General features: G+C 60.4%; 101 protein-coding genes and 2 tRNA genes (1 of these 103 running past the window's edge). 53 read left to right on the top strand and 50 right to left on the bottom strand.

The annotated features are described in order from the left end of the window. Nucleotides 1-983 carry the 5' portion of a precorrin-3B synthase gene (cobG, locus tag HB680_RS24550; protein WP_276572272.1) on the bottom strand. It extends 319 nt beyond the left edge of the window, so only the first 983 of its 1302 coding nucleotides appear in the window; it begins with the start codon at nucleotides 981-983; its stop codon lies off the left edge, out of view. 144 nt (nucleotides 984-1127) lie between these two features. Here cobG and cbiE point away from each other — a divergent pair, with 144 nt between their 5' ends. The 26 genes from cbiE (at nucleotide 1128) to HB680_RS24420 (ending at nucleotide 27828) form a co-directional block, all read left to right on the top strand. Further along, a complete protein-coding gene (gene cbiE, locus HB680_RS24545; RefSeq protein WP_213941017.1) occupies nucleotides 1128-2339 on the top strand; it encodes a precorrin-6y C5,15-methyltransferase (decarboxylating) subunit CbiE in 1212 nt (403 codons plus the stop codon). After that, nucleotides 2332-3429, top strand: coding sequence for a cobalt-precorrin-5B (C(1))-methyltransferase (locus HB680_RS24540; RefSeq protein WP_213941016.1), 1098 nt, complete (start codon nucleotides 2332-2334; stop codon nucleotides 3427-3429). The genes cbiE and HB680_RS24540 overlap by 8 nt, the downstream gene beginning before the upstream one ends. Beyond that, entirely contained in the window at nucleotides 3426-4154 is a 729-nt protein-coding gene (locus HB680_RS24535; protein WP_213941015.1) for a cobalt-precorrin-6A reductase, read from the top strand. The genes HB680_RS24540 and HB680_RS24535 overlap by 4 nt, the downstream gene beginning before the upstream one ends. 190 nt (nucleotides 4155-4344) lie before the next feature. Continuing rightward, entirely contained in the window at nucleotides 4345-4647 is a 303-nt protein-coding gene (locus HB680_RS24530; protein WP_213941014.1) for a type II toxin-antitoxin system RelE/ParE family toxin, read from the top strand. A gap of 3 nt (nucleotides 4648-4650) precedes the next feature. Then, nucleotides 4651-4941: an addiction module antidote protein gene (locus HB680_RS24525; RefSeq protein ID WP_213941013.1), complete on the top strand. Its 291-nt coding sequence runs from the start codon at nucleotides 4651-4653 to the stop codon at nucleotides 4939-4941. Nucleotides 4942-5039: 98 nt separating this feature from the next. Then, the gene (locus HB680_RS24520; RefSeq protein ID WP_213941012.1) at nucleotides 5040-5438 is read left to right on the top strand and encodes a DUF2946 domain-containing protein; all 399 of its coding nucleotides are present in this window, start codon (nucleotides 5040-5042) and stop codon (nucleotides 5436-5438) included. A gap of 48 nt (nucleotides 5439-5486) precedes the next feature. Then, nucleotides 5487-5966, top strand: a complete 480-nt coding sequence (locus tag HB680_RS24515) for a copper chaperone PCu(A)C (RefSeq protein WP_213941011.1) — start codon at nucleotides 5487-5489, stop codon at nucleotides 5964-5966. A gap of 20 nt (nucleotides 5967-5986) precedes the next feature. Next, nucleotides 5987-6427, top strand: coding sequence for a DUF2946 domain-containing protein (locus HB680_RS24510; protein WP_213941010.1), 441 nt, complete (start codon nucleotides 5987-5989; stop codon nucleotides 6425-6427). 247 nt (nucleotides 6428-6674) lie between these two features. Next, nucleotides 6675-8750 carry a TonB-dependent copper receptor gene (locus HB680_RS24505; protein WP_213941009.1) on the top strand — a complete coding sequence of 692 codons (2076 nt, stop codon included), beginning with the start codon at nucleotides 6675-6677 and terminating at the stop codon, nucleotides 8748-8750. Between the two features lie 130 nt (nucleotides 8751-8880). After that, nucleotides 8881-10260, top strand: coding sequence for a PepSY domain-containing protein (locus HB680_RS24500; RefSeq protein ID WP_213941008.1), 1380 nt, complete (start codon nucleotides 8881-8883; stop codon nucleotides 10258-10260). A gap of 150 nt (nucleotides 10261-10410) precedes the next feature. Then, nucleotides 10411-12531, top strand: coding sequence for a TonB-dependent receptor (locus HB680_RS24495; RefSeq protein ID WP_213941007.1), 2121 nt, complete (start codon nucleotides 10411-10413; stop codon nucleotides 12529-12531). A 225-nt stretch (nucleotides 12532-12756) separates the two neighbouring features. Further along, nucleotides 12757-13545: an ABC transporter ATP-binding protein gene (locus tag HB680_RS24490; protein ID WP_213941006.1), complete on the top strand. Its 789-nt coding sequence runs from the start codon at nucleotides 12757-12759 to the stop codon at nucleotides 13543-13545. Then, nucleotides 13542-14489: an ABC transporter substrate-binding protein gene (locus tag HB680_RS24485; protein ID WP_213941005.1), complete on the top strand. Its 948-nt coding sequence runs from the start codon at nucleotides 13542-13544 to the stop codon at nucleotides 14487-14489. Before HB680_RS24490 ends, HB680_RS24485 begins: the two co-directional genes overlap by 4 nt. After that, nucleotides 14486-15496, top strand: coding sequence for an iron ABC transporter permease (locus HB680_RS24480; RefSeq protein WP_213941004.1), 1011 nt, complete (start codon nucleotides 14486-14488; stop codon nucleotides 15494-15496). Before HB680_RS24485 ends, HB680_RS24480 begins: the two co-directional genes overlap by 4 nt. 374 nt (nucleotides 15497-15870) lie before the next feature. Then, entirely contained in the window at nucleotides 15871-17136 is a 1266-nt protein-coding gene (gene urtA / locus HB680_RS24475) for an urea ABC transporter substrate-binding protein (RefSeq protein ID WP_213941003.1), read from the top strand. A 363-nt stretch (nucleotides 17137-17499) separates the two neighbouring features. Then, the gene (urtB, locus tag HB680_RS24470) at nucleotides 17500-19002 is read left to right on the top strand and encodes an urea ABC transporter permease subunit UrtB (protein WP_213941002.1); all 1503 of its coding nucleotides are present in this window, start codon (nucleotides 17500-17502) and stop codon (nucleotides 19000-19002) included. Continuing rightward, on the top strand, nucleotides 19002-20078 hold the full coding sequence (gene urtC, locus HB680_RS24465; protein WP_213941001.1) for an urea ABC transporter permease subunit UrtC: 1077 nt from the start codon (nucleotides 19002-19004) through the stop codon (nucleotides 20076-20078). The genes urtB and urtC overlap by 1 nt, the downstream gene beginning before the upstream one ends. After that, on the top strand, nucleotides 20078-20947 hold the full coding sequence (gene urtD / locus HB680_RS24460) for an urea ABC transporter ATP-binding protein UrtD (protein ID WP_213941000.1): 870 nt from the start codon (nucleotides 20078-20080) through the stop codon (nucleotides 20945-20947). Before urtC ends, urtD begins: the two co-directional genes overlap by 1 nt. Before the next feature lie 138 nt (nucleotides 20948-21085). After that, nucleotides 21086-21784, top strand: coding sequence for an urea ABC transporter ATP-binding subunit UrtE (urtE, locus tag HB680_RS24455; protein WP_007950600.1), 699 nt, complete (start codon nucleotides 21086-21088; stop codon nucleotides 21782-21784). A gap of 30 nt (nucleotides 21785-21814) precedes the next feature. Continuing rightward, the gene (locus tag HB680_RS24450; protein ID WP_213940999.1) at nucleotides 21815-22654 is read left to right on the top strand and encodes an urease accessory protein UreD; all 840 of its coding nucleotides are present in this window, start codon (nucleotides 21815-21817) and stop codon (nucleotides 22652-22654) included. 164 nt (nucleotides 22655-22818) lie between these two features. Next, on the top strand, nucleotides 22819-23121 hold the full coding sequence (ureA, locus tag HB680_RS24445; RefSeq protein WP_033055605.1) for an urease subunit gamma: 303 nt from the start codon (nucleotides 22819-22821) through the stop codon (nucleotides 23119-23121). A 9-nt stretch (nucleotides 23122-23130) separates the two neighbouring features. Next, complete coding sequence (locus tag HB680_RS24440; RefSeq protein ID WP_213940998.1) at nucleotides 23131-23664, top strand: GNAT family N-acetyltransferase; 534 nt, start codon at nucleotides 23131-23133, stop codon at nucleotides 23662-23664. Between the two features lie 6 nt (nucleotides 23665-23670). Beyond that, nucleotides 23671-24207: a GNAT family N-acetyltransferase gene (locus HB680_RS24435; protein ID WP_213940997.1), complete on the top strand. Its 537-nt coding sequence runs from the start codon at nucleotides 23671-23673 to the stop codon at nucleotides 24205-24207. Beyond that, nucleotides 24204-24512 carry an urease subunit beta gene (locus HB680_RS24430; RefSeq protein WP_109627750.1) on the top strand — a complete coding sequence of 103 codons (309 nt, stop codon included), beginning with the start codon at nucleotides 24204-24206 and terminating at the stop codon, nucleotides 24510-24512. Before HB680_RS24435 ends, HB680_RS24430 begins: the two co-directional genes overlap by 4 nt. Nucleotides 24513-24719: 207 nt before the next feature. Continuing rightward, entirely contained in the window at nucleotides 24720-26420 is a 1701-nt protein-coding gene (ureC, locus tag HB680_RS24425; RefSeq protein ID WP_213940996.1) for an urease subunit alpha, read from the top strand. 283 nt (nucleotides 26421-26703) lie between these two features. After that, complete coding sequence (locus tag HB680_RS24420; protein ID WP_213940995.1) at nucleotides 26704-27828, top strand: HAMP domain-containing sensor histidine kinase; 1125 nt, start codon at nucleotides 26704-26706, stop codon at nucleotides 27826-27828. A 173-nt stretch (nucleotides 27829-28001) separates the two neighbouring features. Here HB680_RS24420 and HB680_RS24415 read toward each other — a convergent pair whose 3' ends face one another. Together HB680_RS24415 and HB680_RS24410 are read right to left on the bottom strand one after the other, a co-directional pair. Further along, nucleotides 28002-28307 carry a chaperone modulator CbpM gene (locus HB680_RS24415; RefSeq protein ID WP_149660622.1) on the bottom strand — a complete coding sequence of 102 codons (306 nt, stop codon included), beginning with the start codon at nucleotides 28305-28307 and terminating at the stop codon, nucleotides 28002-28004. Between the two features lie 27 nt (nucleotides 28308-28334). Continuing rightward, nucleotides 28335-29285 (bottom strand): DnaJ C-terminal domain-containing protein, encoded by a 951-nt coding sequence (locus tag HB680_RS24410; protein WP_213940994.1) that lies wholly within the window; start codon nucleotides 29283-29285, stop codon nucleotides 28335-28337. A gap of 297 nt (nucleotides 29286-29582) precedes the next feature. Between HB680_RS24410 and HB680_RS24405 the strand changes: the two genes are divergently transcribed. Continuing rightward, a complete protein-coding gene (locus HB680_RS24405; protein WP_213940993.1) occupies nucleotides 29583-30851 on the top strand; it encodes an Hsp70 family protein in 1269 nt (422 codons plus the stop codon). 98 nt (nucleotides 30852-30949) lie between these two features. On the opposite strand, the gene HB680_RS24400 is transcribed toward HB680_RS24405, so the two are convergent. The 3 genes from HB680_RS24400 to HB680_RS24390 form a co-directional block, all read right to left on the bottom strand. Continuing rightward, nucleotides 30950-31963 (bottom strand): hypothetical protein, encoded by a 1014-nt coding sequence (locus HB680_RS24400; protein ID WP_213940992.1) that lies wholly within the window; start codon nucleotides 31961-31963, stop codon nucleotides 30950-30952. Nucleotides 31964-32251: 288 nt separating this feature from the next. Continuing rightward, nucleotides 32252-32557, bottom strand: coding sequence for a PsiF family protein (locus HB680_RS24395; RefSeq protein WP_003221193.1), 306 nt, complete (start codon nucleotides 32555-32557; stop codon nucleotides 32252-32254). A 72-nt stretch (nucleotides 32558-32629) separates the two neighbouring features. After that, on the bottom strand, nucleotides 32630-33418 hold the full coding sequence (locus HB680_RS24390; protein ID WP_213940991.1) for a helix-turn-helix transcriptional regulator: 789 nt from the start codon (nucleotides 33416-33418) through the stop codon (nucleotides 32630-32632). Nucleotides 33419-33516: 98 nt separating this feature from the next. On the opposite strand from HB680_RS24390, the gene HB680_RS24385 reads away from it, so the two are divergent. Next, complete coding sequence (locus HB680_RS24385; RefSeq protein ID WP_213940990.1) at nucleotides 33517-34404, top strand: DMT family transporter; 888 nt, start codon at nucleotides 33517-33519, stop codon at nucleotides 34402-34404. 90 nt (nucleotides 34405-34494) lie between these two features. Here the strand turns inward: HB680_RS24385 and HB680_RS24380 are convergent, their stop codons facing one another. From HB680_RS24380 to HB680_RS24370, 3 genes are all read right to left on the bottom strand, one after another. After that, the gene (locus HB680_RS24380) at nucleotides 34495-35385 is read right to left on the bottom strand and encodes a triacylglycerol lipase (RefSeq protein WP_213940989.1); all 891 of its coding nucleotides are present in this window, start codon (nucleotides 35383-35385) and stop codon (nucleotides 34495-34497) included. Between the two features lie 97 nt (nucleotides 35386-35482). Beyond that, the gene (locus tag HB680_RS24375) at nucleotides 35483-35788 is read right to left on the bottom strand and encodes a multidrug efflux SMR transporter (RefSeq protein WP_123599719.1); all 306 of its coding nucleotides are present in this window, start codon (nucleotides 35786-35788) and stop codon (nucleotides 35483-35485) included. After that, nucleotides 35789-36427: an NAD(P)H-dependent oxidoreductase gene (locus HB680_RS24370; protein WP_213940988.1), complete on the bottom strand. Its 639-nt coding sequence runs from the start codon at nucleotides 36425-36427 to the stop codon at nucleotides 35789-35791. A 123-nt stretch (nucleotides 36428-36550) separates the two neighbouring features. Here HB680_RS24370 and HB680_RS24365 point away from each other — a divergent pair, with 123 nt between their 5' ends. Together HB680_RS24365 and HB680_RS24360 are read left to right on the top strand one after the other, a co-directional pair. Next, entirely contained in the window at nucleotides 36551-37495 is a 945-nt protein-coding gene (locus HB680_RS24365; protein WP_213940987.1) for a LysR substrate-binding domain-containing protein, read from the top strand. Nucleotides 37496-37630: 135 nt separating this feature from the next. Continuing rightward, complete coding sequence (locus HB680_RS24360; protein ID WP_213940986.1) at nucleotides 37631-38161, top strand: ferritin-like domain-containing protein; 531 nt, start codon at nucleotides 37631-37633, stop codon at nucleotides 38159-38161. Between the two features lie 101 nt (nucleotides 38162-38262). On the opposite strand, the gene HB680_RS24355 is transcribed toward HB680_RS24360, so the two are convergent. Beyond that, nucleotides 38263-40338 carry an AsmA family protein gene (locus HB680_RS24355; RefSeq protein ID WP_213940985.1) on the bottom strand — a complete coding sequence of 692 codons (2076 nt, stop codon included), beginning with the start codon at nucleotides 40336-40338 and terminating at the stop codon, nucleotides 38263-38265. A 388-nt stretch (nucleotides 40339-40726) separates the two neighbouring features. Here HB680_RS24355 and HB680_RS24350 point away from each other — a divergent pair, with 388 nt between their 5' ends. From HB680_RS24350 to HB680_RS24320, 7 genes are all read left to right on the top strand, one after another. Next, complete coding sequence (locus HB680_RS24350; RefSeq protein WP_213940984.1) at nucleotides 40727-41239, top strand: hypothetical protein; 513 nt, start codon at nucleotides 40727-40729, stop codon at nucleotides 41237-41239. Between the two features lie 160 nt (nucleotides 41240-41399). After that, a complete protein-coding gene (locus HB680_RS24345) occupies nucleotides 41400-42032 on the top strand; it encodes a TetR family transcriptional regulator (RefSeq protein ID WP_213940983.1) in 633 nt (210 codons plus the stop codon). Nucleotides 42033-42300: 268 nt separating this feature from the next. Beyond that, complete coding sequence (ureE, locus tag HB680_RS24340) at nucleotides 42301-42801, top strand: urease accessory protein UreE (protein ID WP_213940982.1); 501 nt, start codon at nucleotides 42301-42303, stop codon at nucleotides 42799-42801. Continuing rightward, nucleotides 42798-43472, top strand: a complete 675-nt coding sequence (locus tag HB680_RS24335) for an urease accessory protein UreF (RefSeq protein ID WP_213940981.1) — start codon at nucleotides 42798-42800, stop codon at nucleotides 43470-43472. Before ureE ends, HB680_RS24335 begins: the two co-directional genes overlap by 4 nt. A gap of 24 nt (nucleotides 43473-43496) precedes the next feature. After that, nucleotides 43497-44111 (top strand): urease accessory protein UreG, encoded by a 615-nt coding sequence (gene ureG, locus HB680_RS24330; protein WP_213940980.1) that lies wholly within the window; start codon nucleotides 43497-43499, stop codon nucleotides 44109-44111. A 29-nt stretch (nucleotides 44112-44140) separates the two neighbouring features. Continuing rightward, nucleotides 44141-44713: a HupE/UreJ family protein gene (locus HB680_RS24325; protein WP_213940979.1), complete on the top strand. Its 573-nt coding sequence runs from the start codon at nucleotides 44141-44143 to the stop codon at nucleotides 44711-44713. Between the two features lie 183 nt (nucleotides 44714-44896). Continuing rightward, nucleotides 44897-46024 (top strand): AGE family epimerase/isomerase, encoded by a 1128-nt coding sequence (locus HB680_RS24320; protein ID WP_213940978.1) that lies wholly within the window; start codon nucleotides 44897-44899, stop codon nucleotides 46022-46024. A 102-nt stretch (nucleotides 46025-46126) separates the two neighbouring features. Here the strand turns inward: HB680_RS24320 and HB680_RS24315 are convergent, their stop codons facing one another. The 9 genes from HB680_RS24315 to HB680_RS24275 form a co-directional block, all read right to left on the bottom strand. Beyond that, the gene (locus HB680_RS24315; protein WP_213940977.1) at nucleotides 46127-47032 is read right to left on the bottom strand and encodes a cation diffusion facilitator family transporter; all 906 of its coding nucleotides are present in this window, start codon (nucleotides 47030-47032) and stop codon (nucleotides 46127-46129) included. A 182-nt stretch (nucleotides 47033-47214) separates the two neighbouring features. Continuing rightward, nucleotides 47215-47985 (bottom strand): SDR family oxidoreductase, encoded by a 771-nt coding sequence (locus tag HB680_RS24310; RefSeq protein WP_054044081.1) that lies wholly within the window; start codon nucleotides 47983-47985, stop codon nucleotides 47215-47217. A gap of 1025 nt (nucleotides 47986-49010) precedes the next feature. Next, nucleotides 49011-49727, bottom strand: coding sequence for an ABC transporter ATP-binding protein (locus HB680_RS24305; protein WP_213940976.1), 717 nt, complete (start codon nucleotides 49725-49727; stop codon nucleotides 49011-49013). After that, nucleotides 49724-50599 (bottom strand): ATP-binding cassette domain-containing protein, encoded by an 876-nt coding sequence (locus HB680_RS24300; RefSeq protein WP_213940975.1) that lies wholly within the window; start codon nucleotides 50597-50599, stop codon nucleotides 49724-49726. The genes HB680_RS24305 and HB680_RS24300 overlap by 4 nt, the downstream gene beginning before the upstream one ends. Then, a complete protein-coding gene (livM, locus tag HB680_RS24295) occupies nucleotides 50596-51879 on the bottom strand; it encodes a high-affinity branched-chain amino acid ABC transporter permease LivM (RefSeq protein ID WP_213940974.1) in 1284 nt (427 codons plus the stop codon). Before livM ends, HB680_RS24300 begins: the two co-directional genes overlap by 4 nt. A 3-nt stretch (nucleotides 51880-51882) precedes the next feature. Next, entirely contained in the window at nucleotides 51883-52797 is a 915-nt protein-coding gene (locus tag HB680_RS24290; RefSeq protein WP_054044085.1) for a branched-chain amino acid ABC transporter permease, read from the bottom strand. 171 nt (nucleotides 52798-52968) lie between these two features. Beyond that, the gene (locus HB680_RS24285) at nucleotides 52969-54102 is read right to left on the bottom strand and encodes a branched-chain amino acid ABC transporter substrate-binding protein (RefSeq protein WP_213940973.1); all 1134 of its coding nucleotides are present in this window, start codon (nucleotides 54100-54102) and stop codon (nucleotides 52969-52971) included. 364 nt (nucleotides 54103-54466) lie between these two features. Next, nucleotides 54467-55750, bottom strand: a complete 1284-nt coding sequence (locus HB680_RS24280) for an FAD-binding oxidoreductase (protein ID WP_213940972.1) — start codon at nucleotides 55748-55750, stop codon at nucleotides 54467-54469. 161 nt (nucleotides 55751-55911) lie between these two features. Then, nucleotides 55912-57402, bottom strand: a complete 1491-nt coding sequence (locus tag HB680_RS24275; protein ID WP_213940971.1) for an aldehyde dehydrogenase family protein — start codon at nucleotides 57400-57402, stop codon at nucleotides 55912-55914. 174 nt (nucleotides 57403-57576) lie between these two features. On the opposite strand from HB680_RS24275, the gene HB680_RS24270 reads away from it, so the two are divergent. The 3 genes from HB680_RS24270 to nadE all read left to right on the top strand — a co-directional run bounded on the left by HB680_RS24270 (nucleotide 57577) and on the right by nadE (nucleotide 60766). After that, a complete protein-coding gene (locus HB680_RS24270; protein ID WP_201189475.1) occupies nucleotides 57577-58479 on the top strand; it encodes a LysR family transcriptional regulator in 903 nt (300 codons plus the stop codon). Between the two features lie 231 nt (nucleotides 58480-58710). After that, a complete protein-coding gene (gene pncB / locus HB680_RS24265) occupies nucleotides 58711-59934 on the top strand; it encodes a nicotinate phosphoribosyltransferase (RefSeq protein WP_213940970.1) in 1224 nt (407 codons plus the stop codon). Between the two features lie 4 nt (nucleotides 59935-59938). Beyond that, complete coding sequence (gene nadE / locus HB680_RS24260; RefSeq protein ID WP_213940969.1) at nucleotides 59939-60766, top strand: ammonia-dependent NAD(+) synthetase; 828 nt, start codon at nucleotides 59939-59941, stop codon at nucleotides 60764-60766. A gap of 201 nt (nucleotides 60767-60967) precedes the next feature. Here the strand turns inward: nadE and azu are convergent, their stop codons facing one another. After that, nucleotides 60968-61414, bottom strand: a complete 447-nt coding sequence (gene azu / locus HB680_RS24255; RefSeq protein WP_213940968.1) for an azurin — start codon at nucleotides 61412-61414, stop codon at nucleotides 60968-60970. A gap of 343 nt (nucleotides 61415-61757) precedes the next feature. Between azu and HB680_RS24250 the strand changes: the two genes are divergently transcribed. Beyond that, on the top strand, nucleotides 61758-62345 hold the full coding sequence (locus tag HB680_RS24250) for a TIGR00730 family Rossman fold protein (protein ID WP_213940967.1): 588 nt from the start codon (nucleotides 61758-61760) through the stop codon (nucleotides 62343-62345). A 68-nt stretch (nucleotides 62346-62413) separates the two neighbouring features. Continuing rightward, complete coding sequence (locus HB680_RS24245; RefSeq protein WP_018928487.1) at nucleotides 62414-62605, top strand: hypothetical protein; 192 nt, start codon at nucleotides 62414-62416, stop codon at nucleotides 62603-62605. Nucleotides 62606-62678: 73 nt separating this feature from the next. Here the strand turns inward: HB680_RS24245 and HB680_RS24240 are convergent, their stop codons facing one another. The 12 genes from HB680_RS24240 to rnr form a co-directional block, all read right to left on the bottom strand. Beyond that, a complete protein-coding gene (locus tag HB680_RS24240) occupies nucleotides 62679-63056 on the bottom strand; it encodes an NUDIX domain-containing protein (protein WP_213940966.1) in 378 nt (125 codons plus the stop codon). Nucleotides 63057-63194: 138 nt separating this feature from the next. Then, nucleotides 63195-64085 carry a transglutaminase family protein gene (locus tag HB680_RS24235; RefSeq protein WP_213940965.1) on the bottom strand — a complete coding sequence of 297 codons (891 nt, stop codon included), beginning with the start codon at nucleotides 64083-64085 and terminating at the stop codon, nucleotides 63195-63197. Beyond that, nucleotides 64085-66571: a circularly permuted type 2 ATP-grasp protein gene (locus HB680_RS24230; RefSeq protein WP_213940964.1), complete on the bottom strand. Its 2487-nt coding sequence runs from the start codon at nucleotides 66569-66571 to the stop codon at nucleotides 64085-64087. Before HB680_RS24230 ends, HB680_RS24235 begins: the two co-directional genes overlap by 1 nt. An 88-nt stretch (nucleotides 66572-66659) precedes the next feature. Further along, nucleotides 66660-69935, bottom strand: a complete 3276-nt coding sequence (locus HB680_RS24225) for a transglutaminase family protein (protein WP_213940963.1) — start codon at nucleotides 69933-69935, stop codon at nucleotides 66660-66662. Nucleotides 69936-70523: 588 nt separating this feature from the next. Next, the gene (locus tag HB680_RS24220) at nucleotides 70524-72827 is read right to left on the bottom strand and encodes a YgiQ family radical SAM protein (RefSeq protein WP_213941033.1); all 2304 of its coding nucleotides are present in this window, start codon (nucleotides 72825-72827) and stop codon (nucleotides 70524-70526) included. Between the two features lie 201 nt (nucleotides 72828-73028). Beyond that, entirely contained in the window at nucleotides 73029-74423 is a 1395-nt protein-coding gene (dnaB, locus tag HB680_RS24215; RefSeq protein ID WP_123402757.1) for a replicative DNA helicase, read from the bottom strand. 119 nt (nucleotides 74424-74542) lie between these two features. Then, nucleotides 74543-74989, bottom strand: a complete 447-nt coding sequence (gene rplI / locus HB680_RS24210) for a 50S ribosomal protein L9 (protein WP_092274087.1) — start codon at nucleotides 74987-74989, stop codon at nucleotides 74543-74545. Nucleotides 74990-75008: 19 nt separating this feature from the next. Beyond that, a complete protein-coding gene (locus HB680_RS24205) occupies nucleotides 75009-75902 on the bottom strand; it encodes a hypothetical protein (protein ID WP_213940962.1) in 894 nt (297 codons plus the stop codon). Nucleotides 75903-75938: 36 nt separating this feature from the next. Further along, entirely contained in the window at nucleotides 75939-76169 is a 231-nt protein-coding gene (gene rpsR, locus HB680_RS24200; protein ID WP_002551829.1) for a 30S ribosomal protein S18, read from the bottom strand. Between the two features lie 28 nt (nucleotides 76170-76197). Beyond that, nucleotides 76198-76620, bottom strand: coding sequence for a 30S ribosomal protein S6 (rpsF, locus tag HB680_RS24195; protein WP_003217491.1), 423 nt, complete (start codon nucleotides 76618-76620; stop codon nucleotides 76198-76200). A 309-nt stretch (nucleotides 76621-76929) separates the two neighbouring features. After that, nucleotides 76930-77691 (bottom strand): 23S rRNA (guanosine(2251)-2'-O)-methyltransferase RlmB, encoded by a 762-nt coding sequence (gene rlmB, locus HB680_RS24190; protein WP_213940961.1) that lies wholly within the window; start codon nucleotides 77689-77691, stop codon nucleotides 76930-76932. Continuing rightward, a complete protein-coding gene (gene rnr, locus HB680_RS24185; protein WP_213940960.1) occupies nucleotides 77688-80321 on the bottom strand; it encodes a ribonuclease R in 2634 nt (877 codons plus the stop codon). Before rnr ends, rlmB begins: the two co-directional genes overlap by 4 nt. A gap of 226 nt (nucleotides 80322-80547) precedes the next feature. On the opposite strand from rnr, the gene HB680_RS24180 reads away from it, so the two are divergent. From HB680_RS24180 to HB680_RS24165, 4 genes are all read left to right on the top strand, one after another. Beyond that, nucleotides 80548-80634, top strand: a tRNA-Leu gene (locus HB680_RS24180). Nucleotides 80635-80800: 166 nt separating this feature from the next. Continuing rightward, nucleotides 80801-80887, top strand: a tRNA-Leu gene (locus tag HB680_RS24175). Nucleotides 80888-81238: 351 nt separating this feature from the next. Beyond that, nucleotides 81239-82249, top strand: a complete 1011-nt coding sequence (locus HB680_RS24170; RefSeq protein ID WP_213940959.1) for an extracellular solute-binding protein — start codon at nucleotides 81239-81241, stop codon at nucleotides 82247-82249. Beyond that, nucleotides 82249-83814 carry an iron ABC transporter permease gene (locus HB680_RS24165; protein ID WP_213940958.1) on the top strand — a complete coding sequence of 522 codons (1566 nt, stop codon included), beginning with the start codon at nucleotides 82249-82251 and terminating at the stop codon, nucleotides 83812-83814. Before HB680_RS24170 ends, HB680_RS24165 begins: the two co-directional genes overlap by 1 nt. Nucleotides 83815-83913: 99 nt before the next feature. Here the strand turns inward: HB680_RS24165 and HB680_RS24160 are convergent, their stop codons facing one another. The 12 genes from HB680_RS24160 to HB680_RS24105 all read right to left on the bottom strand — a co-directional run bounded on the left by HB680_RS24160 (nucleotide 83914) and on the right by HB680_RS24105 (nucleotide 98912). Then, a complete protein-coding gene (locus HB680_RS24160; protein WP_213940957.1) occupies nucleotides 83914-85848 on the bottom strand; it encodes a methyl-accepting chemotaxis protein in 1935 nt (644 codons plus the stop codon). A gap of 139 nt (nucleotides 85849-85987) precedes the next feature. Continuing rightward, on the bottom strand, nucleotides 85988-87280 hold the full coding sequence (locus tag HB680_RS24155) for an adenylosuccinate synthase (RefSeq protein WP_010464193.1): 1293 nt from the start codon (nucleotides 87278-87280) through the stop codon (nucleotides 85988-85990). A gap of 54 nt (nucleotides 87281-87334) precedes the next feature. Further along, nucleotides 87335-88522 carry an ATP phosphoribosyltransferase regulatory subunit gene (locus tag HB680_RS24150; protein ID WP_213940956.1) on the bottom strand — a complete coding sequence of 396 codons (1188 nt, stop codon included), beginning with the start codon at nucleotides 88520-88522 and terminating at the stop codon, nucleotides 87335-87337. A 316-nt stretch (nucleotides 88523-88838) separates the two neighbouring features. Further along, a complete protein-coding gene (gene hflC, locus HB680_RS24145; protein WP_213940955.1) occupies nucleotides 88839-89708 on the bottom strand; it encodes a protease modulator HflC in 870 nt (289 codons plus the stop codon). Further along, nucleotides 89708-90880 carry an FtsH protease activity modulator HflK gene (gene hflK / locus HB680_RS24140; protein ID WP_213940954.1) on the bottom strand — a complete coding sequence of 391 codons (1173 nt, stop codon included), beginning with the start codon at nucleotides 90878-90880 and terminating at the stop codon, nucleotides 89708-89710. Before hflK ends, hflC begins: the two co-directional genes overlap by 1 nt. Before the next feature lie 96 nt (nucleotides 90881-90976). Next, nucleotides 90977-92278, bottom strand: coding sequence for a ribosome rescue GTPase HflX (gene hflX, locus HB680_RS24135; RefSeq protein ID WP_213940953.1), 1302 nt, complete (start codon nucleotides 92276-92278; stop codon nucleotides 90977-90979). A gap of 12 nt (nucleotides 92279-92290) precedes the next feature. Then, nucleotides 92291-92551 (bottom strand): RNA chaperone Hfq, encoded by a 261-nt coding sequence (gene hfq, locus HB680_RS24130; RefSeq protein ID WP_007902656.1) that lies wholly within the window; start codon nucleotides 92549-92551, stop codon nucleotides 92291-92293. 94 nt (nucleotides 92552-92645) lie between these two features. Beyond that, nucleotides 92646-93617 (bottom strand): tRNA (adenosine(37)-N6)-dimethylallyltransferase MiaA, encoded by a 972-nt coding sequence (gene miaA, locus HB680_RS24125; RefSeq protein ID WP_213940952.1) that lies wholly within the window; start codon nucleotides 93615-93617, stop codon nucleotides 92646-92648. Beyond that, a complete protein-coding gene (mutL, locus tag HB680_RS24120; protein WP_213941032.1) occupies nucleotides 93617-95515 on the bottom strand; it encodes a DNA mismatch repair endonuclease MutL in 1899 nt (632 codons plus the stop codon). The genes miaA and mutL overlap by 1 nt, the downstream gene beginning before the upstream one ends. An 8-nt stretch (nucleotides 95516-95523) precedes the next feature. After that, complete coding sequence (locus tag HB680_RS24115; protein WP_276572271.1) at nucleotides 95524-96954, bottom strand: N-acetylmuramoyl-L-alanine amidase; 1431 nt, start codon at nucleotides 96952-96954, stop codon at nucleotides 95524-95526. Further along, nucleotides 96955-97425 (bottom strand): tRNA (adenosine(37)-N6)-threonylcarbamoyltransferase complex ATPase subunit type 1 TsaE, encoded by a 471-nt coding sequence (gene tsaE / locus HB680_RS24110; RefSeq protein ID WP_213940951.1) that lies wholly within the window; start codon nucleotides 97423-97425, stop codon nucleotides 96955-96957. Continuing rightward, entirely contained in the window at nucleotides 97413-98912 is a 1500-nt protein-coding gene (locus HB680_RS24105; RefSeq protein WP_213940950.1) for an NAD(P)H-hydrate dehydratase, read from the bottom strand. The genes tsaE and HB680_RS24105 overlap by 13 nt, the downstream gene beginning before the upstream one ends. Nucleotides 98913-98975: 63 nt before the next feature. On the opposite strand from HB680_RS24105, the gene queG reads away from it, so the two are divergent. Then, nucleotides 98976-100040 (top strand): tRNA epoxyqueuosine(34) reductase QueG, encoded by a 1065-nt coding sequence (queG, locus tag HB680_RS24100; protein ID WP_213940949.1) that lies wholly within the window; start codon nucleotides 98976-98978, stop codon nucleotides 100038-100040. Nucleotides 100041-100130: 90 nt separating this feature from the next. Here queG and HB680_RS24095 read toward each other — a convergent pair whose 3' ends face one another. Both HB680_RS24095 and orn read right to left on the bottom strand, forming a co-directional pair. Continuing rightward, nucleotides 100131-100742 (bottom strand): trimeric intracellular cation channel family protein, encoded by a 612-nt coding sequence (locus HB680_RS24095; protein WP_123402439.1) that lies wholly within the window; start codon nucleotides 100740-100742, stop codon nucleotides 100131-100133. A gap of 192 nt (nucleotides 100743-100934) precedes the next feature. Further along, nucleotides 100935-101477, bottom strand: a complete 543-nt coding sequence (gene orn / locus HB680_RS24090; protein WP_123510830.1) for an oligoribonuclease — start codon at nucleotides 101475-101477, stop codon at nucleotides 100935-100937. 107 nt (nucleotides 101478-101584) lie between these two features. Here orn and rsgA point away from each other — a divergent pair, with 107 nt between their 5' ends. Further along, nucleotides 101585-102616: a small ribosomal subunit biogenesis GTPase RsgA gene (rsgA, locus tag HB680_RS24085; RefSeq protein ID WP_123510832.1), complete on the top strand. Its 1032-nt coding sequence runs from the start codon at nucleotides 101585-101587 to the stop codon at nucleotides 102614-102616. A 156-nt stretch (nucleotides 102617-102772) separates the two neighbouring features. On the opposite strand, the gene HB680_RS24080 is transcribed toward rsgA, so the two are convergent. The 3 genes from HB680_RS24080 to motA all read right to left on the bottom strand — a co-directional run bounded on the left by HB680_RS24080 (nucleotide 102773) and on the right by motA (nucleotide 106342). After that, nucleotides 102773-103042 (bottom strand): hypothetical protein, encoded by a 270-nt coding sequence (locus HB680_RS24080; RefSeq protein WP_213940948.1) that lies wholly within the window; start codon nucleotides 103040-103042, stop codon nucleotides 102773-102775. Nucleotides 103043-104446: 1404 nt separating this feature from the next. Next, nucleotides 104447-105487, bottom strand: a complete 1041-nt coding sequence (motB, locus tag HB680_RS24075) for a flagellar motor protein MotB (RefSeq protein ID WP_213940947.1) — start codon at nucleotides 105485-105487, stop codon at nucleotides 104447-104449. Nucleotides 105488-105490: 3 nt separating this feature from the next. After that, nucleotides 105491-106342 (bottom strand): flagellar motor stator protein MotA, encoded by an 852-nt coding sequence (motA, locus tag HB680_RS24070; RefSeq protein ID WP_123510838.1) that lies wholly within the window; start codon nucleotides 106340-106342, stop codon nucleotides 105491-105493. Between the two features lie 166 nt (nucleotides 106343-106508). Between motA and HB680_RS24065 the strand changes: the two genes are divergently transcribed. The 4 genes from HB680_RS24065 (at nucleotide 106509) to HB680_RS24050 (ending at nucleotide 111778) form a co-directional block, all read left to right on the top strand. Next, nucleotides 106509-108047 carry an HDOD domain-containing protein gene (locus HB680_RS24065; protein ID WP_213940946.1) on the top strand — a complete coding sequence of 513 codons (1539 nt, stop codon included), beginning with the start codon at nucleotides 106509-106511 and terminating at the stop codon, nucleotides 108045-108047. A 42-nt stretch (nucleotides 108048-108089) separates the two neighbouring features. After that, the gene (locus HB680_RS24060; protein ID WP_213940945.1) at nucleotides 108090-108905 is read left to right on the top strand and encodes a rhodanese-like domain-containing protein; all 816 of its coding nucleotides are present in this window, start codon (nucleotides 108090-108092) and stop codon (nucleotides 108903-108905) included. 18 nt (nucleotides 108906-108923) lie between these two features. Further along, nucleotides 108924-109784 carry an archaetidylserine decarboxylase gene (asd, locus tag HB680_RS24055; protein WP_054053334.1) on the top strand — a complete coding sequence of 287 codons (861 nt, stop codon included), beginning with the start codon at nucleotides 108924-108926 and terminating at the stop codon, nucleotides 109782-109784. A gap of 209 nt (nucleotides 109785-109993) precedes the next feature. Beyond that, complete coding sequence (locus HB680_RS24050; protein WP_213940944.1) at nucleotides 109994-111778, top strand: molecular chaperone; 1785 nt, start codon at nucleotides 109994-109996, stop codon at nucleotides 111776-111778. Nucleotides 111779-111882: 104 nt separating this feature from the next. Here HB680_RS24050 and serB read toward each other — a convergent pair whose 3' ends face one another. After that, nucleotides 111883-113097, bottom strand: coding sequence for a phosphoserine phosphatase SerB (gene serB, locus HB680_RS24045; RefSeq protein WP_054053330.1), 1215 nt, complete (start codon nucleotides 113095-113097; stop codon nucleotides 111883-111885). Nucleotides 113098-113231: 134 nt separating this feature from the next. Between serB and HB680_RS24040 the strand changes: the two genes are divergently transcribed. Continuing rightward, complete coding sequence (locus HB680_RS24040; protein WP_213940943.1) at nucleotides 113232-114758, top strand: AhpA/YtjB family protein; 1527 nt, start codon at nucleotides 113232-113234, stop codon at nucleotides 114756-114758. Nucleotides 114759-115343: the final 585 nt, after the last annotated feature.

Raw genomic sequence — 115343 nt, 5'->3', positions numbered from 1 at the left:
AACGCATCGTCGGCCGAACAGCGCAGGCCCAGGCTTTCCAGGTTGTGGATAACTTGAGCGGCGGCGTCTTCGTGGATATTGGGCAGCAGCAAGCTTTGCCACGGCGTGAAACGCAGGCTGCCATCGCCGCGTTCGCGAGCGAGTTTGGCGGCGCCCCGGAGCATGACGGCGTCGAGTCGGCCCAAGGGCGGTACTGCGCCAACATAGACCCGGCCGGGTTCACGCTGTGGATAAGCACCGACAGGCAGAACACTCGAAGCGCGCGGCACGCGGGTGACGGGCACCAGCGGTACACGTTCGGCCAGTTGCGCGACAATCCCGACCACCGATTGCTCGGCCAGCAGATAACGCATGCGCGTCTGCTCGGGACGCGCCAGCTCAAGGAACAGCTCAAGCACCGCGATCACCAGTGCGTGACCATGCTCCAGCCGCACCGCACTGATCGGCGCATCCGTCGGGCACCCGGCCAGGCCGAAGGCCAACAAGCACTCGCCATTGTGTTCAACGGCGCTCAACCACAGGTCATGATGATGTTCGAGCATCGCCAGACCTTCGCCGCCATCGAGTTGCACGGCGAACTTGGCGCTCAACGCGTGGAAACGCGGATGGCTTTGCAGGCTGTCGAGGATCTGTTCGGCCAACGGGCGCGTATCGAACAACATTTGCCGGTCGATCCCGGCGCTCGGGCTGAGCATCAGGTTGCGCACGTCGTCGCCCGCCGCGCTGCGTGGCCCCAGTCCGGCGGCCAGCAGGCTCTCGATCAATGGCGCCTCTTCGCGGCCAATCCCGCGAATCTGCAGGTTGGCGCGGTTGGTCGCTTCGATCACACCGCTGGCGAAGCGCTCGGCTGCATTGGCCACCGCTTCAGCCTGATCGGCACTGATCGAACCGCCATTCAACTTGATCCGGCAAATCCCGCCATCCAGCGCCTGGACAATACGCAGCAACCCCGGGCAAGCCGAGGGGCGTATGGCAGTGGACATCGGGCGTTCGTTCAAGGGGGCGACCGGCAATGTGGGAAAGGCGCTTCGCGGGCGAAGGCGCGGTATTATGCCTGCTTTGTTCGACGGCATGAAAAGCCTGCCCGTCGGAACAGTCCGTTTGCGGACTTTTTTTGAGGATGGCGGATGCAACCCTGGCTGACAGTAGTGGGAATCGGTGAAGACGGCTTCAAGGGCCTGGGCAAAAACGCCCGACGGGCGCTGCTGGGCGCTTCGCGGATCATTGGCGGCCAGCGCCAACTGGATTTGCTGCCGGTGTGCATTCGTGGCGCGCGGCAGTTGTGGCCGAGCCCGTTTTCCCTGGCCCCGGTGCTGGAGCGCCATGGTGAACCGGTGTGCGTGCTGGCCAGCGGCGATCCGATGTTCTTTGGCGTCGGCGCCAGCCTGGCGCGGCAAGTGCCTGCCGAGCAGATGTTGATCTTGCCGGCGCCTTCCTCTTGCTCCCTCGCAGCGGCTCGAATGGGTTGGCCGTTGCACGAGGTGGTAACGCTTTCGGTGGTGGCTCGACCGGTGGCTGCGCTCAATGCGCACCTGTTCAGTGGCGTGCGGTTATTGGTGCTGAGCAATGACGGGCAAAGTCCGGCGGCTATCGCGACGTTGCTGCATGAGCAGGGTTTTGGGTTGAGCCGGTTGACCGTCCTGGAACACTTGGGCAGCGAAGCTGAACGGCGAATAGAAGGCGTTGCCAGTGATTGGAACCCGGTCGAAATCGCTGACTTGAATCTGGTCGCCATCGAATGCATCGCCGAACCGCACACACCGCGCCGGTCTCGACTGGCCGGGTTACCGGACTCCGCGTTCAAGCACGACGGCCAACTGACCAAACGCGACGTGCGCGCCATCACCCTCGCCCGCCTCGCGCCAACACCCGGCGAACTGCTGTGGGACGTCGGCGCGGGCAGCGGCTCGATCGGCATCGAGTGGATGCGCGCTCACCCAAGCTGTCGGGCGCTGGCCATCGAGGCGGATGACGGTCGACAGTTGTTGATCGAACACAACCGCGATGCGCTGGGCGTTCCGGGCCTGCAACTGATTCGCGGCAGCGCACCGCACGCCTTGGCCGGCCTCGAACGTCCGGACGCGATTTTCATCGGCGGCGGCGTGACCCGCGATGGTGTGCTCGACACCTGTTGGGCCGCGCTAAAACCCGGTGGCCGCCTGATCGCCAACGCCGTCACCCTGCAAAGCGAAATGACCCTGATGGCCTGGCGCGAACAACACGGCGGTGAGCTGACCCGCATCCACATTGCCCAGGCGCAACCGTTGGGCGAGTTCGATACCTGGCGCCAGGCGCTGCCGATTACCCTGCTTGATGTGACGAAACCGCTCGATGCGTGACGAAACCGCCGAACACCCCGCGCCCCTGCGCAGCGGCCTGACCACCGGCAGTTGCGCCACGGCCACCAGCCTCGCGGCTGCGCGCCTGTTGCTCAGTGGCGCGAGTGCCGACGCGGTAGAGATCGTCCTGCCCAAAGGCAAACGGGTGCAGATGCGCCTGGAGTTCTGCCGTTTGCTCGACGATGGTGCCGAGGCCGGGACGATCAAGGACGCCGGTGATGATCCGGATGTGACCCACGGAGCATTGCTCTATTCCCGCGTGCGCCTGGACGCCGAACCGGGCATTCGGTTTATTGCTGGCCGAGGTGTCGGCACCGTTACCCGGCCAGGTTTGGTGTTGAACGTCGGTGAACCGGCGATCAACCCGGTGCCGCGCAAGATGATCACCGATCACCTGACCTTACTCGCCGAAGAATCGAGCTACAGCGGCGGTTTCGAGGTCACGGTCAACGTCGAAAACGGCGAAGCCCTGGCACTGAAAACCATGAACCCGCGCCTGGGGATTCTCGGCGGCCTGTCGATCCTCGGCACCAGCGGGATCGTGCGGCCATTTTCCTGCGCGGCGTACATTGCCTCGATCCACCAGGGCATCGACGTCGCAAAAACCAACGGCTACCTGCACATCGCTGCCTGCACCGGCAATGCCAGCGAAGACACCATGCGCCGGGTCTACGACCTGCCGGAAATCGCCCTGATCGAAATGGGCGACTTCGTCGGCGCGGTGCTCAAGCATGTGCGCCGAGTGCCTGTGGATAAACTCAGCCTGTGCGGCGGCTTCGGCAAGATCAGCAAATTGGCGGCCGGGCATATGGATTTGCACAGTCGGCATTCGAGCATCGACCTGCCGCAACTGGCGGAATGGGCAGCCGGAATTGGCGCTGATGAAGCGTTACAACAATCGATTCGCGAAGCGAACACCAGTCAGCAGGCGCTGGCCATGGCCAGTGCTGTTGGCATCGCGCTGGGAGATGAAGTGTGTCGCCATGCGCTGGAATTCGCTCGCAGCGTGGTGCCGGCACAGGTTCAGGTCGAGGTGTTTGCCATCGATCGACAGGGCGGGATTGTGGGTCATGCGGGAGCTTTTGAATGAAGCGTGTATTGCTGCTCGGTGGCGTGACGGAAGCCTTGGCCATCGCCCGGACGCTAGGCCCGGAACATATTTACAGCCTGGCCGGCGTCGGTCGTGTGCCGACGGATTTAACCTGTCAGGTTCGCGTCGGCGGTTACGGCGGCGCGGAAGGTCTGGCGCAGTTCATTCGTGACGAAGGCATTGAATTGCTGCTGGACGCCACCCACCCCTACGCGGCGCAAATCAGCCAGAACGCCGCGACCGCCGCAAAACGGTGTGGCATCCCGTGCTGGGCCCTGCGACGTCCGGCCTGGCAACCACAGGCCGACGATGACTGGCGCGAAGTCAGCGACTGGGCTGAATTGATCGAAGCCCTCAAACCCTTCCGCCGACCGCTGTTCACCCTCGGCCGCGAGCCCTTGCAACACCTGCACGAAATCCCGCCAGCGCAATTCTGGACCCTGCGCGCCCTCGACGTTTACCCCGGCAACGAACGCTGCGAAGTCATCGGCGCCCGTGGGCCGTTTGTGATCGAGGATGAACGTGAGCTGTTCGAGCGTCGGCAGATCGACGTGTTGATCAGCAAAAACAGCGGCAGCACCGCGACGGAGCCGAAGCTCGAAGTGGCGCGGGAACGCGGGGTGCCGGTGTTGGTGTTAAAGCGGCCGGTGTTGGTGGGGGTTGAGCGGGAGTTTGGGTCGGTCGAACAAGTGCTGAAAGCCTTGTCCGTGTCAGACCATTCCTGAGGTCTTCAAAAACCTGAGAATTGGCTGGCAGATTTTCAGGAAAGCGCCGGCTATTCCCCCATTAACTTCAGCCCTATATTCGGATTCCTCTAACCCGATCAAGCAGACCCACCTTTCATGAGGGACGGCCAGCCTCATCCCCCAAAAAGCGGTACTTGCCAGACTGTATCCCAAGGAATACGATTACGTTATGATCCACTTCGAAAAATCCCGTGTATTTGCCGATTGGCTCGACTCATTGAAAGACACCATTGGCAAGGCTCTCATCATCGCCAGACTCCGATCTGCCGAACATGGAAACTTTGGTGATTGCGAGCCGGTTGGGGCAGCGGTCTATGAAATGCGCGTTCATTACGGTCCCGGCTACAGGATGTACTTCACTCGCAGAGGTGAAGTGGTTTATTTCCTACTGATAGGTGGAGACAAGTCGACCCAAAAACGAGATATCAAACGCGCCGTTCAAATGGCGCAAACCATCGGTAACGAGGAGTAAGTCATGACCGAACAGTTCACCCGCTTCGACGCCGCCGAGTTCCTTAAAACACCGGAAGAGATGGCCGCTTATCTTGATGCTTGCTTCGACGAAGATGCAGGCGACGGCGTTCTTATACGCGCCGCGCTCAACGACATCGCCCGAGCAAAAGGTATGACACAAATCGCCCGCGATGCCGGTTTAGGTCGCGAGAGTCTGTACAAAGCGCTAGGCAGCACTGGCAATCCGGAATTCGCGACTATCATGAAAGTTATGAAAGCCTTGGGCCTGCGTCTGCACGCCGTTGCTCTCTAAGCGTGCTGCGACACCACACCGCACGCCGCTTTTTTACTTATCGGCCCTGATCAGGCTAAATGGCCGCGCCTGATCGCCCACTCAACCGGATTTGTCCCATGTCCCGACAACGGCTCGCATTTGCCTGGATCGCCTGCTTTGCAGTGCTGTTCAATATGCTCGCCATGCCGTTGAGCGGAGCGATGGCGCAGGCGGCGAAGTCACCCGCCGAGCAGTTGTTGTGGGGCAGTTTTTGCACCTCCAGCGGGACCAGGATGGTAGCGATTTCCCTGGGCACGCTGGAACAGAAATCCCCGACAAGCGACGATCATTCCAACATGCAGCATTGCTGGTGTTGCTCGGGTTCCGCGCCGTTGGTGGCGTTGCCGGGGCATGTGCCGCAGCTGTATTTCGCGCCGTTCGAGGCCAATCGCAGCTTGCCCGCCGCTTCTCTCGATTCGCCCACACCGCGCCAGCAATGGCCGAGTCTCAATCCCCGCGCGTCCCCTCTGGTGTGATTCCTTCTCGCAATTGACCTGCGTTTTGAATCGTTCTGGAGAACTGCCATGTTGAACAAACTCATCGTTCTGGCCGCGCTGCTGTTGCCTGCCTGTTTCGCCAATGCCCACGAATACAAGGCCGGGGCGCTGGAAATCGCCCATCCGTGGTCGCAGGAACTGCCGCCCAACGCGCCAACCGTGGCGGCTTACTTCGTGATTCACAACAACGGCAAAACCGCTGACCGGTTGCTGAGTGTCGATTCGCCGATTTCGGAAATCGCCCAGTTACATGAGCACGTCATGCAGAACGATCTGATGAAAATGCAGCAGGTGCCGAGCGTCGATATCCCGGCTGGCGGCAACGTCACATTCGCACCGATGGCCTATCACGTGATGCTGCTGAACCTGAAAGACCGCAGCCTGTTGAGCGACGGCAAACGTTTCCCGCTGACGATGCACTTCGAGAAGTCCGGTGACGTGACGGTTGAAGTCTCGGTGCAGAAAAAACCGCCGGAAGATATGCAGATGCACGCTCACGCCCAGTAATCGCCTGAGCCGCAAACGCCATGCGCCCGCTTAGCGCCAGGTCATCCGCACACCGCCGTCAGTCGTCAGGACTGACCCGCGGCAGCTGGATCAGCCTGTTCGCCATGTTGATGATCTTTATCGGTCCACTGATTTCTCAGTCGATGCCGATGGATCAGCGCGCCTCGCCGCTCATGAACATCAGCATGAGCATGAGCATGCCGATGGGCATGAGCATGGACGGGCACGGCGAACAGGCGCAAGAGCACTGCCCACCCGCCGCCGAACACCATGCGCTCTGGGAAAAATGCGGCTATTGCAGCCTGCTGTTCAACTGCCCGGCGCTCACCGGCGGCCAGACTTTCGTTGCCTTCGACACACCGACCACCAACACCTTCACCACACCCTCCCCTCGCCTGGGCCACGCCCGGCAACCGTTCTTTCCCGGCGCCCGCACCCGCGCGCCGCCCATCGTCGCGTAAACACCCACCCGATCTCACACGGCTTAGAAAACAGACCAAGGCGCAGTGCTGATCAGTTAAGGCGCGCACCTGTGGGAGCGGGCTTGCTCGCGAAGAGGGAGTGTCAGTCAACGTTAATGTCGACTGGCATACCGCTTTCGCGAGCAAGCCCGCTCCCTCAGGGATGGCAATGTTGAACTCCTTGACTGCTTGGCATTGCTCCAAGGCTGCCGGCCGTGTCGTTTACGACTGTTCGATGGAAATTGTCATGTCCAGGTTTTCTGCTAACACACGCTTGAGTTGCACCCACGCTACCGCCGTCCTGTGCAGCGTTTTACTGACCCCGATGGCGCTGGCCGATGAACACGCCGGCCACTCCGAAGAGTTGAGCCCGACGGTCATCACCGCCATCGCCCCGAGTTCGCCGCTGACCATCGTCACCAATCCCAAGGACCCGCGCCAACCGGTGCCGGCCAGTGACGGTGGCGATTATCTGAAGACCATTCCCGGCTTCGCCCTGGTGCGCAATGGCGGCACCAACGGCGACCCGGTGCTGCGCGGCATGTTCGGTTCGCGGCTGAACATCCTCACCAACGGCAGCATGATGCTCGGCGCCTGCCCGGGCCGGATGGACGCGCCAACGTCGTACATCTCCCCGGAAACCTACGACAAACTCACCGTGATCAAAGGCCCGCAAACCGTGCTCTGGGGCCCGGGCGCCTCCGCCGGCACGATCCTGTTCGACCGCGAACCGGAACACTTCGGCGAACTCGGCACCCGCGTCAACGCCAGCGTGCTGGCCGGCTCCAACGGTCGCTTCGACAAAGTGGTGGACGCCGCGGCCGGCGGGCCTCTGGGCTACGTGCGGGTGATCGGCAACACCGCGCATTCCGACGACTACAAGGACGGCAACAACGACACCGTGGCGTCGCGCTACGACAAGTGGAACGGTGACGTGGCGCTCGGCTGGACCCCGGACGCCGACACCCTGCTGGAACTCACCGCCGGCAAGGGCGATGGCGAAGCGCGTTACGCCGGGCGCGGCATGGACGGTTCGCAGTTCAAGCGCGAAAGCCTGGGCCTGCGTTTCGAAAAGTCCAACATCGGCGACGTGCTGGATAAGGTCGAGGCTCAGGTCTACTACAACTACGCCGACCACGTGATGGACAACTACACCCTGCGCACGCCGTCCGGCACCGGGATGATGGCGGGACCGATGGCTTCGAACGTCGACCGTCGCACTCTTGGCGCGCGGATCAAAGCCACCTGGCGCTGGGCAGACGTGCAGTTGATCAGCGGCCTCGACGCCCAGACCAACGAGCACCGCCAACGCAGCAGCATGGGCATCGACACCTATAAAGACCTGCCCTACACCAAGGACGCCGATTTCCATAACTACGGCGTATTCGGCGAGCTGACCTGGTACGCCGCCGACCGCGATCGCGTGATCACCGGAGCGCGGGTGGACCGCGCCTCAGCCAAGGATTATCGGCAGACCACCGACACCGGCATGATGAGCATGCCGAACCCGACGGCCGACAAGACCCGCGCCGACACCCTGCCCAGCGGCTTTATCCGCTACGAGCGTGACCTGGCCGACAGCCCGACCACGCTGTACGCCGGCCTCGGCCACGCCCAGCGTTTCCCGGATTACTGGGAGCTGTTTTCCCCTGATGCCGGTGCCGCCGGTTCGGTGAATGCTTTCGATTCGATCAAGCCCGAGAAAACCACCCAGCTCGACTTCGGCCTGCAATACAAGACCGAAGACCTCGAAGCCTGGGCCTCGGGTTACGTCGGGCAGGTGCGCGATTACATCCTGTTCAACTACACGCCCGGGATGATGGGCAGCACCTCACAAGCGCAAAACATCGACGCGCGAATCATGGGTGGCGAACTCGGTGCCGCTTACAAATTGACCTCCAACTGGAAAGCCGACGCGACCCTGGCCTACGCCTGGGGCAAGAACAGCAGCGACGGCAAGGCCCTGCCGCAAATGCCGCCGCTGGACGCGCGACTAGGCCTGACCTACAGCGAAGACAACTGGAGCGCCGGGGCCTTGTGGCGTGTGGTGGCGGCGCAAAACCGTATCGACCAGAACAAGGGCAACGTGGTCGGCAAGGACTTCGACAAGAGCTCGGGTTTCGGCGTGTTCTCGCTGAACGGCGCGTACCGCATCAACAAGAATTGGAAGGTCAGCACGGGCGTCGACAACTTGTTCGGCAAGGCCTACGCCGAGCACTTGAACCTGGCGGGGAATGCCGGGTTCGGCTACCCGGCCAATGACCCGCAAGCCATCAACGAACCGGGGCGCACGCTCTGGACCAAGGTGGATATGAGTTTTTAAAAGCTTCGCGAGCAGGCTCGCTCCCACAGGGACAGCGCAGTACTTGAAGGGTGAGCTGGCTCGCGATGGGTTGCGAAGGAACCGCACATCAAGAACTAAAACAGATCCATGCCAAAGCGGAGCACAACCGATGAAACAGCCCAAACCGAACTTCTACAACCTGGCCTGGCGTTGGCATTTTTACGCCGGGCTCTTCGTCGCACCCTTCATGGTCATGCTGGCCCTGACCGGCCTGATTTACCTGTTCAAACCGCAACTCGATCCGTTGATGTACGGCAGCCTGATGAACGTCCCGGCCGGGCATCACGCGGTGTCTGCCGACGACCTGCTCAAGCGGGTGAAACTGGCGTACCCGCAAGGCCAGATCAAACAATACCTGCCACCGCCCAACGCGGAACGCAGCGCACAGTTTGTCGTGATCAATGCCGGTCACGAGCTCAACGTTTTCATAGACCCATACCACGGCGACATCCTCGGTGAGCAAGACGCCAAGCAAAATCTGCAAGCCCTCGCCCGGGCGATTCACGGCGAACTGATGATCGGCACCGTCGGTGATCGGCTGGTGGAACTGGCCGCAGGTTGGGGCGTGGTGTTGGTGGTGTCCGGGGTTTTCCTGTGGTGGCCACGGGGTCAGTTTGCTGGCGTGCTGTGGCCACGATTGAACAGTCGCGGGCGTGTGCTGTGGCGTGACCTGCATGCTGTTACCGGTTTCTGGGGCGCGGCGTTTTTGCTGGTGATGCTGCTCAGTGGCATGACCTGGACCGGTTTCTGGGGCAAGCAATACGCCGAGGTCTGGAACACCTTCCCGGCCGCGATGTGGGACAACGTGCCGAAGTCCGACGTCGAAGCCCGCAGCCTCAACAGCGCTACGCGCCAGACCGTGCCTTGGGCCATGGAAAACACGCCGATGCCGATGTCCGGCGACCACGCCGAACACATGGCCCACGGCGCCGCACCGGCCGGTCCCGCAGCGCCGACCATCAGCCTGCAAGACGTGCAAAACATCGCCGTGCAACGCAAGGTCGAGCCGGGTTACAGCATCACCTTGCCGACCACCGCCACCGGCGTATTCACCATCGCGGTGTTCGCCGACGACCCGCGCAACGACGCGACCCTGCACGTCGATCAATACACCGGTGACGTCCTCGCCGACGTGCGCTTCGAGCAATACGGCAGCGTTGCCCGCGCCACGGAAATCGGCGTGATGTTGCATGAAGGCAAGATGTTCGGTGCGTTCAACCAGATCGTCGTGCTGCTGATCTGTCTGATGATTCTGCTCAGTGCCGTCAGCGGTGTGGTGATCTGGTGGAAGCGTCGCCCGGACGGCAAATTCGGTGTGCCGCCGCTGCGTCACGACTTGCCGAAATGGAAAACCGGAGTGGCGATCATGCTCGCGCTGGCGGTGATTTTTCCGCTGGTGGGTGCTTCGCTGATAGTCGTGTGGCTGCTCGATCGGCTGCTGCTGTCGCGCTTCAACCGACAAACTGAATCCGCCTCACCTTCATCATGAAACAGGCGAGATGCGCGCATTAGAGGGATCTGTAGACTTCGCGCGCTTATCTCCCGGTCATTTTTAGTGTTACTGTATAACGCAAATGAGCCGCCCTGCCCGCAACCGGAATGTTGCGGGTTTTCTTTGCAGAAGTGATTCACCGCCCCGATGAACAAGTACCTCTTGTCCAGCCTTTGCCTGCTCGCTTTGAATAACAACGCCCAGGCGCAAGCGCTGACGTTGCCCACCGGCACCATCACCGCCACCGCCGTGGACGATCAAAGCGTCAGCCTGAACACGCCGACCACCGCCGGTTCGCGCCTGAACCTCACGGCGATGGAAACCCCGGCCAGTGTCGAAAGCCTGACCGGTGAGCAGATCCGTGCTCGCGGTGATCGCAGTGTGCAGGACGCGGTGTCGCGCAGCACCGGCATCAGCCGCACCGGCACGCCGGGGGATGGTGGTACGTCGTTGTCGGCGCGAGGTTTTACCGGGCAGGGTTCGGTGATGCAGTTGTATGACGGCAATCGCCTGTACAGCGGCATGGGCACGGTGACGTTCCCGGTCGACACCTGGTCGGTGGAGCGCGTCGATGTCCTGCGCGGCCCAGCCTCGGTGTTGTATGGCGAAGGCGCGACCGGGGCGGTGGTCAACGTGATCCCGAAAAAGCCCTTCGACGGCGAGATCGAAAACCACCTGCGCATTGGCTACGGTTCCTACGATGCCCAGCAGCAAGCCTTCGACAGCGGCGGCTCGCTGACCGATACCCTGAGCTATCGCTTGAACCTCAATCGCCTGCGCAGCAATGGCTGGGTTGATCGCGGCGATTCCGCCAGCGACTTCATCAGCGCGGCGTTGCGCTGGCAGGCGACTGATGATTTGGCGTTCACCCTCGCCCACGATTACGGCGACCAGAACCCGATGAACTACTTCGGCACGCCGCTGATCAACGGCCGCTTCAAGGAAAGCCTGCGGGACAAGAATTACAACGTCAGCAACGACAAACAGCACTACAACGATCAATGGACGCGGCTGACCAGCGAATGGCATATCTCCGATAACGTCAGTTCGAGCAACGAGCTGTATTACCTCAAGGCCCAGCGCCGCTGGCAGAACGCCGAGAACTACAACTTCGACCGCGACACCCAACAACTGAGCCGCAGTGGTTATTTCGGCATCGGCCACACCCAGGAACAGATTGGTGATCGCCAGACCTTCACCTTCAAACACACCCTGTTCGGCCTCGACAGCCAGACAGTAACGGGCGTTGATTACAACCGCATCCGCTTCCAGCTCGACAGCAATTCACCATTCAACGACGTGCTGCCGAACGGACAACCGGTGGATGTGTATCACCCGCAACCGGGTCGCTTTGAAAGTGCCGATCCGTATCGCAGTCAGTTCCAGTCCACGACCAAACAGATGTCGATGTTTGCGGAAAACCGCACGCAACTGAGCGAGCGCTGGTCGGTGATCACCGGCGTGCGCCGCGACTACGTGCATGTCGATCGCACCAACCTGATCGATGACAGCCAAAGCGACAAGACCCTGACCGGCAACAACTGGAAGGCCGGGTTGGTGTTTGCGCTGACGCCGGACACGTCGTTCTATGGCCAGTACGCCACGAGCACCGATGGCGTCGGCGGCTTGATTTCTCTGAGCCCGAGCCAGCAGCAATATGACTTGTCCACCGCCAGACAGACCGAAATCGGTGTGAAGCAACTGTTCTGGGACCAGCGCGGCGAGTTCACCCTGGCGGCGTATCGCATCGTCAAAAAGAAACTGCTGACCGATGATCCGGGCAACCCGACGCTCAAACAGCAAGTTGGCCAGCAATCGTCGAATGGCCTCGAAGCCAGCCTTGATCTACAACTGCCCCATGCCTGGCAACTGCAAGCCAACGCGGCCATCGTCAAAGCCAGGTACGACGATTTCTCGGCGGTGGTGAACGGTGAGACTGTGTCATACAACGGCAACCGCCCGACCGATGTACCGCGCCGCACGGCGAATTTGTGGCTGAGCAAAGCGATCAACGATGACCTGAAGGCCGGCGCTGGCGTGCGTTATGTCGATGCGCGTTTTGCCGACATGGCGAACCGGAATGAGTTGCCGAGCTACACCGTGATCGATGCCACGTTGTCCTGGAAAGCGCTGCGCAATACGACGCTGGGGTTGCAGGTGAACAATCTGTTTGACCGGCAGTATGCGCAAAGCCAATACAATGAGGGGCAGCAGTGGATTTTGGGTGAGCCGCGGTCGTTTTTTGTCACAGCGGATTATGAGTTTTGACTTGAGAACCACCCCTCACCCTAACCCTCTCCCCAAAGGGGCGAGGGGACTGACCGACGCGTTCTTTCGACATTCTGCGACCTGAGATATCGAGTCGAACTCAGGCTTTGAACAGCATGAAGATCGGCTCCCTTTCCCCCTCTCCCCTTTGGGGAGAGGGCTGGGGTGAGGGGTCGATCTACCAGACAAACACCGCAATCACGATCACCACCCAACGGAACCCGCATGACCTCGCTCAACCTCACCAACCTCGCCTGGACACCCCTGGGCCACGGCCATTGTCATCACCAGTTCCAACTGCGTGATGCCTCGTTGCACGTGGCCGCCGGTGAGTTTGTCGGGTTGATCGGCCCCAACGGCAGCGGCAAGACCAGCCTGTTGCGTTGCGCCTATCGCTTCAGCAAACCCGAGAGCGGCGAGGTCACGCTCGACCACCACAATGTCTGGAAGCAATCCTCCCGCTGGTGCGCGCAACGCATCGCCGTGGTCTTGCAGGAGTTCCCCGACGCCTTCGGCCTCACCGTCGAAGAAGTGGTCGCCATGGGCCGCACGCCGCACAAAGGGTTGTTCGACGGCGACACGCTGGAGGACCGAAACCTTGCCAATCAAGCACTGGAATCCGTTGGCTTAAAAGGCTTCGAAGACCATGCCTTCGCCACCCTCTCCGGTGGTGAAAAGCAGCGAGTGATCCTCGCCCGCGCCCTGGCACAGCAACCGCAACTACTGATCCTCGACGAGCCAACCAACCACCTCGACCCGCGCTATCAGCTTGAGCTTTTGCAATTGGTCAAACGCCTGAACATCGGCACGCTGGCGAGCATCCACGACCTCAACCTGGCCGCCGCTTTCTGCGATCGTTTGTACGTGATCAACCACGGCCGCATCGTCGCCAGCGGCACGCCGAAAGAAGTCCTGACCGCCCTGCTGCTGCGCGATGTATTCGGCGTCGAAGCGCTGATCGATGAACACCCCCTCCACGGCTACCCCCGAATCACCTGGATAACCCAACCATGACTGTGCGTTCCCTGCTGTGCGTCGCCCTGTTGCTGGGCGCTGCCCAAGCCTCTGCCGAGGCCACGAAATACCCGCTGACCGTCCAGAGCTGCAACCGCGACGTGACGTTCAAACAAGCGCCGAAACACGCGGTCAGCCACGACATCAACATGACCCAGATGATGCTCGCCCTCGGCCTCAAGTCGAGCATGGTCGGCTATAGCGGCGTCAGCGGCTGGAAGTCGGTTACACCCGACATGCAGACCATTCTCGACGGTCTGCCGGAACTGGCGGCGAAGTACCCGTCGGTGGAAACCCTGCTCAACGCCAACGTCGATTTCTTCTTCGCCGGTTGGGATTACGGCATGCGCGTCGGCGGTGACCTGACGCCGCAAACCCTGCAACCGCTGGGCATCAATGTCTATGAGCTGACCGAGTCCTGCGCGTTCGTGATGAAGCGCCCGGCGGCCAGCCTGGACGACACCTACAACGACCTGCGCAACCTCGGCAAAATCTTCGACGTGCAGGACCGCGCCAATACCTTGATCGCGGATATGCAGGCGCAAGTTGAGGAGGTGCGCAAGAGTCTGCCCGCCGACAAACCCCGGGTGTTCCTCTACGACAGCGGCGAAGACCGGGCCATGACGTCCGGCCGTCTCGGCATGCCGCAAGCGCTGATCGATGCCGCTGGAGGGCGCAATATTCTGGATGACGTCGAGGCCAGTTGGACGCGGGTCAATTGGGAGAACGTGGTCGAGCGCAATCCGCAAGTGATCGTGATCGTCGACTATGGCGAAGTTACCGCCGAGCAGAAAGAGCAATTCCTGCTCAACAACAAAGCCCTGCAATCGGTGGACGCGATCAAGAACCAGCGCTTCATCGTCATCCCCTACGTGCAGGCCACGCCGGGGATCGACAACGTGCTGGCGGTTGAAACCCTGGCCAAAGGGTTCCACGGCGAATGATCGATCGTCGCTATGCCTTGCTGCTGATCGCCCTCGGCGCGCTGTTGCTGGTGTCGTGCGTGGTGTCCCTGGGCTTCGGCCCGGCGCGAGTGCCGGTGGACGTGGTGTGGCGGATTTTACTGCACAAGCTGCTCGGTATCGGCGTGCCGGACTGGGCTGCCGGGCAGGAACATATCGTGTGGCTGATTCGCGTGCCGCGCATGTTGCTCGGGGCGTTGGTGGGTGCCGGATTGGCGTTGATCGGCGCGGTGTTGCAAGCGGTGACGCGCAATCCCCTGGCCGATCCGCATTTGCTCGGTGTGACCTCTGGCGCCACCTTGGGCGCGGTGATTGTGGTGCTGCATGTCGGTGAGATTGTCGGGCTACTGACCTTGCCGATTGCCGCGTTTATCGGCGCGCTGGCGAGCATGTTGATCGTGTTGATGATCGCCAATCGCAACGGGCGGCTGGACAGTGATCGGCTGTTGTTGTGTGGCGTGGCGGTGTCGTTCGTGATGATGGCGATTGCCAATTTGCTGCTGTTTATGGGGGATCATCGCGCCAGTTCGGCGGTGATGTTCTGGATGCTCGGCGGGCTCGGGTTGGCGCGTTGGGAATTGCTCGCCGTGCCTGCCGCGAGTGTATTGCTTGGCCTGGTTTTATTGCTGGGAATGGCTCGGCCGCTTAATGCCTTGATGGCAGGCGAGCAGACTGCCGTGACGCTCGGCCTGAATGCCCGGACCGTGCGGTTGCGGGTGTTTTTGATTGCGTCGCTGATGACCGGGGTGCTCGTTTCGATCAGCGGGTCCATCGGGTTTGTCGGGTTGATGGTGCCGCACATTGCGCGGCGGTTGGTCGGGGCGGAGCATCGCCGATTGTTGCCCGTTTGCGTCTTGCTCGGCAGCGTGTTTCTGGTCTGGGTCGACGTCGCCGCCCGCACCCTCATCGCCCCCGAAGATCTACCCATCGGCGTCGCCACCGCCGCCATCGGCGGCCTGTTCTTCATCGGCCTCATGCGCCGACGCTGATCTTCAGAGCCCCTCATTCCCCTGTAGGAGCTGCCGAGTGAAACGAGGCTGCGATCTTTTGATCTTAAAAAATCAAAGTCAAAAGATCGCAGCCTCGTTTCACTCGACAGCTCCTACACAGCTCCTACACAACTCCTACAAGTTCATACACAGCACCAACACAGTTCCTGCATCAGTCTTCGCCCCAATCTGGCGCAACCCGACGCACCAGTGCATCCTCGGCGTCCCTTCCTGGTGCGCCGCCGTCCCCGCGCAACCGCTCTAACACGACATTTTCTTGCCAAAACCCGACCAGGCACAGCCCTTGCAAAACAGCTTTCAGTAGTCCGCCTCTGCCAATCAAAAAAAATACTAATGTTCACGGAGTTAGCACAATGAAGCGTCGCAGCTTGATCAAGGCTTTCACACTCTCGGCATCCATTGCCGCGATGGGCATGACCTGGACGGTCCAGGCCGCAGAGACCATCAAGGTCGGTATCCTGCACTCCCTGTCCGGTACCATGGCGATCTCCGAAACATCCCTCAAAGACATGGCGTTGATGACCATCGACGAAATCAACGCCAAGGGCGGCGTGAACGGCAAGATGCTGGAACCGGTAGTCGTCGACCCGGCCTCGAACTGGCCGCTGTTCGCCGAAAAGGGCCGGCAGTTGCTGACCCAGGACAAGGTCGCCGTGGTGTTCGGCTGCTGGACTTCCGTATCGCGTAAATCGGTGTTGCCGGTGTTCGAAGAACTCAACGGCTTGCTGTTCTACCCGGTGCAGTACGAAGGCGAAGAAATGTCGCCAAACGTGTTCTACACCGGCGCCGCGCCGAACCAGCAGGCGATCCCGGCGGTGGAATACCTGATGAGCGAAGAAGGCGGCAGCGCCAAGCGTTACTTCCTGCTCGGCACCGACTACGTCTACCCGCGCACCACCAACAAAATCCTGCGCTCGTTCCTGCACTCCAAAGGTGTGGCAGACAAGGACATCGAAGAGGTCTACACCCCGTTCGGCCACAGCGACTATCAAACCATCGTCGCCAACATCAAAAAATTCTCGGCGGGCGGCAAGACGGCGGTCATCTCCACGGTCAACGGCGACTCCAACGTGCCGTTCTATAAAGAACTGGCCAACCAGGGCCTGAAAGCTACTGACGTTCCGGTTGTGGCGTTCTCGGTCGGCGAAGAAGAACTGCGCGGCATCGACACCAAACCGCTGGTGGGCAACCTCGCGGCGTGGAACTACTTCGAATCGGTGGAGAACCCGGCTAACAAGAAATTCGTCGCAGACTGGAAAGCCTACGCCAAGAAACACAACCTGCCGGGCGCCGACAAAGCGGTGACCAACGACCCGATGGAAGCCACCTACGTCGGCATTCACATGTGGGCGCAAGCGGCGGAGAAAGCCAAGTCCACCGACGTCGACAAAGTCCGCGAAGCCCTGGCCGGCCAGACCTTTGCCGCGCCATCGGGTTACACCCTGACCATGGACAAGACCAACCACCACCTGCACAAGCCAGTGATGATCGGCGAGATCCAGGCCGACGGTCAGTTCAACGTGGTGTGGCAGACCGAAGGCCCGATCCGCGCCCAGCCGTGGAGCCCGTTTATCGATGGCAACGACAAGAAGCCGGATTATGCGGTGAAGAGCAACTGAGGCGGATCCGGGTTTTGGGGAAGACTTGAAATCCACCCCTCACCCCAGCCCTCTCCCCAAAGGGGAGAGGGGAAAGGGAGCCGATCTTCATGCTTTTCAACGCCTGAGTTCGGCTCGATTTTGCAGGTCGCAGCCTATCTGCCAAACACCTCGGTCAGTCCCCTCGCCCCTTTGGGGAGAGGGGGAAAGGGAGCCGATCTTCATGCTTTTCAAAGCCTGAGTTCGGCTCGATTTTGCAGGTCGCAGCCTATCTGCCAATCACCTCGGTCAGTCCCCTCGCCCCTTTGGGGAGAGGGTTAGGGTGAGGGGTCGATTCAAAGCCGAACACAGTCTCATCGGCCGCCGCTGAACAGGACACCACTAATGCCCACTGCCCTCTACCGTTTCATCCTCGCCCTCGCGCTGCTACTGCCGATGGCCACCCACGCCAGCGACGCCGAAGACTTCGTCGCCGCCAATCCCATGCAGCAAGCCAAACTCCTGGAAACCTGGGCCGCGCAGCCCGACCCCGCCCGTGTCGAACTGATCAACGCCCTGCAACAAGGCGAGTTGACCGTCGACGGCCAACCCAAAACCCTGCGCCTGAATAACCGCCTGCGGGGTCTGATCGACACCGCCCTGGCCAGCCATCAACTGCTCGCCGCCGACCCGAAAACCCGTCTCGCTGCCGCGCAGCAATTGCAGAAAAGCGCCAAACCGGCGCAGCTGAAATTCCTCGACCAGCAACTGGCTGGCGAAAAAGATGAAAGCGTTCACGCCGCACTGAGCCTCGCGTTGGCGAACCTGCAACTGGTCGACACCGATCCCGCCGTGCGCCTCGCCGCCGTGCGTTTGCTCGGTGAAACCGGCGACCCGTTGGCCCGTACGCGTCTTGAAGGTTTGCTCGAACCCGGCGTCGAAGCCGATGCCGGCGTGCGCACCGCCGCCGAAACCAGCCTCGCTCAAGTCAAACGCAAACTGCTGATCGGCGAGTTGCTCGGCCAGGCGTTCAGCGGCATGTCCCTGGGCTCGATCCTGCTGCTCGCCGCCCTTGGTTTGGCGATCACGTTTGGCCTGCTCGGCGTGATCAACATGGCCCACGGCGAGATGCTGATGCTCGGCGCGTACTCGACTTATGTGGTGCAGCTGATGTTCCAGCGCTTCGCCCCGCAAGCCATCGAGTTCTACCCATTGATCGCATTGCCGGTCGCGTTTTTCGTCACCGCCGGGATCGGCATGGCGCTGGAGCGCACGGTGATTCGTCACCTCTACGGGCGCCCGCTGGAAACCCTGCTCGCGACCTGGGGCATCAGCCTGATGTTGATTCAGTTGGTGCGTTTGCTGTTCGGCGCGCAGAACGTCGAAGTGGCCAACCCGGCGTGGTTGTCGGGCGGGATTCAAGTGCTGCCGAATCTCGTGCTGCCCTACAACCGCATCGTGATCATCGCCTTCGCGCTGTTTGTGGTGGTGCTGACCTGGCTGCTGCTGAACAAGACTCGCCTGGGTCTGAACGTGCGCGCCGTCACGCAGAACCGCAACATGGCCGCGTGCTGCGGCGTACCCACCGGGCGCGTCGACATGCTCGCCTTCGGCCTCGGTTCGGGCATCGCCGGGCTCGGTGGCGTGGCCCTGAGTCAGATCGGCAACGTCGGCCCGGACCTCGGCCAAAGCTACATCATCGACTCGTTCCTGGTGGTGGTGCTCGGCGGTGTCGGCCAGTTGGCCGGCAGCGTGCTCGCCGCGTTTGGCCTCGGTATCGCCAACAAAATTCTCGAACCGCAAATCGGTGCCGTACTCGGCAAGATCCTGATCCTCGCGCTGATCATTCTGTTCATTCAGAAACGTCCGCAAGGCCTCTTCGCACTGAAAGGACGGGTGATCGACTGATGAACCAGCCTCTAATGGTCACCGCCTCACAAAAGGCCGGCCCCAAAGTCACCATCGCCGTTGGCGCGGTCATTCTCGTGGTGCTGCTGGCGTTGCCGCTGCTATCACTGCTATCGCCCGTCAGCGTCTTCCATGTCTCGGCCTACACATTGACGTTGGTGGGCAAGATTCTTTGCTACGCCATCGTTGCCCTGGCGCTGGATCTGGTCTGGGGATACGCCGGGCTGTTGTCCCTGGGTCACGGCTTGTTCTTCGCCCTCGGCGGTTATGCGATGGGCATGTACCTGATGCGTCAGGCTTCGGGTGATGCCTTGCCGGCGTTCATGACGTTCCTGTCGTGGACCGAATTGCCGTGGTACTGGACCGGCACCAGCAGCTTCCTCTGGGCCATGTGCCTTGTTGTTTTGGCGCCGGGATTGTTGGCATTGGTGTTCGGCTTCTTCGCCTTCCGCTCGCGGATCAAAGGCGTGTATTTCTCGATCATGACCCAGGCCCTGACCTTCGCCGGAATGTTGCTGTTCTTCCGCAACGAAACCGGGTTTGGCGGCAACAACGGCTTCACCAATTTCCGCACGATTCTCGGGTTTGGCATTACCGAACCGGGGACGCGCGCAGTGTTGTTCTTTGCCACGGTGGTGTTGCTGGTGGCGAGTCTGTTCATTGGCTGGCGCCTGGCGCAAAGCAAGTTCGGCCGGGTGCTGACCGCGTTGCGCGATGCCGAAAACCGCTTGATGTTCTGTGGCTACGACCCGCGTGGTTTCAAGTTGTTTGTCTGGGTGTTGAGCGCGGTGCTGTGCGGCCTGGCCGGTGCGTTGTATGTGCCGCAAGTCGGGATCATCAATCCGAGCGAAATGTCGCCGACCAACTCCATCGAAGCCGCCGTGTGGGTCGCTTTGGGTGGTCGCGGCACGCTGATCGGGCCGTTGCTCGGCGCCGGCGTGGTCAACGGCATGAAGAGCTGGTTCACCGTGGCATTCCCGGAATACTGGCTGTTCTTCCTCGGTGCTCTGTTCATCATCGTGACCTTGTACCTGCCCAAAGGCGTGATCGGTCTGCTGAAGAAAAGGGGCGAATAATGAGAATCACACCAACGGCGGAATTTATGCTCGAGCCAGCCTTTTTCCCGGTGGAACCGAACAAGGACGCGGGCACCAGCCGCGACAACATCGGCTTCGGCCAAAGTGTCGGCCCCGGCCTGGACACGCGCCACGGCACGATCCTGACTCTGGAAGACATCAGCGTCAGCTTCGACGGTTTCAAAGCGTTGAACGCTCTGAACCTGTACATCGGCGTCGGCGAATTGCGCTGCATCATCGGCCCCAACGGTGCGGGTAAAACCACGCTGATGGATGTGATCACCGGCAAGACCCGCCCGAGTCACGGCAAGGCCTGGTTCGGTGAAACCCTGGACCTGACGCAGATGAGCGAAGTGCAAATCGCCCAGGCCGGCATTGGTCGCAAGTTTCAGAAACCGACGGTGTTCGAAGCCTTGAGCGTGTTCGAAAACCTGGAACTGGCGCAGAAAACCGACAAGTCGGTGTGGGCCAGCCTGCGGGCGCGCCTGACCGGCGAGCAGAAGGATCGCATCAGTGAAGTGCTGGACACCATACGCCTGACCTCCTCGGTCAATCGCCCGGCAGGGTTGTTGTCCCACGGGCAGAAACAGTTCCTGGAGATCGGCATGTTGTTGATGCAGGACCCGCAATTGCTGCTGCTCGATGAACCGGTGGCGGGCATGACCGACGCCGAAACCGAATTCACCGCCGAGCTGTTCAAAAGCCTGGCCGGCAAGCATTCGCTGATGGTGGTGGAACACGACATGGGCTTCGTCGGCTCGATCGCCGACCACGTCACCGTGTTGCACCAGGGCAGCGTGCTGGCGGAAGGGTCGCTGGAGCAGGTGCAGGACAATGAGCGCGTCATCGAGGTTTACCTCGGTCGCTGAACTGCGAATACCTATCAATGTGGGAGCGAGCTTGCTCGCGATGACGGCTTCATATCCAACATCAATGTCGACAGACATACCGCTATCGCGAGCAAGCTCGCTCCCACAGGGTTCTGTGTGAACAGAAGGAATTTGACCATGCTGCAAGTCGACAAGCTGCACCAGTACTACGGCGGTAGCCACATCCTGCGCGGTCTCTCGTTTGACGTGAAGGTCGGCGAAGTCACGTGCCTGCTCGGGCGCAACGGCGTGGGCAAGACCACCCTGCTCAAATGCCTGATGGGTTTGCTGCCGGCCAAAGAAGGCGCGGTGAATTGGGAAGGCAAGCCGATCACCACGTTCAAGCCGCACCAACGGGTGCACGCCGGGATCGCCTACGTGCCCCAGGGCCGGGAGATTTTCGGTCGGCTGACCGTGGAAGAAAACCTGCTGATGGGCCTGTCGCGGTTCCCCGGCAGCGAGGCGAAAGAAGTACCGGCGTTCATTTACGAGCTATTCCCAGTGCTGCTGCAAATGAAGCAACGGCGTGGCGGTGACTTGTCCGGCGGCCAACAGCAGCAATTGGCGATTGGCCGGGCCTTGGCCAGCCGTCCGCGTTTACTGATTCTCGACGAGCCCACCGAAGGCATCCAGCCGTCGGTGATCAAGGAAATCGGCGCGGTGATCAAGAAGCTCGCGGCCCGGGGCGACATGGCGATTTTGCTGGTGGAACAGTTTTACGATTTCGCCGCCGAACTGGCCGATCAATACCTGGTGATGTCCCGGGGCGAGATCGTGCAACAGGGGCGCGGTGAAAATATGGAAGCCGAAGGTGTGCGCGGACTGGTTACGATCTAGTCTGTAGCGTCCTGACGATAATTAGACGATATGAATTTACCTGCCTCCATTGTCCTGTTTACCCCGAGCTGGCACGCCGAGCTGGAGCTGGGCTACGCCCGTTTCGGCGACAGCACGCGTCCGGTCCTGCGCCGCCATCAAGGCCCGCTGCGGGTGCAAAAGCACCTGTACGCCGAAGGGCCGGAGGTGTGCCAGCACATCATCGTTCACCCGCCGGGCGGGATTGCCGGGGGTGATCGGCTGGACATCAGCGCCAGCGTCGGCAGCGACGCCTGGGCGCAAATCACCAGCCCTGGCGCCGCCAAGTGGTATCGCGCCGCCAGCCCCGCTTATCAGCAGCTGGACTTGAACGTCGCGGCCGGTGCGACACTGGAATGGTTGCCCCAGGAGACGATCATTTTCAGCGCGGCCCAGGCCGAACTCAGCACCTCGATCAACCTTGAAGGCGATGCCCGGTTGTTCTACTGGGACGTGGTGGCGCTGGGTCGCCCGGCCAGTGGCGAGCGCTTCGACCTCGGGCATTTCCAGGCCAAACTGGACATCCGCCGCGACGGCCAGTTGCTCTGGCACGAACGCCAGCGCATTGTCGGCGGTGATGGATTGCTCGACTCGCCGATCGGGCTGGATGGCCAACCGGTGTTTGCGACGTTGCTGGTGACCGGGGAGATCGACAGTGAACTGCTGGAAACCTGTCGCTCGCTGCCCAACGACGTACGCGGGGATTTGACCCAGTTGCCGGGGCTGTTGGTGGCACGGTGTCTGGCCGGTGAGGCGTTGTTGGCACGGGGTTGGCTTATCGATTTGTGGCGCTTACTCAGACCTGCGTTGCTCGGACGAGAAGCCGTCCCCCCCAGAATATGGAGCACCTGAACACCGATTCCCTTGTAGGAGCTGGTAGGAGCTGTCGAGTGAAACGAGGCTGCGATCTTTTGATCCTGACCCATTGAAGATCAAGATCAAAAGATCGCAGCCTTCGGCAGCTCCTACAGATGCAAGACGCAAGATTTTCATTCTGCCAAAAATGGATTCCAACGATGGACCTGACCCCACGCGAAAAAGACAAGCTGTTGATCTTCACCGCCGGCCTCGTCGCCGAGCGGCGTTTGGCTCGCGGCGTGAAACTCAATTACCCGGAAGCCATGGCCTACATCTCCGCAGCGCTGCTCGAAGGCGCCCGTGACGGTCGCACCGTGGCCGAGCTGATGCATTTCGGCACCACCCTGCTGAGCCGCGAACAAGTGATGGAAGGTATCCCGGAAATGATCCCGGAGATCCAGGTCGAAGCGACGTTCCCCGACGGCACCAAACTGGTCACCGTCCACCAACCGATCGCCTGAGGCCGCGCCATGACTTATCTCATTCGTGATGCGCTGCATGCCGACCTGCCGGCGATCCGCGACATCTACAACGACGCGGTGCTCAACACCACCGCGATCTGGAACGAACAGGCCGTGGACCTGGGCAACCGCCAGGCGTGGTTCAGCGCGCGGCAATCCCAGGGTTATCCGATCCTGGTGATCGTCGACGGTGATAACACCGTGCTGGGCTACGCTTCATTCGGTGACTGGCGGCCGTTCGACGGCTTTCGCCATACCGTCGAACACTCGGTCTACGTACGCAGCGACCAGCGCGGCAACGGCCTCGGCCCGCAATTGATGACCGAGCTGATCGAACGCGCCAAGGGCTGCAACAAACACGTGATGGTCGCCGCCATCGAAAGCGGCAACGGTGCGTCGATTCGACTGCACGATCGCGCCGGTTTTGTCGTCACCGGCCAAATGCCACAAGTGGGCACCAAGTTCGGCCGCTGGCTGGACCTGACCTTCATGCAACTGACCCTCGACCCGGGCGCCATGCCGCCCGGGGCTCACAAGGAGTGATACCCGATGAACGCCGCCCAACTGCGCCGCGTGAATGTTGAAAGCTTTGCGCACTATCGCCAGGGTTTGATCGATTTACTGCTGGACGCCGTGGGGTATGGCGCCAGCGTCGGTTTCATGGCCGACCTCGATGCAACTCAGGCCCGGGCCTATTTCGATGAGGTCCAGGCCAACCTGAACCAGGGCAATGTGCTGTTGTGGGTAGTGGTCAAGGACGAGCAGGTGCAAGCCAGCGTGCAACTGACCCTGTGCCAGAAAGCCAACGGCCTGAACCGCGCCGAAGTGCAGAAATTGCTGGTGCGTGAACACGCCCGCCGTCGCGGCCTCGGCCAGCAATTGATGAGTGCCCTGGAACTCGCCGCCCGCCAGCACAAGCGCGGCATGCTCTACCTCGACACCGAGGCCGGCTCCCCCGCCGAAGACTTCTACAAGGCATTGGGTTACACCCGCGCCGGTCAAATCCCCGACTACGCCTGCGACCCCGCCGGCAACTATCGACCGACGGCCCTCTACTACAAAATCCTGCAAGGAGTGAATGGATGATTCCCGGCGAATACCAGATCCAGCCCGGCGACATCGAACTCAACGTCGGCCGCCGCACCGTCAGCCTGAAGGTGGCCAACAGCGGCGACCGGCCGATCCAGGTCGGCTCGCATTACCACTTTTTCGAAACCAACGACGCCCTCACCTTCGACCGCGCCGCCAGCCGCGGCATGCGCCTGAACATCCCCGCCGGCACCGCCGTGCGCTTCGAACCGGGGCAGAGTCGCGAGGTCGAGCTGGTGGATTTGGCCGGGCATCGCCGGGTGTTCGGGTTTGCCGGGCGGATCATGGGTGACCTCGATTGATGTCTGTGGTGCTCCGAAAAGATCGCAGCCTCGGTTCCCTCGACAGCTCCTACAGAGGCGCGCGCACCGGGAATGTGTGATGTGCCCCCCGGCGACACCGGAAATGTCTCGGTCGTACGCTGCCTGTAGGAGCTGTCGAGCGCAGCGAGGCTGCGATAGCGAGTGATGCGAGCGGTCTCAAAAACAATTGAATCCCAAGGCAAGCACATGAAGATTTCAAGACAAGCCTACGCCGACATGTTCGGCCCCACCGTCGGCGACAAGGTGCGCCTGGCCGACACCGAGTTGTGGATCGAGGTGGAAAAAGACTTCACCACCTACGGCGAAGAAGTGAAGTTCGGTGGCGGCAAAGTCATCCGCGACGGCCAGGGCCAGAGCCAATTGCTCGCCGCCGAAGTGGTCGACACGGTGATCACCAACGCCCTGATCGTCGATCACTGGGGCATCGTCAAAGCCGACGTCGGCCTCAAAGACGGGCGCATCGCCGGGATCGGCAAGGCTGGCAACCCGGACGTGCAGCCGAACGTAACCATCGCCATCGGCGCCAGCACCGAAGTCATCGCCGGTGAAGGCATGATCCTCACCGCCGGCGGCATCGACACCCACATCCACTTCATCTGCCCACAGCAGATCGAAGAAGCACTGATGAGCGGCGTCACCACCATGATCGGCGGCGGCACCGGCCCGGCCACGGGCACCAATGCGACGACTTGCACCTCTGGGCCGTGGCACCTGGCGCGGATGCTTCAGGCGGCGGACGCATTCCCGATGAACATCGGCCTCACCGGCAAGGGCAATGCGAGCCTGCCGGAGCCGTTGATCGAGCAGGTCAAGGCCGGCGCCATCGGCCTCAAGTTGCACGAAGACTGGGGCACCACCCCGGCGAGCATCGACAACTGCCTGACCGTGGCCGACCAGTTTGACGTGCAGGTCGCGATCCACACCGACACCCTCAACGAATCCGGCTTCGTCGAAACCACCCTCGCCGCGTTCAAGGGCCGCACCATCCACACCTATCACACCGAAGGCGCAGGCGGCGGTCATGCCCCGGACATCATCAAGGCTTGCGGCTTTTCGAACGTGTTGCCGAGTTCGACCAACCCGACCCGGCCGTTCACCCGCAACACCATCGACGAACACCTGGACATGTTGATGGTCTGCCACCACCTGGACCCGAGCATTGCCGAGGACGTGGCGTTCGCCGAAAGCCGTATCCGCCGCGAGACGATTGCCGCTGAAGACATCCTGCATGACCTCGGTGCGTTCTCGATGATCAGCTCCGACAGCCAGGCCATGGGCCGCGTCGGCGAAGTGATCACCCGCACCTGGCAGACCGCCGACAAGATGAAAAAGCAGCGCGGCCCGCTGCCTCTGGACGGTGAAGGCAACGACAACTTCCGCGCCAAACGCTACATCGCCAAGTACACCATCAACCCGGCGATCACCCACGGCATCAGCCATGAAGTGGGCTCGATCGAAGTGGGCAAGTGGGCCGATCTGGTGCTGTGGCGCCCGGCGTTTTTCGGGGTCAAGCCGACGCTGATCCTCAAGGGTGGCGCGATTGCCGCCAGTCTGATGGGTGACGCCAACGCCTCGATCCCAACGCCACAACCGGTGCACTACCGCCCTATGTTCGCCAGCTACGGTGGTTCGCTGCACGCCACCAGCATGACCTTTATCAGTCAGGCCGCCCAGGACGCAGGGCTGCCCGAAGCCCTGGGCCTGAAGAAGAAAATCGCCGTGGTCAAAGGCTGCCGCGACGTGCAGAAGACCGACCTGATCCATAACGACTACTTGCCGAGCATCGATGTCGATCCACAGACCTATCAGGTCAAGGCCGACGGCGTGTTGCTGTGGTGCGAGCCTGCGGAAACCTTGCCAATGGCCCAGCGCTACTTCCTGTTCTGAAACCCCACAAACCCTTGTGGGAGCGGGCTTGCTCGCGAAAGCGGTCTTTCATTCAACATTGATGCTGACTGATCGACCGCGTTCGCGAGCAAGCCCGCTCCCACAAGGGTGGGTGTAGGCACTGTGTTTGTTGAGCCTGACCCTGCCCTGAACCCCAACCATCCCAAAACCCGGCTATATATAAATACCACCGGGCGCCTCTCCATTTGTGCGGTGTTTCCCTGAACGGGAAGGCGCTAAGATGCGGTTCACTTTCCGCCGTCACTGCTCAGGATTCCGCTCCATGCGCTTAAGCGAATTCATCGTGGTAGAGGTCGATCGTATCGTCGATGAATGGGAACAGTTCGCCCGCGTCATCACGCCGGACGAAAACCTGGATCGCATCACCTTGCGCGATCACGCCCGCTCCATTCTGCTGGCGGCCGCGCGGGACATGACTACCGCCCAGACGGCTCAGGAACAGGCCGCCAAATCCAAGGGCGACGGCCCGGAGAAAACCCCAAGCCTGGATCAGGCCGCCGCCAGTCATGGCGAGTTGCGGCACAACGTCGGTTTCGATCTGGTGCAGATGACGTCCGAGTTCCGTCATCTGCGGGCCTGCGTGATTCGCCTGTGGGTCAACAGTCTGCAAGCCCCGGACCTGGCCTACTTTCAGGACATGATCCGTTTCAACGAAGCCATCGACGAAGCCCTGGCTGAATCGACCGCCGCTTATGCCGAGCAGGTCAATCACTCGCGGGACATCTTCCTCGCCATCCTCGGCCACGACCTGCGTGCACCGTTGCAAGCGGTGAGCATGTCCACCGAGTTGCTACAGCGCAAAGTGAATCTCGAAGGCGATGCCCTGACATGTCTGCACCACATCCAGCGCGGCACACGCCACATGGCGGTGATGGTCGCTGATCTGCTGGAACTGGTGCGCAGCCGTCTGGGCAAGAGCCTGCCGATCGAACCGAGGCCGATGGACATGGCCGACGCGGCGCATGAGGCGATTGCCCAGGCCTGCGCCGGCAACCCCGAGTGCGATCCCATGATCAATGTCAGTGGCGACACCCGAGGCGCCTGGGACGCCGGGCGCATCGCGCAGCTGTTGCAGAACCTGATTGGCAACGCGTTGCAGCATGGTGCAAACAAGCGCGACGTCACGGTGACCCTCAGCGGCGAGCCGGACGCCGTACGACTCACGGTGCATAACTTTGGCGTACCGATCCCGGACGACGCGATTGGCACGATCTTCGACCCGCTGGTGCGCAACGCCAGTGAAGAACTCGGGCAGCCGTCGACCAGCCTTGGCCTGGGCTTGTTTATCGTCAAGGAAGTGGTGACCGCTCATCGGGGGACGATTGAGGTCAGTTCCAGTGAAGAGGATGGGACGTTGTTTACCGTGGTGTTGCCGCGCAAGGTTTGAAAGCACAGCGCTCTCAAACTGAATGCAAATCACCTGTAGGGGCTGTCGAGTGAAACGAGGCTGCGATCTTTTGATCCTGATTTTCAGGGCCCGGCAAGGCACACAAGATCAAGATCAAAAGATCGCAGCCTTCGGCAGCTCCTACATTGAGCGAGTTGGCTGTCAGTTCAGCGTTACTCGACGACCAACCGCCCCAACCGCTGCTTGAGCATCCGATTCTCCGCCCGCAGTTGCTGGACCTCTTCAAGCAGGTCCAGCGCCAGGGCGACGCCTTCCCATTCCAGCTCGAGGTCGCGCCGCAGCTTGGCGGCGCGTTTGGCCAGCGCCAGTTCGTAATCGTTGAAACGCCAATCCTTGGGCGCGGAGCCCTGAGGTTCGAGGATGCCGTGTTCGACGATTTCGATCACGTAGACGTCCGACAGCTCGGTCGCCTCACAGAATTCTGCCATGTCCAGTTGAACGATCAGGGGACTGCTCATAGTCAGTAGCTCCATAGTTCTAGCGGATCAAAAGTTTTCTCTCGGGTCGAACGCGGCTTTCTTCGCCAGTTCCTGCCACAACGCCTTGGTCTCATCATCCAGGACTTTAGGCATGACGGCCTTGAGTTGCACGAACAGGAAGCCCCGCTCGCCCTTTTTGTTCATCAAACCGTGGCCCTTGGCGCGCATGCGCTGGCCGTTCTGGCTGCCGGCCGGCACCTTGAGGTTGATCTTGCCGGTGAGGGTCGGCACCGCCACTTCCGTGCCCAGCGCCAGCTCCCACGGTGCCAGCGGCAAGGTGATGATCAGGTTTTCGCCTTCGACATCGAATTTCGGGTGCGGCGCAAAACGGATGATCAGGAACAGGTCGCCATTCGCGCCGCCACCGGTCCCCGGAGCCCCTTGGCCCTTGAGGCGGATACGCTCGCCGTCGGTCACACCGGCCGGGATCTTCACGTTCAGGCTTTTAGGGGTGTTGCTCACATGCTGGCCGGCCGCGTTGTATTGCGGCACCTGGAAGGTGACCTTCTTCGATTCGTTCGAGAGGGTCTCTTCCAGAAAAATCCCAAGTTCCATTTCCACGTCTTGCCCTCGACGTCCGGCACTGCGACGCGACTCTCCACCACCAAAACCAGGACCCCGGTTACCGAAAATCGAACTGAAGAAGTCCGAAAAATCGCCCGAGTCCTGACCGCCACCGAAACCGCCGCCACCGCCACGCCCCTGCCACCCCGGCGGGCCCTGGAACGGCTGGCCGTGCTGGCCGTATTTGCGCAAGTCGTCGTATTCGGCGCGCTTGTCCGCACTTTTCAGCGCTTCATAGGCTTCCGAGGCGTCCTTGAACTTGGCCTCGGCGTCCTTTTCCTTGCTGACGTCGGGGTGGTATTTGCGAGCCAGCTTGCGATAGGCGGCCTTGATCGTCTTATCGTCTGCGGTCGGTTCCACACCGAGAATCTTGTAATAGTCTTTGAAGTCCATCTAAGGATCACCATCCGTTATCAAAATCGCGCCGCGAGCCCCAGCATGCACGTATTGCGCGCCACTGGGTTGACCGATCTCAAGGTTGTGACCGGGCAGCGCATCAGAAGTTTATCGGCAGCGGGCGGAGGTTCTTGCGACCGCCGAATGGCTGCCAGGGTCGATGCAGACAAGTTTGGGGCATCGGGCCCGCTTATCAAGGCGCTATTCGTGATGATTTAGCGGATAGTCGGCCTTCGAATCTGCGCCGCACTGGCATACACTGCGCGGCCGTTTTTTAACCGGAACTCGAAAGACATGAAAAACGCATCCCCAGCCCGTGCCTGTGGTATCGACTTCGGCACGTCCAACTCCACCGTCGGCTGGCTACGCCCCGGCATGGAAACGCTGATCGCGCTGGAGGACGACAAGATCACCCTGCCATCGGTGGTCTTCTTCAACATCGAAGAACGCCGTCCGGTGTACGGCCGGCTGGCGCTGCACGAGTACCTGGAAGGCTACGAAGGCCGGCTGATGCGCTCGCTCAAGAGCCTGCTGGGTTCCAAGCTGATCAAGCACGACACCAGCGTCCTCGGCACGGCGATGCCGTTCAAGGACCTGCTCGGCCTGTTCATCGGCCAGTTGAAGAAGCGCGCCGAAGCGGCCGCCGGTCGGGAATTCGAAGAAGTGGTGCTGGGTCGACCGGTGTTTTTCGTCGACGACGATGAACTGGCCGACCAGGAAGCGGAAAACACGCTAGTGGACGTGGCCCGGGCCATCGGCTTCAAGGACGTGTCGTTCCAGTACGAACCGATTGCGGCGGCGTTCGACTACGAGTCGACCATCGAAAAGGAAGAGCTGGTGCTGATCGTCGACATCGGCGGTGGTACGTCCGACTTCTCGCTGGTGCGCCTGTCGCCTGAGCGGCGCATGCACGACAACCGCCACGACGACATCCTCGCCACCGGCGGCGTGCACATCGGCGGGACCGATTTCGACAAGCAGTTGAGCCTGCAAGGCCTGATGCCGCTGTTCGGCTACGGCAGCCGCATGAAGAGCGGCGCCTACATGCCGACCAGCCACCACATGAACCTGGCGACCTGGCACACGATCAACTCGGTGTACTCGCAGAAGTCGACCCTGGCCCTGGGCAGCATGCGCTACGACATCGAAGACACCGGCGGCATCGATCGCCTGTTCAAGCTGATTGATCAGCGCGCCGGCCACTGGCTGGCCATGGAAGTGGAAGAAACCAAGATCCAGCTGACCCACGCCGACACCCGTCACGTGCCGCTGGATCGCATCGAACCGGGCCTGAGCGTCGAACTGACCCGGGCGCTGTTCGAATCGGCCATCGACAACCTGCTGGAGCGGGTGCGCAACAGCGTCACGCAACTGCTCAACGATGCCAACGTGCGGGTTGATCAGGTCGATACGGTGTTCTTCACCGGCGGTTCGAGCGGGATTCCGGCACTGCGCAGCGGCGTTTCGGCGATGCTGCCGAACGCGCGGCACGTGGAAGGGAACATCTTTGGCAGTATCGGTAGCGGGTTGGCGATTGAAGCCATGAAGCGTTACGGCTGCTGAGTAGCAGCAAGTTGCAAGCTTCAAGCGGCAAGTAAGAGCAGTGACGGTGCCCGCTCTGCTTTTACTTACAGCTTAAAGCTTGCAGCTTGTAGCTGCTTTCATACCATCCCCACCTGCTTCAACTCACTCTTCAAATACGCGTAATATATCGGCCCCGCCACCACCCCAGGCAGGCCGAACGCGGCCTCGAACACCAGCATTGCCAGCAGCAACTCCCACGACTTGGCACTGATCTGCCCGCCGACGATGCGCGCGTTGAGGAAGTATTCGAGCTTGTGGATAAAGATCAGATAACCCAACGCCGCCATGGCGACCCAGATCGACAGCGACAGCCCGACGATGGTGATCAGGGTGTTCGACATCAGATTGCCGATCACCGGCAGCAGGCCGAGCAGGAAGGTCAGCACAATCAGGGTTTTGGTCAGCGGCAGCTTGATGCCGAACATCGGCAGGATGACCGCCAGGAAAATCCCGGTGAAGAAGGTGTTGAGCAGGGAAATCTTGATCTGCGCAAACACGATGTTACGAAACGCCTGGACCAGCAGGTGCAAGCGGTCGAACAGGGCGGCAGCCAGCGGCTTGCGCTTGGTCACGTCGGGCACGCGCTGCAAGGCGATGATTGCGCCCAGCACCATGCCGATCAGCAGCGTCACGAACATATGCGCCGCGTCCTTGCCCACCAATTGCAAGTCGCTGAGGTGCTTGCTCATCCACTCGCCGATGGCCACCCGGAATTCGGCCGCGCTGGCCGGCAGGTAGGCATCGATGAACGGCGGCAGTTGCCCACGGGCGCGGTCGACCACGTGCATGAATTTGTCGAGGGAAGCGCCAGGGTTTTCCGCTTCGTGCAGCAAGAAGCTGATCGCACCGGCAAAGATCAACGCCAGCACACTGACCACCAATGTGCCCAGCAACGCCACCGCCAGCCAACGGGCGCGGCGGCCTTCGATCAGCCGCTGCAATTGCGGCGTGAGCATGTTGACCAGTTCGAATACCAGCAGACCGGCCAACAGGCTGGGCAGCAGGCGCAGAGGGATGACCAGTAGCAAACCACCGAAGATGATGACCCAACTGATTAACAGCAAGACGTGACGTTGAGAAAACGTTGGCATACAGCCTCAAAACGAACGGCGTAAAAGGATGGGCAGTCTGCCAGCGATCCGGGGCCAGCACTAGGGATTGTGTAGGGCGACCTTGGTCGGGGGACTGACGGCTTTTTTCAGTGCCCCGACTGACCGCTTCGCGAGCAGGCTCGCCCACAATAGTCCTGCGAACATAGATCCAATGTGGGAGCGGGCTTGCTCGCGAAAGCGGTGTGTCAGGCAACTAAGGTGCTGAATTGAAAACCGCTTTCGCGAGCAAGCCCGCTCCCACAATTTGATCGTGTTTAGCCCAAAGGCTTATTTTTTCTTCAGGCAGTCACTCATGAAGGTTTTGCGCGCATCGCCCGTGAGGGCTTTGGTTTTGGCGTCGGCGTTGCAGGTTTTCATTTTCTCTTGCTGCGGGGTCAGGACTTTCGCGTCGTTGGCGGCCGGGGCGGCTTTGAGGCACGTGCTCATGAATGTCTTGCGCTCATCGCCCTTGAGGCTTTTCGCGGTAGCGTCGGCATTGCAGGTGGTCATTTTGTTCTGTTGGGCCGTGGCGGCGAAGCCCTGGGAGCAGAGCAGCAAACCGATCATCAACAAAGGGACACGCAACATCTTCATGGAGTTTTCTCCTTGTTACCGCACCGATGGATGCGGCCTCGCCCTGAAGTGTAGACAAACCCCGTTACACCTTCACCTTGTCTCAAGATGACTGCGCCGATACTGCTCCGGCGTGCACCCGGCCTGACGCTGAAACATCGCAATAAATGCCGAACCGGTGCTGTAGCCCATGTCGAAGGCGATGTCCTGAATGCTGCGCTGACTGTCCAGCGCTTCGATCGCCGCGAGAAACCGCAAGCGTTGTCGCCATTCACCGAAACTCATGCCCAATTCGCGCACGAACTGCCGGGCCAGGGTGCGTTCACTGACGTGAATCTGCGCCGCCCAATCCGCCAATGGCCGGTTATCCCCAGGTTCAGCCTGCAAGGCTTCGAGTATCCCGAGCAACCCCGGGTGACTGGCGTAGGGCAAATAACAGGCGTGCTCGGGGGCCTGTTGCAATTGATCCACCAGCACTTGGGCCAGGCGCACGTCGGCGTCCCGCTCTGGGATCTTCACGTCCCGGGCGGCGAAGTCCTTGAGGATCGCTTTGAGGATGTCGCTGATGGCAAGGGTGCAAGCCTGTTGCGGCAGGTCGCGGCACAGTGACGGCGCCAGGCACACCGCGCGGTAGTTGATCGGCTGGTTGCTGTAGAAACTGTGCTCGGTCTGCGGCGGCACCCACACCGCGTACTGCGGCGGCGACATGAAGCGGCTGTTGCCGATTTCCATGTGCAACACGCCGTTGGCCGAATACTCCAGCGTGCCCCACGGGTGAGTGTGCGCCGAGGCGTATTCGTGGGTGTCGAAGTCGGCGTAGCGGAAATACACCGGGGCCGGCAGTTCACTGAAATCCAGCAGATCGATGTGTTTACTGCTCATGCTGTCCGTCATCCGGGGCCGATTGTCTGGATCGAAGTATAGGCTTGTATCCAGACAGGCGGATAATTGGCCCTCATCAACGTACTGGTTTCTCTCCCATGCAATACGCGTTTCCCCTGCTGACCATTTTCATCTGGGCCGGCAACACCGTGATCACCAAGATGTCCGCCGGCGCGATTTTTCCCGCCGAGATCGGCTTCTACCGCTGGCTGCTCGCCGGGATTTTGTTCACGCCGTTTCTGCTTAAACCGGTGATCGCCCATTGGCCAATGATCCGCCCGAATCTAGGCAAGATTTTCATTCTCGGCGTGCTCGGCATGGCGGTTTATCAGAGCCTGGCCTACTTCGCCGCAAGCCTGACCACGGCCACCAACATGGGCATTATCCTGTCGCTGATGCCATTGATGTCCCTGACGATGGCGATTGTCAGCCTCGGCCAGCGCCTGACGGCCGGCGCGCTGACGGGTGCGGTGCTGTCCTTTGCCGGTGTGTTGGTGGTGGTGTCGTCGGGCAGCCTGGGGGCATTGCTGGAGCATGGGGTGAACCTGGGCGACGCGATGATGCTGATCGCGACCCTGGCCTATGCGATCTACAGCACGCTGTTGAAAAAATGGCAGCTGCGTCTGCCGCCGTTGGTCTTGTTGTATATGCAGGTGTGGGTGGCGGTGCTGGTCTTGTTTCCGCTGTTCGTGATCTCGCCGAAAATCGGCCTGACGATGCAGAACATTCCGTTGGTGCTCTACGCCTGCCTGCTGGCCTCGATGGTTGCACCATTGATGTGGATGCAAGCCGTGGTGCGCCTGGGCCCGAGCCGGACCACGCTGTTTTTCAATCTGCTGCCGGTGATTACCGCACTGATTGCGGCGGTGGTGTTGCGTGAGCAGTTGGCGATGTATCACTTGGTAGGCGGGCTGTTGACGTTGGGAGGGGTGATTCTTTCCGAACGTTGGACCACCGTTTTAGGCCGCAAGATTAGTGTTGCCTGATAGTAAAAGATCGCAGCCTTCGGCAGCTCCTACATGGGTTGGCGTACACCTGTAGGAGCTGCCGAGGGCTGCGATCTTTTGATTTTGATCCTATACACCCGCCGCTGTGAGCCGCGCCGCATGCTCAACAAACAATCGCACCGGATCCGCGCCCTTCCCCACCAACCCCAGCGACTGATTGACGATATCGAAGTGGTCCAGCGGGTATTCATCGCCAATCACCGTCCCCAAATGCGAGCTGTAACGCCCGACCATCCCGTCGCAATGCCCCTTTTCCCGCACGAAGGTTGTGGCGAACAACCGACAAAAACGATTAGTCCCGTCGAACAGATTGCCGCCGCGATCAGTCTTGCCCGGCTGCAAGGTCCCGGACCAGGAGTAATAACGCACGCCATTGACTTCTTCCGGCCCCTGCCCGCCCCAGGTGTCAGGCAAGCCCTGTGGATAACGCTGGTTGAATTGCGCCACGCCTGCGCTCGTCAGGGAATGGTGGGAAGCGTTGATGTCCACCGGCAGTTTCGGCCCGCGATAGCCGGTTTCCAGCAGGCTCATCAAGGCGCCGACTATCCGCAGCAGAACGGTGAGCAATCGGCCCTTGGCGCTGTCCGCCGGGTAGTGTTTGTGCAGGTAATCCGCCAGTTCCGAGCCGTGATTGGGCCCGGCCACCGAAGTCACTGAGGCGACTCGATCCGGGCGTTTGGCAGCGGCGTAGCGCGCCGTCAACGAGCCTTGGCTGTGGCCGATCAGGTTGACCTTCTCGGCGCCGGTCTCGCGCAGGATCTCATCGATCCGCGCCAGCAATTGCTCACCGCGCACTTCGGTGGAATTGAGCGGCGACACCTGCACCGCAAACACCACCGCACCACCCCGGCGCAACGCCGAAACAATCCCGTACCAGTACGGATACAGCACCAAGCGGATAAACCCGAGCATTCCCGGGACCAGCACAATCGGGTAACGCGTGGCGGAACCTTGCGACATGAGCGGACATCCTTGTAATCGGTGAGGTGACGCAAGGCGGGATGCAAGACATCCGCCAAGCATCGCCAGCGAAGATGACCAGTCTATGACATCCGTCTTACTTCAATCCCACCACGCCTGCCACGATCAAGCCAACCGACACCAGTTTAAGCGCCGTCAGGCTCTCGCCCAGCAGCGCAAACCCGAGGAACACCGTGCCCAGCGAACCGATGGCGGTCCAGATCGGGTAGGCGATGCTCACCGGCAACTCGCGCATGGCCAGGGTCAGGAAATAAATCCCGCCGATCGCCGCCACGACTGTGATCACCGAGGGCCAGAGCCGGGTAAAACCTTCGGCGTACTTCATGCCCATGGCGAAGGTGACCTCGAAACCGGCGGCAATCAGCAAGAATAGCCAGGCCATCTAGAATTCCCTGGCCAGTGCCAACAGTTGCTGCTCGGCCTCGGCAACAGAGATCTGGAAGGTGCGTTCGGCCGATTCTTCACCCTCGGCAGCGACCACCGTGATGTCAGTGATACCGATAAAACCCAGCGCCGTGCGCAACAAGGGATCGGCGTGGTTCATCGCTTCCAGTTCACCGCCCGGCCCGAAGCCGAACCCGCCGCGACTGGTGACGATCAGGGCTTTTTTGCCCCGCACCAGCGGCTCGTACTGCGCCACGCCGTTGTCCAGGGTGTGATTGAAGGTCAGCCCGACGCGCACAATCTGGTCGATCCAGGCCTTGAGGCCGCTGGGCACGCTGAAGTTGTGCATCGGCGTGGAAATCACCAGCACATCGTGGCCGAGCAATTCGCCGACCAGTTCATCGCTGAAGGCCAGATCGGCTTGCATCGACAAGGGTCGGGCATTCGGTTCGGGATAAAACGCTGCGGCCACAAACGCTTCGTTGACCGGTGGAATCACCGCCCGACCGACCTCACGACGGGTCAACTGCGACTGCGGATGGCGAGCCTGCCACGCGGACAAAAACACCTCGGCCAGGCGCCGGGAGTGGGAACGTTCGCCACGGGGACTGGCATGAATGGCAAGAACTGTGCTCATCTGAATCTCCTGAAGGGCTACACTGAAACGGCTTGTGGCTTGCAGCTTGAAGCTCGCCGCGGCCCTTCTTCAAATGAGCAAAAGTCATTCAGGATGAATTAGTTTCATTTATGGAGTATTGAGATGTTTGCCTCGCTGCCCCTGACCGCCCTGCGCGCCTTCGAATCCGCCTCGCGCCTGCTGAGTTTCAAGGCTGCCGCTGAAGAGCTTTCGGTGACGCCCACGGCGATTTCCCATCAGATCCGCTCGCTGGAGAGCTGGCTCGGTATCGCGCTGTTCGAAAGGCTGCCGCGACAAGTCCGCCTCACCGACGGCGGCGAACGCCTGTTCCAGAGCCTGCACGGCGCCTTGCTGGAAGTGGCGCAGAGCGTCGATACCCTGCGCCCGCAACGCAGCGGCGCGAGCCTGACGATCTCCACCACCGCCGCGTTCGCCGCGTTATGGCTGGTGCCGCGACTCGGGCGTTTTTATGCCCGGCATCCGACCATCAGCCTGCGGCTCGATACCCATTGCGAAGTCATCGATTTGCATCAGGACGCCAGCGTCGATCTGGTGCTGCGCTACAGCCTCGACGACTACCCGAACCTGTATGGACAGTGCCTGTTCGACGAGTCCTTCGGCGTCTATGGCTCGCCCGAGCAAGTGACGCTGGCGGGCAGCCGAACGCCGACGTTGATCAGCGTGCGTTGGCATAACTCCAAGCTCTATGCCCATGGCTGGGAGGCCTGGTGCGCGCGGTCCGGCGAGAATTGGCTGAACGGACAACCGGCCGTGCGCGAATACGATGAAGAGCACTACGCCCTGCAAGCGGCGATTGCCGGGCAAGGGTTGGTGCTGGCGAGCAATATTCTGGTATCGGAGAGCGTCGCCAGCGGGTTGCTGGTGCCTTACAAGGGCGAAGTTCAGGTTGATGGCGCCGGGTACAGCGCACTGTGCGTGCCGGGGCGCGAACGGCATCCGCCGGTGCGGGCATTTTTTGCATGGCTGCAGGAAGAAGCAACGCTGTCAGGACTATTGCCAAGATCGCAGGCTTCGCCAGCTCCTACAGGTGAACGCATTCCAATGTAGGAGCGGCCGAAGGCTGCGATCTTTTGCGTTCGTCAATTACATCAAACTTTTCGCGCGGCTAATTACTCACACCTTAAGTAGCGATCACGGCCCCAGAGGCGTGACGCCAACCGGATTAGCCTCCAGGAGATTGAGATGAGCGACATGCATTTGTCTGATGTAACCACCCTTCGCGCACGGGCTCGCCAGAATGTCGAGAACGGTGCCGTGACCGAAAGCTACAGCGCCGACCTCGATGAAGTGCTGCGCCTGCTCAACGAATCGCTGGCCACTGAATTGGTCTGCGTGTTGCGCTACAAGCGCCACTACTTCATGGCCAACGGCCTCAAGGCCCACGTGGCCGCCGACGAATTCCTCGAACACGCGACCCAGGAAGCCGAACACGCCGACCGTCTGGCCGAGCGCATCGTGCAACTGGGCGGCGAGCCGGAGTTCAACCCCGACCTGCTGTCGAAAAACTCCCACGCTCAATACGTGGCCGGCAACAACCTCAAGGAGATGGTCTACGAAGACCTGGTCGCCGAACGGATCGCCATCGACAGCTACCGCGAGATCATCCAGTACATCGGCGAAAAAGACCCGACTACCCGACGCATCTTCGAAGACATCCTGGCCCAGGAAGAAGAGCATGCGGATGATATGGCGGACATTCTGAAAGACTTGTAGCCCTTAAAAGCAAAAGATCGCAGCCTTCGGCAGCTCCTACATGAGAATGCATTCCTCTGTAGGAGCTGCCGAAGGCTGCGATCTTTTGATCTGCTCTTACCTTATTTGGTTGGTTTGACTGTAACCGGCGCCTTGCCCGCCTTCATCTGCTCCAGCAACGGCGCACACTGATTCGGCTCGCCACCACTCGGCGCCACCAGCGCCAACAACCCCGCCGCTGGCGCGGCAATCACGCCCAACGCCACCATCCCGGCGCCACGCAACAGCAACGGTACCGCTTTCACCCCGGCGCTCGGCTTGATGAACTTGCCCTGCACATACAGCGGCGAACGCAACGAAATCAAGCGCCAGCCTTTCGATTCCGGGGTGATGGTCAAGTCCAGCTGTTCCGTCGCCATGTTCGCGGTGCCATCGATGTAGATGATCGCGTTCTCGGTATCGAAGACGAACAACCGCGTCGTTGCGAGCCCTGTCTTGATGTCGAAATCCGCCGCCGCGCAGTTGATCTTCACTTCCTTGTCGCCAAAGATCTTGCCAACCACGTAGTTGCCGACGTTGAGCCCGGCCAGCTCCATCAATTCGCGGCTGATCGCGCCGTCGTTGATCAGCATTTTCAGCTTGCCGTTGGAAGTGCCCAGCAACTTGGCCACCGAGTTGCCACGGCCAGCGATATCGGCATCGCCATTGAGCTCACCGAAACTGGTCTTCATCGGTTCGAAAGTCGGGAACAACTGCTTCAGCTTGAAGCCCCGGGCCGTGAGCTTCGCCTGGCCTTCCAACGGTTCGGTGCGGCCATTGAGGCGAATCTGCGCATCGAGCTTGCCGCCGGCCACGCCGAAACGCAGGGGCTCCAGGCTGAGCACGCCGTCGGTCAGCACCAGGTGCGTATAAAGGTCGGTGAATGGCAGTTTTTCGCTGTGGACGATGCGCTTGCCGGTGAACTCGACGTCGGCGTCCATATCCCGCCAGCGCTCGGTCTTGAATTCCTCGACCGGCAACACCTTGTCCGTCGGTTGCTTGCTTTCACCGCCACGAGCCTTTTGCTTGGCGTTAGAGTCGGCGCCAATCAGCGGCGCGAGGTCGGCAAATAGCAATTGATTGGAGACCAGCGAACCGCTGAGTTTCGGCCGTGGCTGGCTGGCGACATAAGCCAAGTCACCGTGAATATCACTGTCGCCGATCTTGCCGTTGAAGCCTTCATAGCGGAACTGCGCGCCGGCCGCGTCATGCAGCTTGGCGGTCAAGTGACCGTCGGTGGCGTAGGGCGGCGAGTCCGGCAGGGTGACGCCGGTCAATGGGTAAAGATTGGCCAGGCTGCTGCCGGCCAGTTTCAGACGCAGGTCCAACGCGCCGAGGTTCAGTGGATCGGTCAGGGTGCCGGCCAGTTCGACGCTGGTGTCGGCGATCTTCACCTGGGCCTGCAGCGGAAACGGCTTGGCCGCGTCCTGCAAGGCCAACAGGCCGCCGATCTTGCCTTCGCCAGCGAGCTTCTGTTCGTGGTACTGGCCTTTCACTTTGATCGCGAAGGCGTAGTCCTGAGGTGCGCCGCCCTTCTCGACCGCAGTTTTCGCCGCTTTGTCACCGACGATGTCACTGAACGGAATCGGCTTGCCCAGTGGATCGATCAACAGGTCGAGTTGGGTTTTCAGGTTCTGGTCGTCGAGGGTGACATGGCCCTTGTCGAAGCCGATGGCGCCGATGTCCACCACCCAATTCGACGGTTCGGCGTTCGGGTCCTTGGGGTCGAACTTGAAGGTCCAGTTCGCGCGGCCGTCGGCCAGGCGCTGGAGGTCGGCGTTTGGCTCGGTGAGGTCAATGCGCGGGATCACTACTCGCTGCGCCAACAAGGCCAGCGGCGAGATGCGCAACTCGACGCGTTTGAGGGTGACCATCTGCGGCTGCTTTGACCAGTCCGGGTTGCCCAGGCTCAAGTCCTCGGCCACCACGTGCGGCCACGGCACCCAGGCGCGCCAGCCGCCTTCATCCAATTCACGCCGCCACACCACCGCCAGGTTGCCATTAATGGCGAACGGGCGATGCAGTTCTTCGGAGACTTTGGCATTGAGGGGCGGTTTGATCCGGTTCCAATCGAAGAACACGATGATCAGAACCAGTATCGCCAGCAAGACAACAAGCGTGGCTAAGGTCCAGCTGATTATTTTTGAAGTGCGCGTCATTGCACAAGGCTCCTGAATACGACTGAGCGCCCTGACTGCGACGCACGTTTGAAGCGCAAGGCCTGAATCGGCCTGCCATGGAATCTACGACTGGAAAATGGCCCGCAGGTTTAACTGAAATGCTCGTTAACGTTCAAATAATCGGCCTCGAACAAAGTGCGCCCCGCTTGCGGCGTTACCGGACCCGCACTTTTGTGCGGCACGAGTGAGTCGAAAATACCCACTCCAGTGCAAAACCGCCCGCCGGAAACGCCCGTTCTAGAGCCTCTGCGTCAAACAATCAATTCTGTTGATTATTACCATTGCGTTTATGAACTTTTATATCGACTTATCGAGAGTAGCATTGCCCTCGTACCCACTTTATCGCCCTCCCAAGGAGCAACCCATCATGAAACGCCAATTACTGCTTAGCCTGACCCTCTCGATGCTAGCCAGCACTGCTTTCGCTCTGCCAGCCGCTGATCAGGCCACACCACAAGTCAAGGACAGCCACTCGGTATTCAGCCAAACCGTTGCCGCTGATGGTTCGGACCGCACTCCACAAGGCCAGACCCTTGCCGAAGGTGGTAATGATCGCCTGAAAGAAAAAGGCCTCATCACCCAGGACGGCTACGATAAAACCCCACAAGGTCAAACCCTTGCCGCTGACGGCTCCGACCGCACTCCACAAGGCCAAACCCTTGCCGCTGACGGCTCCGACCGCACTCCACAAGGCCAAACCCTTGCCGCTGACGGCTCCGATCGCACTCCACAAGGCCAAACCCTTGCTGCTGATGGCTCCGACCGCACTCCACAAGGCCAAACCCTCGCTGCTGATGGTTCGGACCGCACCCCACAAGGCCAAACCCTTGCTGAAGGTGGTGGTGACCGTGTAATCGAACGCAACAGCGCTGTGAGCTGAGCCCATGGCGGCCCTGAAAAAAAGCCCAATCCCTGGATTGGGCTTTTGACTTTTATATAGCGCCACACTTCTTCCTCGCTTGAACCCCGATCCCCGTTCGACGCCGGCAAAGCCGATTTGCTAGAGTGCGCCGCTGTCCTGTCCAGAAAACACCCTTGCGATGCTGCCCCGCGCCGAACAGAAACAACAGACCCGCAACGCCCTGATGGACGCCGCCCGCCATTTGATGGAATGCGGCCGAGGATTCGGCAGCCTGAGCCTGCGCGAAGTGGCGAAAACCGCCGGGATCGTGCCCACCGGTTTCTACCGGCATTTCGCCGATATGGACGAACTGGGCCTGGTGCTGGTCAGTGAAGTCGGCCAGACCTTCCGCGAAACCATCCGCCTGGTACGCCACAACGAATTCGTCATGGGCGGCATTATTGATGCGTCGGTGCGGATCTTTCTCGATGTGGTCAGCGCCAATCGCTCGCAATTCCTGTTTCTCGCCCGCGAGCAATACGGCGGCTCGCTGCCGGTGCGCCAGGCCATTGGCCGTTTGCGCGAAGACATCAGCTCCGACCTCGCGTCCGACCTGTCGCTGATGCCCAAGCTGCAACACCTGGACATTGCCGGGCTGAGCGTCATGGCTGATCTGATCGTGAAAAGTGTGTTCGCGACCTTGCCGGACATCATCGATCCGCCGATTGAAGCGTTGCCGGAGCATTTGACGCCTCAAGCGAAAATCACCCAGCAATTGCGCTTCATCTTTATCGGCCTCAAACATTGGCAGGGGTTGGGCAGCACCGAATAACCCTGTGGGAGCGGGCTTGCTCGCGATGACGGCTTCACATTCAACAATGATGTGATTGCGTGGCCGCTATCGCGAGCAAGCTCGCTCCCACAAAAAATCAACTGCGCCGCAAATCGGTGCATGAAAAATCCTTCACGCACCAACATAAGCCAAAACCCTGCAACATCCTGCAACAACTACTACTCTCCGACAGGGTTTTCCTACGCATCGCCCGATTGGCAAGCCCCTTGCTCTAACCAGAGCATTGTCCTTTGCTGGAAGCTTTCCGATGCTGGTGATTCACCGCAGAATCGACCCTCAACCCGTCTGGGCCGCCGAGTTGCACCTGACCTTCGAAGCCCGGAGCAAAAGCCGCCTGCGCTGTTTCAGTGCCGATCAGGAAGATGTCGGGTTGTTTCTGGAGCGCGGCCAGCCGCCATTGTATGACGGTGAATGCCTACAGGCCGAAGACGGGCGCATCGTCCGCGTCTGCGCCCGCCCTGAACAATTGCTGCACGTCACCTGCGCCAACGCCTTTGAACTGACCCGCGCCGCTTATCATCTGGGCAACCGCCACGTCGCCCTGCAAGTCGGTGACGGTTGGCTGCGCCTGCTCGACGATTACGTGCTCAAGGCCATGCTCGAACAGCTGGATGCCACGGTCGAAAACATCGAAGCCCCGTTCCAGCCGGAACACGGCGCCTACGGCGGCGGCCATCATCACTCACGCCACGGCGACGAAGACTTCAACTACCCGCCGAAACTGCACCAGTTCGGCGTACGTCTATGAACCCAGCCTGGGCGCTGCTGCGCCTGGCCAGTCCGCAATTGCCGATTGGCGGCTACAGCTATTCCCAAGGTCTGGAAATGGCGGTGGATAACGGCCGGGTGACTGATGCCGACAGTGCTCGACGCTGGATCAGTGATCAATTGCTATTGAACCTCGCCCGTTTCGAAGCGCCGCTGCTACTCGCCCATTGCGTGGCCGCGACCGAGGAAAACTGGGCCGACCTGCTGCAACGCTGCGAAGAACACCGCGCCAGCCGCGAAACCCGCGAGCTGCATCAGGAAAGTCGGCAGATGGGCTATTCGTTGCAGCAGTTGCTCAACGGCTTGCCGGAACTCGATGCGCCGGCCCGGGCCTTTCTAGATCAACGTCCGGAACCGCATCTGGCCCTCGGCTGGGCCCTGGCGGCTCGCGCCTGGGGCATCAATCCGCAAGACGCCTTGGCCGCATGGCTCTGGAGCTGGCTGGAAAACCAGTTGGCGGTACTGATGAAAACCCTGCCTCTGGGCCAGCAAGCCGCTCAGCGCCTGACCAGTCAATTGCTGCCGCTGTTGCAGGAAGCCCAGCACAACGCCACACGAATCAACCCCGAACACTATGGCAGCGCCGCGTTTGGCCTGTCCCTGGCGTGCATGGCCCATGAGCGCCAGTACAGCCGCCTGTTCCGTTCCTAGGGCCTGTTTTTTTTGGAGAAGCATATGAACACACAACCTCTGCGCGTCGGCATCGGCGGCCCGGTCGGTTCCGGTAAAACCGCACTGACCCTCGCCCTGTGCCTGGCCCTGCGCGACCGCTACAACCTCGCCGTCGTGACCAACGACATCTACACCCGCGAAGACGCCGACTTTCTGGTGCGCAATGAAGCACTGGCGCCGGAGCGGATCATCGGCGTGGAAACCGGTGGCTGCCCACACACGGCGATCCGCGAAGACGCCTCAATCAACCTCGAAGCCGTGGACCAATTGAACCGGCGCTTTCCGGGGCTGGACCTGATTATCGTTGAGTCCGGCGGCGACAACCTCTCGGCGACCTTCAGCCCGGAGCTGTCGGATCTGACCATTTATGTGATCGACGTTTCGGCCGGCGACAAGTTGCCACGCAAGGGCGGGCCGGGGATTTGCAAATCCGATCTGCTGGTGATCAACAAGGTCGACCTCGCACCATTGGTAGGGGCGTCGCTGGAGCTGATGGACAGCGACACCAAACGGATGCGCAACGGCAAGCCGTTCGTTTTCAGCAACCAGAAGACCGGTCTTGGCCTGGAAGCGATCATTGCCTTTATCGAACGCCAGGGTCTGCTGACCGCCGCCTGATCACGACTTATCCACAAGGAAGCTTATCCATGACACTGAAACGCATCCTGGGCGCCCTGGCCCTGCTGCTGACCCCGGCCATCGCCTTCGCCCACCCGGGGCATGGTGATAACGGCTTGATCGCCGGTATCAGCCACCCGATTGGCGGCATCGATCACTTGCTGGCGATGGTCGCGGTAGGTTTGTGGGCCGCGCAGCAAAAAGGCGCGGCGCGCTGGGCGCTGCCGTGCACGTTCGTCGGCACCATGCTGGTCGGCGGCTTGCTCGGTTTTGAAGGGCTGAACCTGCCAGCGCTGGAAAGCGGGATTGCTGCCTCGGTGCTGGCGCTGGGCCTGGCCGTGGCGCTGGCGGTGCGTCCGCCGTTGAGCGTAGCCGTAGCGGCGACCGGGTTGTTTGCGTTGTTCCATGGCGTGGCCCATGGTCTGGAATTGCCGGCCATGTCGAGCCCTTGGGCGTATGCCGCAGGGTTCGTCGCGGCGACTGCGGCGTTGCACGGCTTGGGTTATGCGGTGGTTCGCGTTCTGCCTCAGGCGGCTGCGCCGCTGATTCGCGTGGCGGGTGCGGCTTCGGCGGCGACCGGGGTTTGGTTGTTAGCAGGCTGATTTCTTTATTGCCTGGTCGGGCCTCTTCGCGGGCAAGCCTCGCTCCTACAGGGTTTTGTGTACGCCGCAATCCTGTAGGAGCGAGGCTTGCCCGCGAAGGCGGCCTGACAGACATCCCCTCTCTCGGGTCGGCCTCTCTGCTAACATGTCGCGCAATCGCCCCTGCCGTGACGACGCCAGCCAATGCCTCATGCTTCCCGCTCTGCCTCTCAGCCTGAATTGACCGCCCTGTTCGCCTCGGTGCAACAGCACTTCCAGGGCGTGATCGTGCCGCTCTGGCAAGGCCCCGGCTGGAACGCCGCGATGGCACTGCCGTATGAAGCGCTGGACGCCGGGCATCATCCGCTGCCACCGCAACGCTATCGAGCCATGGCCTGCGCGCGTCAGCTGTACCTGTTTTCCAGTCTGATCGGCCAGATGCCGGCGGCCGAAGAACGTGCGGCGGCGCTGTTCCGTTCCTTGCAGCAGCACTTTCACGACGCCGAGCACGGTGGCTGGTTCTACAGCATCGACCCGCAGGGCGCGCCGCTGGATCAGCGCAAAGACCTCTACACCCACGCCTTCATCCTGTTCGCCTGCGCCCATTACTGGGACAAGGCGCGCGAACCGCTGGTGGAGTCGGTGCTTAACGCGGCGCTGGAAGTGGTCGCGCAACGCTTCGCCACCGACGACGGTCTGTACGAAGCTTGCCTGGAGCGCGATTGGTCCTCACTCAAGACCGGCCCATTGCAAAACCCGCTGATGCATTTGGCCGAAGCCTTCCTCGCCACGCTTTCAGTGCGCCCAGACGCTGCCGCCCAAGGTGCACTGGTTGAGTTATGCACAGCCATGCAAAAACAGTTCATCGATCCGCAAACCGGCGTGTTGATGGAAAAGCCGTTGGGGGCTGTGGATAACTGGTTCGAGCCGGGCCACCAATTCGAATGGTATTTCCTGCTGGAATCCTCGCAGTTGCTGCGTGGATCGAAGTTGCATGCGTCGCTGGATCGCGCATTTGCGTTCACTGAGCAACTGGGTGTTGATCCGCAGACGGGCGCCGTGAGGGCAATGCTCGATCTGGATGGCTGCCCGAAGGATGGCACCGAAAGAATCTGGGCCCAGGCCGAGTATCTGCGGGCGCTGACTTTACGGCCTGATAGTGAAGCGGCAGTGCTGCGCCAATTACAGGCGTTGCAGCAGCGGTTTCTGCATGGAGGCGGCTGGTATGAATGTCGAGATGCGCAAGGCGAAGTGAGTCGCAAGGACATGCCTTCGACCACGCCTTATCATTTGGCGACGTGCTACCGCGGGTTGGTCGACTATCTGCGCTGACTGGAAGATTGCCTTCGCGAGCAAGCCCGCTCCAACAGGGGAATGCATTCCAATGTGGGAGCGGGCTTGCTCGCGAATGGCCTCGAAGAGGTCACCGATCTATCACGCAATCCACTTCCGATCCCCGGTAAAACTAATGGTCAGCCATCGCGCCGCATCCGCCTGACCCAGCTTCGCGGAAATCTCCTCGCGCAGCGTATCCAGTTGCCCCACGCTCTCCAGCCGATAATCCGCCGGCAACACCACATGAATCTCGATAAACCGCGCCCGTCCGTGCTTCTGCACGTAAGAGCTGTAGTCATCGAAACCATGCTCGACCTTGGCCGCGTCCATCACCTGACGCACTTTGTCGTTCAATTGATCCGGGACAATCCCCAGCACATCGCGCAATGCCGGACGCAGGATTTTGAAGGCCGGCGGCAACATGCTCAGGGCCAGCAGAATCAGGATCAGCGGGTCGACATACACCGCCCACTCGCCATAACCCTGGGACTTGAGCAGCAGCGCGGTGAGGAAACTCACCAACAGGCCCACTGACAACATGGCGTCCACCAGCCAACTGATGTTGTCGAACTGAATCAGCGTCGATTTGAGCTTGCGGTTGCGATGGCGAACGTAGAAGAAGTACGCGAACTCGACGACGGTAAACACCGCCGCGTAGATGATCACCAGCCCGAGCTCGATCTCGCGACCACCATTGATGATGCCGAACACGCCGTTGAGAAAGGCATAGATCGCGATCAAAAACAGGAAACTGCCTTCGATCAGCAACACCATCGGCTCCAGATGCCAGAAGCCGAACTGGAAACGGTGGTTGCTTTCTTTGGCGATCAGTTTGGCGGTGATCAACATCAGGACCTTGATAAAGGTCGCGATCAACGAGAAAAAACCATCGAACAGGATGGATTGGGCACCTGAAACGAAACCGGTGACAATCCCGGCGATCGCCACGGCGAACATCAGGATGGTCGATTGTTTGAGCAGCGACTGCTCACCTCGGTTACTCACGTAGCCTCCTCTGAAAACCTTGAAAACCGCGGGGCGCGGTGGGGTTGTTGGGAGAGGAGTCTACCTTATGCCTTGTTTTGTCAGTTCCGGCCTCTTCGCGAGCAAGCCCGCTCCCACATTAGATCTGCGAACACAGGTCCATTGTGGGAGCGGGCTTGCTCGCGAAGAACGATAACGCGGTCTTAAGCCTTGCCGCCATTACGCTCAATGGAGAACCCGGCCCAGGTCTGGCTCACCGGCATCAACTCCAGGCTGTTGATGTTGATGTGCGCCGGCGCGTTCAGCACCCAGAAGATGGTGTCGGCGATGTCTTGCGGCTGAATCGGCTCGGCACCGGCGTAGGTGGCGTTGTAGCGCTCCTGGTCACCGGCGAAACGCACCAGAGAAAACTCGCTCTCGCACAGGCCTGGCTCGATGTTGCTGACGCGTACGCCGGTGCCTTGCAGGTCGCAGCGCAGGTTCAGGGAGAACTGTTTGACGAACGCCTTGCTCGCGCCATACACGTGGCTGCCCGGGTACGGGTAGTTGCCGGCGATGGAGCCGAGGTTGACGATGCCGGCGCCGCGACCATGGGCGATCAGGCGTGGCAGCAGCAGCCGAGTGCTGTACATCAGGCCTTTGATGTTGGTATCGACCATGGTGTCCCAGTCGTCCAGGTCACACTTGGGCGCCGGATCCACGCCCAGGGCCAGGCCGGCGTTGTTGATCAGCCCGCGCAGCTTGGCGAAGGACGGCGGCAGGTTGGCAATCGCTTCCTCCATGGCCTTGCGATCACGCACGTCGAGCACCAGGCCATGGACCTCGGTCTGCTTCGACAACTCGGCGCACAGGGCATTGAGGCGCTCTTCACGACGGCCGGTCAGCACCAGTTTCCAGCCAGCCTCGGCAAAACGACGGGCACAGGCTTCGCCAAAACCGGAGGTTGCGCCGGTGATAAACAGGGTGTTGGACATCGTGTTCTCCTTGCTTCGGCTGATCAGCAGCCATTGGAATAGAAAATCAGCCGCCAGCATGCCCGGCGCGGCACTTACCGGCAACCGGCACAACTCGATAGACCACCACCAATTCCAGTAGCAGCTGGCGAAGCCTACGTTCGACTGCGCAGCAGTCGCCTATCGGGACACACAGTGAAAGTGGCGTCGTATGGTTTACGACTGCTGCGCAGCCGAACGCAGGCTTCGCCAGCTGCTACACGGGTTGCATCTGTACAAAAAACGTTCAACTCACGCGAGAGCTTATCCAACGTGGCTTGCAGCCATGTGCGCGCACGTTATCCACAGGCCGGTCCACAGTCTTTGGGGGCAAGTACAAAAGCTGGAAGCCGCTGTGCATAAGGCTTTGCGAGCAGAATAGAAATTTTTTTGCTTGACCCTCGAAGGTCCGCCGTGTAGCCCCATGGCATTTTGCACGATCGCCACTTGAACCGACGATGGCGCCAAGCCAGCAACGACGGCCCTCAGCCGAGTCTTTCCAGAGTTTAACCACAGACTTATCCACAGGCTGGCATACCTTGAATGTGGCGCTTTTGGCCCGCAACAAAAAGGTTGACAACGGCGGCTCATGCTCAGGGAAAAACGCCTGATCAAAAAACAACCACACGCTTGAAAGCCACGGTTTTAGCGGCTTCCAGCCAGCTACTCCCACGTTATTCACAGCCAGCTCCACAGCAAACGGGGACAAGTCAAAAGCGTGACAAAACAACTATTTGCAGCGGCTTTATGTCGCGCTTTGAGAGCTTGTGAATATTGTTTTCCACAATTTCCCTTTACCTCACTTCGCGGTCCCGTGTAGGAGCTGTGTAGGAGCTGTCGAGTGAAACGAGGCTGCGATCTTTTGACGTTGATTTTTAAAAACAAGATCAAAAGATCGCAGCCTCGTTTCACTCGACAGCTCCTACAGAGTCCTACAAGTTCCTACAAACCCACGGGCACAAAAAAACGCCCTGAGTTCGTCAGGGCGTTTTTGTGGGGTTTACGTTTTAGTGCCCGCCGAGATAAGCGTTCCGCACTTCCTCATTCACCAGCAGCTCCTTGCCGGTGCCTGTGAGGCGAATCTCGCCGTTGACCATCACGTACGCCCGGTCCGACAGCTTGAGCGCGTGGTTGGCGTTCTGCTCGACCAGGAAGATGGTCATACCGGTGCTCGCCAGTTCCCGCAGGGTGGCGAAGATCTGTTTCACCACGATCGGTGCCAGACCCAGGCTCGGCTCATCAAGCAACAGCAGTTTCGGCCTGCTCATCAGTGCGCGCGCGATGGCAAGCATTTGCTGCTCGCCGCCGGACATGGTCATGGCCCGCTGGGTCCGTCGCTCTTCGAGCCGCGGAAACAGCTTGAACATGCGCTGCATGTCTTCCTTGGCGTACTTGTCGCCAATCGGGATGGTGCCCATCAGCAGGTTTTCCTCGACGGTCATGTCGGGGAACACTCGCCGCCCTTCCGGCGACTGCGCAATGCCGTTGGAGGCGATGTAGTGGGACGATTTGTGGGTGATGTCCACCCCCTGATAGATGATCTGCCCGTCAGCCGCCCGGGGCTGGCCGAAAATCGACATCAGCAGGGTCGATTTGCCGGCGCCGTTGGAGCCGATCAGGCTGACGGTTTCACCTTCGTTGATGTGCAGCGAGACTTTCTTCAGGGCCTGGATCGGCCCGTAAAACACGTCCAGATCCTTCAGTTCGAGGATGGGTTGGCTCATAGCACCACTTCCTCTTCATCAGCGCCGAGGTAGGCCGCAATCACTTTCGGGTCGTTACGAATGGCGTCAGGCCCGCCCTCGGCGATGACGATGCCGTGGTCCAGCACCACGATGTGGTCGGAAATGCTCATTACCATGCCCATGTCGTGTTCGATCAGCACCACGGTCAGATCGTGCTCGTCGCGCAGCAGCCGGATCATCGCGCTCAGCGCTTCGGTTTCCTGAGGGTTGAGGCCGGCGGCCGGTTCGTCGAGGCAGATGATCTGCGGCCGGGTGCACATGGCGCGGGCGATTTCCAGACGGCGTTGCTGGCCGTAGGACAGTTCACCAGCCAGACGGTTGGCGCAGTCCACCAGGTCCACCACTTCCAGCCAGTAGAAGGCGTGGTCCAGCGCATCGCTTTCAGCCTTGCGGTAGCCCTTGGTGTTGAGGATGCCGGCGAGCATGTTGCGGTTGACCCACATGTGCTGCGCCACCAGCAGGTTTTCCAGCACCGACATTTCCTTGAACAGGCGAATGTTCTGGAACGTCCGCGCCAGGCCGGCACGGTTCACCAGGTGGGTGCCGCCGAACATCTTGTAGTACATACGACTGAGGAAGGATTTCGGCGAAACGAAATCCACCGGTTTGAACGATTCGCCCAGCAACTGGATAACGTTGGTCTGCTCGCCACGTACATTGAGTTCGATCTTGCCGCCGGAGGCCTTGTAGAACCCGGTCAGGCAGTTGAACACCGTGGTCTTGCCTGCGCCGTTGGGGCCGATCAGGGCGAAGATCGAATTGCGGTGGACTTTGAGGCTGACATCGCTCAACGCCTTGATGCCGCCGAAGTGCATCATCAGCTTCTCGACCGAGAGTACGACTTCGCTCATGGCGCTACTCCTTTACGCGGGGTCACACCGGTACGGCTGATCCGAATCAGGCCGCGCGGTCGCCAGATCATCATCAACACCATCAACACGCCGAACAGCAGCACGCGGTATTCCGCGAAGCCACGCAACAGTTCCGGGGCGACGGTCAGTACGAAAGCCGCAATCACCACGCCGATGGTCGAACCCATGCCGCCGAGTACCACGATGGCGAGGATCAGCGCCGACTCGAAGAAGGTGAACGAGGTCGGGTTGACGAAACCTTGATAGGTCGCGAAGAACACGCCCGCCAGACCCGCCGTCGATGCACCGATGGTGAACGCCGAGAGCTTGACCAGTACGTGGTTCAGGCCCATGGAGCGGCAGGCGATTTCGTCTTCACGCAGGGCTTCCCAGGCGCGGCCGACCGGCATCTTGACCAGACGATGCTTGATGTAGAGCACGGCCAGAACCACCAGGAACAACACCGCGTAGATGAAGTAATACTTCACATCCGGGTTATAGGCGATGCCGAAAAACTCATGGAAAGGCACTCCACCGTCCTTCGCCCGCTTGCCGAACTCAAGGCCAAAGAAAGTCGGAAGCGGAGCCGGCATGCCGTTCGGGCCGCCGGTCAGGGACAGCCAGTTGTTGAGGATCAGGCGGATGATTTCACCGAAGCCCAGGGTCACGATCGCCAGGTAGTCACCGTGCAGACGCAACACCGGGAAACCGAGGATGCAACCGGCAAGGCCAGCGGTAATCGCCGCCAACGGCAGCACCGTCCAGAAACCCAGTCCCAGGTATTGATAACCGAGCGCCAGACCGTAGGCACCGATGGCGTAGAACGCCACATAACCGAGGTCGAGCAGGCCGGCGAGGCCGACCACGATGTTCAGACCCAGGCCCAGCAACACGTAGATCAAACCGAGGATGACCACACCCAGCAGGTAAGAGTTGGAGAAGAACGGAAACACCACGGCAATGACGATCACCAGCGGGATGATCCAGCGCAAGCGGGTTTTGTAATCCGGCGGCAGTACATGAACCCCGGAGCCGGTGCTTTCAAAGCCTTCGAGGATTTTCAGGCCTTTGGGGGTTTGCAGGAACAGGCTCAAGGCAAAGCGGCCCGCCATGACGATGGCGACAATCCACGCCACCCGTGTCGGTTGCAGGTTGAAGCCGTAGCCGTCGAGGACCACGCCGACAATCGGGCCGAACACAATCAGGGCAACGAGGCCGGCAAGAATCGCGTCAACCAGGCTTCTTTTGAGATCAATGGTTTTTTTAGTGGTTGAAGACATCGCTTACACCTTCGACACAAGAGGACGGCCGAGCAGGCCTTGGGGCCGAAAGACCAGAACGAGAACGAGCAGCGAGAAGCTGAAAACGTCTTTGTAGTCCGAATTCACCAGACCTGAGAACAGCGACTCGGAAATCCCGAGGATGATCCCGCCGAGCATCGCGCCAGGCAGCGAACCGATGCCACCGAGTACTGCGGCGGTGAACGCCTTGATCCCGATCACGAAGCCGGCATAGAAGTCGAATGTGCCGTAGTTCATGGTGATCAGCACGCCGGCCAGGGCCGCCATCGCTGCACCGATAATGAACACGTAGGAAATCACGCGGTCGGTGTTGATCCCCAGAATCGAGGCCATCTTGCGGTCTTGCTGGGTGGCGCGGCACATGCGGCCGAGCTTGGTGTACTTGATGACATAGGTCAGCAGGCCCATACCGACGAACGCTGCAACCAGAATGAAGATCTTGGTGTAGGTGAGCTGGACGAAGCCCGTGCCTACTTCAACGCGCCACGCACCGGTCAGCAGGGTTGGAACACCTTGTTGGCGAGCGCCTTGGGCGATCTGTGCGTAGTTTTGCAGGATCAGGGAAATACCGATGGCGCTGATCAGCGGTGCCAGTCGTGTGGAGTTGCGCAGCGGTTTATAAGCGACACGCTCGATGACCCAGCCATACACCGCCGTGACGATGATGGTGAAGACCAGTGTGCCGAGCATCAGCAGCGGGAAGGATTCAATACCGAAGTAAGCCAGCAGAGCCAGACTGATTGCCGCGAGGTAAGCGGAAATCATGTAAACCTCGCCGTGGGCGAAGTTGATCATGCCGATGATGCCATAGACCATTGTGTAGCCGATGGCGATCAGGCCATAGACCGACCCGAGGGTCAGGCCGTTGACCAGTTGCTGCAGGAAAATACCATCCATAACGCAATCTCACGCATTTGAGAGACTGCACAGAAGCGGGTTGCAACGGACCGGGGTTCAGCCGCCAGCGCAACACGGTTAGGTGCAGCTCTACGAGAAAAGACAGGTACTGCACGGACATGTTCTTTGACTGCCCGGCGCGCAAGGCACCGGGCGAGTCAACCGTTCATATCACTTCTGTTTTTCCAGCTGGTGGTATTTGCCGTCCTTGTCCCACTGGTAAACCACGTAGTCGGAGACTTTCAGGTCGCCCTTGCTGTCCCAGGTTTTCTCGCCCATGACGGTCTTGACCGGGTTTTTCTTCAGCCACTCGGCAGCTTTTTCACCACTGTTGGACTTGGCGCCATTGAAGGCAGCGGCCAAGGTCTGGACCGAAGCGTAGGCGTACAGGGTGTAGCCTTCAGGCTCGGTGCCGGCCTTGCGGAAGGCGTCTACCACGGTTTTGCTGTCTGGCAGCAGGCGTGGGTCGGCGCCGAAAGTCATCAGCACGCCGTCAACGTATTGCGGGCCGCCAGCGGTGGTCACCAGTTCGTCGGTCACGATGCCGTCATCGGACATGAATTTCACGTCTTTCAGGCCTTCGGTACGCAGCTGTTTAACCAGTGGACCCGCCTCTGGGTGCAGGCCGCCGAAGTAGACCACGTCGGCACCGGCCGCACGGATCTTGGTCACCACGGCACTGAAGTCTTTCTCGCCACGGGTCAGGCCTTCGTACAGCACTGGCGTTACGCCGCGCTTGACCAGTTGAGCCTTGGTGGCATCTGCCAGGCCTTGGCCGTAGGTGTCTTTGTCGTGCAATACGGCAACTTTCTTGCCCTTGAGTACGTCGACGATGTAGTCGCCGGCCACGATGCCCTGCTGGTCGTCACGCCCGCACATACGGAACATGGCGCTCAGGCCGCGTTCGGTGACTTGTGGGTTGGTCGAACCCGGGGTGATCGCGATGATGCCCGCTTCGTCGTAGATCTCGGAAGCCGGGATGGTCGACGAGGAGCAGAAGTGACCGACCACGCCAGCGACTTTCTGGTTGGTCAGGTCCTTGGCGACCGTCACAGCCTGTTTCGGTTCGCAGGCGTCATCGCCCTTCACCAGTACGATTTTTTCCCCGTTGACGCCGCCCGAAGCGTTGATCGCGTCGGCTGCTGCCTGTGCACCCTTCATGTACTGCTCGCCAAATGCCGCGTTGGCGCCAGTCATTGGACCTGCCACACCGATTTTCACATCGGCCTGTGCAAACGCAGAAACACCCAACGCAGCTGCCACTGCGAGGGCCAGAAAGCCTTTCTTGTAAAACGTCTGGGACATGAGGTGGTGCTCCAAGGTTTTTTTTAGTTGGCACTGCGACTTCACTGAATGCTCAGAGCAAGGGCCGTGCCATCGGTTTTTTATTCTTGAACAAGTCGCTGCTTTATTGTTTTTTCGACTGTTTCGTTCCCATTTTCATTGGGCGTGCAACCGTCTAAACCGCGGAAGGTGAAACCATATTTATTAAAAGGCGCAACCCGCACGCGCCATCATTGCAACCGCGGCGCCAAACGACGTGCAACCGGCCTGTAACAACGTGCGTCACCTAAGTGCACACTGCTGGTGCGCAAACTGCTACAACCCGCACCATTACAGGCTAGTCGCTGCGCGAAAAAGCGCCGCTTCCAGCAACATATTTCAACAATCAGATGACGATCCGCAGGCACTGGCCTGCGTGATACAGCGAAAAACCGGCCTCATAGAGACAACTGCGCAAGCCGGCCCCCGCCAAGGGCTGCATCGGCGCGAACGGAATCGGTAGCGCTTGAGGATTTCCGTTACACAAATAGTCGGCAAACGCTTTACCCACCACCGTGCCAGTCGTCACGCCCCGGCCGTTGTAACCGGTGACTGCCACTATGCCGGGAGCCGGTTCGAACAGGCGCATCAGGTGGTCGGGAGTAAAGGCGATGCGACCCGTCCATGTGCATTCCCATTCCACCGGTTTGAGGTAGGGGAAATAGTGCTGCTGAACCCGATCGGCCCAGGCCTTCAAGAACCAGGTCGGTTTTTGATTGCCATTGCCGAGACTGCCAAGCAATAGCCGCCCGTCTTTATCGCGACGAACGCTGCTGAGCACTTGGCGCGTATCCCAGGAGCCCTGACCACCAGGCAGGATTTGCTGCGCGGCCTCTTCGGTCAGCGGAACCGAAGCCACTTGGTAGTAATAACCGGGGAAGAAATTGCGTCGCAGCTCGGTCCAGTCACCTTCGGTGTAGGCGTTGGAGGCGATTACCACCTGATCGGCGAGCACCGAGCCTTGGGCGGTTTGTACCGACCACTTTTGGCCCTGACGTTCGAGGCGGGTCACCGGTGAGTGATCGAACAGCTGACCACCGAGGCCCATGGCCGCTTTGGCCAGCCCCGTGGTGTAAGCCATCGGGTTGAGGGTGCCGGCACGCCGATCCAGCAGCGCGGCGGCGATCTTTTTGGTGCCGATCGCCTGTTCACAGGCTTGGCCGGTCAGCATTTCGACCGGTGCCCCGCGACGTTTCCATTGTTCTTCACGACTGCGCAAGTCCGCTTCGCCACGGGCGTTGTGCGCCATGTGCAGGGTACCTTCGCGGCGTAACTGGCAATCGATGGTGTGTTTGTCGATCAGGCTGAACACCAGGGACGGCGCCGCTCCCAACATGCGGTTGAGCTGACTGCCCACCGCTTCGCCAAACCCGGCTTCAACCTCGTCCGGCGGAATCCACATCCCGGCGTTGACCAGCCCGACATTGCGCCCGGACCCGCCATTACCGGCGCGATGCGCTTCCAGCACACAGACGCTTTTACCCGCCTCCAACAAATGCACCGCCGCCGACAGCCCGGTAAACCCGGCGCCGATGACGCAGACATCGACCTTCACTTCACCCTTGAGCGCCGTATTGTCGGGCCTTTGTGGCGTCAGTTTTTCCCACAGACACTCTTCGCGTAACGGCATTGCCAGACTCCAATCAGAAACCTAACCAACACACCATTCCCAGTGTGGGAGCGGGCTTGCTCGCGAAAGCGTCAGCACATCCAACATCTATGTGACTGAAAAACCGCTTTCGCGAGCAAGCCCGCCCCCACATTGGATCTTCATGGGTTCAAGGGGCGTGCTTAGTCGAACGTAATGCCTTGAGCCAACGGCAACTCCAGCGAATAGTTCACGGTGTTGGTCTGGCGGCGCATGTAGCCGCGCCATGCATCGGAGCCCGACTCACGACCACCGCCGGTTTCCTTCTCACCACCAAACGCCCCGCCGATTTCCGCGCCGCTCGGGCCGATGTTGACGTTGGCGATGCCGCAGTCGCTGCCCACGTCGGACATGAACTGCTCGGCTTCACGCACGTCGGTGGTGAAGATGCACGAAGACAGGCCTTGGGGTACAGCGTTGTTCAAGCGCAGGGCTTCGGCGAAGTCGGTGTAGCCGACCACGTAAAGGATCGGCGCGAAGGTTTCATCGCGAACCACGTCGCTCTGCTCCGGCATTTCCACGATCGCCGGGGACACGTAGTAGGCATTCGGGAACTTGTCTTCCAGTTGACGCTTGCCGCCGAACACCCGGCCGCCTTCGCTCAAGGCTTGTTCCAGCGCTTCCTGCATGTTTTCGAAACTGTTTTTGTCGATGAGCGGGCCGATCAGGTTGCCTTCCAGCGGGTTGCCGATGCGGACCTTGGAATACGCAGCCTTCAGGCGGGTGACGATTTCTTCTTTCACCGATTCGTGGGCAATCAGGCGACGCAGGGTGGTGCAGCGCTGGCCAGCGGTGCCGACGGCGCTGAACAGGATCGCGCGAACGGCCATGTCCAGGTCGGCGCTTGGGCCGAGGATCATCGCGTTGTTGCCGCCCAGTTCGAGGATGCTGCGGGCGAAACGCGCAGCGATTTTCGGCGCCACTTCACGGCCCATGCGGGTGCTGCCGGTGGCGCTGATCAGTGCGACACGCGGGTCATCGACCAGGGCTTCGCCGGCATCGCGGCCGCCGATGATCACTTGGCTCAGGTGCGGCGGTGCATCGCTGAAGTTTTTCAGCACGCGATCGAACAGCGCCTGGCAGGCCAGTGCGGTCAGCGGAGTTTTTTCCGACGGTTTCCAGATCACCGGGTTACCGCAAACCAGCGCCAGCGCGGCGTTCCAGGCCCAGACCGCGACCGGGAAGTTGAACGCACTGATCACACCGACAACGCCCAGCGGATGCCAGGTTTCGCGCATGTGGTGGCCAGGACGCTCGGACGCGATGGTCAAGCCGTACAACTGGCGGGACAGACCAACGGCGAAATCGCAGATGTCGATCATTTCCTGCACTTCGCCCAAGCCTTCCTGGGTGATCTTGCCGGCTTCCCAGGAGACCAGCTCTCCGAGATCAGCCTTGTATTCGCGCAAGATATCGCCCAGTTGACGCACCAGTTCGCCACGGCGCGGTGCCGGGACCTTGCGCCACAAGTCGAACGCATGATCTGCGCGACTGATGTGTTGCTCGACTTCGGCGGCGCCTTCCCAGTTCACGGCAGCGATCTGGCTGCCATCGATCGGCGAATGCACCGGCACTTTGCCGTTCTGGTACAGGGCCGGGTTTACACCAAGACGATCAAGCAATGCGGCAACCATGGGTCACTCCTCAAGCAAAAAACGGAAATCGTGCAGCCGGAATTTCACGGCTGATCAGACCTGTAGTTGTAGCTCCCCCGAGACGAGCCAACAAACGACCATTAAGCGAGATATCATTCCGTTTATTCATGCTTCGCATTGCTGGCAGCAAAGAAACAAGAAAAAGGACCACCCATGCTGAATAAACGCTACTTGCCGTCGATCACCGCATTGCAGTGTTTCGAGGCCGTGACCCGGCATTTGAGCTTCACCCGGGCCGCCGAAGAGCTGAACCTGACCCAGAGCGCCGTCAGCAAACAGGTGGCGCAACTCGAAGAGCTGCTGCAACACCTGCTGTTCCGCCGGGTACGCCGACGTCTGCAAATGACCCCGGCCGGTGATTTGTACCTGGTAGAGGTGCGAAAAATCCTTACGCAGGTCGAGATGTCGACCCATTACCTGCGCTCCTACGGCGGGGACACCGAAGTCTTGCGCGTCTCGACGCCGCCAACCTTCGGCGCCCGCTGGCTGGTGCCGCGCCTGAAAGGCTGGCGCCTGCGTCATCCGTCGATTCACCTCGATTTGTGCAGCGAACAGGAAGCCGACGACCTGCTGCAAGGTCGCAGCGACCTGGCCTTCTACTTCGGCCAGGGCTCGCGACCCGGCACCGAAAGCCTGAAGCTGTTCGGCGAAGAGCTGGTGCCGGTCTGCGCGCCGGGCAGCCTGCCGGACACGCCGTTCACCGATCCGACGCAACTCACCGACCTGGTCCTGCTGCAAAACGCTTCCCGCCCCCAGGCCTGGCACGACTGGTTCGACAGCCAGGGCTATCACACCGAACACAGCTACCACGGCCCACGCTTCGAAACCTTTTATATGTGCATCCGCGCGGCGCAAGTCGGCTGCGGCGTGGCGCTGTTACCACGGTTTCTGGTGGAAGAGGAATTGGCTGACGGCAAACTGGTCATACCCTGGCAGCACGCGATGCCGAGTTCCGACGCGTACTACCTGGCCTACCCCGAACATTCGGCGGAAGTGCCCAAGGTGCGGGACTTTGTGAAGTGGATGTTGGAGCAGATCGACAATCCCACCGAATAAGCCCTGTAGGAGCGGTGTAGGAGCTGTGTAGGAGCTGTCGAGTGAAACGAGGCTGCGATCTTTTGATCTTAAAAAATCAAAATCAAAAGATCGCAGCTCCTACAACGAAGCAATCTGCGTCAGTGCAAAAATCGCTGGCAATCCGCCCCCCTGATATGCGCCACTAGCCCCATTCATTGATACAGCTGAAACGTCGCGACCACGGGCCGCGGCCAGCCTGGAGATTCCCTTATGAGCGAGAGCGTATTCGGCGATCGCATCGTGCAGAACCTGCTCGACACCGACTTCTACAAACTGACGATGATGCAGGCGGTGCTGCACAACTACCCTAACGTGGAAGTCGAATGGGAGTTCCGTTGCCGCAACAGTGAGGATTTGCGCCCGTACCTGGCGGAGATCCGTTACCAGATCGAGCGCCTGGCCGAGTTGAGCCTGAGCGCCGACCAGTTGAGTTTCCTCGAGCGCATCAGCTTCATGAAGCCGGATTTCCTGCGCTTTCTCGGGTTGTTCCGCTTCAATCTGCGTTACGTCCACACCGGCATTGAAAACGGCGAATTGTTCATCCGCCTGCGCGGCCCGTGGCTGCATGTGATTTTGTTCGAAGTGCCGATGCTGGCGATCGTCAGCGAAGTGCGTAACCGCTATCGCTACCGGGAAGTCGTGCTGGAGCAGGCCCGCGAGCAGCTCTATCGCAAGTTCGACTGGCTGACCAGCAATGCCAGCAGTGACGAATTGTCCGAGTTGCAGGTCGCCGATTTCGGCACCCGTCGTCGCTTTTCGTACCGCGTGCAGGAGGAAGTGGTGAACGTGCTCAAGCACGACTTCCCCGGGCGCTTCGTCGGCACCAGCAACGTGCACCTGTCCCGCGAGCTGGACATGAAACCCCTGGGCACCATGGCCCACGAGTGGATCATGGCCCATCAGCAACTCGGTCCACGGTTGATCGACAGCCAGATTGCCGCCCTCGATTGCTGGGTCCGCGAATATCGCGGCTTGCTGGGGATCGCCCTCACCGACTGCATCACCACTGATGCCTTCCTCGGTGATTTCGACCTGTATTTCGCCAAGCTCTTCGACGGCTTGCGCCATGACTCCGGTGACCCGGTGCTCTGGGCGGAAAAGGCCATCGCCCATTACCACAAGCTCGGCATCGACCCGATGAGCAAGACGCTGGTGTTCTCCGACAGCCTGACGCTGCCCAAGTCCTTGGAAATATTCCGCGCATTGCGGGGTCGGATCAATGTCAGCTTCGGCATCGGCACCAATCTGACCTGTGACATTCCGGGTGTTGAACCGATGAGCATCGTGCTTAAAATGACCGCCTGCAACGGCCAACCGGTGGCGAAGATCTCCGACGAGCCTGGCAAGACTCATTGCAAAGACCCGAATTTCGTCGCCTATTTGCGACACGTTTTCAAAGTCCCTGCCCTTTCCAGTATTTCCAGCAAGGAGTGAATTCATGCAAGCCGTACAGCGTGAGATTGCTGATCAGCTCAAGGTTCAGCCGCCATTCGCCGACCAGGCCGCCCTCGAGGCCGAAGTCGCCCGGCGGATTACTTTTATCCAGGATTGCCTGGTCAATTCCGGGCTCAAGACCCTGGTATTGGGCATCAGCGGCGGCGTCGATTCCCTGACCGCCGGCCTGCTGGCCCAGCGCGCCATGCGCGAACTGCGTACCCGCAGCGGTGATGACAGCTACAAATTCATCGCCGTGCGCCTGCCGTACGAAACCCAGTTCGATGAGCACGATGCGCAAGCGTCAGTGGATTTCATCGCCCCGGACGAACGCCACACGGTGAACATCGGCCCGGCGGTCAAATCCCTGGCCAGTGAAGTCGCGGCGTTCGAAGGCAAGCACGCGGTGTCGGTGGATTTCGTGCTCGGCAACACCAAGGCGCGGATGCGCATGGTCGCCCAGTACACCATCGCCGGCGCGGCCCACGGACTGGTCATCGGCACCGACCATGCAGCAGAAGCGGTGATGGGTTTCTTCACCAAGTTCGGTGACGGCGCTTGCGATCTGGCACCGTTGAGCGGGTTGGTAAAGAATCAGGTGCGGGCGATTGCCCGCAGCTTCGGCGCGCCGGAGTCGCTGGTGGAAAAAATCCCGACTGCCGACCTTGAAGACCTGTCGCCGGGCAAGCCGGACGAAGCGTCCCATGGCGTGACGTATGCCGAGATCGATGCGTTCCTGCATGGCGAGCCGGTGCGTGAGGAAGCGTTCAAGATCATCTGTGACACGTACAAAAAGACGCATCACAAGCGGGTGATGCCGTTTGCGCCTTGATCGGTGAATAAAAAAAGCCCGCTGAAGGAGTTGATCCGCAGCGGGCTTTTCTTTGGCTCAAGCATTTGTCGATGCTGAAGGCCCATTCGCGAGCAAGCCCGCTCCCACATTGGATCTGTGCTGAACACAAATACTGTGCTCGCAGACGATCTCCTGTGGGAGCGGGCTTGCTCGCGAAGAACGATAACGCGGTGGCCTGACTTACTTCAGGGTAACCGTGCCTTTCATCATCGAGATGTGGCCAGGGAACGAGCAGAAGAAACCGTATTTCTCGGCAGCATCAAGCTTCGACACGTCGAAGGTCACAGAGTCTGTCTCCTTAGCACCAATGATCTTGGTGTGGGCGATGATGCGAGCGTCGCCTTCAGGCAGGTAGTTTTTGTCGATACCGGCGGCCAGGCCTGCGGTGGCGATCGGCTGCATGTCAGCCTCTTTGCTCAGCACCCAGTTATGGCCCATAACGTTTTTTGGCAGGCTGCCGGAGTGGGTCAGCTCAACGGTGAACGTCTTGCAGCTCTTGTCGATTTCGATGGCCTTGCTGTTGAAGGACATCTGATCAGTGGAATCGATGGTGGTCTTGCACTCGGCAGCCATCAATTGGCTGCTGGCCAGCGTCAGCAGGGATACCGCAACAAGTTTGGCAAACATGGTGAATCTCCAAGGCAGGGTTAACGAAAAGTCGAATGGACAGAAGACTGCCTGAAAACTTCGCAAGTTCCTATGACCTGAATCAAAAATTGTATACAACTTTCGGGCTATGACACTCATCGAAACAATCTAACAGCCAGGCGTCTGGTACGGCCCTATCCTCAGGTCGTCATCCCTTATATGGAGCGCCTGTCATGTCCATCAACAGCTTATTGCGCAGTTTGCTCGCCGCCTACGCCTGTGGCGCAAGCGGCACCTACGAAACACCTCAACGCGAGGTTTAACCCTTGGATCGACGCTTGCCTGCCTTTACTCTGTGGCCATCCTGACCCTGGAGTAAGGCATGTCTATCGCGTCCGTTTGTGTATTTTGCGGTGCCAGCACTGGCACCAACCCGGCTTACCGTGAAGCGGCCGTCGCCCTGGGGCGTGCATTGGCCGAGCGCAAGCTGACCCTGGTCTATGGCGGCGGCGCCGTCGGGCTGATGGGGATCGTCGCCGATGCGGCGCTGGCGGCGGGTGGCGAGGTGATCGGGATCATCCCGCAAAGCCTCAAGGACAAGGAAATCGGTCACAGTGGCCTGACGCGTCTGGAAGTGGTCGATGGAATGCATGCGCGCAAGGCGCGGATGGCTGAACTCAGCGACGCATTTATTGCGCTGCCCGGCGGCCTCGGCACCCTGGAAGAACTGTTCGAAGTCTGGACCTGGGGCCAGCTCGGCTACCACGGAAAACCCCTCGGTTTGCTCGAAGTAAACGGCTTCTATGGCCAATTGACCGCTTTTCTTGATCATATCGTCGGCGAAGGCTTCGTTCGCGAACCACACCGTGACATGCTGCAAGTGAGCGAATCGCCGCAAACCCTGCTCGATGCTCTGGACGCTTGGCAGCCAACCGTGGTGCCAAAGTGGATCGAGCAAAAACCCAGCTAACGGCTCGGCACCGATACAGGGCAGAATATGCGCCGCTCAACCTCACCTTCGACCCCAGAGGATCGCCCATGGCTAAACCTAATTATTCCTTCGCCAAACGTCAGAGAGACTTGGCCAAGGAGCAGAAGAAAGAGGAAAAGCTTCAGCGCAAGAAAGCTACAGCTGAAGAAGAAGCAGCAGCACTGAACCCGGATGCAGAAGGCGAAGTGGCCGCAGAAGATGATGTTGAAGCACCGAAAGATCAGGCGCCCGACGCCTGAGACCCTCAGGGCCCGATGATCTGATCAGGCTCACCGGATCTGTGTCCAGGGCCAGCAGCGTCGCTGCTGGCCCTCACAGGCCCAACGCTTTGTGAATCGAATCGCGATACCCCTTGGGCAAGTTAGCCGGCAGATGCGTCGGATCAAACAGCCCGATCTCCTTGTGTTCATGACTGATCGTCGGCGCAAAACCGCCCAGCAACTGGCAGCGGTAAGTCGAGATAAACACGTGTTTGCCCGGGATCACCTCGAACAGATACGAATCCAGCGGCTCTCCCACCACCACTTCAACGTCCAGCTCCTCGGCGATTTCCCGTGCCAGGCAGTCCGGCGCCGTCTCGCCCAGCTCGATTCGCCCGCCGGGTAATTCCCATTCATCGCGCTCGTTGAGCATCAGCACGATTTGGCCTTCGGGGGATTGCAGGACGCCTTTGATTGAAACCGGGAACATCGGATTTCCTCCTTTTCACTGACACTCCATCCCCCCCTGTGGGAGCGGGCTTGCTCGCGAATACGGTGTGTCAGCCACATTGATATCGACTGATACACCGCTTTCGCGAGCAAGCCCGCTCCCACAAGGGGATCTCTGTTAATCCAGCGGCATCACCGTGACTCGGACTTCCGGATCATGATTGCCGCCGCCAAGAATCACCCCACGCAACGGCGACACATCGGAAAAATCCCGGCCCCAGGCCAGGGTGATGTGCTCCAGCGCCGGTTGCACATTGTTGGTCGGGTCAAAATCCACCCAGCCCAGCACCGGACAAAACACTGAAACCCAGGCATGCGAAGCATCGGCGCCGATCAGCCGTGGCTGTCCTGGTGGTGGCTGGGTCAACAGATAACCACTGATGTACCGCGCCGCCAGCCCCCGCGAACGCACACATGCGAGCATCAGGTGCGCGAAGTCCTGACAGACACCGCGCCGCCGCTCCAGCACTTCCACCAACGGCGTGGCCACCTGAGTTGCCTCGGCATCGAAGGTGAACTCGCTGAAAATCTTCTCCATCAACGCCTGGACGCCCAGCAGCAGCGGCCGCCCCGGTGGAAAGCAGCTTTCCGAAAACTCGACGAAGTTGCGCTTCAAATGCACGTACGGCGATTCGAAACGATAACGACAGGCTTCCAGCAGCTCCGGTGAAAGCGGTTGGCTGCTGTAGGTCAGCGCGTTGCGGGTTTCTTCCCAGGCCGGGGATTGATTGAAATCCAGAATCGGCCGGGCCAGCACTTCAACCGTGAGCTCGGCGTTGACCAGCAATTCATCATGGGGTCGCTCGAAGGCCAACCGGGTCAACGGATTGCCGAACACGTCCAGTTCATCACGACGGGTCGTCGGGGCCGGGCTGATCAGCAATGCTTGCGCGCTGCAGCGCTGCCAATCACAGGGTCGCGGCCACAGGTGCGCCAGTTGCTGGGCCAGGGACACCGGGCTGTCGTAGTGATAATGGGTGTCGTGGAAAATCTGGTAACGGGCATTCATCAGACGGACACCGTGCGCTGGCTGACATCATCGACATGGGCAAAATGACGCAAGGCCAGACGATCCGAAACCTGGCCGCTGGCATCGGCAATCTCTTGCAGCAAATCAGCCAAGCCCTCGACCGCCGCGTGAACGCTCGCCTCGCCAAACAGCGAGTTTTCCAGACAACCCAGATCGAAGTGCATCAAGCGCTCCACCAACCGTGGCAACCCCGCCTCTCGCGGGGCACCGAAATCATCGTTCAAGCGCTTCAAGGTCCGGGTCACCAGTTTCAACTGGAACAGCACCGCGTGCGGGTTCTGCTCATCCAGCAGCAACAGGTCGAGCACCGGAATCAACTGCGCCACCGCCAAATAGCGCGAGCGGTAGGTGATGCTGCTATTGCCCAGTTCCAGCAGCCATTCCAGCCCGGCCTGATCGAAGGCGCCCGCACCACGCAGGAATGCCGCGAGGCTGCCGCTGAGAAACTGCAAACGCTCGATGCGCCGGCCGATCATCAGGAAACGCCAACCTTCGTCCCGGGTCATGTCGTCCAGGGCAAAACCGGACAGCGCGGCCAGGGACATGACCAGACGATTGAGGAAATCCAGCAACTCGCCGAAATCCGGCTCTTCGGTTTCCAGCTCCATGGCTTCGCGCTGCAATTCCACCAGCGCCTGCCAGTTTTCCCGGGAGAGCTTGCCGCGCACTTGCGAGGCCGCCCATTGCAGACGTTGCAGGTTGGAACGCAGGCTGAACGGCCAGTCATCGCCAAGCAATGCGGCCAGCAAGCGTTCCGGCAACTCGCCCTCATCCGGCAACAGATTCAGTCGCTCACCGAGATCCACCGCCGCTTCCAGTGCTTGCGGGTCATCGCCGTCGACATAGCGCGCCAGCATGATCCGTAGCAACCGCGCGCTGTCATCGCAGCGCTCACAGTAACGACCGAACCAGAACAGGTTCTCCACCACCCGCGACGGCAGATACGGATCGCGCCGCACCAGATCATGGACGCCGATCGTACGCTGGGTTTTCCATTGTTCGCCGCTCGGGGCTCGCTCGCCGAGCACCCACGTGTCCTTGCTCGCGCCGCCGCGCTGCATCGACACCACTTCGGCGTCGGCCTCGGCGGCCACTCGGGTCAATCCACCGGGCAACACCCGATAGCCATCGCGACTGGCCACCGCGTACACGCGCATGCCGATGGCCCGGGGTTGCAGTTGACCGTCCTCGGCCTGCCAGATGGGCGCCTGAGACAGTTGCGCCAGTTCTTGCGCAACATAGGCATAAGGCCGCGCCTGCATGCGCTCGGCCAGCGCCTGACGCTGTTTTTCACTCAAGTCACGGCCGAACACGGGGGTAAAACTTTGGGACGGGAACGCTGGTTTGATCAGCAATTCCGGCAGTTTTTCCAGCGCTTGCGCGAGCACCGGCGCTTCACCGCACCACCACGTCGCGATGGACGGCAGGATCAGTTCTTCGCCGAACAGGAATTGGTTGATCCTCGGCAAAAAGCCCAGCAGCCCCGGCGATTCCAGCACGCCACTGCCCAAGGCATTGGCGACCAGCACCCGGCCCTGACGCACAGCCTCCAGCAAGCCCGGCACGCCGAGCGCCGAGTCGGTGCGCAGTTCCAGCGGATCGCAGAAGTCATCGTCGAGACGACGCATGATCGCGTGCACCCGACGCAGGCCGCTCAAGGTTTTCAGGTAGACCGTGGCGTCGCGCACCGTCAGGTCGCCGCCCTCCACCAGTGGATAACCGAGCTGGCGCGCCAGGTACAAATGTTCGAAATAGCTTTCGTTGAATCGCCCCGGCGTCAACAGCACAATCAGCGGCGCCTCATCGTCACTCGGCGCCTGGCGGGCCAGGGTTTCCTGCAAGGTGCGGAAGAACCCGGCCAGGTGTTGCACCTTCAAATCCCGGTACAACTCGGGAAAGGCCCGGGACACGATAGTGCGGTTTTCCAGCGCATAACCGGCACCGGACGGCGCCTGAGTCCGGTCCGCCGTCACCCACCAGCGACCGTCCGGGGTGCGCGCCAGGTCCACGGCGTACAGATGCAGAAAAGCCCCGTCAGGCGGCGAAATGCCCTGACAAGGCCATAGAAAGTTGTTGTGCCCGAACACCAGTTCGGCCGGCAGCAGCCCTTCGGCGATCAACCGCTGCGGGCCATACAGATCCGCCAGCACCGCGTTGAGCAGGCGCGCCCGTTGGGCAATCCCGGCGGACAATTGCTGCCACTCATCGGCGGCAATCACATGCGGCAACAAGTCCAGTTCCCACGGACGATCGGCGCCCTTGGGGTCGGCGTAGACGTTGTAGGTCACGCCGTTTTCCTGGATTTGTCGGGTCAGCAACGCCTGGCGCTGCACCAGTTGTGTCGGGGTGCTGCGTTGCAATTGGTCGAACAGCCGACGCCAGTGCGGACGCACCGCGCCGCTGTCGTCGAGCAGTTCGTGATAAGTGCCCGCCGTCAGCGGGTAGCGGTCAAGCAGGTCAGGCATGGAAAGCTCGGCAGACAGCAAAGAACGGTCAGACTAACGCAGGCTCATGACGCTCGGATATACGAAAAATCCGAGCGTCGCGTAGGGCTTAGAAACGTCGCAAATCGAGTGTCATCGGCAACTCGTCGTTAATCGTCACGTTGGGTATAGGAAGTTTCCCAGGGGTGTGTCCGATTCGGAAGAATCGCGCCATGCGCCGGCTCTCCGCTTCATTGGCGTTCACCGGCAGGCTGTCGTAGTTGCGCCCGCCCGGATGGGCGACGTGGTACTGACAGCCGCCCAGAGAGCGCTCCATCCAGGTGTCGAGCAGGTCGAACACCAGCGGCGCGTGGACCGGGATGGTCGGTTGCAGGCAGTTGGACGGTTGCCAGGCGCGGAACCGCACGCCCGCGACGAACTCGCCCACCCGGCCAGTGGGTTGCAACGGCACCGGGATGCCATTGCAGGTCAGCAGATAACGTTGCGGCGCAAGGCCCGTGACCTTGACCTGCAAGCGCTCCAGGGACGAATCCACATAACGCACCGTGCCGCCCACCGCGCCCTCCTCGCCCAGCACATGCCAGGGCTCCAGGGCCTGACGCACTTCCAGTTCGATACCACTGACGGCGTAATCGCCAACCTTGGGAAAGCGGAATTCCAGATGCGCCGCGAACCACTCGGCGCGCACCGGATAACCGGCGGCATTCAGATCGACGATGACGTCGGCGAAATCCTGCTCGATAAAGTGCGGCAGCAGGAAACGGTCGTGCAGCTCGGTGCCCCAGCGTGCCAGTTTCGGCGGTGCATAGGGTTCGCGCCAGAAGCGCGCCACCAGCGCTCGCAGCAACAGTTGCTGAGCCAGGCTCATGCGTGCGTGAGGCGGCATTTCAAAGGCGCGCAGTTCCAGCAAGCCGAGACGCCCGGTGGCGCCGTCCGGTGAATAGAGTTTGTCGATGCAGAACTCGGCGCGGTGGGTGTTACCGGTGACGTCGATCAGCAGGTTGCGCAGCAGTCGATCCACCAGCCACGGCGCACATTCTTCTCCCGGTTTGGGCATTTGGGCGAAGGCGATTTCCAGCTCGTACAACGAGTCGTTGCGCGCTTCATCGACCCGTGGCGCCTGAGACGTCGGGCCGATGAACAGTCCGGAAAACAGGTAGGACAAGGACGGGTGGTTATGCCAGTAGCTGATCAGGCTGCGCAGTAGATCGGGACGGCGCAGGAACGGCGAGTCCGCCGGTGTCGCGCCACCGAGTACGAAATGGTTACCGCCGCCGGTGCCGGTGTGCCGACCGTCGATCATGAATTTCTCGGTGGTCAGCCGGGTCTGGCGCGCTTCTTCGTACAAAAACTCGGTGCGTTCAACCAGTTCGTCCCACGTGGCGGAGGGCTGCACGTTGACTTCAATCACGCCCGGATCCGGGGTGATGCGGAAGTTGCTCAGGCGCGGATCGCTCGGCGGTTCATAGCCTTCCAGCAACACCGGGCAATGCAGTTCCTGAGCGGTGGCTTCGATGGCGGTGACCAGTTCCAGGTAATCCTCGACCTGCTCCAAGGGCGGCATGAACAGGTACAGACGGCCGTCCCGTGCTTCAGCACAGAACGCAGTGCGGGTCAGCCAATCGGCGGATTCGTCGATTTCAATATCCCGTTCAATCGCTTCCGCCGCCGCGCCCGGACTGTTCAACTGCTGCGTATCCGGGAGCGCCGGGAATTCCTGGTTCGGGTCGTTCGGGTAGATGAATGGATACTCCGCCGCTTTCACCCACGGTTGCGAACCCAGTGGCAAGCGATAACCCAGCGGCGAATCCCCCGGCACCAATCGGCAATGTTCATCGCGCAGGTACCAGCGACCGCTCTGCCATTGATCACCCTTGGCGGTGCGCGCCAGCGGCAGGACCTGACCGATGACCTTGTCCAGGCCTTGGCTGAACACTTTGCGCAGTCGTGCGCGCTCAAGCGGTTCTTCCAGACGTGAGTCTTCGGCGCTGACATTCTGCGGCAAAGCGCCTTCGCGCCAGAGGTAATAGAAATTGTCTTCGTAGGCCGGGAACACGAAGCGTGTCGGAATTTTCAGGCGTTCGGCGACACTCGCGAGAAAACGCCCAGCCAGTTCGCCATCGGCGCCGTAGTCTTCCTGCTCATCGGCGATCAGCGCGCTGTTGTGCCAGATCGGCACACCGTCACGCCGCCAGTAGCAGTTCAGCGACCAGCGCGGCAGTTGCTCGCCGGGGTACCACTTGCCCTGGCCAAAGTGCACCAGGCCTTTGGGCGCGTAATGTTTGCGCATGCGCTGGAACAATTCGGCGGACAGCTTACGTTTGTCCGGGCCGAGGGCGGCGGTGTTCCACTCGGCGCCGTCCGGGTCGTCGATGGAGACGAAGGTCGGTTCACCGCCCATGGTCAGGCGTACGTCGCCTTCCAGCAGGTCGGCATCGATCTGCCGACCCAGCGCCTGGATCGCCAGCCACTGGTCTTCGGTGTAGGGCTTTGTGACGCGCGGGGCTTCCCAAATCCGCTCCACGGACATTTCGTGGGTGAATTCGCACTCGCACGGTTCCACCAAGCCACTGATCGGTGCCGCAGAGCCCGGATCGGGACTACAGGCCAACGGAATGTGTCCTTCACCGGCGAACAGCCCTGAGGTCGCGTCCAGGCCGATCCAGCCGGCGCCGGGCAAGTAGACCTCGCACCAGGCGTGGAGGTCGGTGAAGTCCACTTCGGTGCCTGAGGGGCCGTCGAGGCTTTTGACGTCGGCGGTGAGCTGGATCAGGTAGCCAGAGACGAAACGCGCCGCCAGCCCGAGGTTGCGCAGCAGTTGCACCAGCAACCACGCCGAATCGCGACAGGAACCGGAAGCGTGTTCGAGGGTGTGTTCAGGGGTTTGTACACCGGGCTCCATGCGGATCAGGTAGCCGATGTCTTCGCTCAGGCGCTGATTGAGGGCGACGAGGAAATCCACGCTGGGCAGCGGCGTGCGGTCGATGCCGTCCAGATAAGCCTTGAATTTCGGCGTCAGCGGCAAGGTTTCCAGGTACGGCGCCAGTTCCTTGCGCTCGTCGGCGGCGTAGGTGAACGGGATCTTTTCCGCGTAGGGCTCAAGGAAGAAGTCGAACGGGTTGAACACCGCCATTTCCGCCAGCAGATCGACTTCGATCCGCAGCTCATCGGTTTTCTCCGGGAACACCAACCGCGCCAGGTAGTTGCCCTGGGGATCCTGCTGCCAGTTGATGAAATGCTGCTCGGGCGAGACTTTCAGCGCATAGGACAAAATCCGCGTGCGACTGTGGGCCGCCGGGCGCAGGCGAACGATCTGCGGACCGAGCTCGACGGCGCGGTCGTAGCGGTAATGCGTGACGTGATGCAATGCGACATGAATCGACACGGCGTGCCTCCTGCGAGCCTTAAGCGTATTCGACAGCGCGCAAGACTTATGCCATCGCGCAGCGCTGGCGCTTTCATAGATTGCTTAGGGCAGTACAGCACCAAAATCGAGCGATGCGGGAATTTGGTTCGAGGGGATTGCACGCAAATGTGGCGCAAGGGCAATCGTGTGAAGTAAGGACGTTGTGTTCGACTTGGAAACCACCCCTCTCCCTAACCCTCTCCCCAGAGGGGCGAGGGGACCGACCGAGTTGCTCTTTAGAGCTACATCGACCTGAAAACCCGAGTCGAACTCAGGTTTTGAACAGGGACCGACCGAGTTGCTCTTTAGAGCTATATCGACCTGAAAACCCGAGTCGAACTCAGGTTTTGAACAGGGACCGACCGAGTTGCTCTTTAGAGCTATATCGACCTGAAAACCCGAGTCGAACTCAGGTTTTGAACAGTTTGAAGATCAGCTCCCTTTCCCCTCTCCCCTTTGGGGAGAGGGTTGGGGTGAGGGGCTGGATCTATCTGACACTCCAACTCCAGGGCCTGCAACGCAAAACGCCAACCCGAAGGTTGGCGTTTTGTTGTCAGCGGTCAGCGTTTAGCGCGGTACAACCGGCTTACGCGCCGGCTTCGGCCCTTTGCCTTTGGCCGCGTCCTTACGGTCCTTGGCGGCCTGCTGGTTGCGGGCGAACGCCGCAGCCTTGGCCTGTTCACGCTTGTCCCACGGGTTGCCACCATCGCTGGCACGCGGCGGCAGGCCGGTGTGCTGGGTCAGGATCTTGGTGGTCTTCTCCCCCGCCACTTTGTGGCTGCCAGCCGGCGTCGAGTTCTTGCGACGGGCGCTCTGGTAGCTGTCGGTGGCCGGTTGGTGCAACGGGATCAACTGGGTCTTGCCCGGCCCGATCAGATCGGCACGCCCCATGCGGGTCAGCGCTTCACGCAGCATCGGCCAGCCTTTCGGGTCGTGGTAACGCAAGAACGCCTTGTGCAGACGACGCTGCTCTTCGCTCTTGACGATGGTGACCGCGTCACTCTTGTAAGTGACCTTGCGCAGCGGGTTCTTGCCCGAGTGGTACATCGCGGTGGCGGTGGCCATCGGCGACGGGTAGAACGCCTGCACCTGGTCGGCGCGGAAGCCGTTGCCCTTGAGCCACAGGGCCAGGTTCATCATGTCTTCGTCGGTGGTGCCCGGGTGGGCGGCGATGAAGTACGGAATCAGGTACTGCTCTTTCCCGGCTTCCTTGGAGTACTTTTCGAACATGCGCTTGAACTTGTCATAGCTGCCGATGCCCGGTTTCATCATCTGGTTGAGCGGACCTTCCTCGGTGTGTTCCGGGGCGATCTTCAGGTAACCACCAACGTGGTGGGTCACCAGCTCCTTGACGTATTCCGGCGACTCGACCGCGAGGTCATAGCGCAAGCCGGAAGCGATCAAAATCTTCTTCACACCCGGCAAGGCACGGGCGCTGCGATACAGCTGAATCAGCGACGAGTGGTCAGTGTTCAGGTTCGGGCAGATGCCGGGGAATACGCACGATGGCTTACGGCACGCGGATTCGATTTCCGGGCTCTTGCAGGCGATGCGGTACATGTTCGCGGTCGGGCCGCCGAGGTCGGAAATGACGCCGGTGAAGCCTGGCACCTTGTCGCGGATCTCTTCGATTTCGCGAATGATCGACTCTTCGGAACGGTTCTGAATGATCCGGCCTTCGTGCTCGGTGATCGAGCAGAAGGTGCAGCCGCCGAAGCAGCCACGCATGATGTTCACCGAGAAGCGGATCATGTCGTAGGCCGGGATCTTTTCCTTGCCGTACGCCGGGTGCGGAATACGTGCGTAAGGCATGCCGAACACGTAGTCCATTTCTTCGGTGGTCATCGGAATCGGCGGCGGGTTGAACCAGACGTCGACTTCGCCATGCTTCTGCACCAGCGCACGGGCATTGCCCGGGTTGGTTTCCAGGTGAAGCACGCGGTTGGCGTGGGCGTAGAGAACGGCGTCGCCACGGACTTTTTCTACCGATGGCAGACGAATCACCGTCTTATCGCGAGTCATCTTCGGGCTGGCCAGAATCTGCACAACCTTGGCTTCGCTCGGATCCTCAAGCGGCCCCTTTTCCTGCTCGATGGCGCAGGCCTGGGTGTCCTGGGTGTTCACGTACGGGTTGATGATCTTGTCGACCTTGCCCGGACGGTCGATACGCGTGGAGTCGACTTCGTACCAGTCTTTCGGCGTGTCGCGACGGATGAACGCGGTGCCGCGCACGTCGGTGATGTCTTCGATCTTGTGACCGTAGGACAGACGCTGGGCGACTTCGACGATCGCTCGCTCGGCGTTGCCGTAGAGCAGGATGTCGGCGCTGGCGTCGATCAGGATCGAGTTGCGCACCCGGTCCTGCCAGTAATCGTAGTGGGCGATGCGGCGCAGGGAAGCTTCGATGCCACCGAGAACGATCGGCACGTTTTTGTAGGCTTCCTTGCAGCGCTGGCTGTAGACCAGGCTCGCGCGGTCCGGACGTTTGCCCGCAAGGCCACCGGGGGTGTAGGCGTCGTCGGAACGGATTTTCTTATCGGCGGTGTAGCGGTTGATCATCGAGTCCATGTTGCCGGCCGCGACACCGAAGAACAGATTCGGCTCGCCGAGCTTCATGAAGTCGTCTTTGGACTGCCAGTTCGGCTGGGCAATGATTCCGACGCGGAAGCCCTGGGACTCCAGCAGCCGGCCGATGATTGCCATACCGAACGACGGATGGTCAACGTACGCATCGCCGGTGACGATGATGATGTCGCAGGAATCCCAGCCAAGCTGATCCATCTCCTCCCTGCTCATGGGCAGGAATGGCGCTGGCCCGAAACATTCGGCCCAGTACTTGGGATAGTCAAATAACGGCTTGGCTGCTTGCATCATGTCGATAACCGGTGTTGGCTTTCATTGAATTTCGCGGGCGCGGAATATAGCACAAAAAATAACCAATTCCGACCGCAATGGTCGGAAATTGCGTTGGACCCATGTGGGAGCGGGCTTGCTCGCGAAAGCGGTGTGTCATCCAGCAAATTTGCTGAATGTGATACCGCCTTCGCGAGCAAGCCCGCTCCCACAGGTACGTTACTCGTCGTCGAAGTTGTAGCTACCCGGCGCCAGGTTTTCGAAGCGGGTGTACTTACCGATAAACGCCAGTCGCGACGTACCGATCGGACCGTTCCGCTGCTTGCCGATGATGATCTCGGCGATGCCTTTGTGCTCGGTTTCCGGGTGATACACCTCATCCCGGTACACGAACATGATCACGTCAGCATCCTGCTCGATCGCTCCGGATTCCCGGAGGTCGGAGTTGATCGGGCGTTTGTTCGGACGTTGCTCCAGGGAGCGGTTGAGCTGGGACAGCGCCACCACCGGGCAGTTGAATTCCTTGGCCAGGGCTTTCAAGGACCGGGAGATTTCGGAAATCTCGTTGGTCCGGTTGTCGCCGCCGGAGCCTGGAATCTGCATTAATTGCAGGTAGTCGATCATGATCAGGGCGACATCGCCGTGCTCACGCACCAGACGTCGGGTCCGCGCGCGCATCTCCGAGGGGCTGATACCCGCCGTATCATCGATGAACAGCTTGCGATCGTTGAGCAGGTTGACCGCCGAGGTCAGGCGCGGCCAATCGTCATCGTCGAGGCGACCGGCCCGGACCTTGGTCTGGTCGATGCGGCCGAGGGACGACAACATACGCATGATCAGCGATTCGCCTGGCATTTCCAGTGAGTAAACCAGGACGCACTTGTCACTGCGCAACACGGCGTTTTCCACCAGGTTCATCGCAAAGGTGGTTTTACCCATGGACGGACGACCGGCGACGATGATCAGGTCAGACGGTTGCAGGCCGCTGGTCATCCCGTCGAGATCGGTGTAGCCGGTGGACAGGCCGGTGATGGCGTTGTCGGTGTTGAACAAGGTGTCGATACGGTCGATGGCCTTGGTCAGCAGGTCATTCACGCTCACCGGGCCGCCGGTTTTTGGCCGGGCCTCAGCGATCTGGAAGATCTGCCGTTCGGCTTCATCGAGAATCTCTTCCGCAGAACGACCTTCAGGATTGAAAGCGCTGTCGGCGATTTCGGTCGCGATGCCGATCAGTTGGCGCAAGGTCGCCCGTGCACGGACGATCTGGGCATACGCCTTGATGTTGGCGACGGACGGCGTGTTTTTCGCCAGTTCACCGAGGTAACCGAGGCCACCCACTTGCGAAGTCTGACCTTCCTTGTCCAATTGCTCGGCCAGGGTCACGACGTCGATCGGCGAGTTCATGTCCGCCAGTTTGGCGATCGCACGGAAGATCAGGCGGTGGTCATGTCGATAGAAATCGCCGTCCGATACTTGATCGAGCACGCGTTCCCAGGCGTTGTTGTCCAGCATCAAACCACCGAGCACAGCCTGTTCGGCCTCGATGGAATGCGGCGGCACCTTCAGGGCAGCGGTTTGCAGATCGTATTGCTCAGGAGCGGAAATATCGTTCATGGCCACTTGAATAGTTGTGAAAATCAGAAACTGCAGAAAGACAAAGGGCACGACCTGTAAACAGGATCGTGCCCGATGTTACCGGCAAGCACCCGAGGGTGCCAGCCGACAAGTGCTGCTTAAGCTGCTACCACGACAACGCGTACGGTGGCTTCAACTTCGGCGTGCAGATGCACGGCTACGTCGAATTCACCTACGTTACGGATAGTGCCGTTCGGCAGACGAACTTCGCTTTTTGCCACTTCGACGCCGGAGGCGGTCAGTGCATCAGCGATGTCGTGAGTACCGATCGAACCGAACAGCTTGCCTTCGTCACCGGCGGTGGCAGTGATAGTCACTTCCAGCTCAGCCAGTTGGGCGGCACGGCTTTCAGCCGAAGTTTTGCGGTCTGCTGCGGCTTTTTCCAGCTCAGCGCGACGCTCTTCGAACGCAGCCACGTTGGCAGCGGTCGCAGCGGTAGCTTTGCCGTAAGGCAGCAGGTAGTTACGACCGTAACCAGCCTTAACGTTCACTTTGTCACCCAGGTTGCCCAGGTTGGTGACTTTTTCCAGAAGGATCAGTTGCATGTGAAAATCCTCTTAACTTTTAACCTTCACCGTTCGCGTTATCGGCGTCTTTGGACGCCAGACGACCGCGAAAATCAATCAGGCTGTCGACGATGGCCAAGACCACCAGCAACGGATAGATCAGTTGCATAAACAGCAACAGCGTGACGTACAACCCGACCAGCCAGAATCTGCCCAGTCGCTTTTGCGCCACCAGCCCATGAATCAGGGCCAGCCCGGCGAATACCAGCGGAACACTGCACAACGGTGTCAACATGGCCATCTGCGGACCGATGTTCGGCCCCAGAAGCATCAACACCAGCAGTGCCATCGCCGGCCCCAGCGGGAATCGGATGGCGCGAAACTCGCGACCAAAACCACCCGGGTTGTACAACAACGCCTGCCAGTAGCGCCCGACAATCAGGCTCAGCACACTGACGATTTGCAACAAAGCCGCTATTAGGCCAGTCAGGACCGGTGCAATCAGGGACGCAAAATGCGCACGCTCATCTACGGACAACTTGTCGTAGACCTCACCGAGCAGCGACGGCATGACTTTTATCAAAGCCTGCGCCAGCTGCTCGATCTGGGGACCAAAAGCGATCCCCAGCACCACTGAAAACACCACTCCCATCGCTATGCTGACCAGCAGCACGCGGTTCCAGGACTCGCTTGCGCGCAAAACCAACGCAAGGCCCGAAGACCCCAGCAGCACCAGAAGTGCCCGTGGGTCGTCGGAGTAAAGCCACCAGACCAAGGCCGGCAGCAGTCCCAGAGCAAGAACGCCGATGGCGTCCTTCAATCCGCGCCGCAGGAGCACAAGGCATCCAGCGGCAGCACCCAACCAATACAACAGCGGCAATGTTGCGCATCCAGCCACTACCAGAGTGGCCTGCATACGGCCGCGCATGATGAACTCAGCTATGGCGCGCATGCATTCAATCCTTTGCTACGTGTCGACTGCCCGGTCTCAGCGGCCGTGGCTGTCGGTGTAGGCCAGCAGGGCCAGGAAGCGGGCGCGCTTGATAGCGGTGGCCAGCTGACGCTGATAACGAGCTTTGGTACCGGTGATACGGCTTGGAACGATTTTGCCGGTCTCGGATACGTATGCTTTCAGGGTGTTGAGATCTTTGTAATCGATCTCTTTCACGTCTTCAGCGGTGAAGCGGCAGAATTTACGACGACGGAAGAAACGTGCCATGTAATAGGCTCCTCAAAAGGTCCGTGGATTACTCGTCAGCGTTATCGCTGTTGTCGCTGTCATCACTATCAGCGCTTTCAGCGCCTTCGTGCTCAGGACGGTCGCGACGCTCACGGCGCTCACTGCGGTTTTCTTCAGCCTTGAGCATCTCGGATTGGCCGGTAACGGCTTCTTCGCGACGGATGACCAGGTTACGGATCACTGCATCGTTGTAGCGGAAGTTGTCTTCCAGCTCGGCCAGGGCCTTGCCAGTGCATTCAACGTTCAGCATCACGTAGTGAGCCTTGTGAACATTGTTGATTGCATAGGCCAGTTGACGACGGCCCCAATCTTCCAGACGGTGGATTTTGCCGCCGTCTTCTTCGATCAGCTTGGTGTAACGCTCTACCATGCCGCCGACTTGCTCGCTTTGATCCGGGTGGACCAAAAAGATGATTTCGTAATGACGCATGAATGCTCCTTACGGGTTGTAGCCTGCCGTTCAAAAACGGTCAGACAAGGAGTGAATGACACTTATGGACTTGCTGGCGATAGACACATGCGTGCCTGCCGTCACAGCAAGGGGCGCAATTGTAGAGAAGGGACAGGAGAGGCGCAAGGCAATTGGTGATTATTTGAACAATCACCCAGCCTCAATTCCGAACACCTGTAGGAGCTGCCGAGTGAAACGAGGCTGCGATCTTTTGATCTTGCTTAAAAAACAAAATCAAAAGATCGCAGCCTCGTTTCACTCGGCAGCTCCTACGAGCCCTACAGAGTGTCAGGACTTTTTGGTGGCGGCTTTTACGCTGCGCTGGCGCTGGGCTTCGAACAGGCAAACACCCGTCGCCACGGAAACGTTGAGGCTGCTGACGCTGCCGGTCATCGGCAAATGCACCAGGTAGTCGCAAAGATCGCGGGTCAGGCGACGCATGCCGCTGCCTTCCGCGCCCATGATCAGGATGGTCGGGCCGGTCATGTCTTGCTGATACAGACTCTGCTCAGCCTCGCCCGCCGTACCGACGACCCACAAGCCACGCTGCTTGAGTTTTTCCAGGGTGCGCGCCAGGTTCGTCACGGCGACCAACGGAATCACTTCCGCCGCGCCGCAGGCCACTTTACGCACTGTCGGGGTCAGGGTGGCTGACTTGTCCTTCGGCACGATTACCGCCAACGCACCGGCCGCATCGGCCGAACGCAGGCAAGCGCCGAGGTTGTGCGGGTCGGTCACGCCGTCGAGCACCAGCAGCAACGGTGCACCTTCGGAGCGATCGAGCAGCTCGTCGAGCATCGCCTCGCCCCAGACCTGGCTCGGACTCACGTCCGCTACCACGCCTTGGTGCACGCCTTCGACCCAGGCATCCAGCTCGCGACGCTCGGCGTTGCCGACGGGCACGCGATTGTCGTTTGCCAGCTGGATCAACGTCTGAACCCGCGGATCGCTGCGGCCTTCAGCCAACCAGATCTGCTTGACGCGCTTTGGGTGGTGACGCAACAACGCTTCTACCGCATGCACGCCGTAGATTTTTTCCAACTGACTCATGACTTGGCCTTAGGTTTACGCGCCCCGCCGCTTTTGGCAGCTGGAGCCGAGCCCGATTTTGGCGGGCCTTTACGGTGTTTGCTTGGCTTGCTGCCGGGAGCCTTGTCAGGCGCCGACCGTCCGGTCTTTCCCCCAGACGCCGCTTTACCGCCGCTTTTCGCTTCAGACAGCAACGCCTGTTTCAGTTCACGACTTTTACGCAGCTCGGCGTTTTTCGCCGCTGCATCGCTCGGGCGATAAGCTTCGGGCGCTTTTTCCTTGGCAGGACGACGACCGGTTTTCGCCGGAGCCGGTTCTGCGGCGGTTTTTGCCGCAGTCTTGGCGGCTGGCTCAGCCTTTTCGTTGCCGCGCTTCTTGCGACCGATCGGCGCACTGATGGTCTTTTCAGCCATCTCGAAGTCGATCTTGCGTTCGTCGAGGTCGACGCGCATCACGCGCACTTCAACGGTGTCGCCGAGGCGGAAGCTGCGACCGGTACGCTCACCGGCGAGGCGGTGATGCACAGGATCGAAGTGGTAGTAGTCGCCCGGCAGCGCGGTGACATGCACCAGGCCTTCGACGTAGATGTCGGTCAGCTCGACGAACAGGCCGAAACCGGTCACGGCGGTGATCACACCCGGGAACGATTCGCCCACGCGGTCTTTCATGAACTCGCACTTGAGCCAGTTCACCACGTCGCGGGTCGCTTCATCGGCACGGCGCTCGCTCATCGAGCACTGCTCGCCGAGTTGCTCCAGGGCCGCTTCGTCGTACGGATAAATCCGCGCCTTCGGAATGGTCATCGCACCGGCACGGCGAACGTGCGGCGTGTCTTGCTTGGAGTGGATAACGCTGCGGATCGCCCGGTGCGTGAGCAAGTCCGGGTAGCGGCGGATCGGCGAGGTGAAGTGGGTATAGGCTTCGTAATTCAGGCCGAAGTGGCCCTGGTTATCAGCGCTATACACCGCTTGGCTCAACGAACGCAGCATGACGGTCTGGATCAGATGGAAATCCGGGCGGTCCTTGATGCTCGCCAGCAACGCCTGGTAATCCTTCGGCGACGGGCCGTCCTTGCCTTTGTGCAGGGACAGGCCGAGCTCGCCAAGGAAGGCGCGCAGTTTTTCCAGACGCTCCGGTGGCGGACCGTTGTGCACGCGATACAGCGCAGGAATTTCGTGCTTCTTCAGGAATTCAGCAGTGGCCACGTTGGCCGCCAGCATGCATTCCTCGATCAGCTTGTGCGCATCGTTACGCACGGTCGGACGGATTTCGGCGATCTTGCGCTCGGTGCCGAAGATGATCCGGGTTTCCTGGGTTTCGAAATCGATCGCGCCACGCACGTGACGAGCGCCCAGCAGCACTTTGTACAGTGCGTAAAGCTGCTTGAGGTGTGGCAGAACGTCGGTGTACTCGCCGCGAAGCTGACGCGCTTCGGTGAGTTTCGGCGTTTCGAGCATCGCGCTGACTTTGTTGTAGGTCAGGCGAGCATGGGAGTGAATCACCGCTTCGTAGAAGCAGTAGTCGGTCATCTCGCCAGATTTGGAGATGGTCATCTCGCAAACCATGGCCAGGCGATCAACGTGCGGATTCAGCGAGCACAGGCCATTGGACAACTGCTCAGGAAGCATCGGCACCACGCGCTCGGGGAAGTACACCGAGTTGCCGCGAACCTGGGATTCGTTGTCCAGCGCCGAACCAATCTTCACGTAGCTGGAGACGTCGGCAATCGCCACGTACAACTTCCAGCCACCGGAGAACAGGCGCAGCTTGCCTGGCTTGGATTCGCAGTAAACCGCGTCATCGAAGTCGCGGGCATCTTCACCGTCGATGGTCACGAACGGCAGATGGCGCAGGTCGATGCGCTTCTCTTTGTCTTTCTCTTCGACTTCAGGCTTGAGCTTGGCGGCTTCTTTCAACACCGCCTCAGGCCATACGTGCGGGATATCGTAGGCGCGCAGGGCGACATCGATTTCCATGCCCGGCGCCATGTAGTTACCCACGACTTCAACCACGTCGCCTTGCGGCTGGAAGCGTGGTGTCGGCCAGTGAGTGATCTTCACTTCGACGAACTGACCGATATCGGCATTGGCGTTGCGACCCGGGGTGACCAGCACTTCTTGCTGGATCTTCGGGTTATCCGCGACGACGAAGCCGATACCGCCTTCTTCGAAGTAGCGACCGACGATGGTCTCGTGGGCACGGGACACGACTTCGACGATCATGCCTTCGCGGCGACCGCGACGGTCCAGGCCGGAAACACGGGCCAGGGCACGGTCGCCGTCGAACACCAGACGCATTTGCGCCGGGCTCATGAACAGGTCGTCACTGCCGTCGTCCGGGACCAGGAAGCCGAAACCGTCACGGTGACCGCTGATGCGGCCGAGGATCAGGTCGAGTTTGTCCACCGGCGCATACGTGCCGCGACGGGTATAGATCAATTGAGCGTCGCGCTCCATGGCGCGCAGGCGGCGACGCAGGGCTTCGAGCTGGTCTTCTGTGGTCAGACCAAACTCCTCGACCAGCTGTTCGCGGTTAGCAGGCGAACCTCGATCAGCAAGGTGCTGAAGGATCAGTTCGCGGCTAGGAATAGGGTTTTCATATTTTTCCGCTTCACGAGCGGCCTCGGGATCGAGGGACTGCCAATCGGCCATTAGAGAGTTTTCACCTTGTCTATATGCGGGTTAGTTTGGCATAGGCGTAATGAAACGGGAAATTTCAGGCTATGAGAGCCCATCTAAAGCCCTTTATCGACATCGCGAAGCTGATTTAAATGCCACTGGGGAAATTTTCCAGGTTTTTTTGGTGGCAGGGGTTTACAGTTAAAAAGACGCTCCGTATAGTGCGCGCCATCGACGACGCACTAGCGTTGCCGATACTGCCCAGATGGTGAAATTGGTAGACACGCCAGCTTCAGGTGCTGGTGACCGCAAGGTCGTGGAAGTTCGAGTCTTCTTCTGGGCACCAATTTCGAGCTTGAGATTAGATCAATTTCAAGGCTCACACAAAAACCCGCGAAAGCGGGTTTTTTGCATTCAGCGCTTCTGATTTATTAAAACCAAATCAGGGGTTTACAGATTTAGAAGCTCTCCGTATAGTGCGCCACATCAACAGCGGCAACGTTGCTGATACTGCCCAGATGGTGAAATTGGTAGACACGCCAGCTTCAGGTGCTGGTGACCGCAAGGTCGTGGAAGTTCGAGTCTTCTTCTGGGCACCAATTCAAATTTCAGAGTCGATCTGGAATTTCACAAAAACCCGCGAAAGCGGGTTTTTGCGTTTCTGGCTTTCAAAAACCCTGAACTGCACAAGCCACACCCCTCCTGTAGCAGCTGGCGAAGCCTGCGTTCGGCTGCGCAGCAGTCGTAAAACCTGCGCGCCAGATTCTCCTGAATGACCGCATTCTATGATCTCGCGACTGCTGCGCAGCCGAACGCAGGCTTCGCCAGCTGCTACAAAGGCCCGCTCCCCCTCTAGCAATGCCTCGCCAGCCCCGCAAGGCGCACTTGAGAAACAATATCGTTTATCATTGTTGCAAGTTTTTGCAATGCGACAGTGAGGAACCCTGCGAATGATGTTTCGAAATACCCTGCGCCGAGGCCTGACCTTTACCCTGCTCGGCCTGGCCCTCGCCACTCCCCTCACCCAAGCCGCCGACCCGGTTTCCCTGACACTCTATAACGGCCAGCACAAAGAAGTCGGCGACGCCGTCGCCAAAGCCTTCGAAGCCAAGACCGGAATCCACGTCAACGTGCGCAAGGGCAGCAGCAATCAGCTGGCCAGCCAGGTCGTCGAAGAAGGCGACCGCTCCCCCGCCGACGTGATCTACACCGAAGAGTCGCCGCCACTGAACAAACTCGGCGAACAAGGCTTGCTGGCGCAGACCGACGCCGCCACCCTCGCCGTCCTGCCGAAAGATTATGTGGCCGGCAACGGCACTTGGATCGGCGTTACCGCACGGGTCCGCGTGGTTGCCTTCAACCCGAAACTGGTCGACGAAAAAGACCTGCCCAAATCGGTCATGGAATTTTCCGATCCGAAATGGCAAGGCAAGGTCGGTTTCGTGCCGACCAGCGGCGCGTTCCAGGAACAGGCCGTGGCGATCATCAAGACCCACGGCATGGACGCAGCCGAAGAATGGCTGACCGGCCTGCGCGCTTTCGGCAAGGTCTACAGCAACAACATGGTTGCGCTGAAAGCCGTGGAAAACGACGAAGTCGCTACTGTGCTGGTGAACAACTATTACTGGTTCGCCTTGCAGCGTGAAAAAGGCCAGCTCGACTCGAAACTGCATTACTTCACCGGCGGCGACGTCGGCGGACTGATCACCGTTTCCAGCGCCGCCGTGCTGAAATCCAGCAAACATCCAAAAGAAGCCCAGCAATTGCTCGCCTACATGGCCAGCGAAGATGGCCAGCGCGTGATCACCCAAACCACCGCCGAATACCCGCTGCACAAAGGCATGGAATCGGATCGCGGGCTCAAGCCGTTCAGCGAACTTGAAGCACCGAAAGTCACGCCAGCCGACCTCGGCAATGCCGAAGAAGCCCTGGACCTGGAACGTGACGTTGGCTTGAACTGATGAGCGCATCGCTATCCGCCCCTGCCTCGCGCAGGGGTTACGTGCCACGGCGCAAACGGCCATCGATCTGGTTGTTGCTGCCAGTGTTATTGCTCGTGATGCTCAGCCTGTTGCCGCTGGCGTATGTCGGGGTCAAGACCTGGCAGGCTGGCTGGGCGGAAGCATTGCATCTGCTATGGCGGCCGTACGTGTTTGGCCTGCTGCGCAATACGCTGTCGCTGATGGTTGGCGTGACGCTGGCCTGCGGCGTGATCGGCCTATCGCTGGCCTGGCTGCTGGAGCGCAGCAATCTGAAGGGACGTCGGCTGTGGGGCGTGATCCTGTGCTTGCCGTTCGCCGTGCCGGCGTTCGTCAGCAGCTTCACCTGGGTGTCCCTCAGCGCGCATTTCGAAGGTTTGGGCGGGGCGATTCTGGTAATGACCCTGTCGAAATATCCGCTGGTGTTTCTGCCGGTGGCGGCGACCCTGCGTAATCTTGATCCTTCCTTGGAAGAGTCCGCCCGCACCCTGGGGCAGAATCGCTGGGGCGTGTTTTTCAGGATTACCTTGCCGTTGCTTTGGCCATCCTTGCTCGCTGGCTCGTTGCTGATTGCGCTGCATATGCTGGTGGAGTTCGGCGCGCTGTCGATCATCGGCCTGCAAACGTTCACCACGGCGATCTATCAGCAGTTCGAACTGGAATTCAGCAACGCCAATGCGGCGATGCTGTCGGCGGTGCTGCTGGCGTTGTGTCTGGTATTGCTGTGGCTGGAGCTGCGGGTTCGCGGCAAGGGCCGACACGTGCGCACCGGCCAGGGCGCAGCGCGGCATGCGGAACAGGCTCGCCTCGGACCTTGGGCCGCCGCCGGACAGGTTTATTGCCTGGTGCTGGCAATCATCGGCAGCGGCATTCCGCTGGGCATGCTCGCGTATTGGCTGGCGGTCGGCTCATCGGCGGCCTTCCCGATAGCGGCGATCAGCGAGGCCTTGCTGTCGTCCCTGGCGCTGTCGCTAGGTGGCGCGGCGTTGTGCCTGGTGTTGGCGGTGCCGGTGGGCTTGCTGGTGGTGCGTTACAAAGGCCAACTGGCGATATGGGCCGAACGCTTGCCGTATCTGCTGCACGCGCTGCCAGGCCTGGTGATTGCGTTGACCCTGGTGTATTTCGCCCTGCACTATGTGCCGGCGCTGTACCAGACGCCGATGTTGCTGCTGATCGCTTATGCCCTGCTGTTCCTGCCGCTGGCTCAGGCGCCGATTCGTACGGCATTGAACAAGGCTGCGCCGCAGCTGGAAGAAGCCGCTCGCACGCTGGGCGCGTCGTCGTTCAGTGCGTTTTGCCGGGTGACGCTGCCGATTATCTTCCCCGCACTCGGCGCGGCGTTTGCGTTGGTGTTTCTGGATGCGATGAAGGAATTGACGGCGACGCTGCTGTTGAGCCCGACCGGGCTGAATACGTTGGCGACGGAAGTCTGGGCGCATACCGCGAACGTGGAGTTTGCGGCGGCGGCGCCTTATGCGGCGTTGTTGATTTTGGTGTCGGGGTTGCCGGTGTACCTGTTAACAACCCGGATGTATTTGAGCCGTTGAAAAGCAAAAAGATCGCAGCCTTCGGCAGCTCCTACAGGAAAACGCATATTCCCGTGTAAGAGCTGCCGAAGGCTGCGATCTTTTGATCTTAAAAAAGGCCTAAGCCCTGAACTGCCCCAGACTCGCCTTCAACTGCGCCGCCAACCCATCCAGCACCTTGCCACTGGCCGTGGTTTCCACCACCGCCTGAGCCGCTTTCTCGGCCTGCGCATGAATCGTCTCAACCCGACCACGCACCGCTTGTGCGCCTTGCGCCTGATGCGCCGCAGCTTGTGTCGCCAGACCAATCGCCGCATGCACCTGCTCGACCGATGCCTGCACCGATTGCTGCAACCGCGCACTGTCACGCAACACCAGCAAACCTTCGCTGGCCTGGCGCCCGGCCTGCCCAATCGCCGCGACCGCCTCGCGCGCGCCTTGTTGCAACGCCACGATATGCGCCTGGATGTCGCCGGTAGAACTTTGCGTCTTGCTTGCCAACGCCCGAACTTCATCAGCCACCACAGCAAACCCGCGACCGGTCTCACCGGCCCGCGCGGCTTCGATGGCGGCGTTCAGCGCCAGCAGGTTGGTTTGCTCGGCGATCCCGTGAATCACCGTCAGCACCACTTCAATCTGTTCACTTTGTTGCGCCAGACGCTCGATGACTTTCGCCCCGGTGTCGACCTGTCCGGCCAACGCCTCGATCAGGCTGCCGACTTTCGCTGAGGTCCGGGTGTTTTCGTCGGTGGCCTGACGGATATCCACCACTTGCTGCAACGCGGCTTGCATCGCATGGCTTTCCGACTGCGCCTCGTCCGCCATTTGCGACAATGCACGCAAGCTCTCGGCCACTTCGTCACGCTGCATGCCCGCCGCCGCATCGGCCCCGGCATTGCGCAGCGTCATGGCGCCGATTTCCACGCCGGTGCGCTGGGCCACGTCGCCCGCTTCACGCACGATCGGCTGCAACTTATCCACAAAGCGATTGACCGCCGAGGCCATGTCGCCGATTTCGTCCTTGCTGCTGATCTGCACACGCTTGGTCAGGTCACCCTCACCCGCCGCCAGATCATCCATCGCCGCAATCAGCATTTTCAGGCGATTGACCACGCGACGCCCCAGCACCACGGCCAGCAGCAGCAACACGCCGAAGCCGACCACCGCCAGCCCCATGCCGATGCGCCAGCGCAACGTGCCCGCCGCTTGCTGCACGGTGCTGGTGGTGTTGGCCTGCATCTCAGACGCCGTGGACTGCGCCGACTTCAGACGCGCGCCCATCGCTGCCGCGCTATCCGCCGCCGCGCCTTTGAGGCTGTCGCCGACCAGCTGATCACTGCTGGCGATCAGCGCGGTGAAGCGCTTGTCCAGGGCCGCCAGATCGACTTCCACCGAAGCGGTAGAGACGCCCATCAAGACCTTGCCGATTTCCACGCCATTGGGGCTGATCGAGGCTTCGAGGTAGTAGACCGATGGATCGTTCTTCGCTGCATCCAGCACTTTGTCCAATGCGCGCTCGCCCTGGCCTTTTTCCAGCAGCGCTTTGTTGATCGGGTTCTCGCGATTCAAATAGCGCGTCAGGTGCTGGCCGGTGGCGTCGTCGTAGATCACGAACAACACGTTCGGATTGCGCTGGGCCCGACGGGCGAATTCGGACAGGGTTGGAACGTCGCTGTCCCACATCGCGCGAGGTGCGACCGAGGCCAGAAGCTGCGCCATATCATTGGCGGAGTCCTTCAAGTCTTTTTCCAATGTCCCACGCAATTGCGCCTGCTCATCCTTCAGACGCGAAGACAGGCCGGCGGTGAGTCGCTGACGGGTATTGGTGGACAAGGCGTCCAGGCTCGACGTAACTTCACGCCCCGCCTGCTCCAGTTCACCGGAGAGTTTTTGACTATCAGCACCCAGGCGCACGCCTAGATCGGCTTCGAGCGCCGTGACGGTGCTCCGGGTCAGGGCGACGGCCACCAGCACTTGCACCAAAAGGGCGATACCAAGGGTAACGAACACGGGCCGCAATAGACGGCTTTGTAACAGTGAGAGAATGGCTGACACGGGATTATCCCTCTGCTTTGACGCCATTAAATTGATGGCACGCCAGAAGGGATAATCACAGCAAGGGTCGTGCCGTCCAACAGGCATAAACGACAAAGGCCCCGATTAAGGGGCCTTTGTGTTTTACATCAACGACTTATTAAGCGAACGGATGACGCAGAACGATGGTTTCGTTGCGGTCCGGGCCCGTCGAAATAATGTCAATCGGCGCACCGACCAACTCTTCAACACGTTTGATGTAGTTGCGAGCGGCTTGCGGCAGCTCTTCCAGGGTCTTGGCACCGACGGTGGATTCGGTCCAGCCTGGCATCTCTTCGTACACGGGCTCGAGGCCGATGTAGCTGTCGGCGTCGGTCGGTGCGTCGATCACTGCACCATCCTGGTTCTTGTAGCCAACACAGATGTTGATGGTTTCCAGGCCATCCAGCACGTCCAGCTTGGTCAGGCACAGGCCCGAAATGCTGTTGACGTCGATAGCGCGACGCAGGATGACGGCATCGAACCAGCCGCAACGGCGGGCACGGCCGGTGGTAGCGCCAAACTCGTGGCCACGCTTGGCCAGGAACGCGCCAACGTCGTCGAACAGCTCAGTCGGGAACGGACCCGAACCGACGCGAGTGGTGTAGGCCTTGGTGATGCCGAGGATGTAATCCAGGTACATCGGACCGAAACCCGAACCGGTGGCGATGCCGCCCGCGGTGGTGTTGGAGCTGGTGACGTACGGGTAAGTGCCGTGGTCGATGTCCAGCAGGGAGCCTTGAGCGCCTTCGAACATGATGTCTTTGCCAGCGCGACGCAGCTCGTGCAGCTCAGCGGTGACGTCGAGCATCATCGGCTTGAGCAGCTCGGCGTATTCCATGCACTCGTCGAGTGTCTTCTGGAAATCGATCGCTGGCTCTTTGTAGTAATTGACCAGGACGAAGTTGTGGTAGTCCAGCAACTCACCCAGCTTGGCGGCGAAACGCTCACGGTGGAACAGGTCACCGATGCGCAGACCGCGACGGGCAACTTTATCTTCGTAAGCCGGGCCGATACCGCGACCGGTCGTGCCGATCTTCAGCTCGCCACGGGCCTTTTCACGCGCCTGGTCCAGCGCTACGTGGTAGGACAGAATCAGCGGGCAGGAAGGGCTGATACGCAGGCGCTCGCGCACCGGTACACCTTTCTCTTCCAGCTTGATGATCTCGCGCAGCAGAGCGTCCGGTGCAACCACCACGCCGTTGCCGATCAGGCACTGCACGCCTTCGCGCAGCACGCCCGACGGGATCAGGTGCAAAACGGTTTTTTCGCCGTCGATCACCAAGGTGTGACCCGCGTTGTGGCCACCTTGGTAGCGCACTACGGCGGCAGCATGTTCGGTCAGCAGATCAACGATCTTGCCTTTGCCCTCATCACCCCATTGGGTGCCCAGGACTACGACATTCTTACCCATAACACTTGTCCTCATTCGCGCAAACTTGGTGCCGGCAGCCGCCGGCAGGAAAACTCAAGAAGCCAGCGGCAATACTTGCCAAAGCCCGTTCTGCTGAATCAATTGCCGGTCGCAGTCCGCTTCACGGGCGGCGGCCAATGGTTGCCCAGGCAACGCCTGAACGACACGCTGACCCTCACTGCGCAACTGGCAAACCTGCTGCCAGAGTGCCGCATCCGTACTGTCAGGCATCCAGATACCGCCAGACGGTAACTCGATCTCAGCACGCCCCAGGGTCACCAGGGTTTTCAAATCGGTGGAGAAGCCGGTTGCCGGACGGGCACGACCGAAGTCGGCGCCGATGTCGTCATAACGACCGCCCTGGGCAATGGACTGGCCAACACCCGGTACGAACACCGCGAACACCACACCGGTGTGGTAGTGGTAGCCGCGCAACTCGCCCAGATCGAAGTAAAGCGGTAATTCCGGGAAACGCGTGGACAGCCGGTCGGCAATCGCCAGCAAGTCTTCCAGTGCCGCCAGTACCGGCGCCGGCGCATTGGCCAGACGCTCACGGGCAGCGCTCAACACTTCAGGACCGCCACACAAGTCGACCAACGCTCGCAGCATGCCCGACAGATCGGTAGGCAAGCCTTCGGTCAAGGTAATGACCTCGTCGATGGCCTTACGTTGCAATGCATCGAACAACTGTTGCTCGACTTCACCGGACAAACCGGCGGCGCGAGCCAGACCGCGATAGATGCCAACGTGACCGAGATCCATGTGCACGTCCGGCACATCGGCCAGTTGCAGCATGGCAAGCATCAGGCTGATGACTTCGACGTCGCTGCTCGGGCTGGCATCGCCATACAACTCGGCGCCCAACTGGATCGGGCTACGGGAAGACGACAAGGCCCGCGGCTGAGCATGCAGCACGCTGCCGGCATAACACAGACGGCTCGGACCTTCGCGACGCAGGGTGTGCGCATCGATGCGCGCCACTTGCGGTGTGATGTCGGCACGGAAACCCATCTGCCGGCCCGATTGCGGGTCGATGACCTTGAAGGTACGCAGATCCAGGTCCTGGCCCGCGCCGGTCAGCAGGGATTCCAGGTACTCGATATGGGGAGTCACGACAAACTCGTAACCCCAGCTCTGGAACAGATCCAACACCTGGCGGCGCGCTACTTCAATGCGCGCTGCCTCCGGTGGCAGTACTTCTTCGATGCCATCTGGCAGCAGCCAGCGGTCTACCGTTGCCATTACGCCATTCCCCTATGATCCGGGCGGCCAGCCGTTGGGCAAGCCTTGAGTGAAGCAGAAAATGCCCTGTCCATGCGCAAAGCACGCGCATGGACGACGTGGCAAAAAGCCTGAAACCGGCTTCGCCAATCACTTTCCTCGAAAAACCTGTCGAGTCATTCAACTCGGACGCCTGCCTGAAAAGCACAATCAAACGTGCAGACGCAAAAAAGCCGGGAATTTCCCGGCTGCCGCATCATACACACGTTTTCCCAAAGGATCACCCCGCCCGAGGTTTTAGCCGCCGGGCGGGGAGACGATTCAGGTCAACGCGGTATCAAGGCTTGGCTTTTTCCAGGTAACGGAAGAAGTCGCTGCCTGGGTCCAGGACCATGACGTCGGTTTTGTTCGCGAAGCTTTCACGGTAGGCACGCAGGCTACGGTAGAACGCGTAGAACTCCTGATCCTGGCCGTAGGCCTTGGAATAGATCGCAGCGGCCTGGGCATCACCATCACCGCGAACCTCTTCGGATTCACGATAGGCTTCGGCCAGCAACACGCGGCGTTGACGATCGGCGTCGGCACGGATGCCTTCAGCCAGCTCGTTACCCTTGGCGCGGTGCTCACGAGCTTCACGCTCACGCTCGGTGCTCATACGTTCGAACACACTGCGGTTCACTTCTTTCGGCAAGTCGATGGCCTTGACCCGAACATCGACCACTTCGATGCCCAGCTCTTTTTCCGCCATCTTGTTCAGCGATGCGGTGATGTCCGCCATCAACGCGTCACGTTCACCGGAAACCACTTCGTGCAGGGTGCGCTTACCGAACTGGTCACGCAGGCCCGATTCCAGACGACGGGACAGACGCTCGTCGGCAATCTGCTTGAGGCCGGAAGTTGCGGTGTAGAAGCGCTCGGCATCTTTCACGCGCCACTTGGCGTAGGCATCGACCATGACGGCTTTCTTTTCCAGCGTCAGGAAGCGTTGTGTCGGTGCATCCAGCGTCATCAGGCGTGCGTCGAATTTGCGCACCTGGTTAACGTAAGGCACTTTCACATGCAGGCCCGGCTGAACATCAGTCTGGACCACACGACCGAATTGCAGCATTACCGCACGCTCGGTCTGACCCACGATGTAGAAGCAGTTCCAGGCTGCGATGGCCACGACGACGCCGACAATAAGGGCGATCAGCGATTTATTGCTCATCAGCGACTCTCCCTGGTACGTGCTTGCTGTTGCTGCAGATCAGCTGCGGCACGCGCATTCGCTTCATTGCTGCTGGCTGCCGCGCCCGTTACCGGTGCGCCGGTGCTGCGGCCACTGTCGATCATCTTGTCCAGCGGCAAGTACAGCAGATTGCTCTGGCCATTCTTGTTGCCGGTCACGAGAACCTTGCTGGTGTTGGTGAAGACTTCCTGCATGGTGTCCAGGTACAGACGCTCACGGGTGACTTCAGGGGCCTTGCGGTACTCGGCGACCAGTTTGGTGAAGCGATCAGCTTCACCCTTGGCGCGCGATACCGTTTCGTCACGGTAGCCGTTGGCGTCTTCAAGGATGCGCTGGGCCTGACCACGGGCTTCCGGCACGACGCCGTTGGCGTAGGTTTCAGCCTGGTTGCGCGAACGCTGCTCGTCTTCACGGGCACGGATCACGTCATCGAAGGCTTCCTGGACTTCACGCGGTGCAGCTGCGCTCTGAACGTTGACCTGGGTAACGGTGATACCGGTGCGATAGGTATCGAGGAAGCGTTGCAGACGCTCCTTGATTTCGCTGGCCATCAACTCACGACCTTCGGTCAAGACCTGGTCCATGGCGGTAGAACCCACCACATGGCGCAAAGCGCTGTCGGTCGCGTGTTGCAGGCTGATTTCCGGCTGATCAACGTTCAGCACGAAATCCTGCAAGTTGCTGATCTTGTACTGCACGGTCAGCGGCACTTCGACGATGTTCTCGTCTTCAGTCAGCATCTGGCCCTGCTTGGTATAGGCACGCTCACGCGTGACGTTTTCCATGTACTTTTTATCGATCGGCGGGAAGTAGATGTTCAGGCCCGGGCCAACCGTTTCGTAGTACTTGCCGAAGCGCAGCACCACGGCTTGCTCCTGCTCGTCGACCACGTAGACCGCGCTGTACAGCCACACGGCAGCGAGCACGACCAGGCCGATACCGAGCAGGCCGCCGAAGCCGCCACTCTTGCCCGAACCACCGCCGTCGTCACCGCGTTTCTTACCACCACCGAACAACCCGTTCAGGCTTTCCTGCAGCTTTCGGAAGGCCTCGTCGAGATCCGGTGGTCCCTTGCGGTCGCCGTTATTGCGGCGCTTGCCACCCCAAGGGTCCTGATTATTCGAGTTGCCACCCGGCTCATTCCAAGCCATAGCGCTCTCCATCTGATAAAGCAAAGACGCACCCACGGCGCGCCGACCAATGCTACAGAATGCCTGTCACCACGGCACAACCGCTTTCTCAGGCTTTTATTGCAAAGTGTGTTGTTCGATGAAGTCCATCGGTTGCAGGCCTTCGCGGCTCACCAGTCGATTCAACTCGACCCGCGGCAAGCGAACGGCCAGCAGGCTGATGCCTTCTTCGTCGTGTTCTTCTTTCTGCACCGCACCGAGTTCGAAAAACTGCGCACGCAGTCGAGCAAAACGTTGCGGCAAGCGCAAGGTGCCAATAAACAATTCACTGCCCAGCAACTCGGCAATGGCTTGCTCAAGTAATTCCAGACCACTGCCATCACGCGCCGACAGCCAGACCCGCTGGGGCTTGCCGTTTTCGTCACGCTGGATTTGTGGCTCAACGCCTTCAAGCAAATCGAGTTTGTTATAGACCTCGAGGATCGGCAAGTCCTGGGCACCGATCTCGCCCAGCACCACCATCACCTGCTCAATCTGCAACATGCGATCCGGTTCGGCCGCATCGATCACGTGCAACAGCAGGTCCGAGTTGCTTGACTCTTCGAGCGTAGACCGAAATGCCTCAACCAGTTTGTGGGGCAAGTGGCGTATGAAACCCACCGTGTCGGCCAGGACAATCGGCCCCAGGTCGTCCAGTTCCAGACGGCGCAAGGTCGGGTCCAGCGTGGCAAACAACTGGTCAGCCGCGTACACGTCGGATTTCGTCACGTTATTGAAGAGCGTGGATTTGCCGGCGTTGGTATATCCCACCAGGGACACGGTAGGAATATCCGCACGCGAACGGCCGCGTCGCGACTGTTCGCGCTGACTGCGCACTTTTTCCAGCCGGCCCTTGATCTGTCGCAGGCGAACCCGCAGCAAACGGCGGTCGGTCTCCAGCTGGGTTTCACCCGGGCCACGCATGCCGATACCGCCACCCTGACGCTCAAGGTGGGTCCAGCCACGAACCAGCCGGGTGCTCATGTGGTCAAGCTGGGCCAGTTCTACCTGGAGCTTGCCTTCATGGGTACGGGCGCGTTGGGCGAAAATATCGAGAATCAGACCGGTACGGTCGATCACGCGACACTCGAAAACACGTTCGAGGTTACGTTCCTGACTGGGCGTGAGGATGTGATTGAAGATGACCAGATCGGCCTTTTCAGCATGGACCAGGTCGCGCAACTCCTCGACCTTGCCACTGCCAATCAGGAATTTGGCGGTTGGCCGATGACGCGGCACGTTAAAAAACGCAACGGTCTCGGCGCCAGCCGAATTAGCCAATTCCTGAAACTCCTGCGGATCTTCGCGCGCCTCAGGGTCCTGTCCATCCAAGTGAACGAGGATCACTCGCTCACCACCACCGTGGCGCTCAAAGAACAAAGGAGACTCCTATCAGGCGTTACCTGGCTCAGCGTCACCTGCTTCGGATTCGGTTGCGCTAGGCAGACGAATTGGACGAACCGGTACCACTGTCGAGATAGCGTGTTTGTAAACCATCTGGCTGACGGTGTTTTTCAGCAGGATAACGAACTGGTCGAAAGACTCGATCGTGCCTTGCAGTTTGATCCCGTTGACCAGGTAGATGGACACCCCAACTTTCTCTTTACGTAAAGTATTCAAGTAAGGGTCTTGTAGCGAATGCCCTTTTGACATGTGCCGCACTCCTTTAAGGATTCAATATAAAAAATAGGTAATTCAGATGGCTTGGGCCGTCACACCCCCAAGGATAGACGGCAATTGCAAGGACTCAGCTCAATATGGAGATGGTCCCGAGGTATTTCAAGGCGCGCGGCAGATTGTCGCAATCAAGGCTGTCCAGCCAGTGTAAATCAGCCCAACTGCGTAGCCAGGTGAACTGGCGCTTTGCCAATTGGCGCGTGGCAATGATTCCACGCTCCTGCATCTCGGCTTGCGTCAGCTTGCCATCCAGGTAATCCCAGACTTGTCGGTACCCTACAGCGCGTATGGACGGCAACCCTGAATGCAGGTCACTTCTCTTACGCAGGGCTACGACCTCGTCGATGAATCCCTGTTCCAACATATTTGTGAATCTTTGTTTAATGCGCTCATGCAGCACCTGGCGATTTGCCGGAGCGATGGCCAAGTTCGCGACAGTATAGGGCAATTGTTGCAGTCCCGAAGCGGCTGCTTCAGTACTTTGCGCAGATTGTCTCCGCCGCAGCTCGGTCATGCTCTGACCGCTCACACGGTAAACTTCCAGCGCTCGACTCAGACGTTGGGGATCGTTCGGGTGAATTCGCGCCGCCGACACTGGATCAATTACCGCCAATTGGTCGTGCAGGGCTTGCCAGCCAAGGCGTTCAGCCTCTTCTTCAATCTGCGCGCGAACCTCGGGATCGGCGGCGGGCATTTCTGCCAGCCCTTCGACCAAAGCCTTGTAGTAGAGCATCGTGCCGCCTACAAGCAGCGGGATTTTTCCACGAGAAGTGATCTCGGCCATCGCCTCAAGGGCATCACGACGAAAATCTGCTGCCGAATAGTGCTCGGCGGGATCAAGAATATCGATCAAACGGTGCGGAAACTCGGCCAAAACCTCTTTTGAGGGTTTAGCCGTGCCGATGTCCATGCCACGGTAGACCAGCGCAGAATCGACACTGATCAGCTCGCACGGCAGGACTTTGGTCAGTTCGATGGCCAGGTCAGTCTTGCCCGCAGCGGTCGGGCCCATCAGGAAAATCGCTGGAGGGAGCTGGCTCATCAACGACCGCGCAAGAACAGTTTGTCCAGATCGTCCAGCCCCAATTGGGTCCAGGTCGGTCGGCCATGGTTGCATTGACCGCTGCGTTCGGTGTTTTCCATGTCCCGCAGCAGGCCGTTCATTTCCGGCAGGGCCAAGCGCCGGTTGGCCCGGATCGCGCCGTGACAGGCCATGGTGCCGAGCAATTCGTTCAGGTGTGCCTGAATCCGGTCGCTGGTGCCGTATTCCATCAGGTCCGCCAGCACGTCGCTGACCAACCGGTTGGCTTCCGCCTGCTTGAGCAACGCCGGAATCTGCCGGATCGCCAACGTTTCCGGGCCAAGACGTTGCAATTCAAAGCCAAGACGCTGGAACCACGCGACGTTCTCTTCGGCGCAATCGGCTTCGCGCTGGCTCACGGCCAGGGACTCCGGCACCAGCAGCGGCTGGCCGCTCAGGCCTTCGCTGGCCATCGCGACTTTCAGGCGTTCATACATGATCCGCTCGTGCGCGGCGTGCATGTCCACCAGCACCAGGCCTTGGGCGTTTTCCGAAAGGATGTAGATGCCCTTCAGTTGTGCCAGCGCATAACCCAGTGGCGGAATGTCATCCTGCCCGGCCGGCAGCGCAACCGCATTGGCTTCAGCCAACGGTTTGAAAAACTCGCGATACGCCGCCTGGGCTTCCGCCACCGGTACGCCGGACTGAGGCTTCGGCGTGTATTGATACTGATAACCGGCGCCAGCGCCCGAGCCCGCCGGCGTATTAAAGGACGGTTGCGCTTGAGGCTGTTCCAGCAACGCATTGGCCGCCAGGCGCATTTCGCCCTGGGGACCGAATTCACCGGCGTCGAGCCCGGTCGGCCGCACGATGGCCGTCGCAACCGGCGCCGCCAGGTGATCTTCCGGTCGCACATCGCCCAAGGCGCGGTGCAAGGTGCCATAGAGGAAATCATGAACCATGCGCCCGTCACGGAAACGCACTTCGTGCTTGGTCGGGTGCACATTGACGTCAACGCCCGCCGGATCGACCTCGAAAAACAGCACGAACGTCGGATGCCGGCCATTGAACAACACGTCGCGATAGGCCTGGCGCACCGCGTGGGCCACCAGTTTGTCGCGTACTGCGCGGCCATTCACAAAGAAATACTGCAAGTCCGCCTGACTGCGGTTGAACGTCGGCAACCCGACCCAACCCCACAAATGCAGGCCATTGCGCTCGATTTCGATCGGCAGCGCCTGCTCCAGGAAACCCGAGCCACAGATCGCCGCCACACGCCGGGCGCGGGCCGCGTCATCGTGGGCTTCGTGCAGACTAAGGATGGTCTTGCCGTTGTGGCGTAAATGGAACGCCACGTCGAATCGCGCCAGAGCCAGGCGCTTGATCACTTCTTGCAGGTGATCGAACTCGGTTTTTTCGGTCTTGAGAAACTTGCGTCGGGCCGGGGTGTTGAAGAACAGGTCGCGCACTTCCACCGAGGTGCCCACCGGATGGGCGGCCGGTTGCACGCGAGGCGCCATGTCCCGGCCTTCGGTTTCGACCTGCCAGGCCTGATCGGCATCCTTGGTGCGGGACGTCAGGGTCAGGCGCGCCACGGAGCTGATCGAGGCCAAAGCCTCACCGCGAAAACCGAGGCTCATCACCTGCTCAAGGTCTTCGAGGTTACGAATTTTGCTGGTGGCGTGTCGTGCCAGGGCCAGCGGCAGGTCATCGGCAGAAATACCGCTGCCGTCGTCGCGCACCCGCAGCAGCTTGACGCCGCCCTGCTCCACGTCAACATCGATGCGTTTGGCACCGGAGTCGAGGCTGTTTTCCAGCAACTCCTTGATCACCGAGGCCGGGCGCTCGACCACCTCACCGGCGGCAATCTGGTTCGCCAGTCGTGGGCTGAGCAGCTCGATACGAGCGGTTTGGGTCAGCGCCTGGTTCATTCTTTGGCCGCCAGTTCAGTGCCGGGAATGGTCAGGGTCTGACCGATTTTCAGCTCGTCGCTTTTCAGATTATTAGCGCTGCGCAGGGTCGCCGGGGACACCTGATAACGCACGGCAATCATCGCCAGCGTCTCGCCCGGGCTCACGCGATGGTCGCGTGGGCCTTGGGCGATCTTGCCGGAATCACGCAGCCAGGCGATGTAGGTGCCCGGCGGCGGGTTCTGCTGGAAGAACTGGCGAACACCGGCGCTAATGGAGCGCGCGAGTGCCTGCTGGTGGTTCGCCGACGACAGCTTCGAGGCTTCGTTGGAGTTGGAGATGAAGCCGGTTTCCACCAGGATCGACGGAATATCCGGCGACTTCAACACCATGAACCCCGCCTGCTCCACCCTTTGTTTGTGCAGCGGCGTGACGCGACTGATGTTGCTCAGGACTTTCTGGCCAACGTTCAAGCTGGACGTCAGGGAAGCGGTCATCGACAGGTCAAGCAGCACGCCGGCGAGCATGCGGTCCTTGTCGTCTAGGCTGACGCTGCCCGCACCACCGATCAAGTCAGAACGGTTTTCGCTGTCGGCCAGCCAACGGGCAGTTTCCGACGTAGCACCGCGATCAGACAAGGCAAACACCGACGCACCGAAAGCCGCCGCGGAAGGCGCTGCATCGGCGTGGATCGAGACGAACAGGTCGGCGCCCTTCTTGCGGGCGATTTCGGTACGGCCACGCAGCGGAATGAAGTAGTCGCCGGTGCGGGTCAGTTCGGCGCGGAAGCCTTTCATGCCGTTGACCTGACGCTGCAATTCACGGGCGATGGCCAACACCACGTCTTTCTCATGCTGACCGCGAGAACCCGAGGCTCCTGGGTCTTCCCCGCCGTGGCCGGCATCGATTACTACGACGATGTCGCGCTTGCCGGCCGGAGCCGGTGGCAGTTTTACCGGCGGATCGATTGGCGTGACGGGCACTGGGGCCACGGTCGCGACGTTGGTCGGCGGTGGCGGAATGGGTGCGGCAGCTTCGGCGCTGTCGAACAGGTCGACCACCAGGCGGTTGCCGTACTGGGCGTTCGGCGCCAGGCTGAAGCTTTTCGGCGTGACGGCTTTTTTCAGGTCGATGACCACCCGCAGGTCGGTCGGCGTGCGCTGGGCCGAACGCATGGCGGTAATCGGCGTATTGGACGTGTTGACGTTCAGCGGCGCACCGAGGCTCGCGCCATTGATGTCGATGACCAGCCGATCCGGGGAAGTCAGGGTGAAAACGCTGTGTTGCACCGGCCCCGTGAGGTCGAACACCAGTCGCGTGTTATCCGGAGCTCGCCACAGGCGAACGCTGTTGACCTTCGATTCGGCCACAGCGTCGACGGTCACCGCCAAAAACAACAATCCTACGGCAGCTACCATCGCGCGAAAGCGCATACCTGACCCCATCATTTAATTGGATTCCAATGCCAAAGCGGCACACCACGACTCGCCACGCGAGCCCTGGGACAAAATTTTCAGCGAACGCCCGCTGTCTTGCGGGCTAATGGTAATGGTCAGGTCGGGCTTTGGCAAAAAGCCTGCACCCTTCTGGGGCCATTCAATCAAACACATAGCATCGTCATCGAAGTAATCGCGGATGCCGAGGTACTCCAACTCTTCCGGGTCGACCAGTCGATAGAGGTCGAAATGGAAGGCGCGGATGTCGCCGATCTCGTAGGGCTCGACCAAGGTGAAGGTCGGACTTTTTACCGCCCCCACATGGCCCAGGCCACGGATGATGCCCCGGGACAACGTGGTTTTCCCCGCCCCCAAATCACCTTCGAGAAAGATCAGACCGTGCCCTTGGGTGGTTTGCGCAATGCGGGCGCCAAACGCGGTCATTGCCTCTTCATCAGCCAGGTACAGGGTTACTTCAGACACGGTGCTTGCTCCTCCAACAACTGACGAATGGCCGGGATCAGATCACTGGCCGCCAGCCCACGGCCCGATTTACCTTGTTGCGCGCCGGCATTGGCGTGGAGCCAGACCGCCAGGCACGCCGCGTCGAACGCCTGCATGCCTTGGGCAAGCAAAGCACCGACCAGACCGGCCAGCACATCGCCCAACCCGGCCGTGGCCATCGCCGGATGGCCTTGATCACACACCGATAACCGCCCATCGGGGTTGGCAATCAGGCTGCCGGCGCCTTTCAGAATCACGACAGCTGTGTATTTTTTGCTCAACGCGTGGGCGGCGGCGGGACGATCAGCCTGCACTTCGGCGGTGCTGATCCCCAGCAATCGCGCCGCTTCGCCGGGATGCGGCGTGATGATGCAATCCTTGGGCAAGCCCACCTGCCCTTCGGCCAACATGTTCAATGCATCGGCATCCCAGACTTGCGGCAGCGGCGCGTGGGCTGCGGCGGACAGCAAGCTTTTGCCCCAAGCCGCCTGCCCCAAGCCTGGACCGACCACCAGTACGGAAACTTTTTCCAACAAACCCATCAACTGATTGGCCGACGAAGTACCGAGCACCATGGCTTCCGGGATTCTCGCCAACGCGGCCGACACATGTTCGCTGCGCGTGGCCACAGACACCATGCCGGCACCGCTGCGCTGCGCACTTTGCGTGCTCAACAGGATCGCGCCACCAAAACCACGATCACCGCCAATCAGCAGGACGTGGCCGAATTTACCTTTATGTGAAGTTGGAGGCCGAGCCGCCAGACGCGGCAAGTTGCCGGCTGTCAGACGACGGGCACTGATAACGGCCCCGCTAAACGACTCGGGATCAGCTTGCAGATCATTGAAGACCAACTCCCCCACCACATCCGCCGCTTCGCCAATGAACAGACCCAACTTCAAGCCAATAAAGGTCACGGTCAGGTTCGCCCGAACCGCCGCACCCAGCAGACGACCGGTATCGGCGCACAGCCCCGAAGGAATATCCACCGCCGCCACCGGCAAACCGCTGGTATTGATTGCCGCAATGACGCTGGCATAGGGTTCACGGACTTCGCCCGTCAGGCCAGTGCCGAGCAAGGCATCGAGCACGACACCGCGCAATTCGGAATGGGCGCTCCAGGCTTGAACCGCGACGCCTTCTGACACCGCTTCAGCGTGGACCAATGCCGCGTCACCCTGCAAACGTTGGGGATCACCGACGGCCAATATGCGCACATGCCAACCGGCACGCCGGGCCAGTACCGCCACCAGATAACCGTCGCCGGCATTGTTGCCGTGCCCGGCCAGCACCGTCAGTTCGTTAGCCGTCGGCCATTGCCGGACCAGCGCCCGCCAGGTCGCCCGCGCCGCTCGGTGCATCAATTCGAAGCCCTTTGTTCCGGCCGCGATCAGGCTCGCATCGAGCCCTCGCACTTGCGCGGCGCTATACAGCGCGTCGGGTAAATCATCTTTAGTGTGCGGCATGCGTCTTCGGGCTCCGATGTCTGGCAGAATTATACGCACCTCAGCTCCGGTTTCTCTCGTCTCATGCCCGCTATTACCACAGACCTGCCCGCCCTCGCCCAATCCATCAAGGACTGGGGCCGCGAGCTGGGCTTTCAGCAAGTCGGCATCAGCGGCCTGGACCTCGCCGAGCATGAGCAGCACCTGGAGCGCTGGCTCGCCGCCGGCTACCACGGCGAAATGGATTACATGGGCGCCCACGGCAGCAAACGCTCGCACCCGGAAGAACTGGTGCCCGGCACTTTGCGTGTAGTGTCCCTGCGCATGGACTACCTGCCCGGCGACACGCAAATGGCGCAATTACTCGCTCAACCGGAAAAAGCCTACGTGTCCCGCTATGCCTTGGGCCGCGATTACCACAAATTGATCCGTAAACGTGTGCAACAACTGGCCGATAAAATCCAGGCCGAGATCGGACCCTTCGGTTTCCGTGCTTTTGTCGACAGCGCCCCGGTGCTGGAAAAAGCCATCGCCGAAAAGGCCGGTCTTGGATGGATCGGCAAAAACACCCTGGTCTTGAATCGCAAGGCCGGCAGTTACTTCTTCCTCAGTGAACTGTTTGTCGACCTGCCGCTGCCGGAAGACCCGCCCCACAGCACCGAACACTGCGGTCGTTGCACCGCCTGCCTGGACATCTGCCCGACCAATGCCTTCGTCGGCCCTTACGTGCTGGACGCCCGGCGCTGCATTTCCTACCTGACCATCGAACTGAAAAGCGCGATTCCCGAAGAGTTACGACCGTTGATCGGCAACCGGGTGTTCGGCTGCGACGATTGCCAGATTGTCTGCCCGTGGAACCGCTTCGCCCGTCCGTCCGGGGAAAGCGACTTCAAGCCACGGCACAATCTGGACAATGCTGAGTTGGCCGAGTTGTTCATGTGGGATGAGGACAAGTTTCTCAGCAGTACCGAGGGTTCGCCGTTACGCCGGGCGGGGTATGAGCGCTGGTTGAGAAATCTCGCGGTGGGTCTGGGTAATGCGCCGTCGAGCATTCCGGTGTTGGAAGCGTTGAAGGCGCGCAGGGAATACCCGTCGGAGTTGGTCCGCGAACATGTCGAATGGGCGTTAAAGCAACACGGTCTAGCGTAGGAGCTGCCGAAGGCTGCGATCTTTTGACCTTGATTTTTTAAGATCAAAAGATCGCAGCCTCGTTTCACTCGGCAGCTCCTACAGGGAGACTCAGGCTTCGTCGTTGTAGACAAACTTCGGCATTTCCCAATGAAACCGAATCGCCAGCAACCGCAGCAAAAACCCGCCAAACAAGGTGATCAAGATCGCCTGCTCCCCCGGTAATTGCAGATAAATGCAGAGCATGTAGCACCACGCCGCCGCAAACGAGACGCTGGCGTAGAGTTCGCGGCGGAAGATCAGCGGGATGTCGTTGCAGAAAATATCCCGCAGGATGCCGCCGAAAACACCAGTGATCACGCCACTGACCGACGCCACCAACATGCCGTGGCCCATTTCCAGCGCAGTCATGCAGCCGATCAGGGTGAACGCCACCAGGCCAACGGCGTCGAGCACCAGGAACAGCGAGCGCAAGTGACGCATCCAGCGCGCGGCGAACACTGTGAACATCGCCGCGACGGAGGTCAGGATCAGGTATTCCGGGTGTTTGACCCAGGTCAGCGGGTAGTGGCCGAGCAACACGTCGCGCACCGAACCGCCGCCCAGCGCCGTGACGCAGGCGATCAGCACCACGCCAAACCAGTCCATGCCGCGACGGCCGGCAGACAAGGCACCGGTCATGGCTTCGGCGGTGATGGCGATCAGGTAGAGCATCAGCAACATGGTGGCGGTCCTGGCAGGAGGGCGCGCAGTCTAGCCATTTCGGGGCGGCACCAAAAGAGGGCAGCCGTAACGCGAGCCCTTGTAGGAGCTGTCGAGTGAAACGAGGCTGCGATCTTTTGACGTTGATTTTTCAAGATCAAAAGATCGCAGCCTCGTTTCACTCGACAGCTCCTACAGGGCCGGACTGCCAGATCAGAACTTGATGAAATGCTTGCGGTAGTGCTGCAACTCGGCGATCGATTCGCGGATATCGTCCAGCGCCAGGTGTGTGCTGCCCTTCTGGAAGCTGTCGCGCACGTCCGGCGCCCAGCGTGCGGCCAACTCTTTGAGCGTCGACACGTCGAGGTTGCGGTAGTGGAAATAGCTTTCCAGGGCTTTCATGTGCGTATAAAGGAAGCGACGGTCCTGGCAGATGCTGTTGCCACAGATCGGCGACTTGCCCTTCGGCACCCATTTTTCCAGGAAGGCGATGGTTTCGGCTTCGGCTTCGGCCATGCTGATGCGGCTGTCGCGCACCCGTTGGGTCAGGCCCGAACCACCGTGTTGACGGGTGTTCCACTCGTCCATGCCGGCGAGGATCGCGTCGCTGTGGTGGATCGCGATCACCGGGCCTTCGGCCAACGTGTTCAGATCACTGTCGGTGACAATGGTCGCCATCTCGATGATGACGTCGGTATCAGGGTTCAGACCGGTCATTTCCAGGTCGATCCAGATCAGATTCTGCGGGTTTTGCATGTGTCGGCTCCTAGGCAATGCTGCGCAGTTTAGCCTAGGCAAGTGGCCGGGCGTGCTAAACTCGCGGCCGTTTTACCTAATCGCTGCATTCTTGATACGGAACACCCATGGCCAAACGCCAACTCAATCGTCGTCAAAACTGGCGCATCGAAAAGATTCAGGGCGAACGCGCTGCCCGCGCCGCCAAACGCGAGTCCTCGGCCGTCGAGGCACTTGAGGGCGGCGACCTGGGCCCGGAACAGACCGGCCTGGTGATCGCGCACTTCGGTGTGCAGGTCGAAGTCGAAGCGCTGGATGGCGATTTGGCTGGCCAGGTGTTCCGCTGTCACTTGCGCGCCAACTTGCCTGCGCTGGTGACCGGCGATCAGGTCGTCTGGCGTGCCGGCAACCAGGGCATCGGTGTGATCGTGGCGCAACTGCCGCGCAAAACCGAACTCTGCCGCCCGGACAGCCGTGGCCAGCTCAAACCCGTAGCGGCCAACGTCGACATGATCGTCATCGTCTTCGCCCCGCTGCCCGAGCCACACGCCAACCTGATCGACCGTTATCTGGTCGCTGCTGAGCACGCCGGGATTCGTCCGCTGCTGCTGCTCAACAAATTCGACCTGATCGACGAGCAAAACGCCCCGGCGCTGAACGCCTTGCTGGCGGTGTACCGCACGCTGGGCTACCCGGTGCTCGAAGTGTCGGCGCACCACGGCAACGGCATGGAGCAATTGCAGGAACAACTGGACGGACGGATCAGTGTATTCGTCGGCCAGTCCGGCGTCGGCAAATCCTCGCTGGTCAACAGCCTGCTGCCGGAAGTCGAAACCCGCGTCGGCCCGCTGTCCGAACTCTCCGGCCAAGGCACGCACACCACGACCACCGCGCGGTTGTTCCACTTCCCGGGCGGCGGTGAACTGATCGACTCCCCAGGCATCCGCGAATTCGGCCTCGGCCACGTCAGCCGTGCTGATGTTGAAGCTGGCTTTATCGAATTCAATGATTTGATTGGTACTTGCCGTTTTCGCGACTGCAAGCATGATCGTGAACCGGGTTGTGCGCTGCTCAAGGCGCTGGAAGATGGGCGTGTGCAGCAGCAGCGGATGAATAGCTATCGGTCGATTATTGCGAGTTTGCCGGAGACTAGTTACTAGCCCGCCACAAAACCTGTGGGAGCGGGCTTGCTCGCGAAAGGGCCATCAGCTTCAACATCACTGTTGACTGACCTGCCGCCTTCGCGAGCAAGCCCGCTCCCACAGGGGGCAAGTGCCACACAAGAAAGCCGCGATCATTTCGCGGCTTTCTGGTTTTCAGAGTGCTGCTTTTTCCAACTTCCAACCCAACGCATCCAAGGCGTCACAGCCATCCTGAATCAACATATGCGCAGCATTGGCGAAATGCTCCAGATCGTGACCTTCGGCGTCTTTGACGCACAGGCAGGTGACGCTGTTGAGCAGATTGCGCGCGGCTTTGATTCGGTGGGTGGCGGTTTCGAGCAGGTCGGAAACTTTGGCTTCGGTGTCGATGTACAGCGTCGGGCCGACGCTGAAATTGCCTTGGAGCGGGTGGTATTGGGACATGGCTTGAATCTCATCTGATAAGTGAAACTCCCACCCTTTCGAGGCTAAGCGAATGAGGGTGGTAGCTGTGCGCGGGTTAGCCAACCGGTCAGATGAACCGGCACACCCGAAGGTGTCCCACGCACAGCCACCATAGACATAGATGTCAGGCAGCAAAAAGCGCCGCGATTATACGGGCGCTCGTGCATCATCTGATACGACCGGCTAAAGTCGATCACCGAGTGTCGGCGATGGCGAAACTATAGGCAGAAGGCTGTACGACTTAGAACCCCTACACGAAATTTCAGACCGTTCCTACAACCTCTAATCTCACCAGCAAACCGCTTCCAACAGGAAAACACACACCCAAAACAATCAGGTCGGCTATCAGGCCGCCTCGCGGCGCTGTTGCGGTGCACGCCCCCTCGAGAGGCCGAGTGGAGGTTCTGCGTAGTGGGCAACCCGGCATGGATGCCGGGTTAGCCGCCCCCGGCCATGGATGGCCGATGGCGGCGGGCCCACGGAGCAGGACCGGAGCGAGGGCATGCCGAGCCACAGCGAGGCACCGAACGACAGGGGCAAGAGCCCTTTGGTTACTTTGGGGCTTTTCCAAAGTGACTCGCTGTAAGAGCGAAACCATACGCAGCCGTTACCGCAGAAATGGATATGTACACAGCCCCAAATCCCCCGGTGCCTGACACAACGCCTTCGCGAGCAGGCTCGCTCCCACAATTTGATCGGTGTACATCTGCCAGAGACAGGTCGGCTACCAGGCCGCCTTCGCGGGCAAGCCTCGCTCCTACAGGGATCGCACCCACGCTGAAAATTTGCGCGCCCTAGCCAGGTCGGCTATCAGGCCGCCTCGCGGTGCTGTTGCGGTGTACGCCCCCTCGAGAGGCCGAGTGGAGGTTCTGCGCAGTGGGCAACCCGGCATGGATGCCGGGTTAGCCGCCCCCGGCCATGGATGGCCGATGGCGGCGGGCCCACGGAGCAGGACCGGAACGAGGGCATGCCGAGCCACAGCGAGGCACCGAACGACAGGGGCAAGAGCCCTTTGGTTACTTTGGGGCTTTTCCAAAGTGACTCGCTGTAAGAGCGAAACCATAGGTGGCCGTTACCGCAGGAATGGATATGTACACCATCCAACAATAGATCGACTCGAAGGCCGCCATCGCGAGCAGGCTCGCCCCCACAAGTGATCGATGTATATCAGTAAAAGACGGGCGGCCACCAAGCCGTCTTCGCGGGCAAGCCTCGCTCCTACAGTTGATCGATGTACATCTGCAAAAGACGGGTCGACTCGAAGGCCGCCTTCGCAGGCAAGCCAGCTCCCACAGGGACCGTGCCCACGTTACAAATGCAGTGACTTCCAAACCAGTGCAGGCACAAAAAAGCCGACATCTCTGTCGGCTTGATTGTTACGGGTCACTTCTTCGGCGGTTCCGCTGGTTTAACCGGATCACCCGGCTTCGGCGCCGCATCCTCAAACAGATTCAACCGTTCACGCAGCTCATGAGCCGGCACCGGTTGCTTGTCCGCAGGCAAGGCATTCGGGTCGGCCGGTGCTGGCGGTGCTTCACCCGGAGCACCCTGCCCCGGTGTCGGCACCGGCTCCGCACCTTGCGCCCCTTCGATGGCCGCTTGAGCCTTCTTGGTCAGCACAACAATGTCGATACGCCGGTTAACCGGGTTAAACGGATTATCCCGATCAAACAACGCCGACGAGGCATAACCCACCACCCGCGCCACTTGCGACTCTGGATAGCTGCCGGCGACGAGCGCGCGGCGAGCAGCGTTGGCCCGGTTGGCCGACAATTCCCAGTTACCGAAGTCACCGGTGCCCGAGTACGGCTTGGCGTCGGTATGACCGCTGATGCTGATCTTGTTCGGCACCGCTTTAATGGTGTCGGCCATGGCCAGCAAAATGTCTTCGAAGTACGGCTTCAGACGCGCTGAACCCGAGTCGAACATCGGCCGGTTGTCCGCGTCCATGATCTGGATGCGCAAACCGTTCGGCGTGATCTCGAACAGGATCTGATCCTTGAATTTCTGCAGTTGCGGGTTCTCTTCGACCTTGTTCTGCAGTTCCTGCAGCAGCAGTTCCAGGCGTTCTTTCTCGACCTGTTCGGCCATGCCTTCGACCTGATCGGTATCGATGGTCACTTTGTCTGGCTGCGGCTGGGATTTCACCTCGGGGTTGAGGGTATTCTCCGGCGCCAGAGTCGGTGTACCGCCCAGATCGATGATGTACGGCGTGCCGCTTTCGGAAAAGCCGACCGGATCCTTGAAGTAACCGGCGATGGCGATCTTCTGTTCCGGGGTGGCGGTGGACAGCAGCCACAACACCAGGAAGAACGCCATCATCGCCGTCGCGAAGTCAGCGAAGGCGATTTTCCAGGCGCCCCCGTGATGCCCGCCAGCAATGCGCTTGACGCGCTTGATGATTATCGGCTGATTATTTTCCATGACTTAGCGACCGCGAACCGCTTGTTCCAGCTCAGCAAAGCTAGGACGGTGCGCCGGGTACAGAACCTTGCGACCGAACTCCACCGCCAACGAAGGCGGCATGCCGGAAGCCGAGGCCACCAGCGAGGCCTTGATGGCTTCGTAGACGTTCAGTTCTTCCTTGGCATCGTGGGCCAGGGAATGCGCCAACGGACCGAAGAAACCGTAGGCCGCGAGAATACCGAAGAAAGTACCGACCAGTGCCGCACCGACGTGCAGGCCGATGGATTTCTGGTCGCCTTCACCCAGGGAAGCCATGGTCACCACGATACCGAGTACCGCCGCGACGATACCGAAACCCGGCATGGCGTCGGCGATGCCGTTGACTGCGTGGGACGGGTGTTCCAGGTCTTCCTTGAGGCTGTAGAGCTCCATGTCGAACAGGCCTTCCAGCTCATGGGGAGCCATGTTGCCGGAGGACATGATGCGCAGGTAATCGCAGATGAACGCGGTCATGCGCTCGTCTTTCAATACCGCAGGGTACTTGGCGAAAATCGGGCTCGCGGCGGCATCTTCGATGTCACCTTCGATGGCCATCATGCCTTCTCGGCGGCTTTTGTTGAGGATCTCGTAGATCAGGCCCAGCACTTCAAGATAGAACGTGTGGGTGAAACGCGAACTGAACATGCCCAAGGATTTCTTGAGCACGTGCATGGTCATGTAACCGGGGTTGGCCTGCAGGAATGCGCCAAGGGCCGCACCACCGATGATCATCACCTCGAAGGGCTGAATCAGGGCGGCAATTTTGCCATGGGAGAGCACGTATCCGCCGAGCACGCTCGCGAATACGACGATGATGCCGATTAATTTAGCCATAGGTAGGAGAGCACTTACTGAGTCGGGTTCAAGGTCATATTCGGAAGTTAAAAAATCTCTTCTTCTACTTATCGGCAAAACTGCGCCAGACTATAGCCAGTTCAGGCGAAAAGCCAATTTAGCCCGCGCCGGGCGTGTTTACAGCCAATGATGATCCCGTCCAGCCATGGCTAATGAAACGAACGTCCCACCTCTGAAACCGACCACTCTCGAAGGCTGGGTCAAGCTTCTCGATGGCGTGCGCCTGCCGGTTCCGCAGGAGAGTCATGACCTTGTCTGCAAAGCCATTCGCAATAACCGCAGCTCGCTGCGCGACATTGCCGAGTTGATGCAGGACAGCCCGGCCCTGGCCTTGAGCGTGATTCGCGAAGCCAACCGGCACACCCACGGCAGCATGACCGAGCCTGCGGAAAACCTCGATGTGGCGCTCAATCGCCTCGGCTTGAAACGCACCGAGGAGCTGCTCGCTCGCCTGCCGGCCGAGCCGCAGTCCGAAATCCCGAAAGCCCTGCGCCAGTTGCAACTGATCAGCCAGCATGCGTCGCAACAGGCCAATGGGTTTTTCGCCAATCGACTGGCGCGGCTGTGGCAGGACATTCATTGGGGCAGCCTGCTGTTCCTCTCGCCGCTGTGGCCGATGGCGCTGACTCACCCGCATTTGCTCGAAGAATGGGAACTGCGGGTCATCCATAAAGGCGAGTCGGCGCGCAAGGTCGAAAAGCAGCTATTCGGCGTACGCCTGTTGGAAATCTGCCTGGCGTTGGTGGACATCTGGCGACTTCCGATCTGGGTACAGCAGGGTTATCGCCTGCTGCTGAACGAGCAACGGGAGCTGGTGAAAGTCCTGCGCATCGCCCGGGACAGCGATCACCCACTGCGCCAGCAAAACCGCCTCGATGATGATCCGACCCTGCGCCGCTGGCTCAATCAACCGGCCAACACCGTGTTGCTGGCCAACGGTTTGGCGTTGTCGGCGCAACAGGCCTGGGATTGTCCGCACAGTGAACGCTGGCAGTACCTGACCAGCCTTTACCTGCAAATCCCGATGGAAGAAGTGCAACAACAACTGCACCAGCAAGCCGCTATCAGCGCCCGTAATCACGCCATGCCGGACCTCTGGCACCCGGCCGTTTCGCTGCTGTGGCCGTGGGGCATGAACCGTGTCCACGCCGGTTTGCTACCGGCCCCGGCACCCACTGCCGAAGACCTGACCCAGTGGCGCAAACAATGCGCCGAACTGCTGGTGGAGCCGAGTCGTTTCACCAACGCAATGCACCTGACCACGTCGGCGCGGGATGCGTTGGTGGCCTGCGGCATGCGCCGAGTGATGATCCTGATGGCCGACCGCACCCACGCCAATCTGCGGGTGCACCAGATCGCCGGATTACCGAAAGAGGCCGCCGGCCTGAATTTCGCGGTCAGTCAGAGCAGCGTGTTGCAACGCCTGCTTTCGCAACAGGCCCAAGTCCGTATCACGCCGGCCAACAACGCCCAGTTCTCGGCGCTACTCCCGGCCAGCCTGCGCGCACAGTTTGGCGGCGAACACCTGTTGCTGCGCTCACTGGTCAACAATGGCCGGGTGATCATGGTCGTGGTGGCGGATCAGGGCGGCGGGCCGTTCTCGGAAATCACCGTGCAAGCCTTTGGCAAAACCGCGCAGTGCATTGAAAAAGCCCTGCATAGCTTTAGCACCCGCGGCCAATGACCCTGCGCTACAATCTTCCCCTTTGTGCTCTGGAGACCTCACATGTCTGACTTCTCTGGCTTGCCGCTGGTGATCGAGCCGAGCGACTTGCTCCCGCGTCTCGACGCCCGCGAACTGATTCTGGTGGACCTGACCAGCAGCGCCCGCTATGCCGAAGGGCATCTCCCGGGTGCGCGTTTTGTCGATCCGAAACGCACGCAACTCGGCCAACCACCCGCGCCGGGCCTGATGCCGCCGCAAGCGTCGCTCGAAGCGTTATTCGGTGAATTGGGCCACAACCCCAATGCGGTCTACGTCGTCTATGACGATGAAGGCGGCGGCTGGGCCGGGCGTTTTATCTGGCTGCTGGATGTCATCGGCCACAAAAAATACCACTACATCGACGGCGGTTTGCCGGCGTGGCTGGCGGAAGGCTTGCCGATGTCGATCCAGATCCCGGCCCCGGTCGGCGGCCCGGTTTCATTGACATTGCACGACGAACCCACCGCCACCCGCGAATACCTGCAAAGCCGTCTCGGCGCTGCCGACCTGGCGATCTGGGATGCACGCGGGCCGCTGGAATACTCCGGCGAGAAAGTCCTCGCCGCCAAGGGTGGACACATTCCGGGCGCGGTGAATTTCGAATGGACTGCTGGCATGGATCAGGCGCGCCACCTGCGCATCCGTACCGACATGCCGCAGATCCTCGACCAACTCGGCATCACCAAAGACAAAGAAATCATCACCCACTGCCAGACTCACCACCGTTCTGGCTTCACTTATCTAGTGGCCAAGTCCCTCGGTTATCCGCTGGTCAAAGGCTACGCCGGCTCCTGGGGCGAGTGGGGCAACCATCCCGACACCCCCGTAGAGATTTAAGGTTTTTAAGGACAGTTAATGAATAAGCGTTTGTTTATCCTCAGCCAATACCTGCTGCCCCATCACTTGCTCTCGCGACTGGCCGGCTGCATTGCCGAATGCCGTGTGCGCTGGTTCAAGAACGCCTTTACCGCGTGGTTCGCCAAGCGCTATCAGGTGGACATGTCCCAGGCACTGGTTGAAGACCTGACCGCCTACGAGCACTTCAACGCGTTCTTCACCCGCGCCTTGAAAGACGGCGCGCGTCCGCTGGACGAAACCCCGGGCGCGATCCTCAGCCCGGCCGACGGTGCGGTCAGCCAACTGGGCCCGATCGAACACGGTCGTGTGTTCCAGGCCAAGGGCCACAGCTTCAGCGTGCTCGAATTGCTGGGTGGCGATGCCGCGAATGCCGCGCCGTTCATGGGCGGTGACTTCGCGACGATCTACCTGTCGCCGAAGGACTACCACCGCGTGCACATGCCGCTGGCCGGCACCCTGCGCGAGATGGTCTACATCCCGGGCCGGATCTTCTCGGTCAACCAGACCACCGCTGAAAACGTTCCGGAACTGTTTGCCCGCAACGAGCGTGTGGCGTGCATTTTCGACACCGAGCGCGGGCCGATGGCCGTGGTGCTGGTGGGCGCGATGATCGTGGCCTCGATTGAAACCGTGTGGGCCGGGCTGGTCACGCCGCCGAAACGCGAGCTGAAAACCTTCCGCTACGACGAAGCCGCCCGTGCGCCGATCCACCTGGAAAAAGGCGCGGAACTGGGTCGCTTTAAACTGGGTTCGACCGCTGTCGTGCTGTTCGGGCCGGATCAGGTCAAATGGGTTGAAGGCCTGGGTGCAACGTCACCGGTGCAGATGGGCCAGGCGTTGGGTTTGCCGAACGCTTGATGTGCTGAGCCGAACCCCACGAACGTACTCGTGGGCTAGACGCAACGCCTGTAGGAGCAATGCTTGCCCGCGATAGCGCCCTCAAGATCGCCATCGCGGGCAAGCCTTGCTCCTACAGGGGACCGCGCATGCCGAAATACCGCTATCTGCCATAACTGCTACAGTCAGGTCATTCACTGCCCATTTCCCGGTTGGAGTTTTTCCACGGCATGAATGAGACCAATCCCACACTATTGCTGCGCGCACCGATCCCTGCGGCGTTGCGCCTGTCATTCTGCGAACCCACTCCGCGTGACCTCAAGCGCTGGATCGCGAACCTGCCCAAAGCCAATATCGGCGAAACCGCTCGCCAGTTGTATCAAGGCTTGAGCGAACTCAATCAATTGCTGACCCCCAGCGACAATCGCCTGCAACTCCTCGAACTGTTGCGGCCCGAGGTGTATTACGTCTGCAAGCACCTGGAGCGGCATTTCCTGCATCAGGCGATTGTCCTCGATGAGCGCTCACGCAAAATCGCCAACCTCTGCCAGGCGCTGCAAAGCCATTTGGCGATTGGTTACAAACAAATCGTTTTGCGCATCGCGCCACGTTTCAGCAAGGACCGCGCGCCGCTGCTGACCCAGGCGTTGCAACGGGCGATTCATTGTCTGAACGGCCCGCTGATCCGCGCCACCCAGCTCTATTGTCCAGTGCCGGAAGGGGTGTGGCTGGAGTTGCATCAGCTGTATCGAATCGGCTGCGAGCATCGCCTGCAAAACATCAGTGTGCGCGATGAGCTGGCCAGCGAGACGCCCGACCTGAGCATCGAACAGACTTACGTCGCCGCCCTGCTGTTGGGCGCCTCGCGTTGCAATCAGCTGCGCCAGAACCAGATCGCCCGGCTCGCCGAAGTGCTGGAACCCTGGAGCAAATGGATCAAGCTGCAACCCGACAAACCCGGTAATGAGTTGTTTGCCGTCGCGCCGGACATCGATACCGGGCCGCGCTATCGGTCCAAGTTCCGCGCTGAGCAACAGCCGAGTTTGCTGGGGATCGATCCGCAGCCGCTGGTGGCGGCCATTGAAGCGCGGCTGCTCAATCCGACCGACACCGCGCTGCCCGTCCCGACCGGGCTGAACCTCGATACGTTGCAACACCTGCACGCGGCGTGGGGCCAGGCCGCTGAGCGCAGTTTCCAGCGCACCGTCGGCAATGGCACGTTGACCCTGTGCGTGGGCATGAGCGCTCTGCACTTCTACCTGGGCGGGCAGCGCTCGTTCAGCGACATCCTGAAAAACCCCGCCGGGCGGTTGGCGCAGTTTTCGCCGTCATCCCCGGCTGGCGGCGGCAAGGACAACTGGAGCCAGGCCTTCGACGCTGCGCCCAATGGCAACAACGACGCGCTGTTGCCCTACGAAGAAATCGAATACCCGCACCTGCAGAACGACGACAGCCACGAGGCCGCCGACCGCAATCAGAGTTTCCCGACCTACGCCCTGCCGATCGTCAATCACAGCCCCGGCGGTTATTGCCTGGCGTGGCCCGGCGCCGTGCCCGCCGAGCTTCAGGCCGGTGAAATGGTCGGGATCGAAGATGCCGCTGGCGAGGGCTGGAGCATCGCCGTGGTGCGCTGGATTCGGCAGGTTCGAGGCGGCGGAACGCAGATGGGCATCGAGCAAGTCGCGCCGTATGCCGAGCCTTGCGGCTTGCAACTGGTGCGCACGCGGGACGATCACAGTCAGTATCTGCGTGGCTTGTTGCTGCCGGCCATCAGTGCGATTGACCTGCCGGCCACCCTGTTGGCGCCGCGACTGCCGTTCCAGGAAGGCAACAAAGTGCTGATCAACACCAACGGCCAGGAACGCCGCGCCGGGCTGGATCGACGGGTGTCGAGCACCAACAGCTTCAACCAGTTTGCGTATCGCTCACTGGAGGCGAGTAAAAACGAAAACAACCCGGGGAGCGGCGTGGTCGGGGCGGAAGAGGATTTTGATTCGTTGTGGAAGTCGTTGTGAGCCTTAAAAGCAAAAGATCGCAGCCTTCGGCAGCTCCTACAGGAAACACATATCCCAATGTAGGAGCTGCCGAAGGCTGCGATCTTTTGATCTTTGCTCTTTAATCAGAGCTGCCCGTCACGATCCCGAAAGCCCAGCAAATACAGAACGCCATCCAACCCGAGGGTCGAAATCGCCTGTTTCGCCGACTGCTTGACCAACGGCTTGGCGCGAAACGCCACGCCCAACCCGGCAATCGCCAGCATCGGCAGGTCGTTGGCACCGTCTCCGACGGCAATGGTCTGCTCCAGACGCAACCCTTCCTTGTGCGCCAGTTCTTTCAGCAGATCCGCCTTGCGCTGGGCATCGACAATCGGCTCGACCGCCACGCCCGTGACCTTGCCATCCACCACTTCCAGTTCATTGGCGAACACATAGTCGATGCCCAGTTTCGCCTGCAATTGCTTGGCGAAGTAGGTAAAGCCGCCGGACAGGATCGCGGTCTTGTAGCCCAAACGCTTGAGTTCGGCGAACAGGGTTTCGGCACCCTCAGTCAGGCGCAAAGACGCACCGATCGAGTCGAGCACGCTGACGTCCAGGCCTTTGAGCAAGGCCAGGCGTTCCTTGAAGCTGGCGCGAAAATCCAGTTCACCGGCCATGGCGCGCTCGGTGATTTCAGACACCTGATCACCCACGCCCGCCGCCTTGGCCAGTTCGTCGATGACTTCGGCTTCGATCAGGGTCGAGTCCATGTCGAACACCGCCAGGCGCCGGTTACGTCGGAACAGCGAATCTTCCTGGAAGGCGATGTCGACGTTCAGTTCCTGGGCCACGCTGAGGAATTCGGCGCGCAGGGCCTGGGGATCAGCCGCTTCGCCACGCACGGAAAACTCGATACAGCCCTTGCCCTTGTCGGCCGGAGTGTCCAGCGGCATGCGCCCGGACAAACGATCGATATGGTCGATGTTCAGCCCGTATTTGGCGGTAATCGAACTCACAGCCTGCAATTGCCCGGCGGTCACTTTGCGGGTCAACAGGGTCACGATGTGGCGTTTTTTGCCCTGGTTGCCGACCCACTGCTGGTAATCCTCTTCGGACACCGGCGTGAAACGCACTTGCTGATCGAGCTCGTAGCCCTTGAACAGGATGTCCTTGAGCACCGACTTGCCTTGCTCGGTGTCAGGAATTTCAACCAGGATGCCGAACGACAGGGTGTCGTGGATCACCGCCTGACCAATGTCGAGAATGTTCACACCACCCTGGGCCAGAACGCCGGTAATGGCCGCAGTCAGACCCGGTCGGTCGACTCCCGTGATGTTTATCAGGACGATTTCGCGCAAGGCGCACCCCCGCAGGTGGAAAAAAACCGCATTCTACCCACTTTCAGTGACCATCGGGCACCGTCAGCGCTTTGCCGGTCTAGGGCCTGTCGCTATACTGCGCGTCAACTTCACGGACAAAAGAGCCGAGCTCAGTGAACCGGCCCACGCCAGTAAAAACCGATAACTTCTTCCTGCTGATCTTCCGGGCACTGCGCCACCGCCGTGTACCGATTGCATTACGCATTGCCAGCCATAACGTGATCCTGGTCGCTCTGGCCCTGGTGATCTATGCCTGTGTGATGGGTTTGCAGTTCAAGCAGGCCATGCACGAGCAGGCCGATGCGCTGGGCGAAAGCCTGACCACGCAGACCGCCACCTCGGCCACCGAGCTGCTGGTGTCCAACGACATCCTCAGCCTCAACGTGCTGCTCAACAACCTGACCAAGAACAAGTTGGTGGCCCACGCCGCCATCTACAGCGTGGATAACCGCATCCTCGCCGAGTCCGGTCAGCGTCCCAAGCACAGCCTGCTGGGCGAAGCCGAGGGCATGTACGAGAGCAAGATCACTTTCCAGGACGTGACCGCCGGGCAACTGCGCATCAGCCTGGACATGGATCAATTCCAGCAGCCGATGACCATCAGCCTGCAAAGCATGGGCATCTTGAGTGCAATCCTGCTCGCGTTGTCTCTGGCCTTGAGCCTGCGTCTGGGTCGGCACATCTCCACGCCGCTGATGCAATTGCGGGTCTGGCTGCGCAACATCGACGAATACACCCCGGCCACCGAGCGTCAGGATGAGATCGGCGACCTGGCGCGTCAGCTGCACGCCAATTTCGCCCCGGAACCGGCCGAGCCTGAGCCCGTCCCGGAGCCTGAGTTCGACGACGTTGATTACGATGAAGAGGCTGATCCGGCCTTCGAAGTGCGTAATCTGCGGGACCCGAGCTTTGATGAAAGCAAACCGGTGGCCGGTCTCAAGCCTGCGCCAAAACGCGTTGTCAGCACCGTCGAAGATGATGACGACGATGACGCGTTTGCCGACCTGCGCGATGAGTCGGCAGACAATGCGCCGATAACGCTGGCCAAACCGGTGATCTCGAACGTGCCACAGCACAGCGCGGTACTGGCCGTGCAACTGGGCGCGCAGGATCAACTGCGCCGCTTGCCCCGCACGCGCCTTGAGGAACTGCTCAAGCGCTACCGCGATTGCCTCGATCAGGCGGCTTCGCTATATCAGAGCGAATTGCACACCCTGAACGATGGCAGCACGCTGATGCTGTTCCACACCGAGGACAGCGGTGACGATTACCTGACCAACGCCATTTGCTGCGGTGAATTGCTGCGCGCTTTGGGCCATCAGTTGCAGATCGAAGTCGCCGACAGCGGCATCACCCTGCAATTGCAGCTGGGCCTGACGCTGGGTGATGAGTTGTTCGGCCTGAGCCAGATCGACCTGTTGCTGACCGAGGCGGCCCAGGACGCTTTGGCCCTGTCGCAACACAGCCGCAACTTGCTGCTGGTGGAGCGCAAGATCAGCGATGACGCCTTGATCCGCCAACGTGCGCGGATCCGGCCGATCGCCAGCCCTGAAGGCGCTTGCTGTGTGGAGCGGTTGATGGAGCCTTATCCGTCGATGCTGGAGCGGCAACTGGCGCGGATGCATGAGCGCCGGGCGTAAACACTAGCCCAGCAACAACGAAGCCCGCAGATGATCACTCGTCTGCGGGCTTTTTGTTGGGTTGGGATATGTGTTTACTCCAAGAACCACCCCTCTCCCTAACCCTCTCCCCAGAGGGGCGAGGGGACTGACCGAGTTGTTCTCTCGAGTTACATCGACCTGAGATATCGAGTCGAACTCAAGTGTTGAACAGCATGAAGGTCTGCTCTCTTTCCCCTCTCCCCAGAGGGGCGAGGGGACTGACCGAGTTGTTCTCTCGAGTTACATCGACCTGAGATATCGAGTCGAACTCAAGTGTTGAGCAGCATGAAGGTCTGCTCTCTTTCCCCTCTCCCCAGAGGGGCGAGGGGACTGACCGAGTTGTTCTTTCGAGTTACATCGACCTGAGATATCGAGCCGAACTCAAGTGCTGAACAGCATGAAGATCTGCTCCCTTTCCCCTCTCCCCAGAGGGGCGAGGGGACTGACCGAGTTGTTCTTTCGAGTTACATCGACCTGAGATATCGAGCCGAACTCAAGTGTTGAACAGCATGAAGGTCTGCTCTCTTTCCCCTCTCCCCAGAGGGACGAGGGAACTGACCGAGT

Origin of the sequence: Pseudomonas sp. dw_612 (assembly GCF_018449725.1) — a bacterium.
GTDB lineage: Bacteria > Pseudomonadota > Gammaproteobacteria > Pseudomonadales > Pseudomonadaceae > Aquipseudomonas.
Note: the sequence above shows the minus strand (reverse complement) of the source record. Positions and strands in the feature narration are given on the sequence as shown.

What these genes read in the sequence shown, in the direction of transcription:
- HB680_RS24235 (WP_213940965.1), bottom strand. Translation starts at nt 64,085, where the DNA reads ATGAATGCCCGTTACCAGATTTTCCACGACACCCATTATCACTACGAC.
- urtD (WP_213941000.1), top strand. Translation starts at nt 20,078, where the DNA reads ATGAGAATCACACCAACGGCGGAATTTATGCTCGAGCCAGCCTTTTTC.
- rsgA (WP_123510832.1), top strand. Translation starts at nt 101,585, where the DNA reads ATGGCCAAACGCCAACTCAATCGTCGTCAAAACTGGCGCATCGAAAAG.
- rpsR (WP_002551829.1), bottom strand. Translation starts at nt 76,169, where the DNA reads ATGGCACGTTTCTTCCGTCGTCGTAAATTCTGCCGCTTCACCGCTGAA.
- pncB (WP_213940970.1), top strand. Translation starts at nt 58,711, where the DNA reads ATGAGCGAGAGCGTATTCGGCGATCGCATCGTGCAGAACCTGCTCGAC.
- hfq (WP_007902656.1), bottom strand. Translation starts at nt 92,551, where the DNA reads ATGTCAAAAGGGCATTCGCTACAAGACCCTTACTTGAATACTTTACGT.
- cbiE (WP_213941017.1), top strand. Translation starts at nt 1,128, where the DNA reads ATGCAACCCTGGCTGACAGTAGTGGGAATCGGTGAAGACGGCTTCAAG.
- nadE (WP_213940969.1), top strand. Translation starts at nt 59,939, where the DNA reads ATGCAAGCCGTACAGCGTGAGATTGCTGATCAGCTCAAGGTTCAGCCG.
- HB680_RS24300 (WP_213940975.1), bottom strand. Translation starts at nt 50,599, where the DNA reads ATGAGCGAAGTCGTACTCTCGGTCGAGAAGCTGATGATGCACTTCGGC.
- HB680_RS24515 (WP_213941011.1), top strand. Translation starts at nt 5,487, where the DNA reads ATGTTGAACAAACTCATCGTTCTGGCCGCGCTGCTGTTGCCTGCCTGT.
- HB680_RS24450 (WP_213940999.1), top strand. Translation starts at nt 21,815, where the DNA reads ATGAATTTACCTGCCTCCATTGTCCTGTTTACCCCGAGCTGGCACGCC.
- ureG (WP_213940980.1), top strand. Translation starts at nt 43,497, where the DNA reads ATGAACACACAACCTCTGCGCGTCGGCATCGGCGGCCCGGTCGGTTCC.
- HB680_RS24325 (WP_213940979.1), top strand. Translation starts at nt 44,141, where the DNA reads ATGACACTGAAACGCATCCTGGGCGCCCTGGCCCTGCTGCTGACCCCG.
- orn (WP_123510830.1), bottom strand. Translation starts at nt 101,477, where the DNA reads ATGCAAAACCCGCAGAATCTGATCTGGATCGACCTGGAAATGACCGGT.
- urtE (WP_007950600.1), top strand. Translation starts at nt 21,086, where the DNA reads ATGCTGCAAGTCGACAAGCTGCACCAGTACTACGGCGGTAGCCACATC.
- HB680_RS24530 (WP_213941014.1), top strand. Translation starts at nt 4,345, where the DNA reads ATGATCCACTTCGAAAAATCCCGTGTATTTGCCGATTGGCTCGACTCA.
- HB680_RS24280 (WP_213940972.1), bottom strand. Translation starts at nt 55,750, where the DNA reads ATGCCGTTACGCGAAGAGTGTCTGTGGGAAAAACTGACGCCACAAAGG.
- urtA (WP_213941003.1), top strand. Translation starts at nt 15,871, where the DNA reads ATGAAGCGTCGCAGCTTGATCAAGGCTTTCACACTCTCGGCATCCATT.
- HB680_RS24370 (WP_213940988.1), bottom strand. Translation starts at nt 36,427, where the DNA reads ATGAGCACAGTTCTTGCCATTCATGCCAGTCCCCGTGGCGAACGTTCC.
- HB680_RS24270 (WP_201189475.1), top strand. Translation starts at nt 57,577, where the DNA reads ATGCTGAATAAACGCTACTTGCCGTCGATCACCGCATTGCAGTGTTTC.
- ureC (WP_213940996.1), top strand. Translation starts at nt 24,720, where the DNA reads ATGAAGATTTCAAGACAAGCCTACGCCGACATGTTCGGCCCCACCGTC.
- HB680_RS24080 (WP_213940948.1), bottom strand. Translation starts at nt 103,042, where the DNA reads ATGTCCCAATACCACCCGCTCCAAGGCAATTTCAGCGTCGGCCCGACG.
- HB680_RS24230 (WP_213940964.1), bottom strand. Translation starts at nt 66,571, where the DNA reads ATGCCTGACCTGCTTGACCGCTACCCGCTGACGGCGGGCACTTATCAC.
- HB680_RS24050 (WP_213940944.1), top strand. Translation starts at nt 109,994, where the DNA reads ATGAATGAGACCAATCCCACACTATTGCTGCGCGCACCGATCCCTGCG.
- queG (WP_213940949.1), top strand. Translation starts at nt 98,976, where the DNA reads ATGCCCGCTATTACCACAGACCTGCCCGCCCTCGCCCAATCCATCAAG.
- hflC (WP_213940955.1), bottom strand. Translation starts at nt 89,708, where the DNA reads ATGAGCAATAAATCGCTGATCGCCCTTATTGTCGGCGTCGTCGTGGCC.
- HB680_RS24375 (WP_123599719.1), bottom strand. Translation starts at nt 35,788, where the DNA reads ATGGCCTGGCTATTCTTGCTGATTGCCGCCGGTTTCGAGGTCACCTTC.
- HB680_RS24115 (WP_276572271.1), bottom strand. Translation starts at nt 96,954, where the DNA reads ATGATGGGGTCAGGTATGCGCTTTCGCGCGATGGTAGCTGCCGTAGGA.
- HB680_RS24220 (WP_213941033.1), bottom strand. Translation starts at nt 72,827, where the DNA reads ATGCAAGCAGCCAAGCCGTTATTTGACTATCCCAAGTACTGGGCCGAA.
- HB680_RS24305 (WP_213940976.1), bottom strand. Translation starts at nt 49,727, where the DNA reads ATGAGCCAACCCATCCTCGAACTGAAGGATCTGGACGTGTTTTACGGG.
- asd (WP_054053334.1), top strand. Translation starts at nt 108,924, where the DNA reads ATGAATAAGCGTTTGTTTATCCTCAGCCAATACCTGCTGCCCCATCAC.
- HB680_RS24105 (WP_213940950.1), bottom strand. Translation starts at nt 98,912, where the DNA reads ATGCCGCACACTAAAGATGATTTACCCGACGCGCTGTATAGCGCCGCG.
- HB680_RS24285 (WP_213940973.1), bottom strand. Translation starts at nt 54,102, where the DNA reads ATGTCCCAGACGTTTTACAAGAAAGGCTTTCTGGCCCTCGCAGTGGCA.
- HB680_RS24390 (WP_213940991.1), bottom strand. Translation starts at nt 33,418, where the DNA reads ATGAGCAGTAAACACATCGATCTGCTGGATTTCAGTGAACTGCCGGCC.
- HB680_RS24165 (WP_213940958.1), top strand. Translation starts at nt 82,249, where the DNA reads ATGAGCGCATCGCTATCCGCCCCTGCCTCGCGCAGGGGTTACGTGCCA.
- rpsF (WP_003217491.1), bottom strand. Translation starts at nt 76,620, where the DNA reads ATGCGTCATTACGAAATCATCTTTTTGGTCCACCCGGATCAAAGCGAG.
- rlmB (WP_213940961.1), bottom strand. Translation starts at nt 77,691, where the DNA reads ATGAGTCAGTTGGAAAAAATCTACGGCGTGCATGCGGTAGAAGCGTTG.
- HB680_RS24335 (WP_213940981.1), top strand. Translation starts at nt 42,798, where the DNA reads ATGAACCCAGCCTGGGCGCTGCTGCGCCTGGCCAGTCCGCAATTGCCG.
- HB680_RS24510 (WP_213941010.1), top strand. Translation starts at nt 5,987, where the DNA reads ATGCGCCCGCTTAGCGCCAGGTCATCCGCACACCGCCGTCAGTCGTCA.
- HB680_RS24380 (WP_213940989.1), bottom strand. Translation starts at nt 35,385, where the DNA reads ATGTCGCAAGGTTCCGCCACGCGTTACCCGATTGTGCTGGTCCCGGGA.
- HB680_RS24400 (WP_213940992.1), bottom strand. Translation starts at nt 31,963, where the DNA reads ATGCCAACGTTTTCTCAACGTCACGTCTTGCTGTTAATCAGTTGGGTC.
- HB680_RS24430 (WP_109627750.1), top strand. Translation starts at nt 24,204, where the DNA reads ATGATTCCCGGCGAATACCAGATCCAGCCCGGCGACATCGAACTCAAC.
- ureA (WP_033055605.1), top strand. Translation starts at nt 22,819, where the DNA reads ATGGACCTGACCCCACGCGAAAAAGACAAGCTGTTGATCTTCACCGCC.
- rnr (WP_213940960.1), bottom strand. Translation starts at nt 80,321, where the DNA reads ATGGCCGATTGGCAGTCCCTCGATCCCGAGGCCGCTCGTGAAGCGGAA.
- HB680_RS24520 (WP_213941012.1), top strand. Translation starts at nt 5,040, where the DNA reads ATGTCCCGACAACGGCTCGCATTTGCCTGGATCGCCTGCTTTGCAGTG.
- HB680_RS24495 (WP_213941007.1), top strand. Translation starts at nt 10,411, where the DNA reads ATGAACAAGTACCTCTTGTCCAGCCTTTGCCTGCTCGCTTTGAATAAC.
- HB680_RS24170 (WP_213940959.1), top strand. Translation starts at nt 81,239, where the DNA reads ATGATGTTTCGAAATACCCTGCGCCGAGGCCTGACCTTTACCCTGCTC.
- motB (WP_213940947.1), bottom strand. Translation starts at nt 105,487, where the DNA reads ATGGAAAATAATCAGCCGATAATCATCAAGCGCGTCAAGCGCATTGCT.
- HB680_RS24410 (WP_213940994.1), bottom strand. Translation starts at nt 29,285, where the DNA reads ATGGACTTCAAAGACTATTACAAGATTCTCGGTGTGGAACCGACCGCA.
- HB680_RS24490 (WP_213941006.1), top strand. Translation starts at nt 12,757, where the DNA reads ATGACCTCGCTCAACCTCACCAACCTCGCCTGGACACCCCTGGGCCAC.
- HB680_RS24320 (WP_213940978.1), top strand. Translation starts at nt 44,897, where the DNA reads ATGCCTCATGCTTCCCGCTCTGCCTCTCAGCCTGAATTGACCGCCCTG.
- HB680_RS24310 (WP_054044081.1), bottom strand. Translation starts at nt 47,985, where the DNA reads ATGTCCAACACCCTGTTTATCACCGGCGCAACCTCCGGTTTTGGCGAA.
- rplI (WP_092274087.1), bottom strand. Translation starts at nt 74,989, where the DNA reads ATGCAACTGATCCTTCTGGAAAAAGTCACCAACCTGGGCAACCTGGGT.
- HB680_RS24355 (WP_213940985.1), bottom strand. Translation starts at nt 40,338, where the DNA reads ATGACGCGCACTTCAAAAATAATCAGCTGGACCTTAGCCACGCTTGTT.
- HB680_RS24485 (WP_213941005.1), top strand. Translation starts at nt 13,542, where the DNA reads ATGACTGTGCGTTCCCTGCTGTGCGTCGCCCTGTTGCTGGGCGCTGCC.
- HB680_RS24360 (WP_213940986.1), top strand. Translation starts at nt 37,631, where the DNA reads ATGAGCGACATGCATTTGTCTGATGTAACCACCCTTCGCGCACGGGCT.
- HB680_RS24155 (WP_010464193.1), bottom strand. Translation starts at nt 87,280, where the DNA reads ATGGGTAAGAATGTCGTAGTCCTGGGCACCCAATGGGGTGATGAGGGC.
- HB680_RS24095 (WP_123402439.1), bottom strand. Translation starts at nt 100,742, where the DNA reads ATGTTGCTGATGCTCTACCTGATCGCCATCACCGCCGAAGCCATGACC.
- HB680_RS24440 (WP_213940998.1), top strand. Translation starts at nt 23,131, where the DNA reads ATGACTTATCTCATTCGTGATGCGCTGCATGCCGACCTGCCGGCGATC.
- urtC (WP_213941001.1), top strand. Translation starts at nt 19,002, where the DNA reads ATGAACCAGCCTCTAATGGTCACCGCCTCACAAAAGGCCGGCCCCAAA.
- livM (WP_213940974.1), bottom strand. Translation starts at nt 51,879, where the DNA reads ATGTCTTCAACCACTAAAAAAACCATTGATCTCAAAAGAAGCCTGGTT.
- HB680_RS24365 (WP_213940987.1), top strand. Translation starts at nt 36,551, where the DNA reads ATGTTTGCCTCGCTGCCCCTGACCGCCCTGCGCGCCTTCGAATCCGCC.
- HB680_RS24290 (WP_054044085.1), bottom strand. Translation starts at nt 52,797, where the DNA reads ATGGATGGTATTTTCCTGCAGCAACTGGTCAACGGCCTGACCCTCGGG.
- HB680_RS24535 (WP_213941015.1), top strand. Translation starts at nt 3,426, where the DNA reads ATGAAGCGTGTATTGCTGCTCGGTGGCGTGACGGAAGCCTTGGCCATC.
- HB680_RS24395 (WP_003221193.1), bottom strand. Translation starts at nt 32,557, where the DNA reads ATGAAGATGTTGCGTGTCCCTTTGTTGATGATCGGTTTGCTGCTCTGC.
- HB680_RS24250 (WP_213940967.1), top strand. Translation starts at nt 61,758, where the DNA reads ATGTCTATCGCGTCCGTTTGTGTATTTTGCGGTGCCAGCACTGGCACC.
- HB680_RS24205 (WP_213940962.1), bottom strand. Translation starts at nt 75,902, where the DNA reads ATGCGCGCCATAGCTGAGTTCATCATGCGCGGCCGTATGCAGGCCACT.
- HB680_RS24505 (WP_213941009.1), top strand. Translation starts at nt 6,675, where the DNA reads ATGTCCAGGTTTTCTGCTAACACACGCTTGAGTTGCACCCACGCTACC.
- HB680_RS24420 (WP_213940995.1), top strand. Translation starts at nt 26,704, where the DNA reads ATGCGCTTAAGCGAATTCATCGTGGTAGAGGTCGATCGTATCGTCGAT.
- HB680_RS24275 (WP_213940971.1), bottom strand. Translation starts at nt 57,402, where the DNA reads ATGGTTGCCGCATTGCTTGATCGTCTTGGTGTAAACCCGGCCCTGTAC.
- HB680_RS24540 (WP_213941016.1), top strand. Translation starts at nt 2,332, where the DNA reads ATGCGTGACGAAACCGCCGAACACCCCGCGCCCCTGCGCAGCGGCCTG.
- HB680_RS24480 (WP_213941004.1), top strand. Translation starts at nt 14,486, where the DNA reads ATGATCGATCGTCGCTATGCCTTGCTGCTGATCGCCCTCGGCGCGCTG.
- urtB (WP_213941002.1), top strand. Translation starts at nt 17,500, where the DNA reads ATGCCCACTGCCCTCTACCGTTTCATCCTCGCCCTCGCGCTGCTACTG.
- HB680_RS24150 (WP_213940956.1), bottom strand. Translation starts at nt 88,522, where the DNA reads ATGGCAACGGTAGACCGCTGGCTGCTGCCAGATGGCATCGAAGAAGTA.
- HB680_RS24240 (WP_213940966.1), bottom strand. Translation starts at nt 63,056, where the DNA reads ATGTTCCCGGTTTCAATCAAAGGCGTCCTGCAATCCCCCGAAGGCCAA.
- HB680_RS24415 (WP_149660622.1), bottom strand. Translation starts at nt 28,307, where the DNA reads ATGAGCAGTCCCCTGATCGTTCAACTGGACATGGCAGAATTCTGTGAG.
- HB680_RS24500 (WP_213941008.1), top strand. Translation starts at nt 8,881, where the DNA reads ATGAAACAGCCCAAACCGAACTTCTACAACCTGGCCTGGCGTTGGCAT.
- HB680_RS24385 (WP_213940990.1), top strand. Translation starts at nt 33,517, where the DNA reads ATGCAATACGCGTTTCCCCTGCTGACCATTTTCATCTGGGCCGGCAAC.
- azu (WP_213940968.1), bottom strand. Translation starts at nt 61,414, where the DNA reads ATGTTTGCCAAACTTGTTGCGGTATCCCTGCTGACGCTGGCCAGCAGC.
- HB680_RS24350 (WP_213940984.1), top strand. Translation starts at nt 40,727, where the DNA reads ATGAAACGCCAATTACTGCTTAGCCTGACCCTCTCGATGCTAGCCAGC.
- ureE (WP_213940982.1), top strand. Translation starts at nt 42,301, where the DNA reads ATGCTGGTGATTCACCGCAGAATCGACCCTCAACCCGTCTGGGCCGCC.
- HB680_RS24435 (WP_213940997.1), top strand. Translation starts at nt 23,671, where the DNA reads ATGAACGCCGCCCAACTGCGCCGCGTGAATGTTGAAAGCTTTGCGCAC.
- HB680_RS24345 (WP_213940983.1), top strand. Translation starts at nt 41,400, where the DNA reads ATGCTGCCCCGCGCCGAACAGAAACAACAGACCCGCAACGCCCTGATG.
- HB680_RS24245 (WP_018928487.1), top strand. Translation starts at nt 62,414, where the DNA reads ATGGCTAAACCTAATTATTCCTTCGCCAAACGTCAGAGAGACTTGGCC.
- dnaB (WP_123402757.1), bottom strand. Translation starts at nt 74,423, where the DNA reads ATGAACGATATTTCCGCTCCTGAGCAATACGATCTGCAAACCGCTGCC.
- hflK (WP_213940954.1), bottom strand. Translation starts at nt 90,880, where the DNA reads ATGGCTTGGAATGAGCCGGGTGGCAACTCGAATAATCAGGACCCTTGG.
- HB680_RS24405 (WP_213940993.1), top strand. Translation starts at nt 29,583, where the DNA reads ATGAAAAACGCATCCCCAGCCCGTGCCTGTGGTATCGACTTCGGCACG.
- HB680_RS24525 (WP_213941013.1), top strand. Translation starts at nt 4,651, where the DNA reads ATGACCGAACAGTTCACCCGCTTCGACGCCGCCGAGTTCCTTAAAACA.
- HB680_RS24060 (WP_213940945.1), top strand. Translation starts at nt 108,090, where the DNA reads ATGTCTGACTTCTCTGGCTTGCCGCTGGTGATCGAGCCGAGCGACTTG.
- miaA (WP_213940952.1), bottom strand. Translation starts at nt 93,617, where the DNA reads ATGAGCCAGCTCCCTCCAGCGATTTTCCTGATGGGCCCGACCGCTGCG.
- motA (WP_123510838.1), bottom strand. Translation starts at nt 106,342, where the DNA reads ATGGCTAAATTAATCGGCATCATCGTCGTATTCGCGAGCGTGCTCGGC.
- HB680_RS24065 (WP_213940946.1), top strand. Translation starts at nt 106,509, where the DNA reads ATGGCTAATGAAACGAACGTCCCACCTCTGAAACCGACCACTCTCGAA.